The sequence below is a fragment of the Natrialba sp. SSL1 genome (assembly GCF_001861355.1).
Lineage (GTDB): Archaea > Halobacteriota > Halobacteria > Halobacteriales > Natrialbaceae > Natrialba.
Genome location: NZ_MASN01000041.1, coordinates 56,842 through 153,316 on the forward strand (window position 1 = coordinate 56,842; position 96,475 = coordinate 153,316).

The following is a 96,475-nucleotide window of genomic DNA, read 5'->3' on the forward strand; positions in this document are numbered from 1 at the left end:
CTCGAGTACCTGGCTGACTGTCACGCGACGACCGAACTCGAGTCGCTCGCCGAGGAGACGACGATCGAGCGGTCGTTGCGGCGGCGAGCGGCTGTGTTGGCGTAGGTGCTGTTGTTGCGGTTGCGATTGCGGTTGTGGTTGCTGTTGTGGCTGCTGCTGCCGCCGAGGGGGCCACGTTCGGACAGCAGTGGTATCGATTCACTCTCAGTGGCGGCGCGGAAAGCAGGACTTTTAGCCGCCCATAGACTGAGGTGCGTACTGATACTTGATGCTACTGCAGATGTTGACGACCCGACGAACGCTCGAGCGGAGGTGGCCACGATGACGACAGACGTGACTGAAATTACGGTGATCGGAGACGACGACACCGGGCTCGTTGCCCGTGTAACGAGCCTCCTGTTCGAGCGCGGGATCAACATCGAAGACCTCGATCAGGCGGTTCGCGACGGCGTCTTCCGGATGTACCTCGCCGTCGACACCTCGGAAATGGTCTGTACCGAGGAGACACTTCGCGAGGATCTGCACGAACTCGGCGAGGATCTCAGCCTCGACGTGCAGGTTCGGTTCCCGGCTGACCGGGAGACCCAGCAGATCGCCGTCCTCGGAACGAAGGAGAGCCACTGTCTCGAGGCGCTGTTCGAGGCCTGGGCGAACGACGAACTCGGTGCCGACATCGGCGTCGTCATCGGCAACCACGACGACCTCCAGCCGTTGGCCGAACACTACGGCGTCCCGTTCCACGACATCGGCGACGAGAAGGGCCAACAGAACGAGGAACGCCTGCTCGAAGTCCTGGCGGAGTACGACGCCGACCTCATCGTGCTCGCCCGCTACATGCGCATCCTGAGTCCGAACGTCGTCTTCCGCTACGAGGACCGCATCATCAACGTCCACCCGTCGCTGCTGCCGGCGTTCCCCGGTGCCGAAGCGTACCGACAGGCCGTCGAGGAAGGCGTTCGCGTCGCCGGCGTGACCGCCCACTACGTGACGACCGACCTCGACCAGGGGCCGATCATCACCCAGCGCGCGTTCGACGTGCCGGACGACGCCGACGTCGACGACATGAAACGCCGAGGCCAGCCACTCGAGGCGGACGCGCTCCTCGAGGCGGTCAAGCTCCACCTCAACGGCGACGTCTCCGTCCACCGCGGCCGAACGACGGTTCGGGAAAACGGCACCGGCTACCAGCTCGGCCTCCCCACGGAAATCGACGAGGTGTCGCCCGACCGGCCGGTCGACGGCATTGGAAGCGTCGTCGCAGACGACGGCTGATATCGAACCCACTTCGGCCTCCGTACTCGAGTACTAGCAGGTGAACGGACGCGGTCTGTGGGTCGCGTATCACTGGCACGGATGCCACTGTTTCGGAACCGAGTGAATTAGTTCTCAATTGTCGCACGATCGTCGCATATCGTTTTCGAACGGGTAGTTATTCGTCTATATCCGAAACGTTCATCACCCGCACGGAAAGATATACAAACATGACTCCCAGAACGGAGCCACTCGATCGGCAGATGGGAACTGACTCCGACGTGGTCGCCGCGGTTGACGAAATCGACGGCGAGACGCAGTTCATCGTCGCCGATATCGCTCGTGACGACGCGTGGCTTTCGGCGACACCGTCGAGCGCCGCCGAACTCGAGCGGTGGCGATAATCCGTTGGGAACCAATTGTGCCGCCGCGATGCAGTCGTGCTGCTGGTAGTACTGGAGCCGGTTGGCGGTAGTTTTCACGTCACTGCTCCCGCTCGTCGTGATCGACAGTGACGCCTTCGAACAACGGCTGGAGCTCCGCGTCCAACTGTGCGGTCAGATTCTCTCGTTCGCCCATCGTGAGCGAGGCCGCGATTGCGTCCGTTACGGCCTCGATATAGCGCGCTACGTCGTCGGACTCGGGGTCATCCTCTTGGAGTCGCTCGCTGACCCGGTTCGTGAAGTCGTCCCGGTCGTAGCCTGCACCGTCGTGGGTTGCGTCTGCCAGGCGGTCGCCGAGTTCAGGCGGGAGTTGGCGGGCGACATCTTCGGCTTGCCCCTGGGTCAGGGTTTCGCCGAGGGTGTCGAGGACGGCCGCGGTTGCGGTTTCGGTTCGGTCTCTGGTGTCGAGGTGGCTGCGTTCCTGAACGTGGCCGTAGAACTCATCGAGTTGCATGGCTGGGCGTTCACGAGACAGGAGTATCTGGGTTGGGCACTCAGGTGCAAGGCGCTCTGGGGTCGTGTTAGTGGCGTTCATCCGATGTGAGACACACCGCGTGTGCACCTGGGAACATGTGCTACTGTACGTTTATCGTCGGTACTCTCGTACTATGGGTTGGTATGGCACAACACGAAGTGAGAGAGACGATTGTCGTGGATCAGTACACGCGCGGCCTCGTTGGGCCGGACCAGGAGTGGGCGGGCACTGTCGCCGACGGCGGAACGATCGAGACGTACACGCCGCCGGCGTGCTGGGGGCCGATGATCACGCCCGAGTTCCGCGGCGGGCACGAGGTCACACGACCGATCCGCGTCGAGAACGCCGAAGTCGGTGACGCCGTCGCACTAACCATCCGGGACATCGAGGTGACGAGTCTCGCGACGAGCACGGGGACAATGCGCGAGCGCGAGGGTGCGTTCGGGGACGACCCGTTCGTCGACCACCGCTGTCCCGAGTGTGGCACCGAGTGGCCCGAGTCGGTCGTCGAGGGGACCGGCGAGGACGCGATTCGCTGTGCGGAGTGCGGCGCGAACGCCTCCGCGTTCGGGTTCGAGTACGGCTACACCGTCGTCTTCGACGAGGACCGTACTGTCGGCGTCACTATGGACGAGGCCGGTGCTCACGAACTCGCCACAGACGCCGAGGACGTGATGGACATCCCCGAGAACTCGCGTCAGCACCCAATCTTGCTGTACGAACCCTCGGAGATGCCCGGCACACTCGGCCGTCTGCGCCCCTTCATCGGCAACGTCGGGACCACGCCGCCGGTCGAACTCCCCGACTCGCACAACGCCGGCGACTTCGGCCAGTTCCTGCTCGGTGCCGACCACGACTGGGGACTCGAGAGCGAGGCCGAACTCGAGAAGCGGACCGATGGCCACATGGATATCTCCGACGTGCGCGCCGGTGCGACGCTCATCTGTCCCGTGAAAGTCGACGGCGCGGGCGTCTACGTCGGTGATCTGCACGCGAACCAGGGCGACGGCGAACTCTCACTGCATACGACCGACGTGAGCGGGACTGTGACGATGGACATCGAGGTCATCAAGGGACTCGACATCGACGGGCCGATCCTCCTGCCGAACGAGGAAGATCTGCCGTTCATCAGCAAACCCTACAGCGACGACGAACTGGCGACCGGTCGCGAACTCGCCGCCGCCCACGGCGTCGATCTCGCGGACGATATGGGTCCGATCCAGGTCATCGGAAGCGGCGCGACGATCAACGACGCAACCGAGAACGCGTTCGACCGAGCCGGCACGCTGCTCGACATGACCGAGGGCGAAGTCCGCGGGCGGTGTACGTTCACCGGCGGCGTTCAGATCGGACGGCTGCCGGGTGTCGTCCAGCTCGACATGCTCGCTCCGATGGATCGGCTCGAAGAACAGGGGCTCGCACCGCTGGTGCGTGAACAGTACGATCTGGATGGCTGATACCGGATCGGTTCCGCTCTTGGCTCTGGAACCGGGCCGGACCGAGAAATCGGCGAGAAGACGACCAAGTCGGCGACAGTGTGTTAGTCGGCTTCGTTGGCGTTCGTCTCGAGTGCGGGGCCACCGTGTGGGGCAGTTTCCGACGAGTCACCGGAGACGACCGGGGCGAGTGCGAGGGACACCATCGCGACGACGAAGACGGCGAGCATCACGCTCGCGACGATAGTGATACCGTACATTGGGTCAAACGGGGCGATACTTGATGCGACGCTCGTGGCAAACGTCATGTGCGCTCAGTAACTCCTCGTTACTCGGCGCATATGAGGATTACTGTCTGCATCGAGTCGGGAATCGAACCAGTTCGGGTGACCGTCGGTGCACAGCAAAACAACTCCGCAACGTGCGTCCGGGAACGATCTGAAACGTGGCTGTGCTTACAGGCGCTGAACAGCGCCGATCGCCGACGAGAGCGGCGGCGCGTCGAACAGTTCCTGGCCGGTGTAGGCGTTGGCCCCCGCACAGTACATGTTCCGGGCAGTAGTTAGCACGTCCTCGTCGAGCGGCTGTGGATCGCGATCACACAGCGACTTCCAGTTCGCGACGTTCTCCTGTTTCGCCTCGGCCTTCGCGGCCTTGACCGCCTGCACCCACTCCGGCTGCGTGCGCTTGTGGTGCTGGCGCAGGACTTCCTTCGAGAGCTGTGTTCCCTCGTAGCTGAAGCGATTCTCGTCGAACGTACCGACGACGTCTGCAACACGGACCTCGCCGTCGTAGTAGAGACACTCGATCTTGCCGTCCTGGTGAGTCAGTCCGGCCGACTCGGCCTGTTCCGTGATGATCCGGTTGACCTCTCGGGCGAGGTCCGCGAGCACGTCGATATCGGCTCGACCGGCGATCGAATCCGCTTCCTCCCGATCGAGGTAGCGATCTCCCTCCTCGTACTTCGTGGAGAACTCGACGATCGGCTCGTCGAGATCGACCGCTCCCTCCGGCCAGCTTTCGAAGTCGAGTCCGTGGTCTTCGGGATCGGTTCGGCTGCGTAGACTCGACCCAATCGGCACCTCGTTGCGGAAGATGATCTCGAGCGGGATCAGATAATTGTGGCCGGCAACCTCGTGGTAGTGGTCGTAGTCGTAGTCTCGCCCCTCGTTTGGGAGGTCGGGAACCTGCGTCAGGTCGATCGCCATCTGCCAGGGTGGGCGGGAGGCGTCCGCGAGTCGGATGACTTCACCGTCCTCGATGACGCCGCGGTAGTGGGTCGCGACGCCTTCGGACTCGAGTAGCTCGAAGTTGTACGCGCCCATGGTACAGAGACTTGCGCCCTTTTCGGCGATCTGGTCGGGCATCTTCCCCCAGTCGAAGACGGAGTAGTCGTCGGTGAAGACGAAGAGGCCGCGACCGAGGTCGGTTTCGGTCGCTTCCTCGTCGATCTGGAACTCCTTGACGCTCGTCACGTTCGCCACCTCACGCTGGTACGGAACCGGTCACCGTCGTCCATACCTCAGATGCCGCGGGCGTGGGTCAAGAAGGTTTCAGTATCGGTTGGCCAGTGAGCGCCCCAGCGCCAACCTGTTCGCTTGTCGCTGCATCCTGCACCTTGTCTCTGCGTGTCATTAACTCGTGGTACTGTTGCGCATGATGGGCCACAAACACTTTTCCGTGGTAGCAGCCACGTTCAGGAAATGAAATCAGTGCGGACGGAGAACCTATCGGAACCGATTGTGAATCTGATCCCGGATCGGATTCGTCGGAGCTACGTCGCGAAGTTCAGCGTGGTCGTCCTTGCGGTCTTCTTCCTGACTGTCGCCGTTGCCGTCTTCTTCCACGCCGGCATCTCAAACGAGATGACGAGCGACGTCATGTCGGACATCGAGCAGTCGGCTGACGACCAGGCGGCGGAGGTCAGCACCTGGATCGGACAGAACGAACAGCAGGTCCGGATGCTCTCTGCATACCCGGCCATCGCCGCCGGTGATGACGACGAGATCTCGGCCGTACTCGAGTCCGAACTCGAGCACGCCTCGGACGACGTCCACTCGGTGAGTTACGTCGAAGACGATACGATTCAACAGAGTACGGACGAGAGCGCCGTCGGCACGGATCTGACGACGCTCGATCTGGAGACGAACGTGCGCCAGGAGCGACGCAGCGGCGGGAGCAGTATTTCTGAACTCAGCTACGAACGGCTGGTCGACCAGGAGTTCGACTCGAGCTATACGGACACGTACGAGCAAGATGGCGTGCCCGTCATCTCCTTCTTGAGTCCGGTCGCGGAGCCGAGCGACGCGGCGGGCGAGGACGACGCGCACGCGGACGACACGACACGGCTCGTGATGATCACCGCCGAAGTCTCCGTGCTCGCAAACGACTTCTCGACGCCGGTCGACGGCGGCTACACGCAGGCGATAGATTCGGAGGGCGGTGTCGTTCTCGCACCGGATGAAACGGCGATGTTTTCGGAGTATCGCGACGGTGAAGGCGAGGCGATCATCACCGAGATTACGACCTACCGGGCCGGCGTCACCGAGGACGACGAGTACGACGAAGTCATCGGGTACGCACAGATTCCGAACACCGACTGGGCGCTCGTCACACACGCGCCGGCGTCAGAGGCCTACGACGTCGCCGACACCGTCGCGAACTCGTTGATCATCCTCATCGCAATCGCGTTGAGCGGCTTCCTCGTCATCGGGGCGACCATCGGCCGCTCGACCGCGAATGCACTCGAGGATCTGGACGAACGAGCCACCGCCCTGTCGAACGGCGACACCGACGTTACGGTCAGCGACAACGGCCGGATCGACGAAGTCGGTCGCGTCAGGAACTCGTTCGAGGACATTCGCCAGTACCTCGAGACGGCGGCCGCGCAGTCGACCGCCGTCGCCGACCAGGAGTTCGACGACCCGGTACTCGAGACGGACGTGCCCGGCGAACTGGGTGACTCACTCGAGGCGATGCGCCACGATCTGGAGACGTACATCGAGGACATCGAGGACTCCCGCGCGGCAGCCGAGGCGTCGAAGGAGGAGGCCGCCGAGGCCCAGCGCCAGGCCGAGGAGATGGCCGACCGACTCGAGCAGAAGGCAGTCGAGTTCGGCAGCATCATGACCGCAGCAGCGGACGGCGACTTCACGCAGCGCCTCGACGAGGACGTGGACAACGAGGCGCTCGCAGAGATTGCAACCTCGTTCAACGAGATGCTCGATCAACTCGAACGGACGATCGTCGACATTCAGGAGTTGGCCGAGGAGGTCGACGACGTAAGTGCGGACGTAACCACGCGCGTCGAGGAAATCGAACGCGCGAGCGGCGAGGTGAGTCGCTCCTCGGAGGAGATTGCAACTGCCGCGGCGGACCAGAGCGAGCGCTTCCAGGATGTCTACGGCGAGATGAACGAGCTCTCGGCGACGGTCGAGGAAATTGCTTCGACGGCCGACGACGTCGCAAACGTCTCCAATCAGGCGGCAGACAGCGCCACGGAGGCGAGCGAGGCGACCGACGAGATCCAGTCGGAGATGGCCGAACTCGAGCGCCGCGCGGACGCGATCACCGAGCAGGTCGAGCAGCTCGACGCCGAGATGGGCGAGATCAGCGAGATCGTCGACCTGATCGACGATATCGCGGGCCAGACGAACTTACTCGCACTCAACGCCTCCATCGAGGCCGCAGCGGCCGGCAACGAGGGAGACGGCTTCGCGGTCGTCGCGGACGAAGTCAAGTCCCTCGCGGAGGAGACCGGCGAGGCGACCCGGGAGGTCGACGAACGAATTACGAGCGTAAAGCAGTCCGTCGAGGAGACGGTGACGGAGATCGAACGGATGCGCGACCGCGTCGAGGAGGGCAGTGCTGTCGTCGAGGACGGCATCGAAGCCATCGACGAGATTACCGAACAGGTCGAGACGGCGAACGACAGCATTCAGTCGATCAACGACGCGACCGACGAACAGGCCCGCGCCAGCGAGCGCGTCGTGACGATGGTCGACGAGGCGACCGAAATCAGCGAGGACACACGCGACGAGACCGAGACCGTCGCCGCCGCAGCGGAGGAGCAGGCCGCGACCGTCTCGGAGGTCACTGCCGGTGCGCAGTCGCTCACCGAGATGGCCGACGAACTGCGCGGGTCGCTGGCTGTCTTCGAGGTGGATGCTGGCGCTGCGGATACCGCAGCGACTGGCGCTCCTGCTGGCGACGACTCCCTGTCTGAGATGAGGGAAGCGGAGCAAGCAGGGAAACCGGAGCAAATGGAGCGAACGGAGCAAACAGAACAGCTCCTCAAATACGACGACCCGACCGACGCAATCGACACGAGTGAGGACTGAGCGTCTGACCAGACGTCAACCCCACTCACCTATCCGACGGTCGCTGGTATCGTGATGTGCCGTACAGCCTGCCGCTCGTGACGATCTGCCGCCGCGTTACGGCGAGTCCGTTGAGTCGGTCGTTCGACGGATCGAGTCCACAGCGGTCGTCGGACCTGCCGTTCGCGAGGAGGAACTTGCGGTGAACCGATCCCGTCTCCCGGTCGAGTTCGGCGTAGACGCCGCGCTGGTCGAGGACGGCGACGCGGTCAGTTACCGTCTCGAGTGCAGCGATCCGCGTATCACCCTCGTATCGCCACTGTTCAGTGAGGTTCCCGTCCGCATCGTACGCAGTTACGCCACCGGTGCGATCACCGACGAATAGCGCATCCTCGTTCCTGTGCACCGCGCGGACAACTGCTCCGTCGTCGCTCTCGCGTGCGCGCTCCTCGTCGGCATCGTATTCTTCCGTTGCCCGGTCAGTGTGTCGTCCAGTTATTTCGCCGGTCGTCGTCGCGAGCGTGAGCACCGTCCCGTCCTCGCGCGGGACCAGTGCCTCACCGGCGAGCGGGGTCAGTGTAGTGGACCAGTCGACACTCCCGTCCAGGTCGATCTCCCACTGTTCCTCGCCCGTCTCGGGGTTGATTCCGATCGCAGTTCCGTTCTGCGCGACGGCCACGACCGTCCCGTCTATAACCGCGAGACCGCTCGACACCGTGCCGGCAATGGGGACTGCCCACTCGAGTTCCCCGTCGGCCGCCGACACGCCGAGCACGTAGTTCGATGTCGAGCCCTCGAAGGCGTCCGCGTCGGGCTGGGTGGTCGAGATGACGACGAGGCCGTCGTGTGCGACTGTCGCCACACCCATGCGCCCGGTTCGCTCGTTGCCGGCGTCAAACGTCCACTCGACGCGCCCGGTCTCGCGCTCGAGTGCGAACAGCCTGTTCGCGCCGGTCGAGACGAAGACGTGGTCGTCGGTCGGCTTCGGAATGCCGAACCCGCCGCCGAGTTCGCGTCGAAGGACCCACTTCGGCTCGCCGGTGGACTCGAGTGCGAGTAGCCGAAACGGTCGCGTTCCGGAGCTCATTCTGGTGATTCCGAAGCCGGCACCGACGAAGAGCGTTCTATCGTCCAGAACCGGCGGCGACCAGACGCTGGGGTCCGCCGTGAACTCGTGTGTCGACTCGAGTTGGTCCGGGCAGTCCAGCCCGCGGTGTCGAGAGAGCCAGTAGCCGCCTCCTGCGAGCGCTGCACCCGTGCCATCGCGCCGAGGAGTCGCCGTCGACTGCGGGAGACCATACGCCGTTGTCAGTTCAGTTCGTTGAATAGTTTGTGGAACAGAACTAGCACAGTACCGCCAACATACCCCGCGTTCCACCACGTTTTTCTCACTGTGCCGGTATTGATACGCCGATGGAGCGTCCGGTAACCGAGGCGGATCTAACGTTCGAGCACGTTCCCGAAACCGACCAGTCGTTCGAGAACGCGCTCGCGAAGGCACGTGCGGGCGAGCGACTCACCGTCGACGACGCGATCGAGTTGCTCACCACAGGGTCGGACAGTGACGGGATCGACCGGGCGCGAAAGGAGCAGGTACTCGAAACGGCTGACAGACGCCGTGCGGAGGTCGTCGGCGAGGAGGTTACCTTCGTCGCGAACCTGAACAACAACGTGACGACGGCCTGTAACGTGGGCTGTCTGTTCTGCAACTTCAAAGACGCCGCGCACACGTTCGAACGCGGCGCGGACGTCGAGACGGCGGGCTTTACGAAGACACCCGCGGAGTCGCGCGAGGCCGTCGCCGGTGCCGTCAACCGCGGCATCTACGAGGTGACCTCCGTCTCTGGGCTCCACCCCGCGTTCGCGCTCGACGAGGAGCACCTCGAGATTCTCGACGCGCACCCGAATCCGAAGGAGGTCAACTACAAGCCGCCCGAGCGCTACGCGACCGATCCCGGCACCTACGCCGAACAGCTCTCGGCGATGAGCGTCGACGACGTCCACGTCCACTCGATGACGCCGGAGGAGGGGTACCACGCCCGCCGCGGCACCGACTGGTCCTACGAGGAGGTCTACAGCCGACTCAAAGACGCCGGTCTCGACACGGTTCCCGGCACGGCCGCCGAAATTCTCGTCGACGAGGTGCGAGACGTGATCTGCCCCGGAAAGATCACGACGGACGGCTGGCTCGAGGCGATGGAAGCCGCCGCGAACGTCGGGCTCGGCCTCACGGCGACGATCATGTACGGCCACGTCGAGAACGAGGCCCACCGCGCGATGCACCTGAAACGCGTTCGGGACCTGCAAGAGCGCGTCGACGGTGCAATTACGGAGTTCGTCCCGCTCTCGTTCATCCACCAGAACACGCCGCTGTTCGAACACGACGTGGTCACTGGCGGTGCAAGCACCGATGAGGACGAACTGATGATCGCCGTTTCACGGCTCTTTCTGGACAATATCGAACACATCCAGTCGTCCTGGGTCAAGTACGGCGACGAGCAGGGCCTGAAGATGCTCTCGTGTGGAGCCGACGACTTCATGGGGACGATTCTCTCCGAGGAGATTACCAAGCGCGCCGGTGGCGGTTACGGCGAGTTCCGCTCGGTCGGCGAGTACGTCGAGATGATCTCCTCCATCGGCCGCGTGCCGGTCGAGCGCTCGACGGACTATGAGACGCGTCGCGTGATCGACCCCGAGCACGAAAAGCCACCGTTCGGCCCCGAACTCGGCCCGAAGGCAGATGGAACGCCGCTGCTCACGACCGACGAACGCCGTCTCTCGGCGGACGACTGAACTGCTGACCTGTAGCGACCTCCCAGATGGCTTTTTGACCACGTCTCCCGTTTCGGCGAGTATGAACCACCTCGTTCCGACTGACGACGGCGACGGCGACGACACCTGGCGACTCCCCCAGCACGCCCACATCGTCGTCTACGAGCGTGACCACGTTGCTGGCAGTGAGGAATCGGTTGCCGCCGAGAACGATAGTGACAGTGTCAGTAATAGTATCGACGGCAATAACAGTGTTAGTGATAGTGTCGACGGCAGTGACAGCGACAGCCGCGGCCTCCTCACAATCTACGACTGCGGCGCCGCCCAACAACCACCGAGCGCACAACTCCTGGGAACACTCGAGTCCGTTGACGCGAGCGCGGTCGTCGACCCCCAGCCGACGGGCCGGATCGTGAAGCTTCGCGAGGAAGCGGTACTCGAGTGCCAGCGGGCGGACCGGTACCGGATCATCTAACTGCCAAACGTTTCAGTTCGAACAGCGGAGGAGTTCAATTATAGTGATCGTCGAGTTTTAGTCAGGAGCGGAGTTTCAGGACTGGAAAACGGCCGGCGGGGTCTTTTATACCAGCGTTCCGAGTCATCGATATCCGACGGGGATACGAAGCGACGACCGTTGTGGTGGCGGGTCGTTGGCTCTGTGTTACCCGTTGGATAGAAGCCCTCTCTCTTCGGTGTCCAGTACCGCCCAGCTGTCGGTCACCGCTCGACACACAGCCTCCCCCTGTACTCTCCTCGTACCAGCCACGTCAGCCGTCCAGCCGTCCAGCGTCCCTGCCGTTCGGTTACGACGATGAGTTCGTTGCCACGGAGTCGATCTCCACGGTTCCGTCGAGAACCGCCCGGTACCGCTCGCCAGCGGCGTCGTCTGCCGTCAGCGCCGCCCGAATCCGTGATGAGATCCACTCCCCGTCCGCGGCGGGCGTCCCGTCGAACGTCTCGGTCCGCAACTCGCTCTCGAGGAATCGCTGATACACCGGCAACCGCTCACGAAGTGGAAGCCCCGCGTCGTTCGCGATCGACTCGAGTTCCCGCAGCGCTGGCCAGCTGTAGTTCGGGTTGATGTGGTCGTCCGTCACGGGTGAGACGCCGCCGAGGTCGTCGACGCCGCAGTCGACGAGGTCGCCGGCGGCGGTCAGGTTCGGCGGCACCTGTACTGAGACCTCCTCGGGGAGGGCTGCCCGTGCCATCGCCGTCACGCGGCGCATGGTTTCCAGACCGGGCGAGCCGTCGGTCCAGCGCTCGTTGTTCGTCACGGGTTGGACGATTACCTCCTGAATGTGGTCGTACCGGTCGTGAAGCTCTCGAATCGCGAGCAAGCTCTCCGCGCGGTCGCGCCAGTCCTCGCCGATGCCGACGAGAATACCGGTCGTGAACGCCACGTCGAGTTCGCCCGCGTTCTGGAGCGTGCGCAGACGCTGGCCGGGTTCCTTCCGACGCGGCCCCGCGTGGGCGTCGACCTCGGCCGTCGTCTCGAGCATCACGCCCATACTGGCGTTGACATCGGCGACGGTTGCCATCTGCTCGCGCGTCTGGTCGCCGGGATTGGCGTGTGGAAGCAGACCCGTCTCGAGTGCGACCTCGCAGGCGGCCCGCAGGTAGTCGTGGATGGAGTCGTAGCCCCACTCTGCGAGCTGGTCGTGAATCTCGGTGTAGCGGTCGTCGGGGTCGTCGCCGAAGGTGAAGAGAGCTTCCGTGCAGCCGGCGTCAGCGCCGCGTTCGCAGATGTCGCGGACCTCCTCGAGTGAGAGCAGAGAGGCCTGTCCGGGTGCGTCGAAGTAGGTGCAGTAGGTGCAGGTGTAGCGACACGCGGTCGTCAGCGGGACGAAGACGTTTCGCGCGAACGTGAGCTCGGACGGCGAGTCGACGTCGTCAGGCTGGACCGACAGCAGATCTTGGACTGCGTACTCATCGATCGACAGCTCGACACCGTACTCGCTCGCGCCGGGAATCATCGTCTCGACGTGAGGTGGGCCAGGGGTAAAGGATTTCACTTCGGTTGGCGGTGCGCTGTTCGTGCTGTGTTCTCTCTCAGCGTCTCACAGACGACCATCCAGCCGGTGCACGTCGATCGGCAACTCCGTATCGCCCTCGGTGACGAAATCCGCCAGCACGTCGCCGATCGCGCTGACGAACTTGAAGCCGTGGCCGGTAAAGCCCGCGGCGAACGAGACGTGCGGATACTCGGGGTGCGTATCGAGGTAGAAGTGGCCGTCGGTCGAAGTCGTGACGAGACAGGTCGCCATTCCCATCGTCCGATCCCTGCCCGGATCACCCGCGAAGTGACCGTCCGGAAGCTGGCGTAGGAGGTGTTCGTCCTGCATCGTCGGCTCGTCCTGCCAGTCGTTCGGGTCGACGACTTCCGTTACGTCCGGGCTGCGACCGAACTTGAACCCTGGTCGCTCGGCCGTCGGGAAGCCGTAAAAGTTGCCCTCCGGCACATCGACGCTGAACACCGGGAACCGGTCCGGGCTGAAATTCGCCGGCTCCTCTGGCTGGAGCCAAATCATCACCCGCCGCTGGGGCGAGAGGTGGTTCTGCAGTACGTCGAGCTGGTTCGCCGCCCAGGCACCGGCCGTGATCACGAGGTTGTCCGCTTCGTACGTGTTCCGATCAGTTCGCACCGTCACACCCGACTCGCGCGGTTCCCAGCTTCGCACGCGCTCGCGAGCGCGAACGACACCACCGTGTTCGTGGGCCTGATTCACGTTCGTCGTGATCACCCGTTCGCATGACAGAAACCCGCCATCTGGCTGGTAGACCGCTCGATGGCCCTCGGGCAACTCGAAGGCCGGAAACCGCTCTCCCAGCTCCGCGCTGGTCAGCAGTTCGTGGTCGACCTCGTTCGCGCGGACGGACTCGAGTGCATCCGCTACTAGCTCCCCATCTTTCGGGCCGGCGTGGACCGAACCGGTGGTCGTCAGCAGGTCGGCGCCAGACTCGGCCTCGAGTTCACGCCAGCGTTCGTGTGCGTGCTGGGCGAGGGGAACGTACGACGGGTGTTCCGGCTGTGTCAGACGGAAAATTCGCGTTTCACCGTGCGAGGAACCGCGCGTGTGTGGAATGTCGTACTGCTCGAGCCCGAGAACGTCGACGCCTCGCTTCGCGAGGGTATAGACGGCTGCACTGCCCATGCCTCCGACGCCGATCACGATCGCGTCGTACGATGTCTGTGTCACTCTCTCACGTGATGTGTGCGAGAGCAAAAGTCTTCACGTCGGATCGGTTCTTGCAGGTCTGACCGTGGGCTGTTCGGGGCGGCCATACACACCACTACAACAAACTCGCAGTCAGGACTCGGTTCGAACGACAGTAACTCGACCGTCCGTCGTTTCGAGTTCGAAGCCAAGCTCACGGAGCCGTGTTGCGGTCCGGCTCTGACCACCGTCTTCCCGGCTGTGAATCAGCACCTCGACCAGATCCGACGGCTCATCCACGTCGGTGCCGAGCCGAAACGAGTCGACGGACTCGAGTGGCGCACCGATTTCGGCGGCGTGCTCGCGATGGTCGACGTAGGACGCGCCGTGATAGTCGACGCGGAAGTCGGGGTGGCGAACGACGAGGGCGTTCGTCCCGCCGCCGCGGCCGGGAGCGATAGCGACGCCGTCGGCAGCGCCGCTGGCGAACAGGGTCGACAGCGCAGCCGGTGTCGCGAGTGCGAGGTCAGCCATGACGATCGCGACCGGCTCTTCGGCGGCCTCGAGTTGGGCGTTGACCGCAGCCGTCAGCGGGCGGTCGTCGACCGTGACCGGAATCTCACCCGGGGACTCGAGTGCGGGCGAAACTGGCGCATGCTGGTCGTCGCTCGAAAATAGGGACTCGACTGAGAGCGATGAGGTCGAGAGCACGGTTGGTTCGTGGCCGGTCGCCGCAACTGCGCTGAGAACGTCCGCGAGCATCGCTCGTGCGAGTGTCGCTCGCTCTGTGGGCGCAAGTACGCCGCTGAGTCGGGTCTTTGGCGTGTCGGCGGCGAACGGGACGACGACGTGCATCTGTTCGACGTAGTCAACGGGTGTGGAAAAACACGTCGAACTCCCGGATCGGGCCGGATGCAGTCCCACTTCGTGCCCCCCGACACGAAAGTCTGGTATCGGCCCGTCCGGGAGTTCGTAGGTCGTCTCCTTGTGTTGGTTCGCGTTGAGTTGCGTTGGTTCGCGTCAGTTTCGCTCCGCCCGAGCGAGGGGTGTGACGTCGAGTCGCTAGAACAGCGGCTCGAGTTCGTCCTCGTCGTCCTCGACGAGTTCCTCTAGGTTCTCCTCGCTCTCAGCCTGGATGTCGTCCATGTTGTCCTGCGCTTCGATCGCGACCTGCTGGAGTCGCTTGATGCGCGGAACGTTGGTGACGCCCGAGAGCAGGATTGCTGCGGCGACTTCCGGCTTCTCGCGCGGATAGTCACCGCCGCGGACTTCCATGCTACCGGTTTCCTCTTCGAGCCACTTGCGCCCGCGTTCGATGCCTTTCCGGTTCAGGTACTCCGAGGGGCCACCGAGGACGAGCAGCGCGCGTTCGGTGCCTTCGATCTCACAGGGGAGCGTGAGGCGACCGAGTGCGGCCTTGCGGACGAGGCTCGTAATTCGGTTGGTCGTGTTCGCGGCGTCGAGGTCGTCATCGCCGCTGCCGTCGCCTGTAAAGCGAGAGAGTAGTCCGCCGCCGGTGTTGAGGTCGACTTCCTCGCTCGCAAAGCCAACAGTAGAGACGCCGCCGCCGGAGAGCGTGTTGATGATCTCCGAGGAGTCGACGACGCTCTCTGCGACTTCTTGGTCGCCGCTCACCTCACCGGCACCGAAGAGAAGTCCGAATCGTCGGACGATTTCTTCGTTGATCTGCTCGTAGCCGCCCTCGACGGACTCGCCGGTCTGTCGCCAGGAGTCGTTGTCAAAGACGAGGAGGTTGTCGACTTCGCGGACGAACGTCTGGAACGATCGTGCCGCGTTGAGGGTGTAGATACCGCCCTCGTCCGTTCCGGGGAGAACACCAAGACCGTAGACGGGAATCGTGTAGATTCGCTGGAGGTGCTTTGCGAGAACCGGGGCTCCACCGGACCCGGTTCCGCCGCCCATTCCGGCGACGACCAGGAACGCATCGACTTCGTGCGTCGGAATCGCGTCGATTGCGTTCTGTACCTCGTCGATATCTTCCTCGGCGATTTCCGCGCCGAGCTCGTTGTCTGCTCCAACACCATGGCCCTTGACCCGGGCCTGACCGATGAGAACGCGATTTTCCTGTGGAATCCGTTCGAGACCCATCAGATCCGCCTTCGCAGAGTTCACAGCGATCGCCGCACGGACGATACCGCTGTTAGTCCGATCGTCGTAATCGAGGAATCGATCGACGATTTTGCCACCGGCCTGTCCAAATCCGATCATCGCCAGCTTCATACTTTGTCAGGGGGCTCCGTTGACTTGGACCAGAGCGATTAGGACTATAAGTCTTTCTATGAAGTGAATTTCTTGCATAATTCTATATCACCATAAACCGATAGACGGGACGGAGTTTGAAGAAATAAATATACTATATTCAACAGCTATCTATTGGCTGTTTGACTCGTTTACTATACCACAACGACGGGGCCACTGCATGGCACCCCTACGTGGCTGGCTGACTCTCTGTCCGTGACTGATCGGGCCGAACACCAAGATACGCACCGAGCGTCAGCAACTCCTCAGGCGCAACGTCGAACGCCGCCACATCGTTCTCCGCAACCGTGTTATCGAACTCGAGTGACTCCCCCTGCTCGGTCCCGAACGGAATCAGTGGCAGCGGATCCGCGACCGCGAGTCCGAGCTTCGTCAACGCCATCGGAATCGGCAGGATCGTTACCGAGTGACCCTCGGCCTCGTAGACGAGTTCGGTCGCGTCGGCCAGGGTGACGATCTGCGGCCCGCCGATCTCGTAGGTCTGCCCGACGTGGCTGTCGTCCTCGAGTACGTCGGCCAGCATCGGGGCGAAGTCGCCGACCCAGATCGGCTGGAAGCGCGTCTCGCCGCCGCCGGGGAGGCCGGTCAGGTAGGGAGTGGTTAGCTGCTTGGTGAACTCGAGGAACTCCGCGCCATCGCCGAAGACGATGCTCGGGCGGACGATGGTCCAGCCGAGGGCGGCCTCGCGGACGATTTCTTCGGCGCGGCCCTTGGCGCGGATGTAGGGCGTCGGCCCGTCGGCGTCAGCGCCGAGCGCACTGATCTGGAGGAATCGCTCGACGTCGCCGTCTTCGGCGGCACGAACGAGATTTTCGGTGCCGCCGAGGTGGACGGTCTCGTGATCCGTCCCGCTCGGGGGCTGGTAGAGCGGCGAGAGCGAGACGAAGTTGACGACGGCGTCGTGGCCGTCGACGGTGTCGACGATGGTATCGAAGTCGCTCACGTCGCCGCTGGCCAGGTCGACCTCGTCGGGGAGGTTGGCCGCGTCCTCGCTCGTGGGGTTTCTGGAGAGCGACGTCACCTCGTGGCCGCGTTCGGCGAGTTCGGTGCAGAGGTGAGAGCCGATAAAACCGGTGCCGCCGGCGACGAGGACCTTCATAGCTGATCTATGGGCGTGATTCCTCAAATAAGTAGTTGCCGCGGTCCAGTGGTGCGACCGGCGTCCCAATAGCGTCAGTTGCGGGTCCGCGTCTCAGACACCCCAGCCTCCGCGTATCGAAACAGAAGTTGAATCTGGCGGCCGAGCAGCGCGATTCCCAAACAGATGAGTGGCAGAACGAGCCACCAGTAGGACGCAATTCCGGCGACTAGGAGGAGATACGGCCAGAGGCCAACGGTCACGCCGATGGCTGCGGCGGCGAAAAGACCTGACTCGAGTGTCCGCGCGTCTCGGTGTTTGTACCCGACCAGCGCGAGGAGTCCAGCAAAGACGGCGACCAGTGCGAACGTGAGGTAGCTAACCGCCGTCGTTCCCAGCGCCGGTGGGAAATTCTGCTGTGTCTCCACGACGTACAGCTCGTCGTCCTGTTCGACCACGGTGTACGTGCCATCGTCAACTAGCGGCGGTTCGCTAACCGCATCACAGACGAGCATCGCGTCCTGACAGACCACAACGTCGACTGACTGCCATCCCGACACACCGTCTCTCACTTCGGGCGGGTGATCGGTCGCGTCTTCGAACACACGCTGTGCACTCGGTGAGAGGGAGTCGACGTGTCTCGCATTGTCCGTCTCGAGTGCCTGGCTCTCGAGTACGTCTTCGAACGCATCTGTCGATTCGTGTGCGACCGCATACTCCGGAGCGAGGGGTTCGTACGGGCTGAGATAGAATCCAACGCTACCGGAGCTGACCAGTGCGAACAGTGGAATTACTACTGCGATCGCTACCACGGTATGGCGCTTCACCGCTCTCTACTCACGCCACATATTATTTATTTTCACTATTTCTAATCCTCATATTGGTCTACATTCAGCAACTCAGGCTAAACCTGGACAGTGCTGCTGGAAACCAACTCAGGCGATTGTCCGAATCGACGACGGATTCTCGACAGATTGTAATACTTCACCCGACGACGTGCGAGCAGATCCATGGCCACGCTCGTCACACTCGAGGGGCTCGACGGCAGCGGCAAAACCACCGTCTGGGAGGCCCTGCAGGACACCTACCCCGACGCCGTCTTCACCCGCGAACCCACCAACGACTCCTGGTACGGCGACGCCGTCTACCGTTCCATCGAAGACGACGACGCCGACTCGCTCGCCGAACTCTTCCTCTACACCGCCGACCACGCCGACCACCTCTCGCGCAAAATCGAACCCGCCCTCGAGCGCGACGACCTCGTCATCTCCGACCGCTACGCCGACTCCCGCTACGCCTACCAGGGCGCGACGCTCGCAGAAACCGATCGGATTGCGGAGCCACTCGAGTACGTCGTCGACGTTCACGAACCGTTCTCGGTCGAACCTGATCTGACGATCTATCTCGATCTGGATCCGGAGACGGCCGCGAAGCGGGCTGGATCGACGAACAAGTTCGAGCACGCCGCGTATCTCGAATCCGTCCGCGAGAACTACGAACTGCTGGCCGAGCGCTACGCGGACCGATTCGTTCGGGTCGATGCGATGCAGTCGCCTGACGCGGTACTCGCGGAGGTCCGGGACGTGCTGGCGACGGCACTCGAGGGCTGAGCACGTCGCGCCTCAGATCACCTGGAGTGACTCGACGCGAGTTAGATCGGATGATCAGGTGCCGCCGGAAGCGTAAACGAGAACGTCGTGCCCTCGTTCGGTTCGGAGTCGACCCAGATCTCGCCGCCGTGGCGTTCGACGATCCGCTCGCAGAGTGCGAGCCCGATCCCCGTTCCGGCGTGCTCGTCGGGTGGATGCAGGCTCTGGAACACTTCGAAGACGCGGTCAGTGTCGTCCGAGTCGATACCGACACCGTTGTCGCTGACCGAGACGGTCCATTTCGCCTCGTCGCTTGCTGCGGTGTCGCAGTTCCTCGTCCGATTTTGGTCGGCGCGGTGTCGTTCCGGGTCGTCCGCAGAGGTGTGGTGTTCCCCTCTCTCTGGCGGATTATGAGACTGGCTTCGTGAGTCTGGACGGCTTTGGCTCTCCTCCTGTTCCGCCGAAATGTGTATCTGTGGTGGTTCGTCGCCGCTATACTCGATCGCGTTGTCCAGTAGGTTCTGGAACACCTGACGCAACTGTTCCTCGTCACCGTTGATTCGAGGCAGCGAGTCGGCGCTGACCCTCGCATTGCTCTCCGTAATCCGCAACTGGAGATCCTCGCAGACGTCGGCGAAAACCGCGTCTAGATCGACCGGCTCGAGTGGCTCCCCGCGCGTCTCGACCCGTGAGTACTTCAGGAGCCCCTGGATCATGTTTCGCATCCGTTCCGAGCCGTCGATAGCGAACTCGAGGAACTCCTCGCCGTCCCCGTCGAGATCCGCCGCGTAGCGCTGTTCGATCAGTTGGAGGTAGGAAGAGATCATCCGCAGCGGCTCCTGGAGGTCGTGGGAAGCGGCGTAGGCGAACTGCTCTAGACGGCTATTGGACTCCTCCAGGTCGTCGATCAACTCTTCGAGGCGCTGCTCGCGTTGCTTGCGATCAGTGATGTCCTGGGCTGCTCCGCGGATCGACGTGGCAGTATCGTCACCGATCTCTGAGGCGCTTCGCAACCGAAGCCAGCGCGTCTCACCGCTATCCGTCCGGACTCGCGCCTCGATGTCGAAGGGGTCACCGGAGTCGAGCAGTCCCTCGACGGCATTCCTGATGCGCTGCTGGTCCGCCTCGTGGAACATAGTGAGGATCTCTTCTAGCGACGGCTCCTCGTCGGCGTCCACTTCCAGCAGTTCGAAGATGTGGTCTGTCCAGAACACTTCTCTCGTCGCGACGTTAATTTCCCAACCGCCGACGTTTGCGATTCGCTCGGTCTCCGCGAGCATGTCGCGCGCTCGCTCGAGTTCGCGCTCGCGCTCGACCTGTTCGGTGATATCGCGGGTCAGCGCCAGTTGGGATCTCGTCCCGTCAGGGCTGCGAAGCGGTGCAGCGTGCGTTTTCATGTGTCGACGTGAACCGTTCAACCCGATGATCTCGAACTCTATAGTCCCGCTTTCGCCCTGACAGATCCGCTCGTTGAACTCGCGGAACTGCGCACGGTCGTCCGGAGCGATAAGGTCGTAGACGCTTTCACCGATCACGTCCGACGCTGATTCTGCTTCCACCATGTCGAGTCCGGTGCGGTTCATCTGGCGCAGCGTGCCGTCGGCGTCGACGGTCTTGATGCACTCGGGTGTGGTTTCAACAAGCGCGCTCAAGTGCTCTTCGCGCTTTTTCAGTTCTACTTCGGATCGTGTGCGTTCGATCAGGTCCGCAGCCTGCCGTGCTAGTACGTCGAGCAGGTGCAACTTCCGCTCTGGGGGGTCGTGTGGTGTTTCCCAGTGTGTCGAAATCATTCCGAGAAGGTCCCCATCGCGGGCGACGAGTGGCGTGGTCTGTACCGCACGAATGCCTGCCTGGAGGTACACCTCCCGGTCCTCGGTGTCGCTCATGAACTCGCACGTTTCGACGTCCGACGCGATGATTCGTTCGCCGGTGTCCAGGGCCATGCCGCAAGTGCTGCCTGCCTCGGGGGAGACCCATTCCCAGAACGAGGCGGCCTCCGAACTGAATCCTCGGTGGGCCAGCAGTTTGAGTTCGCCCCGGTCACTGTCGAGCATCTGCATACTCCCATAGTCGGCGTCCATGATGTCGACCGCGGCGTCGAGGACCTTCTGATACAGGGCAGCAGCGTCGTTCTCCCGAATCAGTTGGGTGCTTATCTCTTGCAGTTGTTGTGTAGCGACCACGTCTGCCGATTGCTGTGTTTCCTGTTCATCATGTTCGCGTTCACGTTCGCGTTCGCTTTCGTGTTCGCCTTCACGTTCATCTTCGCGTTCACGCTCGCGACCAGGTGACCACCACACACGTTCACCCGACCCAACCTCCTTCGTCTGCAAGTAGCCGCGATCGACGAGCGCGGTCAGTTTCTCGCGGGCAGTCTGCTGAGAACACTCGGCTTTGGTTGCAACCTCGGCTGCAGTGAGCGGTTCAGTTCCGATTTGCTCAAACAGGCGGGAAATGCCCTCTCCCTGTAGTTCCGAGGCTGTGTCGCGCATGTGGCGTCTTTGTTCGAGTGTATGGAAAAGTGTTTCCGATAGTTTGACTTACATAATGTGGGACAGTCGGTGCCACACAACAACCAGTTTAGTAGCGCGGGTGGCAGACGGATACACTCAAAGACGAAAGCCAAGGGGAGTAGAGACACTCGGCGCACTCATCACGATCCTCTTTGCGAGCAATTACTCGCCGTTCTGATCCATCGCGATGTAGGTCTTCGTGTCGGTCACACCCTCCAGGCCCTGAATGTCTGAGGAGACGGCTTTGAGCACGTCGTACACTTCGGGGGCATCGATCTCGACGATAATGTCGTAGTTCCCCGCGACGATGTGTGCGCCCGCGACGGACTCGATGTCTGTAATCTGTGAGAGGAGCCCCTCCGACTTGCCGGCGGCCGTCTTGACCATGATAAACGCGTGAACCATCGTTCGCAGGTGTGGTACTCCACCACACGACTAAAACGTTTGCCCGCCTGTCGCGGGAGGAACGATACCAGGGTGTATCGAAAACGCGCGTGCAGCCGTTCAGACTGGCTGTGCGAACCGTTCGTCAGTCGTTCGTAACACCCATCCCTTCGACGACGTCGAACTCCTCGTCGCCGTCGAAGCGCGTCGGATCGAAGGCGTCGATTCCCTCGCCGCCAAGGACCTGGTCGGCGATCCGCTGACCGATTGCCGGTGCGCGCATGAAGCCGTGGCCCTGGAACCCCGTCGCGACGTACAGCCCTTCCTCTAGCTGGCCGACCAGCGGATCTCGATCCGGTGTCGCTGTGCAGAGCCCTGCCCAGGCGCGCTCGAGTTCGATCTCGGCGGCGTCGGGGAGTCGGTGACGGACGCGCTCGAGCAGGTCCGAAGCAAAGTCGTCGTTCGCCGCCCGGTCGTACTCGTCCGGGTCGGCCTCCCACTCCTCGGTGCCGTTGCCGGCGAGCAGCCCCTCCGGATGCGGGCGGAGGTAGAAGCCGCTGGTCGCATCGTAACACATCGGCTCCGGGTGGTCACCGCTCGCGACGAGCGCCTGGACGCGGTAGGGCTTGAGCGCAATGGAAATCCCGGCATCCGCGAGCAGACGCTTCGTGTGCGCGCCGGCGGTGACGAGCACGGCGTCGTATGCCTCCGTCGTACCATCGTCGCGGACGATCCGTGTCGGATCGGTCTCGAGGCTCACCGGCGTCTCCGTCTCGAGTGTCGCGCCCGCGCCGGTCGCCGCCGCGGCGAGACAGGCGGTGTACTGGCCGGGATCGGTGTAGCCCGCGCCGCCCGCGATCCCCGCGACGGCGACGTCGTCGGCCCGCACAGCCGGGAATCGCTCTGCGAGTTCGTCGCCGGTCATCTCGAGTGCGACGACGCCCTGTGCTTGCATGCGCTCGAGTTGGCCGCGGATCGCGTCGGCGCGCCGGTCGTCGCCCTCGCGGGCGAGCCAGACGTAGGGACACTCGGTGAACGGGAACGTCTCGTCGCCCGAGAGCGCGCGGAAGCGTTCGATCGCGTCGCTCGCGATTTCGGCGTCGATCGGCCCGGCGAAGGCGTCGTAGCAGACGCCCGCCGCGCGGCCGCTCGACTCGTTCGCGACGGTACCGCGCTCGTACAGCGTGACATCGGCTCCCTGTCGGGCCAGGTCGTAGGCTGCGGTCGCGCCGAGGGCTCCCGCGCCGACGACGGCGACGGCGTGGCCGGCACCCTGGTCGACGAAGGCGTCGGCACCGACCGCGAGTTCGGGTGCGTCCTCGCTCATTTGTGCGCACGCGCCCAGCAGTCCTCGAGTGGCTGTGCTGCGAGCCAGTCGAGCAGTGCGTCGAGCTGGTCGGCACCGGCTTCGAACAGCGCTTCCCCCTTTTCGGGGTCGGCCTGGGTCGGCCGGCCGACCGCGCCGCTCTCGGAGAAGTCGATCGTGTCGAACCCGAGCGCTGCGCCGTGGACCGACTCGCCCCAGGACTCGCTCGCGCCGGCTTCGGCGGCCTCGAGTTCGTCGGGCTGGACGAGGTCGTCCCGGATGTGCCAGAGCAGGCTCGACTCCATCGCGTCGGCGTGGCCGCCGTCTTCGTCGAACAGGTCGGCGGCGACGTCTTCGACGCTGTCCCACCAGTTCCACGGCGGGGCGAAGGCGGTCTCCTCGTCGCGAAGTGTTCGGGCAGCACGCCGGAGCGCACCGCTATTGCCGCCGTGGCCGTTGACGACGACGGCCTTGCGGACGCCGTGCTCGGCGAGACTCGCGATCGTCTCCTCGACGTACTGTTCGAACGTCTCTGCAGAGACGTACAGCGTGCCGTCGAACTGGCGGTGGTGAACGCTGACGCCGACCGGAATCGTCGGAAGGACGACTGTGTCGTCGCGGTCGGCAGCGGAGCGGGCGAACGCCTGCGCGGCCATGTGGTCCATGCCAAGCGGGAGCGCCGGGCCGTGTTGTTCGGTGCTACCGGTCGGGACGACGGCAACCTCGGCCGCATCGAGGTCGGCGGCGGCGTCGGTCGTGGTTCGCTCTGCGAGCAGTGTCATGCGCACTGCTGGTTGCCGGAGTGACTTATATCGTCGGACGTTCCGCGCGAAGAAACAGCCGCCTCCCCCCTACTCGAGGAACGGCTCGATATCCCGCGCCGGGTAGCCGACCACGGTGGTCCCGCCGGCCTCGCGCAGGGCGTCGGTCTGCTCGCGAACGTCGGCCTCGGCCCCGACGAGCGCGTAGTCGTTCGCGGCGGCGAGCAACACCTCTCGTGTGCGACCCGTCGCCTGTGAATCCGTCTGCTCGTCGCCGTCTTCCGGCAGCGCCGAGGCGACCGGCCGCCGGCGAGAGACGTAGTCACCGACGGCGTCGAGAATCTCGTCCTCGTCGTCCGAAAGAACCGTCGGCGCGTAGACGGCGATGTCGCCGTCGAAACCGGCCGCGCGTAGGGCACGCAGCTCTCGTTCCGTCGAGCGTGAGAGCAGGTCGTACTGGGTCGCGCCCGTCGCCATCGCGATGCGCTCGACGCTTTCGGTGCCCACCCAGGAGTCCGGGGCGGACTCGAGTGCAGCCCCGAGCCGTGGCGCGACGGCGCGACTGCGTTCGTCGTCGGTCAGGTAGGCGGGGTGGCCGGCGACGAGGATGCGCTCGACCGCGGACGGCAGTTCGGAGGCGAGCGAGTCGTCGCCGAGCGGGTCGAAGCCGTCGGCTCTGACTGGTGTCGTCAGCAAGACCCGTGTGTCGGCTGCGAGGGTCTCGATGATTTCCCGGTCGGGAATGTGTTCGCGGCCCTCGTAGTCGATCGCGATGGTGTCGGCCGGGATGGCCGTTGCTCGCTCGACGTCGCACTCGGCTGGTTTGAGTGCGATGGCGTCCAGGCCGGCGCGCGAAACGGTACTTGTGGTCAACATTGGCGACCACCTCGGGGTGAGGTGTCGATACTAGTGGGAGTGATTGTGGGTGTCTGACTGCTAGCGATTCGAGACGAAGCGGACGCTCCGTGTGAACGGTGCAACTGAGCAGAAACAGGTCGACGGCGGCTCCGTGGGCTCCTGTCGCGGGAGCTACTGTGGGTAGAACTACTGGTGCCCGTGCGGAACTCGATCCATCGTCTGTGCGACCATACACCTGCTGCGAGCGGCGCGCGCAAAAAGCTGACGTTCCCTGCGGTTCTTTCGGCGGGTAACGGAGGCCGACCTCCTTGCGGTTCGTTCAGTGGTCAGAACCGGCGACCTAGCCTCGCGTACGGTCGTCCGAAACCGGAGCCTCGAACTCGGTCGCTAACTCGAGTAGCTGGACGAGAATCCGGCCCGTCGCGCCCCAGACGGTGGAGCCGTCGACGTGGAAGTAGTGGACGACGATGTTGCCGTAGTACGGATGCTCTCGCTGCTCGTACTCGTAGTTCTCGGGGTCGAGCAGTCCGGAGAGCGGAAGGACGACGATCTCGGCGACCTCACTGGCTTGTCGGTCGTACGTCTGGTCGGGGACACGCGCGACAAACGGCGTGACGGCGTACTCGCTGATCGTTCGGATATCGTCGAGTTGGCCGACGATTTCGGCGTCTTCCGGATCGAGACCGATCTCCTCGTTGGCCTCTCGAAGTGCGGTGTCGAGGATGGTGTCGTCGACCGATTCGGCCCCGCCGCCGGGGAAGCTCATCTGCCCGGGGTGCTCGCCGAGGTGGTCCGCACGGCGGGTGAACAGCAGGTGATCCTCGCCGTCCCGGTCGATGACCGGCGCGAGCACCGCGGCGTCGAACCGCTGGTCGTCGATCCCGGTGGGTTCGTGTGCCGCCACCGGATCGAGATCGAAGGTGGGTCGCCGACTCATCTCACTCGAGTGCCTCCGAGTCCGAGAGTGCCTCCGAGAGCTCGTCGCGTTCGGCTGCCAGGTCGAGCGGTGCCCAGGCTTCGAGATCGTAGCTGATGTCGAGAAGCGTCTGGAGTCGGTCCTCGTCGGTATCCGTGAGCGCGCGGTCGACCGCCGTCGCGAACCGGTCGTGTGCGGTCTCGCCGAGTGTGTCCCGATCGGGACGGCGGGGTTCGATATCGAGAATGTGGGGTACGTCCTCGGCGTGGTTTGGGACCGTCGGAAACGCCGTCGGACCGGCGACGAGCAGCGGTGCGTCGGCCTCGCTCGCGTCGCTGTCGTAGCGGACGAGCGCAAACGACGCGAGCGCCTCCTCGATCGCCGTCTCGAGTGCGTCCTCGTCGACGGACTGTCCGTCCGCGCGGTAGGCGGCCTCCGAGAGGGCGCGCTCGAGTTCCGCGCGCGTCAGCCCGCCGAAGAGGTCGACGACACCGGCCAGTTCGTCGGCGGTCGCGTTCATACGCGGTGTAACGGGTGGTCCGCAGATAAATATTGATAGCCGGCGTCCCGGTTGCCTGCCGGCAGCCGATCCGCGCGTTAGTCGTCCGCACTCGGCTCTGGACAGGTGCCGTCGACTCGCCAGGGCCGGGCCGACTCGAGTACTGCCGCCGGTGAGAGTGGTACATCCGTCCACCGAGGCAGTCGCCGGTCTTCCTTCGGCTCGGAGAGCGCACCGGCGTAGCGCTCCAACTGCGCCCGCTCGCTCGCCGGGTCGTACTCGAGTCCGTTGAACGCTGCGTCCGCGCGGTACTGCTCGACCAGTTCGTCGCCCGCCGCGAGGTAGCGCTCGGGAAGCGTCTCGTAGTTGGGCTCAACGCCGCCGGACTCGAGTACCGCCAGGAGCGTGGCACCGACTTCGCGGCTCATCCCTTCGAGGCCGGTGTCGCCGGCGACGGCGCGGTGGTCGTGGACGTGGTGGCCGAGGTCGACCTGCGCGCTGCCGGCGAAGCCGGCGTGCTCGAAGGCGTCGCCGAGGACGCCGACCTCGAGGCCCCACGACTGCGGGGCGCGGATGCGGCGGGCGAGGGCGGCGGTCATGGCGAACTCGCCGGCCAGGGCGTAGCGGAAGGCGGTGAGGTACGAGAGGATGGCCGTGTCCGTTTCCTGGTCGTGGCCAGTTGCAACACCGGCACCAGAACTAGCACCGGAACTCCCACCGGCACCAGCACCGGAACCGCCACCGGTATCTGCTTCGAGCGCGCGCAACAGCGGCCGGTAGAACAGCCGAAACAGCCGGCCGTAGAGCTTCTCGTCCTCGATACGCGCGTAGTACCCCTTCACGAATTCGAAGTTCTGGTCCGCCATCGAAAGCGGTGCCAGGAGCCGGCGGACGTGGTCGGCCTCGTAGCTTCGCGCGTCTGCGTCGTGGACGACGACGTAGTCTGCCGCCTCGGCAGCGGGGCCGAGCGCGAGCCAGACATCACGCCCCTTCCCCGTCTCCGGGCCGTGGGGCAGTCCGGCGTCGGCCAGTCGCTCCTCGACGGTGGGCGCGTTACACCAAAGGAGCCGGATCGGCAACGAGAAGCCACTGAGCCACTCGCGAAACGCATCGATTCGGTCCGGAGCGGTGCGAACGGGAACGAAGACGGCGGCGGGCGCAGGCGAGAGGGACTCGAGTTCGGCGAGCACGCGCTCGGCGGCGGGGCTCTCGTGTTCGCGGCCGGCCATCGGGACGATAACGGCCGTCTCGCGGATGTGTGCGCCGAGATCGAATGCAGGGGTGGTGGTGTCGGGCGCGGCAGCGACGGGGCGTTGGCGCTCGTCTTCGCCGGTTGCGGTGACGGCGTCGGTGGCGGTATCGATGTCTGCGCCGCCGCCATCCTCGCCTGCCGTCTCCGTGTGGTGTCCGCGGAGGGCGCGGAAGTCGTGAAGCGTCGCGATCCGCTCCTGGACGTACTCCATCGGTAGAGTGTTCGAGCGGATCGGTAAAACGGCCACGACTCGCCGGCTGTCGTGGTATCCCATAACATGTTCCTGTCGAGACAGATATCGGGGGAGATACCCCCCTGAGAGGGCAATTATGTCAACGGCAAAGCCCCGGTCTTTTTCATCTAGACCTTCCAAAGCAGTGAACATGAAATCTGTCCGAAAGGCACTTCGAGAGGGCGAACTCGACAAAGACACCTACGATCGACTCGTCTGCAACGAGTGCGAGAAGCCGCTGAAGACCGAGAACGACCCGGACCAGATCAAGACGGTTCGGATCTGTCCCGAGTGCGCTGCCGAGTGGAAAGAGATCCGGTAAGAAGAGCGCAGAGCACCGGAGCAAGGCGACCACGACTGCCTCCGTTCACTCTCCGCACTCTCCGCCGCCTCGACGTGTTCGTCCACTATTCACCGTCACTCTGACACACGTCGCGACACAGTGGAACTGTCGCGAGGACCATACGAGCCATCGCCGGGACACCGTTTTTGTCACCGACCGTTGGACGTTCGCGTGACGCAGATCCCATCGTGAGCTACGACCATCTTCGCGACCGCCTCGCCGAGTTCGACCGCGACGAGTCCGACTCGAACCGAATCGTCTCGCTCCCCGACGGCAGTATCGACCGCCGCTACGCCGTCGACGGCGACGACGGCGCGCGCATCGACACCCCCGCCGAGCTCGGTCGCCAACTCGAGTCCAACCGAGAAACGTTCCCGCTCACGCCGGTCGATACCCGGCCGGGCGGACAGGCGACGAACGCGGCCCAGCAGATCCACGCACTCGGCGAGGACGCGACGCTCGTCGGCTACCTCGATCATCCGATCTTCGAGGCACTCGAGTTCGAGACGTATTCGATGGGGACGCCGGCCGTGATCAACGTCTTCGCGTTCGACGATAGCGAGGTACTCCTTCCGGAACCGGGGCCGACCGACGACTGGTCGATCGACGCACTCGATACGGTCATCGACTGGGAACGGGTCGTCGGTGCGGACGCGCTGTGCTGTGTCAACTGGGTGTCCGTCCGCGGGCAGACTGACGTGTTCGATCGGTTACGGACGAACCCTCCTTCACCGTCGTCCCCTGCCACGCTTCCGATCGTGGTCGATCCCGGTGCGCTCGGGATTCCTGACGACGGAGCAGTCTCGGACTTTTTTGAGACGCTCTCAGAAACTGATGCGGTCGATTCGCTCGCGGTTGTCCTGAACGTCAACCCACAGGAGTTCGACCGGACAGCTGCGGTGCTCGGTATCGACGCGGACGGGTCGGGCGAGTCAGTTCGAGAGCGTCTCGCAGCTGTACGGACCGAACTCGGCGTGACCGCAGTCGTCGTGCACGGTTCGGAGGCGGCGCACGCGGCGACGGCGGACGACGCTGTCACGGTCCCGATGGTCGAGATCGACGACCCGTCGGACACGACGGGCGCGGGTGATCGGTTTAGCGGGGCGCTGGCCTGTGCCCTCGCTCGTGGGTGGGCGTGGGAGACCGCGCTCGCACTGGGAAACGCCTGTGCAGCGCACTTCGTCGAGACGGCGGCGACGCCGACGCCGGATCAGTTACGGACGTTTCTCGAGAATCGAGCCGAATCTCGCAGCGGCGGAGAAATACGGGACTGATCTGATCAGGGCTGACCTGATCTGACCCAATCTGATCGGGACTGATCTGGAATCGTTGGTCAGCGCTCGCCGGAGAGCGCTGCAAACAGTCGTTCCTCGAACTCGGCTTTGTCGACGCCGTCGGAGGGACCGAGCCCCCGCATGTGGTCCACCGAGATCTGGCCGCCGCCCATCCGCGCGTGACCGCCGGCGTTCGCCATCGGGATGTCGTTCACCGCGTGGCGCAGCGTTTCGCCCATGTGGACGCGGTCGTCGCGCGACCGACCCGAAAGGTGAATCGTGCCGTCGTTCTCGCCGTAGACGACGACGGCGGTGACACCCTCTAAGTGCATCAACTCGTCCGCAGCCTGTGGGATCGCGTCGGTGTTCGAAATCGACCCGACATCACAGATCGCGAACGGCCCCTCGATTCGCTTCTCGGTGATCGCCGTCGCCTTGATCTGCAACACGTCGTCGCTGACCTGTGGATTCGCGATTCGCTCCAGGAGGTCCTCGTCGATCTCCGAGAAGAGGTACGCGCAGGCGTCGAACTCGGCTCGTGAGCAGCCGTTGGTCAGGTGGTCCGTATCGGACTGGATGCCGTAGAGCAGTCCGGTTGCCAGTTCGGCCGTGAGTGTGAGTCCGTCCTCCTCGTCAGCCTCGGTGACGGCCCCGAGTTCCTCGAGATACTCGACGATGATCGTCGACGCCGCGCCGTACTCCGTGCGCACGTCGGTGAACTTCGTCCCCGTGCCGTTGCCGGGGTGGTGGTCCACGACGGCGACTGGCTCGACCGTCTGGGCACCGGTAAAGCCACGCGCCGTGTTGTGGTCGACCAGCACAACGGCGTCGCTCGCGAGTTCCGAACCCGAGGCGATCTGATCGACCTCGAGTCCCAGTACGGTCCGGAAGGCCCTGTTTTCCTGATGGCGGATCTCGCCGGGGTACTGCAGTGTTGTCTCCGTCCCTACATCGTCCGCGATAGCGGCGACCCCCATCGCACACGCCATCGCATCCGGGTCGGGATTCGGGTGCATCAACACCGTCACGTCGTCGTACTCTGCGAGCACGCGCTGGAGTCGAACGCCGGGCGGGCGGCGAAACCAGCGAACGATCCACCAGCCACCGAGGCCGAGGCCGGCGATGGCGAGAATGAGCAACGAGAGGACCAGCGGATCGAGCGCTTCGAGCGAATCGATAGCGCTTTCGATAGCTGCGACCGGCCGCTCTGTTGCCGCCTCGACGACCCCCATCTCCGTCGAGGCGTGCTGAACGTCCATACCGGACACTCAAATTCAACAACCAAGAAATTTCCCCTGATCGTGAGGGTTCGCCGATCGTCGTCACAACGAGGTGTCGCGCGTGGATCGCGTCAATGGGACACTGAACGCAGTATGGGCTGGATTGACTGCGTGGCGAACTCAGGCTTGGCAGTTATCCGCGTCCGAATCGAACCGCCCATGATGGACATTCCCACAGATCGGCTCCTCATCATGCTCGTCGTTGCGACCGGCTTCGCCATCGTCACCGGCGGCTGGGCGGCCGCGCTGGTGCAAGCCGAAATGAGCGGCATCGAAGAAATCGGACTCCGTGTCGGTATCGGTGCGCTGTTCTTCGCCGTCCTGCTCGGGTTCTGGTACGTGTTCACCCAGGTTGACAGGGATCACGACCCAGAGCGCGAGTCGACGTGACCGCTACGATTCGCCGTCACGGACCGATTCGATCGCCGCCCGGTATCCCTCACGGAACGTCGGGTAGCGCAACTCGTATCCCAGCTCGCGCAACCGATCGTTCGCACAGCGCTTGCTCGTCAGAATCCGTCGCTGTGCCGGCTCCGAGAGATCGTCGTCCGCCAGTCGCTCCGCTTTCGTCTGCTTTGGCGGGTGCTCGCGTCCACACTCGTCCGCCAGCCAGTCCGCAAAGGCCCACTTCTCGGCCGGTTCGTCGTCGACGACCTGCACGACCTCTCCGCGGCCCAGCTCCTCCTCGAGTAGGTATCGAACTGCGCCCGCGGCGTCGTCGCGATGGACCATGTTCAGATAGCCCTCCGTCACCGGTCCTTCGAGATAGCGCTGCAGCCGGTACCGGTCCGGTCCGTAGAGGCCAGCGTAGCGCGCGACCGTGCCGTCCATCCCGAACTCGGCGGGGTACTCGAGTGTAATCCGCTCTGCCTCGGCGAGCACTTCGGTCTTGGGCGTCGTGGGTTCGATTGGGGTCTCGGCGTCGACCCAGTCGCCGTCGTGGTCGCCGTGGACGCCGGTGGAGGAGGTGTATATGAGTCGGTCGGGCTGTGATGGTGAGTCGCGCTCGCCGAAGGCTTCGATGGCGGTTCGAAGGCCGTCGACGTAGATTTCTCGTGCGGCGTCGGCCCCACGGCCGCCGCTGCTGGCGGCGAAGACGATGGCGTCGACATCTGGGACTGTCTGGAGGTCGTCGCGGTCGGTGACGTCTGCCTGGACGGCGTCGAAACCGGCGGCTTCGATTGCGGCGATGCCGTCGTCCGAGCGGCGGACGCCGATCGGGTGGTGTCCGTTGGCGCTGAGCTGGCGGCCGAGCTCGAGGCCGACGTAGCCACAGCCGAGGAGTGCAACTCGCATAGTCATAGTTGCAGGTCGCGTGCGCGAGGCAATAACGACACCGGAGCCGGTGGCGAGGTCAGAGTCGGTGTCGGAGTCAGAGTCAGAACTGGAGCCGGAGTCAGAGTCAGAACTGGAGCCGGAGTCAGAGTCGGAACCGGATGCAGGTGCCGATATTTGTACCAACAGTGAACGCACACAGCCGCTTACGGCGCGCTGTCGACGATCGCGTGCTGTAAGTGGACGTACTCTCCGAAACTCATCGGGGCACGGCGTTCGATCTTCTGCTGAATCTCCTTTGCGTCCATATCGATTGCGAGTTCGCCCTCGACTGCGTCCACGTCGAGCACGGCCGTCGTCATCCCGAGCAACAGATGCTCGCACGCGATTTCGACGATCGTCTCGGCGTCCGGTTCACCCTCTGTCTGGGACTGAATCTGGGCCGCCTCCTCGAGTGTAAGGTCTGCGACGGTGTCGGCGTCGAGGGAGTCGAGTGTCTCGGCATCCAGATCGGTTTCGTCGGCGACGGCGGCCGTGCCGTGCTGGTCGACGACGCTGGCGAAGTCGGCGGCATACTCCGCTCGCAGATCCGCGGGCGAGTCGGGGACGGCCGTGCGCTGTTCGTAGAACATATCGGGAGTGACAGCGGGTGGCCACAAGTGGGTTATCATCCGTGTCGAGAGTCAATGGTGTGTTCGTGTCGCTCACTGTCACGAGCAACTGGTACGCACACCGGAACGTTCAACACCTTGCACTCACACGGTAGCGGTATGAAAGTAGCCCTGATCGGAGTCGGTCAGGCCGGTGGGAAGGTCACGGAACGACTCGCTCGATTCGATGCGGACATGGGCTTTGGTGCAGTCCGTGGCGCGCTGGCGGTCAACTCCGCGAAACCCGACCTTCGGTCCCTCGATGTTGTCGACACACAGCTAATCGGTGCAGATCGCGTCAACGGCCACGGGGTCGGTGGCGACAACGAACTCGGCACCGAGGTCATGCAATCGGACATTCAGCAGGTGTTGGGTGCCCTGGATGGTCGCGTGACCTCGAGTGCCGAAGCGATCTTCGTCGTCGCCGGACTCGGCGGCGGCACCGGCAGCGGCGGCGCACCGGTACTTGTCCATCACCTCCAGCAAGTGTACGACGTCCCCGTCTACGCCCTCGGTGTCCTCCCGGGGCGCAACGAAGGCGCGCTCTACCAGGCCAACGCCGGTCGCTCGCTGAAGACACTCGCCCGCGAGGCCGATTCGACCCTCCTCATCGACAACGATGCCTGGCACGAACAGGGCGAGAGTGTCGAAGGCGCGTTCAAGACGATCAACCAGAAGATCGCCCGCCGCGTCGGCCTCCTGTTCGCCTCCGGCGAAGCAACCGAGGGCGTCGGCGAAAGCGTGGTGGACTCGAGTGAGGTTATCAACACGCTGCGAAGCGGCGGCATTGCGACCCTCGGGTATGCGAGCGAGGTCGCAAGCGACGACAGCGCCGAGAACGTCCGGACGGCGATGAGCGTCTCCCGACAGGCACTCCTGACCGGGACGAGTCTGCCGGATGCGACGACGGCAGATTCCGCGCTGCTCGTCATCGCCGGCGACCCGGAGAAAATCCCGCGCAAGGGCGTCGAGAAGTCTCGCCGCTGGCTCGAGGACGAAACCGGGAGCATGGAGGTTCGGGGCGGCGACTTCCCACTCGAGAGCGACCGGCTGGGCGCGCTCGTCCTCCTCGGCGGCGCAGAGCGCTCACAGCGCATCGAGCAGTTCATGGATCGCGCACGCGAGGCACAGCGCGAACAGGACGAGGAGAAGACCGATCATATCGAGCAGTTCACCGACGACCGACTCGAGAACCTCTTCTGAGACGGACTGCGGTCCGTCGTTTCCGGCGCAACCGCGACCGCCCTGTCGTTTCCGGGAACCCGTTCCAGCAGATCGGCTGCGTCGACTCGCGATCGACAAAATCGGTTTGCACTGACCATATTTATACGTCGGTCGACCAGCCAGTGCGAGCGAGCGGGTGGAACACGGCCCCTGGTAACGGTTTTCACGGGGTTGTAGACCGGTACATTTAAATTACAGGCTCCAGTAGTTACCGGTACCAGAACGCCACCGGGGCGCGTATCGCTCGACGATCGATGACAGGAAATCTTATTCACCGAGATTTCGCAGATCGTGAGCAGTCGCTGTACACTGCGACAACCGCGACCACGACCGTACTCCCGACTCCTGACGTAGAGACAGAGACAGATGAGAACGGAGACGCAGGAACGGTCACACGCGGCGGTCGCAACACATGCGAATACGCAAACGAACGCGAACGAATTGCGCTCGCGGACCGGTGCGGGTATGGCACAGAGGTTTGAATAACACATGGTAGACGAATCGAAAAACATCGAACTGACAGACGACGACCTCGAAAACAACTCCAAAGGACAGCTCATCAAGATGGCCGGCCAGCTTCGAGACCGGCGAAACGAGCTGAACCAGATGGCTTCCGACCGCGCCTCCAAGCGCGACGACCTGAACGCAAAGACGCGCGAGAAGGTCGACGAAGCCCAGGAGCACCGCGAACAGCGCGACGAGCTCAACGAGCAGGTCCAGGAACACAAGGACAAGCGTAACGAACTCAACGCCGACGCCAACGAGCTCTTCGACAAGGTCGACAAGCTCAAATCCGACATGGAGCTCGACGAGGGCAAGGACCTCGAGGAACTCGAGGAGGAAATCGAGCAACTCGAGTTCAAGCAGCAGACCGAGGTCCTCTCGAGTGAGGAAGAGCAGGAACTCATCGAGAAGATCGAGTCCAAGCGCGAGGAGTACGAAGAGCGCAAGGGAAAGCTCGAGCAGAACGAGGATCTCGAAGGGCTCGTCGAGGAAGCTGAGGAGGTTCGCTCCGAGGCATCCCAGCACCACCAGAAGGTGACGGAGCTTGCGGACAAGGCCCAGGAACATCACAACCAGATGATCGAGGCCTACCGCGAAGCCGACGACATCCGTGATGAGGCTGACGAGATGCACGAGAAGTTCGTCGAGGCTCAGGAGGCGGCCGACCAGCATCACGAGGACTTCGTCCGCGTCCAGAAGCGCCTGCGCGAGCTCGACAAGGAAGAAGAGCAAGAGCGCAAGTCCGAGCGCGACAAGAAGAAAGAGGAGGCCAAAGAAGAGGCCGAGGAGATTTATCAGAAGTTCAAGGAGGGCGAGACCCTCGACACCGAGGACCTGATGAAGCTCCAGAAGACGGGACTGCTCTAAGCGCGTCGTCTGGGCTCGATTCGTCCCACGCTCGACGGTACTGTTGAGCGTGTTTCTCTCGCTGGTGACGTATAGGCCAGTTGGACGAACGAAGTGGTGACGGAGAACAGCGAGCAAGCAGTTGCTGTCGGAATTTGTTGTCTGGGTCTCTCTTTGCAACTTCCCAGCAACAGCGATTACAGACTGAACTGCGTCCCTTCCGCCCAAATCTATAAAGAATAGCAGCGCGAGTACCACGGGCCACCGTGCCCGTGGGTGAAGCGTGTCACAATACGAACTTTTAACAAGTTTCAAACCATACTAGAATTCAGTGCAGTCGTCCAAACTCACCCAATCACTGTCGTTCGGACTAGACATCCACACGGGGAGTGGAGACGATAAAGAATAGCAGCGCGAGTACCACGGGCCACCGTGCCCGTGGGTGAAGCGTGTCACAATACGAACTTTTAACAAGTTTCAAACCATACTAGAATCCAGTGCAGTCGTCCAAACTCACCCAATCACTGTCGTTCGGACTAGACATCCACACGGGGAGTGGAGACGATCTGCAAACCGGCTGTCTTGAGGCCCGCCGCATCCGCAACGAAACCAACCGCCTCGACCGCCAAGGTTGGGATTGGAACGAGATCAAATCGGTCGTCGTGGATAACGCCGACCATGTCAACAACACCACCCAACTCATCGTTGATAAGGCACTCGGTGAAATCGAAACGTATCACGACAACAAAGATGATGGATGGGGGCGACCCCACCCATACATCGACGAGTCGTACCCGATGGTGATGAACCACGGAGAAGGCTACCGCCTGTTCCCTGAAGAGGATGGGACTGTTCGATTCCGTATCACTGCCACAAGAGGCACCCACGTCAAAGGCGACCTTCGAGGGAGTCCTGACCACTTCGACCGACTCCAAACTGCATTCAACGACAAAGAGTGGCGGGTTGGAACCGCTGAAGTCGTACACAAGCACAACGAGTGGCGACTCCACGTCACAGTCACACACGAAACTCACAGAGTCGCCAGCAAACACAATACAGACACAATTGTTGGTTTGGATGTGAACGAGGACTGCATCGCCCTCGCAGCGATGAGTCGGAGCGGTGCAGTGAAAGACTCTGTGGTGTTCGAGTATCCATCTGTGAAAGAGCAGCGCCACGAGTTTTTCACCAAACGCAAGCGGATGCAGAAAGCCGGCCAGACTGCGTTTGAAACGGTCGTGAAGACTGAAGAACGCGACTACGTTCACGATCGCCTGCACAAAGTATCGCGGGAAGTAGCTGAATGGATCTCGCAATTTACTGACCCGGTGATCGTCTTTGAAGACCTCAAAGACATGCGAGAGTCCATCGACTACGGAACGCGAATGAACCGTCGGCTACACTCACTGCCGTTCGCAACTCTCCAAGAGATGGTATCGTACAAAGTTGCGTGGGAAGGGATTCCTTCAGATGTGGTTGACCCCGAATACACGAGTCAGCGATGCCCACGGACGGAGTGCCAGCACACAGACCGAGCGAATCGACATAAGAAGCGATTCAAATGCAAACGGTGTGGGTTCCAAGACCACGCTGATCGGAAGGCTGCGGTATGCGTTGTGCAGAATTGGTTAGACGAACAGTATGGAAATGTGCCGTCTCTCGAAACCCTTCCACACGTTCGGACGGTGAGACGGGCGGCATCGGGGGCTGGTGGAGGCCCCGACTCTCACGGACACGATTTGTGTTCGGGTATTGACCGACACGGGACGTCGGCGCAACCAGGGATGGGAGCGCGAGAGGAATTAAAGTCCGTTGCGTCAGCAGTGCAGGACTAAACATGGACGCCCCGCGCCACCGTGCGCGGGGTACTTCACCTCACATGTAGAACAGCTGGAACGGTTCGTGAGCGGACGACCTGCAGGCAGTTGGTGGGTGAACGCGGGGTACTGGGTACCGGTTACTGGATACTGGCTACCTGAACCGCAGACGCGACGACAACGGTTAACAGGACAGCACTCAGAGATACCGACATGAACAGAGGTGTCTGCGATGGTTGAGACGCGAGAGATCGGACAGCTCGCCGCGGTCATGCTCGGAATTGTCGCGGTAGCTATCGTGAGTTTCGGCGTGTTCGTCCTGTACCCCGACTCGTTGACAGACCTGTTCGGCCTCGTCATCGCACTCGCCGTGATCGTGCTCGGAATCAGGGTAATCAGCGGCATCGCGAGTTCGATGTTCGCGAGCTACAACGTCGCCGAGGTCGCCGTCGAGGGACCGATCACCCGTGACGGCGGTGGTGGCGGCCCGCTGCCCTCGCGCCCGCAGTCGACGCCAGCCGACGACGTTGTCGACCAGATCGACCGCGCCGACGAGGACGAGAACGTCGACGCGCTGCTCGTGAAGCTGAACACACCCGGCGGCGAGGTCGTCCCGAGCGACGATATTCGACTCGCCGCCGAGCGCTTCGACGGGCCGACGGTGGCCTATACCACCGACGTCTGTGCGAGCGGCGGCTACTGGATCGCAAGCGGCTGTGACGCACTCTGGGCCCGCGACGGCTCCATCGTCGGCTCCATCGGCGTCATCGGCTCGCGCGTCAACGCCAGCGACCTCGCCGAGAAGGTCGGCCTCTCCTACGAGCGCTTCGCCGCCGGCGAGTTCAAGGACGCCGGCACGCCGCTGAAGGAACTCGAAGAGGACGAGCGTGCGTATCTCCAGGGGCTGATCGACGACTACTACGAGACGTTCGTCGACCGGGTCAGCGACGGTCGCGATATGGACCCCGAGTTCGTTCGCGACACCGAAGCCCGCATCTACCTCGGCGAGCAGGCTCACGAACTGGGACTGGTCGACGAACTCGGCACGCGACGGGATCTGGAGGACGAGCTGACGGACCAACTCGAAACGGACGAGGTCGTGATCGAAGAGTTCGAACCGGAGCGGCCGTTGATGGCTCGCCTCGGGACGGGTGCTCAGCAAGTGGCCTATTCGTTCGGTGCTGGCATTGCTGGTATCGGAGCGGACCGCGAGTTCCGGCTGCGGTTGCGTAACTGAGTGGGTTCGGTCGGACGGGAGGATGGGAGGATGGGAGGACGGGAAGGCAGCAGGACAACAGGACAGGTGTGTTCGGATCACCGCGTCGCCGGCACAACTCGGTGCCGAGATGCGCTTCGAGTAAGTGGTTTTATCGTCGTACGGAATGCAACAGCAACCGTGACAACGCTGGTCGTCTGTCTGGATCGGACCGACGACGTCGGTCGGAAGACGGGGCTCCGATCGCCGATCGTCGGGTGGGAGGCCGTCCGGGCGCTGGTCACCGATATCGGACTCGCGGACCCGGAGGACTCGGGAGTGAATACGCTCCTCGAGACGCTCCGTGTCGCTCAGAGCCTCCGCGACGAGGACGAAGAAACGGTCGTCGCGGTCGTCTCGGGTGACCGTGAGTCGATGGTCTCAGCGGACCGGGCCGTCGCCCGTCAGCTTGACGAACTCATTGCCGACTATAGCCCTGACTCCGCGGTCGTCGTGATCGACAGTGCAGAGGACGAGCGGCTAGTTCCGATCGTCGAGAGCCGCGTACAGGTCGACTCGGTCGACCGGGTCGTCGTCCGGCAGGCGCGAGACATCGAATCGACGTACTACCTGTTAAAGCAGTTCCTCGCGGACGAGGAGCTTCGACAGACGATTCTCATCCCCGTCGGTCTCACACTGCTCGTCTTCCCGATGCTTGCCACTGTAACAAGTCCGGCGGAGGGAGCAGCAGCGATCACGACTGTCATTGGTCTCTTCTTGCTGTACAAGGGGTTCAACATCGACGAGATCATGACCGGTTTCGGCCACCAGGTCCGCGAATCGCTGTACTCCGGACAGGTGTCGGTCGTCACCTACGTCGTCGCAGCCGGCTTAACGCTCGTCGGCCTCTTCTTCGGCGCACTCGGCGTTTCGAATCTCGACGATCCCGCAGGTGTCGGGATCCCGGTCGTGCAGTTTGCCTTCGACAGCGTCCCCTGGTTAGCCATGGCCGCGCTCACCGCCAGCGCCGGTCGCCTCCTCGACGAAGTGATCGGCGAGGACCCGATACGAAGCTCCTACCTGAACCTGCCGTTCATCGTGGTCGCGGTCAGCCTCGTCGTCCGTGGATTCACGGCGTACTTCCTCGAACAACAGCAACTGATCGAGCCGCTGGCAGTCCCGCCGGCAGCGATCGGGCCGCTGACCGTCGAGGGATTCTCGCTGACGGCGGGCGAGCGACTCGCTATCTTCGTCGTGAGCGCGATTCTGATTAGCCTCCTCGGTGCATGGATCGCGAGTGCGATGAGCAGTTCTGCTGACCGCACCAATCCGGACGGGACGACAGGAGACGCACCCAGTGCTGGCGGCACCGCCGACACTAGTTCGCCCTCCGAGCTCACGGATGGCGGTCCAGGCTCGTCCGGGCCACTGTCGACGCCAACGCCTGCAAACGTCGAGGTCGTCACGTCGGACGACGATGCACACACAGCCCACGATACCCAACCAGAGACCGTGAACGAGCAGGGACAGGATCACGAGGAACACCAACACGAACGTGAACGCGAACACGCTCAGAACTCACACCAGACCACCGATCGTGAGCACACTAGAGAGCAGCATCGTGACGGCGTTACCGAAGCCGACACCATCCCCGGCACCGATACTGACAGTGATTCCGACGACACCAGCAACGAGACTGGGGCCGACACTGACGGCGATACGGATACTGGCACCAACACCGACACCAATAGCGACACCGACGACAGCCCTGATTAACGACACCGACCGCAGCGACCCCGACCCCGACAGCGACACCCCACAACACCGCCTGACCACTCGGCAACTCCTGTCTACTCGAGTACGACGAGTCCGAGAGTCGAGTTTGAGTGTTGAGTGTTGAGTGTTAAGTGTTGAAAGCTGAGAACTGAAAGGCAAGAGCTGGGAGTGAAGAGCCAAGAGCTGCGCGTTGAGAGATGGGAGTCACGACACGAGACGTGAAATTTGAGACTCGTGATTTGAGACTCGCGATTCGAGATTCGAGACTCGGTACCCATTTACTCTCCCACTACAACCGTTCCCCATGAGCGATGCAGACAGCGCGGGTGCATGGGTGAGCCTCTTCTCGGGGGGTAAGGACTCGTCGTGGGCGCTGTATCAGGCCCTCGAAACCGGCCTCGATGTCCAGCGACTCGTCACCGTTCACCCCTCCGAGGACTCCTACATGTACCACGTTCCGGCAACCGACCTCGCCACGCTCGCAGCCGAGAGCACCGGTATCGAACTCGTCAACGTCGATCCCGACGACTTCGAGGCAAACAGCGCGACGGACGCCGGCGAACAGGGCGATACCGAACTGGAGCCACTCGAGGCCGCCCTTCGCGAACTCGACGGCGACCTCGACGGCGGCATCGCTGGCGTCACCGCCGGTGCCGTCGAGAGCGAGTTCCAGACGAACCGAATCGAAGCGATGTGCGACCGTCTCGGCTGTGATCTCTTCGCGCCACTCTGGCAGGAAGAGCCTCGAACGCTGGCGGACGACATGCTCGACGCCGGCTTCGAAATCAAAATCATCCAGACGGCTGCCTACGGACTCGACGAGTCCTGGCTCGGCCGCACGCTCGACCAGAACGCGCTGGCCGAACTCGAGACGCTCAACGAGGAGTACGGCGTTCACATCCTCGGCGAGGGCGGCGAGTTCGAAACGCTCGTGGTCGACGGCCCGCACATGGACCAGCAGATTGCACTCGAGTACGAGACGGCGTGGGACAGTGAGGGAACGCGGGGAACAATTCGCGTGACCGACGCGGCACTCGAGTAGCTCCTCGGCCAGCCTGGGTCAGTCAGCGGTCGATGCGACTTCTGCAACTGCCCGGATCGGTGCGCCGTCGGCCTCGGCGAGTGCGAGCGGGAAGGCATAGAGCGTGATGGGCTGACCGGTCGGAAGCTGCTCGAGGTTCGTCAGGTTCTCGATGATGAGCATGTCGGTTCCGAGTAGCGTGTGATGGGCCTGAAAGCCAGCAGGTTCTGACTCCGCTGTGTTCTCGGTTGGCGTCGGATCGGGATTGAGTGTGTCGAGCCCAACGTTCCAGCCGGCCTCGCGGCAGTGGTCGGCGGCGTCCGGTGTCAGATACGGGTGATCGAAGTAGCGGTCGGTTCCCCAGTACTCGTCCCAGTCGGTTCGACAGAGCAAGAGGTCGCAGTTCGTCTCGCTGTCGCTTTCAGGCAGATCACCCGCAGTGATCGCCTCTCGCGGGTCCCTGCCCGTGCAGTCGACGACTCGAGCATCGAAGACGAAGCGCTCAATCGGCATCGAGTCGAGGACGGCACCGTCGGGTTCAGTGTGACTCGGCGCGTCGATGTGCGTTCCGGTGTGACTGCCACAGTGGAGATCGGTAACACGGTAGCCGTCGTCCTCAATCGACGCCGCGTCGCGCTGCTCAACTGTCGGATCGTCGGGGAACACCGGCATTCCGGTCTCGATCGGGTGGGTGAGATCGACGTACATTGATCACTTGCGCTATTTCGTCGTGATCGTATGTAGCTGTAGGCTACTGTGGGCTGACTACTGGATCTCAAACAGGTCGTTCCAAAGACAGCGTCGAGAGCGGCCAGCAATTCGAACCCGAATCGTGGTCGTACACGAACGTCTCGCTGCTGATCTGGGTCGCCTTCTTCGCGTCTTGCTGGCGCTGCTCATCATCGCCGGTTGATCAGTCCTCAGCCGACTGGGACTCGAGTTCCTCCCAGCCGTCCTCGACCCAGTCGGGTTCCTCAAGTTCGAGGTCGTCGTCGCGGGTGAACTCGCCGACGGACTCCCAGGTTTGTTCTTCGCTGTCGACCGACATCGTCTGGGAAATCTCGTAGGTTTGAATGAGACCCGACGAGTCGACCAGGAGGTCGAACTCGACGTACTGGTCACTGTGTTGGGTGGTGTTTCCCGCACCTTCGATTCGGTACCGTTCAGCACCACTGTCAGACTCGTCGATGCTGACCGTGTGCTCGAGTTCACTGAGTTCGTACACCGATACCGGCAGACTTGTAGACTCCATCCCCATGTTCTGCCCGTGGAATTCAATAGTACCCGCAGCATCGGTGACGCGGGTAATACTCATCTGATCCCCGTCTTCCCGCCACGTTTCGCGCGTCATCTCCGTATCCGGCTCAGGGTCTGCAAGCGAGTCCGGATCGACCTGTAACACGTAGCTAGCCGCATCCTCAGTAACCGTCTGTGTCGTGTTCGTCGTGCGAATGACCTCGCCCGACTCGTTGTGTCTCACTTGCTGTTCCGTCCGTTCGAATTCGTTGTACTCGAGTGCGTCGTAGTGAGCGTTTGCGAAGGCGGTCGTGTCGTTGATTCCGTCCTCGGTGAGTCCCGGCACGAGTTCGTCGCTCTCCGCGGTGAGCGGATCGCGGTCACCGTTTGGCGATGAGTCGAACGCGCTACAGCCGGCACTCATTACGAGCAGGGCAACCAACAGGAGGGCGGCAAGCTGTCGCATGTGATTGCTTTGGATAATCGACAGTACCGCATAAGTAAATTCATATTTCTGACTGGTTGAGCACTGCAGCGGCCTGCCACCCGGTCGTCACACGACGGCCGAACCGCTTTGGGGCTCGGCAGTGCCCACACCAACATGATCGAAACCGAACGAGACCTGTTCATCCAGCGACTGCGCGAGTTCTACCACCTCGAGCGCGAACTCGAGGACCTCCAGACAGAACTGGCCGAGGCCGCGACCGACGAGGAACTCGAGTCGTTCTACATGGCACATAGCGAGACCACGACCGAGCAGATCGACCGCATCGAACCGCTGTTCGACGCGGTCGAGGCCGAACCGGGCGTCGTCGAGAGCGACGTGCTCGATACCCTCACGAGCGAGCGCGAAGACCTCATTGCGGACGTACAGGACCCGGCGCTCGGCGACCTCGTCGAGGCCGAACTCGGCCGGACGATCGAACGCCTCGAGATCACGAAACTCGAGACGCTGTTGGCGCTTGCGGATCGGATGGACTTGCCCAGCGAGATTGTCGAGCCACTCGAGCAAACGAAGACTGAGGCGACGAATGGACTGGAGCGCGCAAAAGAGGTCACAGAAATCTGAGAAGCGGAGAGATCGACACGACTGCTCGTGGCGGTCAGACCATGATCGAGACGACGCGTGCGAGGACGAGAATCATAATGAGCGCACCGAGTGCGACGAAGAGTGCGTTCTCGAGTGACGGATCGCCGGCCTCGATGGGCGTCGAACTGGGCTCGGGAGCGTAGGGGTCGTCTTCGTCCGTCTCGGCCTCGCTGTCGGACTGGTGGGTTGGGTCCTGGGTTGTGTCGCCGTCGGGGCCTCGTGAGAGGTCGATCGAGATGCGGTCCGTCTCTGCGCGCTCATCCGATGCTGTCGGTTGACCTGCGCGTGGTTCGGGCTCAGAGTTATCGAGTTCAGATTCGGGTTCAGACGCAGAGTCGGATCTAGGCTCTGACTCCGTCCCCCACGACGTCCCGCAGTCGTCCTCACGACGGCCGTCGTCGGACGTCTCGTCTACCATGAAGAGCAGTACACAGGCCGGCGTCAAAAACCCGCCGTCCTGTGATCGGGCAGCCTGAGAGAGTGTTCAGTTTCAGACAGTCTCGGCGCAGTTACTGGGTGTGTCGACTCGGTCGATTATCTCGACCGCGTCGGTCCCCGATGTCGCCCTCGTAGACGACACCGCGCTCCGCATCGACGGTCACAACCGTTCCGGTGTCGGTGTCCGGAATATCCGCGCCACTGACCATCGGCACGTCCATCTCCCGTGCGACCAGTGCGGGATAGCCGGTCATCCCCCGCTGAGCGTTGACGATGCCGCCGATCGTGTGCAGATCGCCCGTGAACTCCTCGTCGAACTCCGACGGGAGGACGATGATCGCCCCCTCTGGAACGTCGGTGAGGTCGCCGTCCGGCACGCGTGCGACCGGTCCCGTCGCGCGACCACCGACGACGACGCGGCCCGTCGTTAACGCCTCCGCGGCGACGTGGACCTTCAGCATGTTCGTCGTGTTCGCGCCCTCGAGTTCGGTCATCATTCCGCAGAGGACGACCACGGTGTCACCGCTCTCGGCGACCCCGGCCTCGAGTGCTGCCTGTACCGCTTTCTCGACGACGGCGTCGGCCCCCTGATCGGAGACTTCGGCGTACAGCGGTGTGACGCCCCACGAGAGGGCGAGTTTCCGCCGGACGCGATGGCTCGGCGTCGAGGCGACGACGGGGACACCTGGCCGATACTTCGCCGTCTTCAGCGCCGTATAGCCGGATTCGGTCGCCGCGACGACTGCGTCAGCACCGATGTCTCGTGCGAGGAAGCGAGCAGACCGTGCCAGCGCATCCGTTCGGGCCTCGCCGGCCGCGGGAACACGTTGCTCTAGCAGTTCGTCGTACTCCGCCGAGTTCTCGACCTCGCGGACGATGCTGTCCATCGCGTCGACGACGGCGACAGGGTGGTCGCCGATGGCGGTCTCCGCAGAGAGCATCACCGCGTCCGTGCCGTCGAGAACGGCGTTTGCCACGTCCGAGGCTTCTGCTCTCGTGGGCCGGCGCGCGTGAACCATCGAGTCCAGCATCTCCGTTGCCGTGATAACCGGCAGACCAGCCTCACGACACTTCCGAATGATCCGTTTCTGAATCATCGGCACGTCTTCCATCGGACACTCGACGCCCAGATCACCGCGGGCAACCATGATCCCGTCCGAGGCGTCGATGATCTCGTCCAAGTTGTCCACCGCGCCGACGCGCTCGATCTTCGAGATGATAGGAATCTCCGCACCGAAGCTCTCGAGTACCTCGCTGACTTCGAGGACATCCTCGGCGTCGCGGACGAAACTCGCGGCGACGAAGTCGACTTCCTTCTCGGCGGCCAGTTCCAGGTCCTTCCGGTCGGATTCGGTAACGACATCGAGATCCAGATCGACGCCGGGGACGTTCACGCCCTTCCGGCCGCCGAGTTCGCCGCCCGTGTCGACGTGTGCGCGAATCACGTCACCCTCGCGCTCGCGAACCGTCGTCTCGATCAGGCCGTCGTCGAGCAGGATACGATCCCCAACTTCGACGGCGTCGATCGGCAGCGAGAGCCCGACCCGTTCGGTCGAAACCTCGTCACCCTCGACGAACTCGATTTCGGAGCCGGACTCGAGTGTCACCGTTTCGCCTTCGGGAAGCGAAGCGGTGCGGATCTCGGGGCCCTGCATGTCGAGCATGACGGCGACGGGCTTCTCGCGTTGCTCGTCGACCGTTCGGACGCGGTCGATGAGTTCGGCTCGGTCCGCGCGGCTGCCGTGACTCGCGTTCAGCCGGGCGACGGACATCCCGGCGTCGGCGAGGTCGCGGATCGTCCGCTGATCGCTCGAGGCGGGGCCTAGCGTACAGACGATCTTTGCGTTTCTCATGGCTTGCGCTAGCGCGAGCACGGGCAAAAAGATAGGTGACTTACTCGGAGCCGAGTTTGCCTTTACTGCGACCGTCGTCTGCCACGACAACCGTTTTCCGTCTGTCCGGATCGTCCTGAGACATGCCAACGTACGCATCACTGATCGATGTCGAGGGCCGGGACGTTCAGAACGCACAGGAACTCGCGTCGATCTGGGGTGAAGTGCACACGGAGTTCGAGCAGCACAACGCCGAGCTCCAGGAGTCGTACGCGATCCTCGGCGAGCACGACTTTCTCGCCGTGTTCGAAGCCGGCGACCGCGAGGCGGCGTTCAAATCGGCGCTCACGCTGCGTCGCCACGGTCTCCGAGCACAGACGATGGAACTCCTGGACACCGACAATTTCTCGCAACTCGTCGACGAAGTGTGACGGCTGGAGCGCTACGACTCGCCTCGACACACCCGCTCGGTGTCGACGATCCGAACGTCGTCGTTGACGACCAGTTCGAGTCGAACCGTTTCGAACTCGATGTCGAGACGCACGCGACGCGGCTCGTCACTCAGAACCGTTACCGCGTCGTCGTCGACGAACGGAAGACTCCAGACACGAGTGCTCGTGAGATCCAGTCCGTGGTCCCAGCAGAACGCAATCGCTTCCGGATGGGTGATCGCGACAATACCGACGTGTGACCCGCCGAGGGATCCACACTCGTCACAGTTCGCACTGAACGTGTGCTCCCAGCGCCGGTCCGGGGTGTACTCGAGTGTCCGCTCGATGGGCGCGTGGCAGTAGGGACAGATGTTTTCGAGGAGCTGTTCGACGGTGTGACGCCACAGCGTCGAGGCGGTGTCGAGCAGTTCGTCGACTGCCATTCCTCGCGCCGCTGCGCCGGTGGGTCGGACGGCATGGGCATACAGAAGGTCGTCGCCACGCCGAATCTCGACAACGCTATCCTCGTAGGTTGCCGTCAGTGGGTCCTGTGCTGTCGGCTCGTCGTCGGTCTCGTTCGTACTGGTTTCGACAGGGTTCTCTCTCGGGTCCTCGAGTACGACAGGACCACACGGTTCGTGTGATCGCCAGGCGTCGACATCGATCACTTTGGCGATTTCGAAGCCGGCGAACGTGAGCCGGTAGCCGTCGAGACTGGAATCCGTACTGGTGCGTGAATCACTGTTGGAACTGGAATGTGTGTCGGTGGTGGTCTCGGTCTTGTCCCCGCGCTCGACGAACAGTCCGTCAAGCTGTCGCAGGTGGTAGTTGAAGTTACCCTTATCCGCGACACCGACTTCCGATCGGAGCGTCGAGTACGAGAGCGTCGCCTCTCGTGACGCCGACTGCAAATGGTCGTAGAGCACGCGGAGGATCTCGAGTCGGGTCTCGTTGCCGAGCGGTTTGAACGGGTCGGCGGGCCGTTCTGACGTCGCTTCGTCGGGTGTCGTGTTCGATCCTGTCATTCTCCTACTGAAGTCGTCTGTCGGTTCCTATTCGTCTGTCTGGTATCTGCCCGTTGTCTAGCCGTCTGCTCGACATCTGTCCATCACCCCTCTGTTGTCTATCTCTCTCGTCATCGACTCGCCGAACAGGAGTAAAATATTACTCCAAATACATATGTTGTACCCGTTTGAATCGACACCTACCTGTAATGTCGACTGACCCCTCCCGCCGGCAGCTTCTCGCCGGCTCGGCGCTTCTCGGAACGGCATCGCTCGCCGGGCCGCTCACGGATCTTGCCGGTGCTGACGTATCGCCATCCGAACTGTCTGAGCTGGGTGAACGCTCGGTGCACAACGGAACCGGACGAAGCGAACCGACCACCGCCACACTGCACGCACAGCAAGACGAGGCCGAACTCGACCTAGAGCTGGATCCCGACGCCGTCGAGTCGTTCGTCGACGACGCACTGGACACGGCCCTCGACGAACACGATATCGTCGGCGCGTCCGTCGCCGTCGTCCACGAGGACGAGGCCATCCTCACGAAAGGATACGGCGTGGCAGACGACGACACGGATGAGCCCGTCGACGCCGCCGAAACACGCTTTCGAGTTGGGTCGGTTTCGAAACCGATCGTCTGGACGGCCGCGATGCAACTGATCGAGGACGGGCAGCTTGATCCATACGAGGACGTGACGACATATCTCGATTCCGTCTCGATTTCTGAAACACACGCCGAACCGATCACGATGGCCCACCTCGCGACGCATACCGCCGGCTTCGAAGAGCGGTTTCAGGGAACGTGGGTCACCGACCCCGACGACGTACGGGACTTGCCGACAGTGCTCTCGGACGAACAGCCGGCCCGCGTCCGGCCACCCGGCGAGGTGATCGCCTACTCGAACTACGGCACCGCACTCGCCGCCCAGGTCGTGGCCGATATCGCCGGCACACCCTTCGGACAGTACGCTCAGGAGAACGTCTTCGACCCGCTGTCGATGACGCAGTCGTCGTTCGCACAACCGTTCCCGGACGAAGCGGTGAGCGAGAACGTCGCCACGGGGTACAGCGCACTCCTTGGATCGCCCCAGGAAGCGCCCGGGCTGCTCGTCGAGTTCGCCCCCGCTGGCTCGATGACCGCGTCGGCGACCGACATGGCGCAGTTCATGCGCGCACAGCTTGGGGACGGCTCGCTTGGCACCGACGATAGTCGGGTACTCGAGTCCGATGCCATGTCCCAGCTCCAGGAGCAGTGGTTCACCCACCACGACGCGCTCGACGGCTTCACCTTCGGGTTCATCGAAGGCACCGTCGGTCCGCAGGCACACCGGACGCTCGAGCACAACGGCCACATCCCGGGTTCGTTCTACAGCGATCTCTGGCTGGTTCCCGCGGCCAATCTCGGCGTCTTCGTTACGTACAACACCGACAGCGGGGCGGTTGCAAGCGGCGAGTTCCGCGAAGCGTTCGCTGCTGAATTTCTGCCCGAAGCCGACGAGGAAGACGAGCCGACGCCAGACGAGCCCGACGGCCCACCCACTCGCGCCGGCGAACTCGAGGGCACCTTCCGCAGCGTTCGGGTCGTCGAGACGACGATGGGAAAGCTGCCGTCGACGGTGCAAGCGGCCAGTGCCGATGTCCGCGTCGACGACGACGGCTTTCTCGTCACGGATTTCGGTGGGGGTCCCGACCGCTGGGTAGAGGTCGAGCCGCTCCGCTTCGAGGCGGTCGAGGGCGATACGCGGCTTGCCTTCGGCGAGCGAGATGGTGACGTTCGATATCTCTTCCTCGATTTCCAGGCGTTCGAACGCCAGTCGTGGCACGAGTCGCTCTCGCTGCACGGCGGAGTCGCCGGCGCGACGATGCTGGGAATGCTCTCGGGGGCCGTCGGTTGGCCGCTAGCTCGTGGCTGGCGGCGGTTCCGCGGTGACTGCGGTGGGAGCGGCGGTGGCGGCGATAGCGGGAGTGAGAACGAGCTTTCCGACGCAACTACTGGCGAGGCCGGCACCGATTCCGCTGCGTCAGCACCGAGTGGTGTGACTGACGCGGAATCGCCGTCTGAGACGCAGCAGATCGACGACTCGGCGGCTTCGAGTACTGCGGGTTCGGACAGCGCCAGTCCTGAGTCAGACGGGGACTCGAGTGCGTCCGTAGCCGAGGAGTCACGATCGAAGTCGGTGTCCCAGCCGCAGACACGGACACAGTCCCAGACCCAGTCCTCGCAGTCATCAACACCGCTTCACAACGCAGGCTGGGCGCGCTGGGTCGCCGGCAGCTCGATTGGGGCGCTGTTTGGTTTCCTCGCCGGCACTGTCGTGCTCTACCTGTTGCAGCCGTACACACTACTCAGTAGCCCGCCGACGAGCTTCCAGCTGCTCGCCGTGTTACCGCTGGTCGGCGCGCTCGGAACGGTCGTCGCGGCAGGGTATGCCGTCCAGTCCTGGCGGCTCTCGTGGTGGACGTTGCGCTCGCGGGTTCACTACACGCTCGTCGTGCTCGCAACGGCTGTCTTCTGCCTGCTGTTGGGGTACTGGAACCTGCTCGCGATTCCGTTGTAGTCCACCGCCTGTTCCGGGTCGTCAGAAACGAACCTCGCAAGTAAAACGTAAAAACAGCGTTTCCATCGGAATCGGCCGTCCCGAGACGAGTTACTGCACCTTCTCACCCACGACAGCGTCGTCGTGAGTCGTCAGCAGATCCGCTTCGTCGCCCGCCGCGAGGATCATGCCGTTCGATTCGACGCCGAACAGCTCCGCGGGCTCCATGTTTGCGAGCAGGATGCACTTCTCGCCCGGCAGTTCGTCGAGGTCGTGCAGTTGCTTGATGCCTGCGACGACCTGTCGCGTCTCGAAGCCGATGTCGACCTCGAGCTTCGCGAGGTCGTCTGCACCCTCGATCCCCTCGGCCGACTCGATGCGACCGACGCGGATGTCGAGTTCCTGGAAGTCTTCGAAGCCGATACGCTCCTCGAGGAGCGGCTCGAGGTCGCCGGTGGCTGCGTCTTCGTCTTCATCTTCGTCTGCCATAGCAGCCGATTCGTCCGACGCGGTGTCGTCGCTTTCGGTTTCCTCGTCTGCGTCGCTCTCGTCATCATCGCCGGCCGCCGCAACTCGCTCCTCCAACTTCTCGTTCAGCTCCGCCACGCGATCGTCTTCGATCTTTTCGAAGAGCTCACCCGGCTCGTCGAAGTTTCGCGGCGGGGACTCGAGTGCGTCCTCGAGATGGGCGTCTGCAACGTCGCCGTCTTCGCCTAACTGCTCCCAGAGCGCCTGGGCTTTGTCGGGGGCGATGGGGTCGAGAAGGACGCCGACGGCCTTGGCGATCTGGACGCAGTCGCGGATGACCTGTGCGGCCTGCTCGGGGTCGTCGTCGGTGAGCTTCCAGGGCTCGTTGCGCTGGATGTACTCGTTGCCGAACTGGGCGAGCTGCGTTGCGGCCTGGCCGATGCCGCGCAGCGAGTAGTCGTTGACGGCCTCGCGGGTTTGGCCAATGGCACCCTCGATACGCTCTGTGACTTCTTCGGAGACGTCTGCCTCTGGCGTGCCCTCGTAGTTGCGGTAGGCGAACAGCAGCGATCGGTACCAGAAGTTGCCGACCGTTCCCACTAACTCGCCGTTGACCTTCTCCTGGAAGGCGTCCCAGGAGAAGTCGACGTCCTGCTGGAGACCGCCCGTCGTGGTCAGGTAGTACCGCAGCAGGTCGGGGTGGAAGCCCTCCGCTAAGTACTCCTTCGCCCAAATTGCACGATTCCGGCTGGTAGAGAGGCCCTTGCCGTTGATCGTGATGAAGCCCGTTGCGGCGACTGCGCGGGGCTTGTTGTAGCCTGCGCCCTCGAGCATCGCGGGCCAGAAGATGGTGTGGTGCTGGATGATGTCGCGGCCGATGACGTGGACGATGTCACCGTCCTCTTTCCAGACGCGCTCCCAGTCGTACTCGTCGGTGCCGACGCGGTCTGCGTACTGCTTGGTCGAGGCGATGTACTCGACGGGGGCGTCGACCCAAACGTAGAGGACGATGTCTTCCGTGGTCTCGCTATCTCCGTTTGGATAGTCGATCCCCCACTCCATGTCGCGGGTGAGACACCAGTCCTGCAGCCCCTCTTCGATCCACTGCCGGGGCTGGTTGCGCGCGTTCGAGGTACCCTCGAGTCCGTCCAGGAACTCGGTGAGGAAGTCGGCGAACTCGGAGACCTCGAAGAACTTGTGCGTTCGGTCGCGGTACTCCGCTGCGTTGCCGGTGATCGTACTCGTTGGGTCCTCGACCTCGCCCGGTTCCAGGTGGCGCTGGCAGCCCTCGTCACACTCGTCGCCGCGGGCCTTCGCGCCGCAGTAGGGACAGGTTCCCTCGACGTAGCGGTCGGGCAGATACTGATCTGCGTCGGGGTCGTAGGCGACCTGAATCTCTTTCTCGTAGATGTACCCCTCGTCGTCCAGCGTGCGGACGATCTCCTGGGTCAGTTCGGTGTTCGTCTCGTCGTGGGTGTGGCCGTAGTTGTCGAAGTCGACGTTGAACTTCGGGAACGTCTCCTCGTACTGTTCGTGCCACTCCATGGCAAACTCCTCGGGCGAGACGCCCTCCTCCTCGGCGTTGACGGCGACCGGCGTGCCGTGCATGTCCGAGCCGGAGACGTAGGCCGTCTCCTGGCCGAGCGTCTCGAGTGCGCGCGAGAATGCGTCTGCGCCGATATACCCCCGCAGGTGACCGATGTGCAGGTCGCCGTTGGCGTAGGGCAACCCGCAGGTCACGACGGCGGGACGATCCGTCGGAAATGCGTCGTCAGTTGTTGTTGAATCCGTGCTCATATGCGTGTTCTGTCGGTGGCGGGCGTAAAACCCGCCGGTTTGGGATTGGGTTTGGGTTCGGTCTGCTCGCTTCGCCAGTGGTCTCGCTCACGAGTCTGCTCGTCAGTCGGCGGTGAGCAGTAACCGGAAAGCGGGAAGCGGTAAACGGTGACCAGTGCCCCGTGAGCAGAGCAGTGGTCCAATCGATCGAACCGAGTTTCGCGCCACGAGGAACCCGTATGACCGGATGCGGTCGTGATGCTCTACTCGGTGACGGCGCTGTCGCTACATTCGCATTGGGCGAGAACAGACGGGAACGAGAGCGCACGTCGTCATCTGTATCCAATCCTAGACGGTCCGCGTCCATAACTGTTGGTACTCGAGTACTCCTCACCGACACGGCCCCAGGTCATCCGTCGTCGCCATCGGTAGCAGTGCCGTCGTCAGACCCGGCAGCCGGCTCCGCGTCCCAGATCGCCGGAAAGAGATCCAACCGGCTCCCGAGCAGCAATCCAGCACCCATCAGCCCGAACCCACCGAAGGTGACGAGAAACGTCAGCAGATCGAAATCGACGACGAGCGCGACGGCGGCACCGACCCAGGCGAGCCAGCCGAGCGCTTCCCAGGGCCGCCCGCCATAGAGCCGCCAGACCGACAGCGAGAGAACGAACCCGCCGAAGGCGGCTGCAACCGCGATTTGCTCGAATGACAGCGTCAACGAGGCGACGGCCAACAGTGCGAAGCCGACGAGCGCAACGCCATCGATCCGATCGAGCGCCATACACACCTCTCGCGGCGGCGATGATAAACGAGTATCGAAACCAGCATCACGTCGTCGCGGCTGGTGTCTCCGACTCGGACTCGAGTGCATCGATCTCAGCGACGAACGACTCGAGTTGCGCTCGCGTCACGTGGGGCATGCAGACGACCCGGAGTTCGCCGCTGCCGGTGCTGGAAATTCGCCAGCCGGCCTCGCGAAGCGCCTCGAACGTGGCCTGTGGCAGGTCGGCTGCGACGAGCGGGAGTTCGGGATCGACGACGTCGTACCCCAGGGCTGCCAGTTCGGCCGCGAGCCACTCGGCGTTGGCCTGCGAGCGCTCGTACTGCTCGCGGTAGCCGTCGGGCCAGAGTTCGGTCATCGCGGCGACGGCGCTGGCGACGCCGGCACCCGAACGGGTGCCGGTGAGCGTCGCCTGCGAGGTGGACTCGAGATACGGCGTGTCGACGGCGAGTTCGTCGAGCAGCGTCTCGTCGCGGACCAACAAACCGCCAGCGGGGACCGCGGCCTGGCCCATCTTGTGGGGGTCGATCGCCATCGTGTCGACGGGTGCGTGGTCGAACTGCCATGCGTGGTCGGTAAAGGGCAGGACGAACCCGCCCCAGGCGGCGTCGACGTGGAGCAGTGCGTCGACGGACTGTGCAATCTCGCCGAGTTCGGGAATCGGATCGACGCGACCGTACTCGGTCGTGCCGGCGACGCCGACGACCATCGCCGTGGTTTCGTCGACGCAGGCGCGGACGGCCTCGAGATCGACGCGGTGGTCGTCGTCGGTGGGGACCAGTTCAAGGTCGACGCCGAGCACGTTCGCCGCCTTCTGGAAGCTGAAGTGGCCCGATTCGGGCATGACGACGGTCGGCGTCTCGGGTGTCTCGGGTGTCCCGGACATCTCGCCTCCCGTAGCCGTCGTTCTGGCGCGCTCGCGGGCGATCCGAACGGCCTGAATATTCGCCTCCGTGCCGCCGCTCGCGACGTAGCCGGCGGGGTCATCGAGACCGGCGACCTCGCCCAGCAGTTCGATGGCCTCGTCCTCCAGGGCCGAAATCGTGGGGTAGGTTCCCGGATCGCCGGGGTTCGTCGCGAGAAATCGTTCGGCCGCCTCGCGCGCGACCGGATGGGGTGTCGTACACATCGAGGAGAGCACCCGGTCGAACGCTTGGGGCTCGCGTTGCATATCTCGTCGGTGGGTCGTCCGGCGTTTAGTCGTTGCGTTTACCGACTCTCGGCGTGAAAGGAGCCCTGACCGGAGCCGAAGACGTGACCGGACGGAGCGCTGTTAGCGAACCGAATCGAGCAAGAGCTTCTGTTCGACGCGCTTGACCTCGTGCTGGACGTCGCGGACGGCGTCGATGTTCGCCGAAATCGAGCTAATGCCTTCGTTGACGAGGAACTGCGCCATCTCGGGCTTCGAGCCGGCCTGGCCGCAGATGCTCGTGTTCACGTCGTGCTCGCGGCAGGTCTCGATCACGTCACCGATCAGTCGCAGCACGGAGGGGTGCAGTTCGTCGAACCGGTCTGCGACGTGCTCGTTGTTCCGATCCACGGCGAGCGTGTACTGCGTGAGGTCGTTCGTGCCGAAGGAGGCGAAGTCGATGCCCGCGTCCGCCATCTCCTCGACTGCAAGCGCGGAGGCTGGCGTCTCGATCATCACACCCCACTTGCGCTTCTCGGGGTCGATGCCGGCTTCTTCCATCAGGCGCTTGGCCTGATAGACGTCCTCGGCGTCGTTGACCAGCGGGAACATGATCTCGACGTTGTCGTAGCCCATCTCGTAGAGCCGGCGGAACGCCTCGAGTTCGTGGGCGAACACGTCGGGACGGTCGAGCGAACGGCGGATGCCGCGGTAGCCGAGCATCGGGTTGTGCTCCTCCGGTTCGTCTGCGCCGCCCTCGAGTTGCCGGAACTCGTCGGTGGGCGCATCGAGGGTGCGGGTACGGACCGGGCGCGGGTAGAACTCGTCGGCGACGCCGCGGATACCCTCGACGAGTTCGGTAATGTAGGCGTCCTCGCCGTTTTCCTCGATGTACTTGGCTGGCGTCTGGTTCAGCGAGAGGATCATGTGCTCCATGCGCAGCAGGCCGACGCCGTCGGCACCGGTCGCGGCCGCGCGTTCGGCGGCTTCGGGGATGGAGACGTTGACCTTCACCTCCGTCGCGGTCATCGGTTTGACCGGCGACTGTGGGCGGACCTCCTCGACTGGTTCGGTCTCCTCCTCGGGTTCGACTTCCTGTCCCTCGAGTACTGCGCCCTTGTCGCCGTCGAGCGTGACGACGCGGCCGTCCTCCAGAACGGTCGTCGCGTTCGTCGTGCCGACGACGGCGGGGACGCCGAGTTCGCGCGAGACGATGGCGGCGTGGCTGGTCATGCCGCCCTCGTCGGTGACGATGCCGGCGGCGCGTTTCATCGCCGGCACCATGTCGGGCATCGTCATCTCGGTGACGATGATGTCGCCGTCGCTGACCTTGTCGAGGTCGTCGAGTTTCGTGACGATCCGGGCGGCCCCGCTGACGGTGCCGGGACTCGAGCCGAGGCCGTCAACGAGCATGCCGCCGGAGCCGGACTCGGCCCCGTTCGTGTCGGCACCTGCGGCGTCGTCGCTACTCTCGGCGGCCGCGGCACTGCCGCTTCCGTCGGTGATCCCCTGTGTGGCGTCGATACCGCCAGCGGCCGATCCCGATGCGGCGTCGGCCGCGCTCTCGCTGTCGTCGATCGTCGTGATCGGGCGGGACTGGAGCATGTAGACGTCGCCGCCGGCAATTGCCCACTCGACGTCCTGTGGGGTCTCGTAGTGGTTCTCGACGCGCTCGCCGAGGTCGAGCAGGCGGTCGATTTCCTCGTCGTCGATAACGCGGGCGTTCCGCTTGTCGTCTGGCACCTCGCGCTCGACGGTTGTGCCCGTCTCCTCGTCCTTCACGTGCATCACCTTCTTTTCGGCGACGCTGACGTCGACCGAGCGGTCTTCGCGCTCGACGACGTAATTGTCCGGCGAGACGGCCCCGGAGACGACCGCTTCGCCGAGCCCCCACGCGGCCTCGATGATCATCGTCGGATCGCCAGTCGAGGGGTGGCTGGTGAACATCACGCCGGATTTCTCGGCGTCGACCATCTGCTGGACGACGACGGCGATGTTGACCGCCGAGTGGTCGAAGCCCTGCTCCTGGCGGTAGTAGATCGCTCGCTGCGTAAAGAGAGACGCCCAACACTCACGGACGCGCTCGAGCAGGTTCTCCTCGGTCACATTGAGGAACGTCTCCTGCTGGCCCGCGAACGACGCGTCCGGCAGGTCTTCGGCGGTCGCGGAGGAGCGAACGGCGACGAACGCCTCGCCGTCCCCAACCTCGCGATAGGACTCCAGAATTTCCTCGCGCAACTCGTCGGGGAACGGCGTCTCGAGAATGAGTTCCTGTGCGCGGTCTGCTGCAGCCGCGAGCGCACTCGAGTCCTCGACATCGACGTCGACGGCGGCGAAGAGTTCCTCGTCGATCTCGGCCGATTCGATGAACGATCGGTAGGTTCCGGCGGTCACGACGAAACCTGGGGGGACGGGGAGCCCGGCTCCGGTAAGTTCGCCAAGGGAGGCACCTTTGCCGCCGACTTTCTCGAGGTCGCCGGCGCTGATCTCGTCCAGCCAGAGTACAGCCATCTGTAGTCGTGTGGACACCGGATTCGATTAAGAAGGTTGCGAACGAGGGGCATGTTTCGCAACTCGGAACTGAATGAACCATCGGACGGCGCGGCGATTTTCACCGCGGTTTGTGATCGAGAAAGCGACAGTTAGGCCTCGAGGATCTCGTCCTCGTCGTCCTCGGGGATCACGATCGAACCATCGAGTGTGGTCACACCGCGTCCACCGACGCGAACCGTGGTCCCCTCGAGTTCCACTCGCACGTAGCCAGGCCGGTCGACGTAGTGGCCCTGCTCGAGTCGGAGTTCCTCCGGCAGGTCGTCGTCGAACGCCCCGAAGTGATCGAGGTAGGCTGCGACTGCGCCGCTCGCGGTGCCGGTGACGGGATCTTCGGGGATGCCAGCACCAGGCGCGAACATTCGTCCGTGTAGCGTCGACTCCCGGTCGAGCGCGTCGAACGTAAACAGATAGACGCCGGCCGCGTCGAACTCGTCGGTGAGTTCCTCGACGGCGGCCATATCGGGCGCTGCGTCGCCGAGATCCGAGAGATACGTGATCGGAACGACGAGGAACGGCAGCCCCGTCGAGGACACCGCGAGAGGGATGTCATCGCGCGCGCCCTCGAGTGCAGCCTGCTCGACGCCGAGAACCTCGGCGGCGCGGGCGTAGGAGAGGTCGACCTCACGGACCTGCGGCGCGTTCTGGGTCATCCAGACCGTGCCGTCCTCGCTGACGTCGATGTCGAGAACGCCGACGTTCGTCTCGAGTGTGGTGGTGCCAGGCTCCAGACCCTCGTCGTAGAGGTGGGCGAACGAGCCGATGGTTGCGTGGCCACAGAGGTCGACCTCCTGTGTCGGTGTGAAGTACTGGACGCGGTAGTTGGCCTCGTCGCTCTCCTGCAGAAACGCGGTTTCGCTCACGGCCATCTCGTCGGCGATGGCCTGCATCTGGCTCTCCGAGAGGTCGTCGGCCTCGGGGACGACGCCGGCCGGGTTGCCGGTGCACGGGTCGTTGGTGAAGGCGTCGACCTGTAGAATTCGAGTGGTCGTCGTCGTGCTCATACGGTGACGTTTCACGCGGGGATATTCCATCTTTCCACTCGCGTTCCGGTACCGGGCCAACTGCACCTGTTGCACACCGACTTTCCGTGGCTACTGTCGGCAACGGATGGACTACGTTAGCGAGCGGATCGTCGGTTCGTGAAACCCAGTCAGCTCTCAGCTGTCAGCAGCCAGTTGCCAGCTGGTGGCCGTCAGTCGTCGCTCTCGGCCGGCGTCTCCGCAGTCTCCTCGAGTTCACCTTCGGTTCTATCGTTCCCGGTGACTCTCTCGACACTATCGGCTGGTCCGTCGTCACTGTTTGCGCCGAACAGTTCCGACGCCGCACCCTCGTGGGTGCCGACTGGTGGGAGATTGACCTCGGCAGCGGGGGACGACTCGAGGTCCGTTTTCGTGTCCGTCTCGAGGGCCGCCATCTCGCCGGCCGCCCGTGCGTCTTGGTCGATCCGCATCGAGCAGAACTCGACGCCACACATGGAGCAGAAGCGCGCCTCCTTGTAGTTATCCTCAGGGAGCGTCTGGTCGTGGTACCCGCGCGCCCGGTCAGGGTCCAGTGCGAGTTGGAACTGCTCGCGCCAGTCGAACGCGTATCGCGCTTCCGAGAGGGCGTCGTCCCAGTCGCGTGCGCCCGGTCGTTCGGTCCCGACGTCGCCCGCGTGGGCGGCGATCCGGTAGGCTGCCAGCCCCTCGCGAACGTCCTCCTCGTCTGGCAATCCGAGATGCTCCTTCGGCGTCACGTAACAGAGCATCGCCGCGCCGGCCTGTGCCGCCATCGCCGCGCCGATCGCGCTCGTGATGTGGTCGTAGCCGGGCGCGATGTCGGTCACCAGCGGCCCGAGGACGTAGAACGGTGCGCCGTCACAGACCTCCTGCTGGCGCTCGACGTTCTCGGCCACCTTGTGCATCGGGATGTGGCCCGGCCCTTCGACCATCACCTGCACGTCCTTCTCCCAGGCGCGGCGAGTCAGTTCGCCCAGCGTGTCGAGTTCGGCGTACTGGGCTTCGTCACACGCGTCTGCGAGCGATCCCGGGCGGAGGCTGTCTCCGAGACTGAACGTCACGTCGTGCTCGGCGAAGATCTCACAGATTTCGTCGTAGACCTGAAAGAGCGGGTTCTGTTCGCCGTTCTCTTCCATCCACTTCGCCATGATCGAGCCACCGCGGGAGACGATTCCCGTGGTTCGGCCCTCGGTCAGCGGGAGGTGCTCCGCCAAAATCCCGGCGTGGATCGTCATGTAGTCGACGCCCTGCTCGGCCTGTTTTTCGATGATCTCGAGTAGTAGGTCTGTGGTAATCTCCTCGGGACTCTCGGCTCGTTTGACGGCCTCGTACAGCGGCACCGTGCCGATCGGAACCGGTGAGTGCTCGACGTGCATCTCACGAATCTCGTCTAAGTCGGTTCCCGTACTGAGATCCATCACCGTATCCGCGCCGTAGTGGACCGCCGTGTGGAGCTTCTCGAGTTCGGTCTCGCGATCGCTCGTCGTCTCGCTGTTGCCGATGTTGGCGTTGACCTTCGTGGCGAACTCGCGGCCGATGATCATCGGATCGAGTGCGTCGTGATGCCGGTTGGCCGGGATTACAGCCTGTCCATCCGCGACTTGCTGGCGGACGAACTCAGGGTCGCGGTTCTCGCGGGCGGCGACGCGCTCCATCGCTTCGGTTACGGTTCCGTTCCGGGCGGCTGCTAGCTGGGTTCGGCCCATGAATAACTAGGTTGTATTACTAGATTATAAATCCGGCTTTCATCGTTCGGGTCCATTGGATACTCAAGTGAGGTAAAGGGAGTGAGAGGCGGAGCAATTCCACTCAAACTACTCAGAGTGTCACCAATGAACACATTATTCCTAGGTGATTTCTCTGTGCAACAGTTCGGACACCGAATTGCTCAGCGTGCGAAATACACGGTTCCAAGCGCCCTCACGGCCTGTATCGGTGGATGGGTGAGGAATCCCTTCGCTACTCTCAATTCCGATTTGCGTTAGTTGACGCGACTTTCCGTTCAGTTTGGCGTTCGAATCCACCTAAATCTGCAGCAAGCCGTGTACAAAATCTGAATGGTCTTGACAACCTATATCGATGGGCTGCAATCGATCGATTGTACTCGAGCTAACGGGTGAAAAGATATGTTCAGTGACACTGTCGCGTTGAGCAATAGCAGACCAATTCATTGTGACGTGAGAGTCGATGAGTAAGCGAATTTACAGTTTGGATTCGATGCGGATCATCGCGATGGGATTCGTCGTTGCCATTCACACCAATCTATTCAGAGGGGTCGGAACGTACGGCGACATCGCGAATTTCGTGATCGACTCGACCGGCCGGTTCGTCGTGCCATTTTTCTTCCTGACCTCCGGCTATCTGTTCGCCTTGAAAACGCTACATCGGGACCCGACGCTGTATGTGTTCGAACGGGTTCGAACGATCGCCTCGCTCTACGTGTTCGGACTCCTGCTCGCTGCGCCAGTGTTCCTCGTTGGATCGATTACTCAAACCGGTCTCGACGACGGATCACTGTCGGCTACGATCGGTACCGAACTGGCTGGGTTCCTCTCGCCGGCAAACCTCCTCTACTACGGGGATTCAGTCTCCGTTATTCTGTGGTTCCTGCCGGCGCTCGCGTTCTCGCTGATGTTCGTCTACGGGTTCGTTCGATTCGACAAAACGTCGTACCTGCTTCCCGTTTCGATCACATTTCACGTCGTTGGCCTCTTCGGTGCAAGCTACACGATGCTCGTCGACGTTCCGTTCGAAGTCAGGGACGCGCTGTTTTTCGGGTTCTTCTATACGAGTGCGGGCTACATATTGCATCGCATTGACTGGCACCCGTCCGCTGACCGAAGCCGATTCCTCCTCGGCGCAACCGCTCTCTTTGCCGTCGTGCACGTGGCAGAACGGTATGCTCTCGGCTACGTCCTTCCCGGCTCGTCGGTCGCCGACGGCGTCTACACCGCGAGCTATACGATCGGAACGGCACTGGTGACGATCTCGCTGTTCCTGTTTTTGCTCTCTCGGCCGACACTCAGCAAGAACACGCCACTTCCTTCGTGGGGGAAGTATGCCGTCGGTATCTACGTCGTTCATCCTGCTGTTCTGTACCCACTCGAGCGACTGGATCAGATAGCGCAACTGGCGGGATACGATATTGGAAACACGCTCCTGTGGCACCTCACGCTGACGCCTGCAGTCTTTGGCGTCTCACTGCTCATCTACATCGGGGCGCTCAAAGTGGGTGCTATCGAGGGTGGACGCGTTCGATTCCCGCGAATCCTGCCGTTCCAGTCACGACAGTACGAATCGAACTGATCGTCGTTCGGTATCCACGCATGGTTCGCAGAGCTGCTCCAGATGGGGCGCGTTTCAGCCCACTTATGGGGATTGCCCCTCTCTGTTCACCCAGGTGGCCACCAGATGTCCGATCTACCGGACGATTTCGACTGTACGATAACGAACTGGGAATACATCTACAGCCTGTGTCGCGACGTCAGCGACGAGGTCCGTCGCGACGAGTTCGACCCCGACGTCATCGTCGCGCTCGCACGCGGTGGCTGGTTCGCGGGCCGATGTCTCTGTGACTTCCTGGGGCTGAACGATCTGACGAGCCTGAAGATGGAACACTACGTCGGCACCGCCGAGAAGACCGGCGAGCCGACCGTCCGCTACCCGATGCCGGAAGGGAGCGTCGAGGGCAAGGACGTGCTGATCATCGACGATATCGCCGACACTGGCGGCTCGATCGAGCGCGCTCACGAGTACGTCGAGGACCGAAACGCTGGCGAGGTCCGCACGGCGACCCTGCAGCTACTCGGCACGAGCGAGTTCGATCCGGACTACGTTGGCGAGCGACTCGAGGAGTGGACCTGGATCGTCTATCCCTGGAACTTCATCGAGGACATGGTCGACCTGGTTTCGGGTGCGATGGAACAGGCCGAGCAGGAGTCGTTCTCGGCGGACGAGATCCGCCACTACCTCGCCGAGTTCCACGGCATCGAGCGCATCGAGATGGAGATCGCCCAGCCTAACCGGGTGACCGAGGTGCTCTCGGAGATGGAACGGCGCGACGTAATCGAGATGACCGAACCTGGGAAGTGGGCGTTGTGTACGGACTCCGAAACGGAAACGGGGTCGGAGTCGGAGCCCGAGTCAGAAACGGAGCCAGAAACGTAAGAGCGACCGACGCTCGGCCGTCTTTTGCGGGGATCTTGACCGTTGTCACAGCCGTTCGAATCGATGCACAGCCGTTTGCGTCGACACACAGCCTCGCTCACCGAGCGACCGGTCCGCATCGACCGCGGCGAGACCGAGGCCTGTGTTCGTGGCCAAGCACGATACAGAGCCCGTGGAGGACGAGCAAGCCGAGCAGCGCGAGCGACTGGTCGGTGGCCGTCGGTGTCGGAATTGACAGCAGGGATGGCCCGACTAGTACCGGGAGGTACGCGGCCGGGAGGACGACCGCGATCCAGAACGCGAGCGTGCACACACCGGTTCGCAGTCTGGCGGCCGCTCGCCGCAGCGAGTCTCCGATCTGGGAGGACGACGGGACGTTCAGGAGGGGGATAGCGGGCGGCATCTGTCGTCTCTCACTCGGTTCCAGGTTTCTCCGCAGCGTTCACACCGGGACACGCCATGCGCGTCGACATCGTCACCGACTCGAGTGCACCCGCCGCGTCGAGTTCGACGCGGGTCGTCGAGCTGTTACAGTCGAACTCACCCGTGTCGATCTGCGTCCGGTCGACTGCGTCAGAATCGAGGCGAGCGACCGTCAATTCGTACTCGCCGCTCTCTGGGATGTCAACTGCTGCGGTCGCATCCGACTCGAGCGTGTAGACGCCGTCGAAGAGCGGCGATGATGGGCTTTCCGCCGCAGTATCGATCAGCACGCGCGTCGGTCGCGTCTCGTCAGTCGGGTTGTGCACGACGAGCGCGTGTCCCGGTCCAGATTCGGTCCCGTCGGACTCGAATCCTGCTGGAGCGGTCGCCTCGTTTTCGCTCGTCTCGCCCGTATCGACGGTCGCCGTCACGACACCGCTGCAGGCCATCAACGTCGAGGCGACGTGTGACGTGATCTCTTCGTCCGTCACCGCAAGCGTCGCCGTCGTCTGATTACAGTCGAACTGCTCGTACCCGATCGACACCGACTCCGTCCGTTCTGGCTGCTGTTCGGTTTCCGGGAGCACGACGCGGGCCGTGTACTCACCGAGCTCCGTCAGCGCCACGTGAACGGTTGCATCCGGTCCCAGTTCGAACGCCTCCTCGAGTACCGTCGTCTCGTCGCGCTCGACGACGAGCGTGGGCGTCTGTTCCTCGCTCCTTCGATTCGCGAGGACGAGTTGGACCGGCTTCCGGAGACCGGTCGACTCGAGTGTCTCGTCGCCGAGCTGGCGGTCGACGGTCGTGTCGGGGTCGACAGCAGTCGGTGAGTCGTTTTGGGTGGACAGCGGTTGTTCGCCGGGGTCGGACGCGCGTTCGCTTGTTCCGCCCTCGCTGTTAGGGTTGGGTTCTGAACCTTCCACTGGTGTTGCGTCTGTTTCCGAGAGGCAACCGGCCGCAGTCACTCCAAAGCCAATACCGATCGATGCGAGAACGGTTCGTCGTTCCATACAGTCACGATAGAGCGGGTACCCCTTCCACCTAGCACAGAGTCAAGTGCGTTTTTTAGTCTGTGTGTATCGGACCGCCTCACTGCATACTGGTAAGTCCGCTGTGTGTCAGACGGCCGTTGTCAGTCCGTTTTGGGCTGCTTCCGATCTGTCCGAGGATGCACCAACGGACAGGTGACCGTCGCAGGGACTGCCGTTACGCTGGCTTGCCGCCTTCGGTCTGCCCGCTCATCGGCCGATACTGTGTCCAGTACCACCGGGCGAGCCACAGACAGATCGCGACCAGCCCCGCCGCGAGCACGAACCCGCCAGGACCGGTAGCGAACGTGAGAAGTGTCTCCTGAAGCGTCGGCTCGGGTGGCTCCGTGTGACGAAGCGCTACCGGCGCTGGCTCCTGTGGGCCGTCCCATCGGGTGTGAACGACTGCACTCACCAGTCCGACGACGCCGACTCCTCCGAGCACGCGCTGCAACGCGCTCGCGAGCGACGGCGTCGCGTGATCGGGCCCCGCGTACAGCACCAGCGATCCGTTCGCCGGTGCGTAGACGTCCATCTCGCGACCCTGACTCGAGTACCAGGTGCCGGCGACGACGACTAGGTCGGCGTCCACGAGTCGCTCGAGGTGGTAACTGACGTTCTGTACCGACGCATCGAGGTGATCGGCGAGATCCGAGGCGGTTCGTGGCTCCTCGTACAGCAACGCGAGGATTGTCCGTGCAGTCATCGAAGAGACGGACGAGAGGATATGGTCTGCGTCCGAGTCAGTCAGTGCAACCAGTTGCGGCTCGGTTTCAGGGTCGTCCAGCGCTGACGCGGGCTTGCGTGGAAAGAGAGAAGCCATCCTATCGGTGTGACATTTTCACCGCAGTCGTATAGCCGTGCGTGAGACTCAAAGTGGTCTTTGAGTTTGTGAGAGTGACCCAATCAAAATGAGGGCTCAATCGAGGGTCGGCTCCCCTTCTTCCGGCGCTGGCGACTCTCGTGACTCGGTGGGCTCGTCTTCACCTTCCTCGTCGACGATCGACTCCTTCCACGTTCCGCGGGTGAACCACGCGGTCGCCGCGATAGCGCCCACGATATCTCCGGTGACGACACCCGCCCAGATCCCGGTCGGCCCCCAGCCGGCAACGAAGGCCAGATAGTACGTCACGGGCACCCGGACGAGCCACAGGCCGAGAACGGCGAACGCGAGCGCCGTCTTCGTGTTCCCCGCGCCGCGGAACGCCCCCTGGACGACTTGCATGACGCCCATGAAGACGAACGCGACCGCGGAGAACTGCAGGTAGGTCACGCCATAGTCGATAATCGTCGCGCGTCCCTCTTCCTCCGCCAGCAGGAACACCGAAACGAACGGCTCCGGGAACAGAAACGCAACCAGTGCCGTGACGAACATGATCGAGCCGACCACACCCGCAGCTATGCCGACGGCTCGTTCTGCGCGATCCGCCATCCCCGCGCCCAGATTCTGCCCGACGATCGAGTCCGTCGCCTGCCCCATCCCGAGCGCCGGCAGGAACGCCAGCGAGACCAGCCGGTTCCCGAGGCCGTACGCCGCGACGACCTCCGGCGGGAACGTCACGACGATCGCCGTCATCGCGACCAGCGCCATCGCCGTCATCGACTGCTCCAGCGCCGTCGGGACGCCGAGGCGCGTGATTTCTCGGACGTACTCGAGTCGGGGCCGGATATGAGCAGCCTCGATTTCGGGGCCGACGTCGGTGTAGTACAGCAGGTAGAAGCCGATAGCCGTGGCGACGCCGCGGGAGATGACGGTCGCGACGGCCGCACCGGCGACTTCGAGGCGAGGGAGTGGGCCGACGCCGAAGATGAGCAGCGGGTCGATTGCGAGGTTGATGATGACGCTGATAAACATCACTCGCATCGGCGCGCGCGTGTTGCCGTAGCCTCGCATGAGCGCGACGAAGACGAAGAAACCGAACACGAACGGCAGCCCCAGGAAGAAGATCTGGAGGTACTCTGCCGCGAGCGGGATGATCGCCTCGTCGGTCTGCGGGTCCGAGGGCAGTGCCTCGAGCATCGGGACGGTGAGGAAGTAGCCGAGAATTCCGAGTCCGACGGCGACAAGCGAGATGAACGACAGTGTCTGGCCAGCGATGATGCCGCCCTCGTCACTATCCGCACCCGTGTGCTGGGCGATCAAGATCGCACCGGCCGTCGTAAAGCCGCTGCCGACTGCGATCAGGAGGAACAACAGCGGGAACGCAAGGCTCACCGCACCGACCGCGTCGCCTGAGAGTGCGCCGAGCCAGATCGTGTCGCCCACGTTGTAGGCGACCTGCAGCAACTGGATGACGACGAGCGGCCAGGCCAGCTTGAACATCGGACCGATCAGCTCTCCCTCAGTGAGAGAGCCGCTGTCCGAGTTCTCGCTGGAAGACATACCGGATCACAGTCGTTCATCGTACTTGACCACTTGGGAGATATGGTATCGTACTGCGTACTTGTCCGCGCATGCGCAAGGAATGCATCTGGAGACCCAGACCGTTGACAGTGGTCCGAGAGACCCGGATCGTTTACAGTGACTCGCCGTCCACGTGCCAGCATGACCATCGGCGTCATCGGCGGCAGCGGCATCTACGAGGCACTGCCACTCGAGAATACTCGCACTGAATCAGTTTCGACACCCTACGGCGAGCCGAGCGAAGACGTGACGCTCGGTGAACTCGCCGGCAACGAGGTCGCGTTCCTGCCGCGCCACGGCGAGGATCACCAGCACACGCCGACGGACGCGCAGTACCGCGCGAACATCTACGCACTCAAATCAGTCGGCGTCGATCGCGTCATCTCGACGAACGCGGTCGGGAGCCTGCGCGAGGACCTGCCGCCACAGACCCTCGTCGTTCCGGATCAGACGTTCGACCGGACGAAACACCGCTCACCGACGTTCTTCGGTGACGGCATCGTCGTCCACATGGGCTTTGCCGAACCGTACTGTCCCGCGATGGTCGACCACCTCGCGTCCGCGGCCGAGGCGGCGACCGACGCGGAAACGAAAACCGAACAGGGCGGCACCTACGTCTGCATCGAGGGTCCACAATACTCGACGCGCGCCGAGAGCGAGTTCTACCGCGACCAGGGCTGGGACGTCGTCGGCATGACGACGATTCCAGAGGCCAAACTCGCCCGCGAGGCCGAACTGAGCTACGCGACCATCGCAGGCATCACCGACTACGACGTCTGGAAGCAGGACAGTGAGGTCACACTCGAGGAGGTACTCGAGAACGCCGCGGCGAACCATGAGTCGATCAATGCGGTGATCGAAGCGGCGATTCGGACGATGCCCGAGGATTTCGAGAGCGACGCCTGGAGTGCACTCGAGGGAACGATCAATACGCCGACGGAGGCGATCCCGGAGGAGACGCGCGAGCGGGTCGACCTGCTGGTCGGCGAGTATTTAGAGAAGTGATTTCCTCTGCCGGTTTCGGGATCGGCTGTTGTGAACGGCGCTCTTGCAGGGTGATCGGAGCAGAGCTGACGATCTCGTAATCCGATCGCTGTGGTTATGATACTCTCGATACTCTCGATAGTAATGCAATCCTCGTAACTGTAAATGGTCGTTGATAAATACTGAAGTCGGATTCCGTTGGAATACTAACTATGTCGCAACGCCCGACACAGTCCCCGTGTGGTAGCGACGATCGAACGACCCCCTCCACGCTTCGCTCCCGACGGTCGGTTCTGTACGGTGGCACAACAGCCACAATAGTCGCCATGGCTGGCTGCCTCGACGGACAGGAGTCGAGCGAGGACGAGAACGGAGCCGATGACGACGATACCGACAACGGAGACGACACAAGCGGAGAGGGTGACGACTCTCAACAGGAGGAACTCGAGGACGAACTGTTCGCCGTGCTGGACACCTACTTCGAGGCCTCTGCGGAGGGCGACCTCGAAGCGATCGACGACGTGATGCACAGCCTGAACCCGCTGAATCCGGCCCAGTGGGAGGAAGAGGACTGGGAGTATCAGGGCGGCGACGGCGAAGTGCCGTCCCCGTTCGAGGGTGAACTCGTGACCGCAGACGGAACCGTCGACGACGTGCTCGAACTCGAGGACGCCGCGTTCTGGTTCCAGGAATCCGATCTGGAGACGGAACTCAACGGCGAGGATATCGCGCTCGTTCGGGCCGACGAGGAGTGGCTCGACGCCGAGGCTGAGACGCTCGATGGCGACGGCGGCGCGGGCGCTGAAGACGGCGAAGACACTGGTGCCGGCGTCTCACACACGTTCGAAGAGGAGCTCGGGACCGTGGTCTGGGCACTCGTCCCCGAGGGCGACGAGTGGCGGATCCTCTATATGGGGGCCGAAGACGATACGCCCGAGGATCCCACCGAACTCTTCGAGGAGGAAATCATCGACGACGAACAGGATGTCATCGCAGAGATTGACTGGGAGTACGAACAGGAGGGCCAGACCGGAGCGACCGATGAGGATCAAGACGACCTCTTCGCTGATGTCGAACTGGCGCGCGTCGTCTTCACGGACGAGCCCGGTCTCGAGGCCGACGCCGTTCGAGCCGACTCCACGATCGAGGGCAGTCATATCGAGTTTGGCGATACCTGGTCGGGTGCCTGGGCGACGATCGGCTACCACCCAGATGGCGATCAGATCGTGGTCAGAATCGCCCAGGACGGCGAAGAGACGGTCGTCCACCGAGAACACTACCTGCCTGAAGGGGACGACGAGGGTGGGTCTGCCGACAGCTGATCGAACCGAACGGCGGTTCGCTCCTGCGTACTGACTGCCACCCTCCAACCGCTGACCAGCAACCACCAAATCAGTCCGCAACCACTTCTTCCGCGTCCGCCGTAACTGTCGGCTCCTGAATCCAGAGGTCGCCAAATAACTCATCCTGATCGAGTACGACGCGGCCGCGGTGGGCCAAAAAGAGCAACGCAAGGTAGGTCATCACGCGCGAACCACCTTCGTTGTCGATCTCGGCGTACAGCACCTCGTCGCGTCCGTTCTCGTAGTGTTCCTCGAGTACGGCCTCGACGTCGTCGATCACCGTCTCGATATCCTCCTCGTGGGTCGTATGTGTCACGTCGTCGCTCGTCGGCTCGTCATCGACCCGGAAGTCGTCGCCCGAGTGGTAGCTCAGCTCCTGCATCCCGCGGTCGTAGCCCCGCGGCGAGTCGCTCGTATCGTAGCTGCGAGACTCCTTCCACCAGGTGCCACGCTCTGCGCTGCGGAGTTCCCGAACCAGTTCGTCGAGCGTCTCCGGCTTTCCGCGGACGTGCTTGCGCTCGAGTCGACGCTCCATCTCGGCTTCGAGCCCCTCGACAGGGTCGAACCCGGGTGCGCCGTCCTCGTCGGGCGCGCCGCCACCGCCGCCCATCGGCCCCTCGTCTGCGAACGGCGCTTCCCACGGCGGCAGCTCCTCCTCTTCGGGTTCGTCCGTGGCGAACAACTCGTCACTCTTCATCCGAAGCAAGACGCTCGCGTAGAACAGTGCCCGGCCGGAAGTTCGCAGGTCGGCGTCATCGAGCGCCGACAGGAACTTGTCCGTCACCCGGACGACATCGATGTCCCAGGGGTCGATTTCGCCGTCTTCGGCGAGCTGAACGAGGAGTTCGACGGGTTCGACCTCGTCTTCATCCCCATCATCTCCGTCGTCAATCCCCTCCTCCATCGCAGATGAGGGTTCAGACGACGATGCGGACTCGGCGAACTCGAGTACCGTTCCCTCGTCGTCCTGGTTGTCGTCGGACGTTCCCGGAGGTTCTCGGTCTTCGTGGCCGGCGATCTGGAGGGGGATGTCGTCGCCGCCGTCGGTGCGGAGTTCCCCGCTCGATTGTTCGGAGTCGCGTAGCGACTCCCTGCTCGCGGCGTCGCCGCTCGCACTTTTGGAGGGCCCCTGCGTCGCCGTTGGCTCCTCGGGCCCCTCACCCTGCTCGCGGGTCGCTTCGCTCCCCGTCTGCTCGCGGGCCGATGGCCCGCTCGCATGGTTCGAGGGGCGCTCTGCGTCCCTCGTTACTCGCATATTCGAGGAACGGAGTTCCTCGCTCTCTCGCGGGTCGCTTCGCTCCCCGCTCGGTTTTTGGGAGGACCCCTGCGTCACCTTCGGTTCCTCGGGCCCCTCCCTAGTCATCAGCCGGCACCCCCTCACTCAAATCGATCCCCGTCACGGCACTCACGTTGTCGTCCTGCATCGTCACCCCGATCGCGCGCTGGGAGCGATCGAGCATCGCCGAGCGGTGTGAGACGACGACGAACTGGGCCTGCTCGGCCAGTTCCTCGACCATCTCGCCGATCCGCTCGGCGTTGACCGCGTCGAGGAAGGCGTCGACCTCGTCCAACGCGTAGAACGGTGCCGGATTGTGTCGCTGGATCGCGAAAATGAACGCCAGCGCGGTCAGGGACTTCTCGCCACCGGACATCGCATCCAGGCGCTGAATCGGTTTGTCGCCCGGCTGTGCCTTCATCGTCAGCCCGCCCTCGAACGGGTCGTCCTCGTCTTCGAGGTGAAGCGTGCCGGTCCCCTCCGAAAGCTGCTCGAAAATCTCCGTGAAGTGCGAGGAGATCGCCGTGTAGGCGTCCATAAACGTCTGTTTCTTCTGGGTCTCGTACTGCTCGATCCGGTCGCGAATGCCCTCCGCCTCCTCGACAAGTGTCGCGCGACCCTCCTCGAGTTCGTCCAGATCGCTGCGGACCTCGTCGTACTCGTCGATCGCGAGCATGTTGACCGGCTCCATCGCCTCCATGTCGGCCTGCAAGAGCTCGATCATCTCGAGGACGGTCTCGTGATCGGGCACGTCCTCGGGGTCGTAGTCGCCGACCTCCGCTTCGAGGCTCTCGATCTCCCACTCGAGACTGGTGACGCGCTCGCGTTTGTCCTCGAGTTTGCTCTCGACGGCGTTGACGCGATCCTGTTGCTGGTCACGGTTCGTACGCGCCTCGGAGAGTTCCTCCTTGAGGTCGCTGCGTTCGCCCTTCAACTCGGTGAGTTCCGCCTCGAGCTCCTCGACGGCCTCGTGTTTCGCCTCGAGTGTCTCGCGCTTCTCGGCGATTGCGTCCTCGTGCTCCGAAATCCGGTCTTCGTGCTCGGCCTTCCGGTTCTGGGCCGTTTCGATGTCGTCGTGGAGGTCTTCGATTGCATCTTCTGCGTACTCCTTCTCGAGTCCGAGTTCGTTGAGCTTCCCGTCGAGCTCCGCGATTGTGTCCTCGCGGTCGTCGATCTCACCCTCGAGTTCCTCGATCTCGGCGGTGAGTTCCGGAATCTTCGAATCTGCGAGCTCGGTTTCGAGCTCGTCGATGTCGGCCTCGATGGCCTCGATCTCCTGTGTTTTCTCGTCAATCTCGGCGGCGATTTCGTTCATCCGCTCGTCGACCGACTCGCGTTCCTCGCGGAGTTCCTCGAGTTCGTGCTCGAGCGTCTCGATCTCGTCCTCGATCGAGTCTCGTTTCTCGTCGAGGGACTCGAGTTCGCTCTCGATCGAGCGCACCTCGTCTGCGGCGTCGGTCTTGCGGTCGCGGGCGTCGTCGAGACGCTCTTCGACGCTGCGCAGGTCCTCGCGGAGGGAGTCGCGCTCTTCTTGCAGATCCGTGATCTGCTTGGCGACGCGCTCGAGTTGGCCTTCGCCGCCGCCGGTGAACGAGTAGCGCGAGCCCTTTCGGGAGCCGCCGGTCATCGCGCCGCTCTTTTCGACCAGGTCGCCGTCGAGGGTGACCATCCGGTAGTCACCCATGTACGACCGGGCAGTTTCGATGTCCTCCACGACGAGGGTGTCACCGAGGACGTACGAGAAGACGCCGGCGAACTGGTCGTCGAAGTCGACCAGGTTGTACGCGAAGTCGACGACGCCCGGATCGGTCGGCGCGTTCGGGAGCCGACGCTGGCTCATGTCCGTCAGCGGCAGGAAGGTCGCCCGACCCGCGTTTCTGGACTTCAGGTGCTCGATACACTGCTGGCCGACCACGTCGTCAACGACGACGACGTTCGCGAGCCGACCGCCGGCGGCCGTCTCACAGGCCACAGCGTACTCGCCGGAGACGTTTCCGAGCTGGGCTACCGCCCCGTGGACGCCATTGATCCCCGAATTCAGGATCGTCGTCACCGCGCGACCGAACGAGGAGTCGCCGCTCTCGCCCGCGTTGGCCTCGAGTTCGGCGTACTCCTGCTGTTTGGCCTGGATTTTGTCATCCAGTTCGTCCATCTCGGACTGCGTGCGACGCTTCTCAGCCTTGAGATCGTCGACGACCTCCGAGATGTTCGCGCGATTCTTCTCGGCCTTCTCGAGTTCCCGCTCGAGATCGCTGCGTCTGTTCTCGAGTTCCGGCAGTTCCTCGCGTCGTTCCTCGATCGTGGTCTCTTTCTCGCTGATCGCGTTCGAGCGGCGACGAGCCTCGTCGAGCAGGCGGTCTTGCTCGCGCTGGCGGTCGTTCTTCTCGGTTTTTGCCTCCTCGAGGTCGCTCTTTCGGTCCGCGAGATCAGCCTTGAGCTCGTCGAACTCGGTGTCGACGGCGTCGATTTCGGCCTCGAGTTCGTCGCGCTTCGTCTTTCGCTCCTGGATTTCGGTTTTGATCGAGGCCTTCTCGAGTTTGTGCTCGCGCATTTCGTCCTCGAGTTCCTCGATGGTCTCTTGCTTGCGGTCGATCTGGACGAACGCCTCGCGTCGCGTGGATTCGGCGTCTTCGATCTGTTCCTCGCTGGCTTCGATCTTGTCCTCGAGCCGGGAAATCTCGCCTTTGATCTCCTCGATTTCGCTCTTGATCCGGAGCTGTTCGTCCTCGCCCTTGCGCTCGATTTCGGCGTTGAGGTCCTCTAAGTCCTCCTGCAGCCGGACGACTTTCCCCTGGCGCTCGTCGAGTTCACGCTGCAGGTCTTCGAGATCGGACTCGAGGTCGTCGACAGAATCTTCAGCCGACTCGAGTTCGGCGCGCTTCTCTTCGAGTTCGCTGGCCTTCTTGTAGCCCTCGTACTCCTCCTTCTCGCGGCGGAGCCGTCGGTAGCGCATGGCCTGGCGGCGCTCGTCTGCGAGCTGGTCGAGACGGTCGCGTTTCTCCTCGATGCGCAGTTCGGCCTCGTCGATGCGCTCCTCGACGACCTCGAGTTCCTCGAAGGCGTCCTCCTTCTTCGCGTCGAACTCGGCGACGCCGGCGATTTCGTCGATGATTTGCCGGCGTGCGTGGGGCGTCATGTTGATGATTTCGGTCACGTCGCCCTGCATGACGACGTTGTACCCCTCTGGGGTGACGCCGGCCTGTGCGAGCAGATCCTGAATGTCGGAGAGATTGACCGCGCGGTCGTTCAGGTAGTAGTAGGAGTAGTAGTTGTCCTCTGTTTCCTTGACGCGGCGACGGATCCGGATTTCGTCGACGTCGCCGACATCCTCGCTACCCGCGGCGTTGACGACCTGCGAGCGGGAGAGCGTCTCGTCGGAGTTGTCGAGGATGACCTCGACGATGGCCTCGCGTGGCCCGGCAGAGTCCGAGCCGTCCTCGTGGCCGGGGTTGTAGATGAGATCAGTGAGTTTCTCCGCGCGGATGCCGCGGGTCCGTGCCAGTCCGAGCGCGAAGAGGACGGCGTCGATGATGTTCGACTTGCCCGAGCCGTTCGGCCCGGTGACGACCGTAAAATCCTCGTAGAACGGAATCTTCGTTTTTCGACCGAAGCTCTTGAACTTGTCCAGAACGACTGCCTTGATATACATTTGTTGTCCGAGCCCTCCGTGCCGTCGGGACTCGCAATCGGGGACTACCGTGTGGGTTGGGAGACGAGTATGCGGACGAGTCGGCCGGCGAGCGGCCGCCGTTCGTCACCGTTCCCCGCTTGCGAGACGCCGTACGCCGTGCAGTTATGCGACAATAATATCGTCGCTACCTGAGTCTTCCGCTTCGTCACCGGACTGGGCGTCCTCCGCGGCGTCGGTGTCGGCGTCTGCCGTCGCCTCTTCGACCTCTTCGGGTGCGGCTTCCGGGGTTCCCTCGATGTCGGTCGTTCCCGTCTCGTTCTGGCGGCGCTCGGGAACGCGCGTCGGCGTCTCCGTATCGAGTTCGGCCTCGAGAACGCGAATTCGCTCTTTGGCTTCGATGAGTTCGTCGGTCAGTCCCTCTACGGTCGACTCGAGTTCGGCGACCGTCGATTCGAGCTGCTCGACGCGATTGTTCGACATACCATCTAGGCCCGTTGCCTGACACATAAACGTACGTCAGACACATATTCACGGCTTGGCATATTGTGGGCTGTCACCCGCCGTCATCGCCGTCAGAACGACTCGTCGTCGATATCGTCCAACACGGAAAGCGCCCCCTGCAGAATCTTCCGTTCACTCCGGCGTAGATTCATCGAGACCGCCGTCTTCGAGATGTCGAAGTGGTCGGCAAGTTCGCCGAGCGTCGTCTCGCGCGGGGTCTCGTAGTACCCGTTCTGTGACGCGATCCGGAACGTCTCGCGTTCAGTCTCGGTCAGTGACCGACAGCCCTCGAGCAATCGCATCGCACTACTCGAGTTATCGAGAAGATCGAACAGTGCCGTCGGCCCGAACTGGTCTCGGTCCTCGACGTTGAACTCGTTGTGTCGCTCGAGTTCGGCGAGCGTGTGGTCTTCGTCCTCGTCACTGTCGAATCCGACGCGCCAGTGTTCGCGGCCGTTTTCGATCTGGAACGGACCGGTGATGTAGCCGCCGTTTCGCTGGATCGTCCGCATCGCGTTCGTCTCTTCGATGGTCGTGCCGATCTGGGCGACGTTCCCCCGCTTCGAGAGGACGTAACAGTCGGTCATGTTCGAATGATCGCGGAGCGTGTGCAATCCGTTCTCGAGTGCACCCACCGAATCCGCTCTCGCGATGAGTCGCGTCTCGAGTTTTTCGTCGTCGGTGTCGAGTTGCCACTGGACGGCCGAGAAGGCGATATCGACGTCATCGGTCGTGTCGATGAACGGGCAATCGTACTGCCGCATGTCGATATCGAGATCGATCATTGCTAGGTACACACAACCAAACGAGTGTATTAATAGTTATTACAATATATCCACACATCCATTGTTGGGATAAACCAGCCGTGTGTTCTGTTGATATGTTAACGCCTGTGTTTAGCGTTATCTAGGCGTAGTTGTATCGTATACGGCTATGTCACAGCAACAGGTCACGCCACCGTCGGTAACGCGTTCGAACATCCATACGATCGACGACGAATCGTTCACTGGACGGAACGTCTGTCTCGTTACCGGAGCGGGCTCTGGAATCGGTCGTGCAACCGCACTCGCTGCTGCCGGGAATGGGTTGACAGTCGCGGCGACAGACATCGATGAGGACGCACTCGCAGAAACGGTCGCCCGACGCAACGAACTCGATCTGCAGGGAGATATCGAGCCAATCGTCGGTGACCTCACGGTCGACGACGACATCGAACGAATCGTCGAGACGGCCGCAACCCACGGTGACATCAAGTACCTCGCGAACGTCGCCGGAATGCAACATATCGATGCGATCGAGGACTTTCCGATGGATGCCTACGACCGCATGCATCGGGTGATGCTTCGAGCACCGCTGTATCTCTCGAAACTGTGCCTTCCTCACTTCCGTAACACCGCGAGCGGCGGTGGCTGTGTGGGGAACATGGCATCGGTCCACGGCCACTACGTCACGAGCGACAAGGTTGGGTACAACATCTCGAAATTCGGACTGCGCGGCCTCACGCAGTCGATCGCTGCCGAAGGTGCGGGAGACGTTCGCTCGTTCTCGATCAGCACCGGGTACGTCCAGACGCCGCTCGTGATGGACCAACTCGAGGACACGGCCGAGCAGCGGGGCATCTCGGCCGACGAGGTAATTCAGGACGTGATGCTCGGCCAATCCCGCGTCACGGAGATGATGACCCCGATCGACGTCGGCAATCTCTTTCTGCTCGGCTTTTCGAAACTTGGCCGGCATCTGGACGGCGGCGACCTGTTGTTTGATGGGGGCATGACGCTAACGTACGAGTGAGAGTCACGATCACCATGACAGCGAACACGAGCCTCGACGACGTCGACGAAATCGTCCACGAACCCAGCCAGGAGTTCGTCGACGAGACGAACGTCGCCGAGTTCATGCAGACTTACGGGATCGGAGGGTACGAGGAGCTGATCGAGCGGACGACGACCGATATTGCAGGAGAGCCAGACAGCGGCGTCGACTGGTTCTGGGACGAGATCGTCGACTACCTGGATATCGAGTTCTACGAAGCGTACGACACCGTTCGAGACGACAGCGGGACCCAACGCGCCGCAGAAAACGCGGCCGGTGAAACCGTGAGCCGCGGCGGGCCGCAGTTCACCGACTGGTACCCGGGCGGTGAACTCAACGTGGCACACAACGTGGTCGATCGCCACGCCGCTGTCGACGAGGAGCGCCGAAACAAGGTCGCGACCATCTGGGAAGGCGAGGACGGCAACGTGCGGGAGGTTACGTACCACGAACTCCGCCGCCAGTCGAACCAGGTCGCGAACGCCCTGGAACAGCGCGGCATCGAGACCGGCGATACGGTCGGGCTCTACATGCCGATGGTGCCGGAGGTCGTCTCGATCCTCTACGGCTGTTTCAAGGTCGGTGCGATCGCGGTCCCGATCTTCTCGGGCTTCGGCGTCGACGCCGCGGCGACCCGCATCGCGGATTCGGAGTGCTCCGTTCTCTTCACGGGTGACGGCTTCTACCGCCGCGGCGATCCGGTTTACCTCAAGGGCGCAGCAGACGACGCCATCGAGGAGGCGGGCTACGTCGAGGACACCATCGTCTTCGACCGCCTCGGTGCGAGCGACGACACCGGTGAGCACGAGATTCCGTGGGACGACGAGCGCGACCAGTGGTGGGCCGACGCCGTCGAAACGCGGTCCGACGACTACGAGACGAAATCGGTTCCCTCGAGTCAGGAGTCCATGCTGCTGTACTCCTCGGGCACCACCGGCAAGCCGAAGGGTATCGTTCACACCCACGCTGGCGTGCAGGTGCAGTGTGCCAAGGAGGTTTACTTCGGGATGGATCTCAAGCCGGCAGACCGGTTCTTCTGGGTCTCGGACATCGGCTGGATGATGGGGCCGTGGACCCTCATCGGGACTCACACCTTCGGCGGTACTGTCTTCATGTACGAGGGCGCGCCGGACCACCCCGAACCGGACCGCTTCTGGGAGATGATCGACCGGCACAAGCTCACCCAGTTCGGCATCTCGCCGACCGCAATCCGCGCACTGCGAAAGCACGGAGATGGGTGGCTCGAGGGTCACGACCTCTCCTCGCTTCGCATCCTCGGTTCGACGGGCGAGCCCTGGGACCCCGAGTCCTGGCGCTGGTTCTACGAGAACGTCGGCGGTGGAAAGTGTCCGATCATCAATATTTCCGGCGGCACCGAAATCTGTGGCTGCTTCCTGATGCCGATGCCCACGGAACCCCTGAAGCCCTGCACGCTCGGCGGGCCGGGGATCGGAATGGATATCGACATCGTCGACTCGTCGGGCGAGTCCGTCACAGACGACCACGAACGCGGCTTCCTCGTCGCCCGCGACTCCTGCCCCTCCATGACCAAGTCGCTCTGGTCGGGCGACGAGCGCTACCTGAACGAGTACTGGTCGACGTTCGAGGACCCGCCCATGTGGGACCACGGCGACTGGGCCCAGCAAGACGAGGACGGCTTCTGGTTCCTCCACGGCCGCGCCGACGACGCGCTGAACGTTGCCGGCCGCAAGGTCGGCCCCGCCGAAGTCGAGGGCGCGCTCATCGACCACGACGCGGTCAACCAGGCCGCCGCCATCGGCGCGCCGGACGACACCACCGGCACCGCGGTCGTCACCTACGTCATCCTCGAGGACAGCGTCGACGAGACCGACGACCTCCGCGAAGAGCTCCGGGGACAGGTCGGCGAGGAACTCGGTAAGCCGTTCCGTCCGCGCGAAATCCTGTTCGTCGACGAGTTCCCGAAGACCCAGTCGGGCAAGATCATTCGCCGCGCCATCGAGGCGACCTACACCGGCGAGGATCTGGGTGACATGAGCAGCATCGAGAATCCCGGCGCACTCGAGGAACTCGAGTCCGCTCGCTAATCAGCGAGGATCGTACTCGCCCGCTACTCACCGAGAATCATACCCGTTCGCTACTCACCGAGAATCATACCCGTTCGCTACTCACCGAGGGTCGTACGGGTTCGTCGGCGTTGTGAGCCGGGCAATCTCGTCGATCCGGTCGAAATCATCGTCAAACGCGTACAGGTACTCGAGTTCGTTCGATTCCAGATACGCGACGAGACAGGAGTCGACGAACGAGAGTGCGTCGTCGGTTCGGAAGACAGATTTGGCGGTCGCTCGCTCGTCCGGCCGGAGCGTGTCGATGTGGAACCGCGCGTTTTCTTCGACCCGGTCGAGAAAATCGACGGCTGCATCGTGACCAGCGTGTGTCGTGAGTCCGTTGAGTGTCTCGGCGAGCACGTAGTCGAGAACCACGGCTTCCGGGAGGGACTGGTCGTCGATTCCCTGAAGAATCGGCAATGCCTCTTCGTAGCTCGCATCTCGACGATAACTCGCAGCGAATAATACCGATGTGTCAACGACGGCGCGTGGCATTTACTCGAGTCCCCACGCGTCGTGATCGGCTGCCGCATCCGTTTTCTCGTTACCGTCATAGCCTGCGAAGTCGGCGAACGAGCCACCTTCACGGTGGACGACCTCGACTCGGACCGTTCCATCGTCCTCGACGCTCCATCGAAGCTGATCCCCGTCGTCGATATCGAGTTGGCGACGGATCTGGGCGGGAATGTTCGCCTGGTTTCCGGAGACTTTGCTCTCCGCATCGACTCGATCCGTACTCATAGGTATCACAAGTCGATGCAGGAACAAATATAGTGTGGTGGTACACTACCGGGGCGAGCGCGTCCCGTTACGCTTTACCCCCACCGGGCCGAATCGTGGCTCAATGACTGCCCAGACCGTCCAGCAGGGCGACCTCGTAACCGTCATCGGGCTCGAGGTCCACGTCCAGCTGGAAACCGACACGAAGATCTTCTGTGGCTGCTCGACGGACCAGACCGACGAACCGAACGAGAACGTCTGCCCCGTCTGTCTCGGCCTCCCCGGCGCGCTGCCGGTGCTGAACGAGGGTGCCGTCGAAGCCGCCGTCAAAATCGGCAAAGCCATCGACGCCGACATCCCCGAAGAGACCCGCTTCCACCGGAAGAATTACTACTACCCCGACCTGCCCAAGAACTTCCAGATCACGCAGTACGACGAACCGATCTGTGCCGACGGCGACCTCGAAATCTCCGTCGAGGGCGAGCGCCGGACCGTAACCATCGAACGGGCACACTTAGAAGAGGATCCCGGCAGCCTCCAGCACGTCGGCGGCGGTGGCGGCATCGACTCCGCCGACTACACGCTCGTCAACTACAACCGCGCCGGCACGCCTCTCATGGAAGTCGTCACCGCTCCCGACTTCCGCAGCCCCGGCGAGGTCCGCGCCTTCTTGGCTGAACTCGAGGAGGTACTCGAGTACCTCGGTGTCTTCGACGCGGAACGTGACGGGAGCCTTCGGATCGACGCGAACCTCTCGATCATTCCGGAAGACGAAATCGAGAGCGACGATGTGACGGAGATCGGCGAGGAGGCGCTGGCGGCGGCGAACCGCACCGAGGTCAAGAACATCTCGAGTCACAAGGGTGCGGAGAAGGCGCTGGCCTACGAGGAGACGCGCCAGAAGAACGCGATTCAGCGCGGCCGCGCTGTCGAGCAGGAGACGCGCCACTGGGACGAGTCCCGCGGGATCACGGTCTCGATGCGCTCGAAGGAGGAAGAGAAGGACTACCGGTATTTCGAGGAGGCAGATCTGCCGCCGCTGCGGGTCTCCCACTGGAAGGACGAGATTTCGATTCCGGAACTTCCCTCGGCCCGCCGCGAGCGCTTCCAGGACGAATACAGTCTGAGTGAGGAGGCTGCTTCGAAGCTCACCTCGACAAAGCAGGTCGCAGACTTCTACGAGGACATCGCGAGCGAGTTCGACCCGGATCTGGCCGCGACGTGGGTTGCGGACAACCTGCTCGGCGAGCTCAACTACCGTGACATGGAGATTACGGGGATCGAGAGCCGTCTCGACGAGGTCACCCGACTCGTCGAACTCGTCGCGACGGACGAGATCACGGCGAAGAACGCCCGCGAAACCGTGCTGCGCTCGATGCTGGACGACGGGCGCACGCCGGACGAGGTCGTCGCCGAAGAAGGACTCGGCAAGACGGGCGAGGACGAGGTGCAGCAGGCGGTCGTCGAAGCGATCGACGAGAACCCCGACGCGGTCGCGGACTACGAGTCGGGCGACGACGGCGCGATCAACTTCCTCGTCGGCCAGGTGATGCAAAAGACCGGCGGCAGTGCAGATCCGGGTGACGTGAACCAGCTGCTGCGAGCCGAACTCGAGGACTGAGGCGGCCCCTCTGCGGAACGGCCGACCAGCAACACCCGACACCCGTTTTCACCCCCGCCCGCTGCTGTTCCGATACCCTGTGAGTTATTAGCGCTCGACGGATCCCTGTCGGTATGGACCGCATTTCGCTGGGTAACGACGAGTTCGAAGGACACAACAACGCCTACGTGCTCGCAGACCCCGACAGCGACGCGCTCGCGCTCGTCGACACCGGAATCGCGACCCCGGATATCCGCTCGGACTTCGCGGACGGCCTCGCTGAACGCGGCTACGACTTCAGTGACGTCGACGACATCGTGCTCACGCACTTCCACGTCGATCACGCCGGCCTCGCCGGCGAGATTCAGGCCGAAAGCGGCGCGACGGTCTACGTCCACGAGGCCGACGCCCCGATGGTCGAACAAGAGCCCGACGCGCTCGCGGACCTCGACGAGCGCCGGCGTGCATACCTCGACGAGTGGGGCGTCCCCGCAGCGTCGCAGGACGAACTGCTCATCTTCCTCGACGCCTCGTCCGAAATCGAGGGCGAGCCTGCAGACGTGACGACGATCGAAGACGGCGACGTACTCGAGGTCGGCGGCCGAACGCTCGAAGTCGTCCACACCCCGGGCCACGCAGCGGGCCTCTGTTGCTACGAAATCCGGGACGGGCCCGAAACAGCCCACGCGGACGCCGTCGACGACGGTGCCGAGGCGTTCGTCGGCGACGCCATCCTGCCGGTGTACACGCCGAACGTGGGCGGTGCGGACGTTCGCGTCGAACGCCCGCTCCAGCAGTATCTCACGGCGCTTCGTCGACTCGCCGACCGCGACTACGACCGTGTCTGGCCCGGCCACCGCGATCCGATCGAGGAGCCGACCGATCGTGCGCTGACCATCGCCGAGCACCACCGCGAGCGCACCGAGAACGTCCTCGACGTGCTCAGCGAGCACGGGCCGGCAGATGCCTGGACCGTCAGCGCTCACCTGTTCGGTGACCTCGAAGGCATCCACATCGTCCACGGTCCCGGCGAGGCCTACGCCCATCTGGACCACCTGCGCCACGAGGGTGTCGTCGAGTTCGATGACGGCGAGTACCAACTCATCGACGGTGCTGACATCGAGATCGAGCACGTCGTGACGGCCGACGACTAAGCAGCACTCAGCACTCGACCCGGGAGTCGAACGCCGCTGTCCTCAAATTCCGTCCTGAAATGCAGCGACGGCGTCTCGGAACGCATCCGGGATCCGAATCGGTTCTTCAGTTTCGAGATCGACGCCGACGTGAGTGACTGTTCCGTCTGCGAGGATTGGCTCATCTGCTCCGTCCGCCTCGTCACCCGCATCCTCCTCAGTACCACCTCCTGCCACTGCGTCACCACTCACAGCGTCGTCCGACTCGAGTTCCGCACGCTCACGCCTGCCCTCGTCTCGCCCTACCCGTCGTACGCGGTACTCGAAGGTGACACTCGAGTTGCCCAGTTCGACAACGCGGGCCTCGTTCACCAGTCGGTCGCCAAACTGTGCACCCTCGCGATAGTTGAGTTCGGCGTTGACGACGTGGATCTGCCAGCCGTCGGCGACCATCTGGTCGTAGCCGTACTCGAGGTCCCGGAGGTACGCCGAGATGGCCTCGTCCTGGAAGGTGAAGTACTCGCCGTAGAAGACGATGCCCTGGAGGTCGGTTTCGGCGAAGCGAACGCGGTTCTCGAAGACGGGTTGGAAGGTCCCGTTCGGTGTGTTTGGTGAGTCTGTTGTGTCTGTTGTGTCTAGCGAGTCCGGTGTGTCTTGGTCACCCATGACAGAGTGAGCAGTCGGAACGAGTAAAGGCGTACTGGCTCCGGCAGACAGGGAAGCAGTGGCTGGGAATGCCGGCCGTAGTGCTACCCGTACGGCTGCTGTGGTGAAGGTATGGTCAGACTGTCGACGATCCTAATTCTCGTCGGTATCGTGCTCCTTATCGCACCGGTACCGCCGATCGGCGTCACACTGGGACCGATTGCGATCGTACTAGGGATTCTCTTGCGAGTGTTGACGGATCTATGATGGATGGTAGAAAAACGGGTTGGACGTCGCCCATGCGCTGATCTGCTATCCGAACGGCGAATCGATGTCTGCCGAGTGTGAAAGTGAAAGCCACGTCGCTTTCCGCGTGTCGGGCGGAGGGTGCAGTATGCCAACATACGATCGGCGGACGATACTCGGCGGGGCAGCGATCGCGGTCTCGCTTGGCGCAATCGGTGGCGTTGCCGGTGTCGGTGCGCAGGACGACGATGAGGAGCGCGAAGACGAGGACAGTGCCGGCGAGCCGGAGTTCGACGAGTGGTTCGAGGATGTCGACGAAGCGGTCGACGAGACGGGGGAGGACGAGGTCGAAATTGCCGTCGGAGCGGGTGACGATGGCCGTCGATTCGACCCCGAAGCGGTTCGTATCTCCGAAGGAACGACGGTCGTCTGGGAGTGGACCGACGACGGAGGGTCACACGATGTCGTCCACGATCCCGATGCAGAAGCGGAGGTACTCGAGAACGGCGGCGATACCGATGACGATGACGACGATGATGACAACGGCGTCGACGAAGACGATGACCTGGAACCCGAATTCGAAACCGACCTCAGTGAGGAAGAAGGTCACACGTTCGAACACGAGTTCGACGAAGCGGGGACCTACCTCTACGTTTGTACGGCACACGAACCCGACGGAATGCGGGGTATGATCATCGTCGATGAGGATGAAGACGAAGACGAAGATGAGGATATGAACGAAACTGAAGGTGAAGATGAAGATGAAACCGGCGACAACGACGGGTGAGATGTCAGCGACGATGCGGACGAAAACGGGGCAACTACCAGCCACAACGACGAGGGCAGGCAGACCTCCGTTTCGGCGTGTGACCGGGTAGACACCAGTCGCCTGACTGGATGAATACCGGGTGAGACACGAGATCAGACACTGCCGATCATATCGAGTCCCCTCGTTAGGTCGAGCGTTTATTTCCTGGCCGTCCAATGAGGAGGTAGTCAGATGCAGTCGACTCCTCGAGTACTCGTCGTCGGCGGTGGCCTCGCTGGACTCGTCGCTGCCCGTCACCTCGCGGGCGGTGGCGTCACCGTGTCGCTGCTCGAACGGCGCGACACGGTCGGTGGCCGGGTCCGGACGATCGAGCGCGATGGCTTTCGCTTCGACCGCGGCTTTCAGGTACTGTTTACCGCCTATCCCGCGGTACAGCGAGAACTCGATCTCGAGGCGCTCGACCTGCGAGCGTTCGCGCCGGGGGCGACGATCGCTCGGCCGGGCCATCGCTCGACACTGGCTGATCCGCTCCGAGAGCCGCGCGCGGCCCTCAGTACGCTGTTCAATCGCGACATCACGGCCGGTGACAAGCGCCGTGTGCTCTCGCTGTGGCGAGACCTTCGCGGACGCGAACGCGACCCTGACACGGTGTTCGCGGCCGACCGGGGCGAGGACATGACGATCGACCAATTCCTTCGCGACCGCGGGTTTTCGGATCGGTTTCGCGAGCGGTTCGTGGCTCCCTTCTACGGTGGAATCACTCTGGACCGATCGCTCTCGACGTCGAGCCGCGTCTTCGAATACACCTTCGCGGCGCTCGCATCCGGTTCGATTGCCGTCCCCGCTGCGGGCATGGGTGCTATTCCGGCACAACTCGCAGATCGCGCCAGAGCGGTCGGTGCGACGATCGAAACTGGATGCGAGGTTGAGGCGATTGAGTATCGACAGCGCGACGAGGCAGTCACCGTCTCGCTCGAGGACGGTGATGATGACAATAACGGCGATGGCGGCAACTACGACAGCGACGATAGCGACGACAACCACGACGGCAGAACAACCAACCGTACCGCCGACGCCGTCATTGTAGCGGCCGACCCGCCGACAGCCCAGTCACTCACTGGCGTGTCGGCAATCCCAACCGAGGGCCGAGCGTCTACAACCCAGTACTATCGGCTCCCTGGTCGAACCACGCTGGACACCAGTCGGCGACTGCTGTTGAACGCCAGCGACGACGGCCCCGTCCACGTCGTTCCCCACGGCGAGGTCGCACCCGAGTACGCACCGCCCGACGAGACGCTACTGAGCGCGACGTACCTCGGCCACCGCGAGGAGAGCGAGCAGGAACTCGCGGATCGAACGCAGGCGGTACTCGAGTCCTGGTTCCCAGAGCGAGCCGTCGGTGAACTCGAACCGGTACACACCGACCGTATCGAATTCGCGCAGTTCGCCCAGCCGCCGGGTGTGTACGAGCGGTTGCCGGACGTGGGCGATCCTGAAGGGCCAGTGTATCTCGCCGGCGACTACACGCGCTGGTCGTCGATTCAGGGGGCGATAGAGAGCGGGCAGCAGGCGGCGCGGGCGGTGCTCGAGGACCTGTCGAGATAATCGGTGGTGACGGCTTCACAGCCGTAGGTTGAGCGCCCCTTCTGATTATCCGCGCGCTGCTCGGTATCAGGGGAGGGGCTGTCCCCACGTGGGGCCCGAGCGTTGCCAGGGCGTGGATCCAGATCGGACATCGTTCAGGATTCGTGCCACTGCTCGAGGGTGCCATCGTCGCGGAGCTCGACGACGAGCGTTGCCTCCTCGAGTGAGATTGTGACGTTGGCCCCGCCGTCCTCGAGTAGATCGACATCGCTCAGGTTCACCAGCGAATTCGAACCGAGGTGGGTCGCTGGCGGCGCGAGGTCGTGAGCGGCGTACAACGCGCGGACAGCTGGATGTGAAACGAGCAGTTCGGGAACTGGCAGCGGGTAGGACATCCAACACTCCTCACAGGCTGCTGTCGCGTAGACGGTGTCATACTGAAGAATGAATTCGGGAACCGCCTCGTACGGTAGAGAGAGGGTGGCTGGACCCCAGCAGTACGGACAGACGCCACGACGAAGCGACTCGACGTGGGCTGCGTGTCGCTGGAGTACGAGATCGACCACCGTCTCGAGTGAGTGGTGGGCGGCAGCTATCGGCGGGACGGGATAGCCCATCGCAACGCCGTGGTCGGAACAGGAAAGTGTCAGCATGTGGTCGTGGTGACGGGCGAGCAGCGACTGGTCGCAGTGAGGGCAGGACGCGTCAATAGTGGTCTCGCGAGTCGTCGTCTCGTCGTACGTGCCAGCGCGGATCGCAGTTACGACCTCGAGTGCAGCGATCGTCGGCCGGTACTGTTCGCGTTCCTTGACGACGAACTGGTCCTGTAGCTTTCCGAGGTGGTAGCTGAATCGGCTCGTGTCGTCGACGCCGACCTGCTCACAGAGTGCAGTAAAGGAGAGCCACCCGGACGACCACGCCTCATCGTAGTGGTCGGCCAGTTCGAACAGAATCTCGAGTCGCGTCTCGTCACCGAGGGCCGCGTACGCATCGTTGGGGACGGAATACTCCGGAGACACGACTCGCGTATCGTCTCCTGTCCGAATAGTTGTTGCGAACCTGTCAACCACTCAACTTAAGTGTCATACAGATAACAATTATTGCGTCAGGTTCCAACGACTCGGTATGGCTGAGACAACCCAACAACGTGGTGGTACCGACACTTCAACTGACCGCTCCGGACGCACTCGGGCACTGGCCGTCGTCGCAGCGCTTAGTCTTGCAGCAGTGCTCGCCAACACCGCAGTCAGCGTCCTCACTGTGCGGATGGGCGACTTCGGCAACGAGAGCCTGGCCTTTGCACGAAATCTGCTTGCAATCCAGTTGTCGTTTCTCGTTGTCGGCGTCGGCTACCTGTGGTACCGACCGGGAATGACGGTACCGGTTCGGTGGCCGACTCGAGCCGAATTGGCTCTGGCCGGTGGCGGTCTTGTGGCCGGACTGATCGCCGTGGCGCTCTCGTTTGCCAGTACCGATGTAGTGGTGCCCGCTTTCGAGTTGTGGCCCGATTTCACGGCATATTCGGGGTACGGTGGCGCGTCGGTGTCGGCGTTGGTCCTCGGTGCGGTGCTCTCATTGCTCGTCGTCGGTCCCGTCGAGGAGTTCCTCTTTCGGGGTGTGATTCAGGGGCGGCTTCGTGCGGTATTCGGACCGGGCGTGGCCATCGGCCTCGCGAGTTTCATTTTCGCGTTCTTTCACTTCTATCCGATTCTCCTGCTCGAGGCACCCACTGCGGTCATTGCCCACATGACCGTTTACTACTCCGTAATGGGGGCGATCTTCGGCGTGGTCTACGAACGGACGGGAACGCTCGTCGTCCCGGCGCTGGTCCACGGCGCGTTCAATGCCGTGCTGTTTCTCAGCGCGGTGCCGTTTGCGTAGGCGACAGCATAAAGTCGGGACTCACGGAGGCGACAGTAGCCGTCGACACTGACGGTGCTACAACAGCCGCCGACACTCCCCGAGCGGCGGAAACCACAGCGACTCCCCAGCGCCGTCGTCCCAGACGATCGGGTGGAAGGCGTCCGCATCCGTCACGAGCGGCGACTGAAAGTCACGGGCGCGCATCCCGTTCACCGTCGCCCCGCCTGCAAGTTCGGTAAACGCCGGTAGCATCAGCACGTCTGCCCCATCGTAGGCCGCTGGTCCGAACAAAAAGCACGGCTTCTTTCGGCCCTCGATCGACAGCGCCGGGTGATCGTGGCCGACGACGTACAGGTCTGCATCGTGGTCCGGTTCCTCGTGTCCGTGGCAGACGGCAATTGCGGTGGTCTCGAGTTCGCGTTTGTGTTCGTCTTCGTGCTCGAGTTCCCACACTGGCCGCGTCTCACCCTCGAACACCGACGACAGCATCGAGTCGTGATTCCCCGGCGTTACGATCAGTGACGCCTCCGCCGACTCGACGGTGGACTCGAGTACCCCCAGTGACTCGGCGACACCCTGAGGAACATAGTTGAACGCGTGTAGGAGGTCGCCAGCGACGACGACGGTCGTTGCGCCGGTGTGTTCGAGGAGCGCAGTGAGTCGTGACTGGATGCTCTCGGCAGCGTCAATAGGTGCGTCGACGGCGGACGACCGGCCGCGACCGAGATGGAGGTCGGCGATGACGAGGGTCTCGGCGGTAGGGACGAAGGCGGCACGCGAGCGAACGGCGAACGGGGGTTCGCTGTCGGGAGCAGGTGGGGGTGTCACGGTGGGTGTCGGCGTCAGTGCGAATGCGGGGTGCTAGAGCGCTCGGGTACTCGAGTGCTGGGGGTGAGTGGGGTCAGTAGTTTCGTTGGTTTCGTCGGTTTTGTCGGTCTCGTCGATCTCGTCGGTTTCCTCGGTTACGTTCGTTGATCTCGCTGATCTTGCCGACTCCGCTTTGTGTACTGCCCTTACTGATCGAGCGCACTTGGGGCGTTCGCCGGTCGATGCTCCTCGACGTCGAGCGCCTCGAAGAGATCGTACTCGTTGCCTGTCAGAACGAAGAGCACGTCCTCCAGCGGCGCGAGGATTTCTGGGACGAGCTTGACGACGAGGTAGGTGATTCCGATGAGTGCGACGACCGACAGCGACTGGGCGATGTAGTTGTGCGCGACGAGGAACGAGACCCGGTTGGCCTCAGCGCCCATGTAGGTCGTCAGCAACGAGACGAGCCAGTCTTGCTGGAACCAGCCCCACGGCGAGGCCAGGCCGATGAAGACGTTCCGGAGGAGGTTGAGGAACCAGATGACGCCGATCGCCATCACGAACGCCGGAACCTTCCGCTTGAGCGGGGCTTTGACCGAGGCGATCAGGCCGCCGAAAATCGCCATGCTTCCGATTCCGGTACAGGCGAGGATGATGTACGTCGTTCGCCCGGTTACCGTCTCCTCAGGGTCGAAGTCGAACCGGCTCTGATAGCCGTTCGCGCCCTCGTTGATACCGGGGCTGTGGCCGAGTAGTTCCATGCCGTAGTGTGTTTGAGCCGCCGTCGTTTCGATCAGCCACGTTCGGGCAACAGGAATCGTTTCGACGGGCAGGTAGATCACTCCCATGAGCGCGACGGCTTTCGAGAGCAAGAGGAGCGACTGCCGGCCGGTGTAGAGCAGGTAGGCGACGTAGGTACACAGCGGGAGGGCAACGATCGTCAGAATCGTCTGCAGCGGGCTCTGCATCTCGTAGTAGTAGTACGGGAACATCGCGAGCCAGAAGACGCCAAAGACGACCCACGCGGCCGCGGCGAGTTTACGCGCTCCGTCGACGGCACCGTTCCACTGGAGGACGACCGCGGCGAGGAACGCGCCGATTGCGAGCCACGCGAGCACGTCAGTCAGCGGCGAGTCGATGAGCGTCGACGCAATCGCGGGTCCGGACACGGCGCCCGACGCGAACGCGAACACGGACGAAACCGCAGCGTCGCCTGCGAACTCGAGACCGGCAACCGATACCCCGTCGGCTCCGGCTGGTGCGGGCGGCATAGGTAAGCGAATCCGAAGGACTCTCTCGCTATCAACTTGACGCCTCGCGAGCGATGTGTCTGTTCGGTACCACTATCTCGCCCCGGTCATTCAATCCCGACATCAGGTACCTACGATATCGCTACGGATATTCGACACCGGTATCTGGCACCACTGGACCTCGGTTGTGGCTGTTCCCATCGAGTCAGACGTATCGAAGCCGTTTTCCCCAGTGCGCCGTTTTGAGACAGTATGAACGGCGGTAGCGACATGACCCTGGCGTTCGAACTCGAGGCGCTCAAGAAGTTCGCCTCGCCGGAGAGTGTCTTCGAGGACGCACGCGGCTGGACCGAGTACATCGGCGTGGTCTCCGAGAAGCCGACCTACGTCGTGACGAACTTCACTCGAAAGAACCGCATCCGACAGGACTTCTTCTCGGGCCCGCGCGGGAAAGCCGAGAGCCTCGAGGGCGTCAAAGACCAGTTCGACACCGAACGCTACGTCTACATCGGCGTCGACGAGGAGGACGAACAGCTGGCCGAGGACGTCGACTGGGAGTACCTCCCCTTAGACGATGCCGCAGAGGCAGCGGACTGGATTCTCGCGACGAGCGTCGAAGAGGAAGAAGACGACACTGAACCGGTTCGAGACGACTGGCCCTGACGCGGTTTCCGAGTTCAGATTTCCGAATTTGGGTTTCCGATTCGGACCGATATAGACCGATCCGTGTGAGAACGGTCTCGTTGTGTCGGTCACTGTTGGTTTTGCTTGACTATCGATATCGAGACCGACCAGTCACACCCGGTTAGTGACTGTTGGCAGTATCACTGAGTTTTCGGGGGAGGCCATACTTATCCCAGCTGGTACAGAGATGAGTGTATGGAACCCCGTACTAAAGAACAGAGCGAGACAGGAATAACGGAGCGCGACGATGCCAGCAATTGAACTTACCGGCCTGACAAAGCACTTTGACGATGTCGTCGCTGTCGACGGGCTTGACCTCACCGTCGAAGAGGGCGAAATATTTGGCTTTCTAGGGCCGAACGGTGCGGGCAAGTCGACGACGATCGACATCCTACTCGATTTCATCCGACCGACCGACGGGACGGCGACCGTGCTGGGCCACGACGCCCAGACGGCTGGGCAGGCCGTCCGCAGCCGAACCGGTGTTCTTCCGGACGGCTATCACGTTTATGACCGACTCACCGGGCGACAGCACGTCGAATTCGCCGTGAAAATGAAAGGTGTTGACGACAATCCGGCGACGCTGCTCGAGCGAGTCCGTATCGCTGACGCGGCCGACCGGAAGGCGGGCGGCTACTCGAAGGGGATGCGCCAGCGGCTCGTCCTGGCGATGGCGCTGGTCGGTGATCCCGATCTGCTGATCCTCGACGAACCGTCGACTGGACTGGACCCGAACGGGGCCCGAGAGATGCGTGAGATCATTCGCGAGGAGAACGACCGCGGCACGACGGTGTTCTTCTCGAGTCACGTCATGGAACAGGTCGAGGCGGTCTGCGATCGTGTCGCGATCATCAACCGGGGACGGCTCGTCGCTGTCGACACCATCGACGGCCTCCGGGATTCGACGGAGGTCGGCGAGACACTCACCGTCTACGTTTCCGAACTCGACGAGGGGGTTCTCGAGCGCGTTCGGGAACTCGAGGGCGTCGGTGACGCGTCGACCGACGACGGCCGGCTACGAGTGACCGTCGACGGCGACTCGAAGTTCGCCGTTCTGCACGCGATCGACCAGGAAGCGGGAGTGCAGGACTTCTCGGTTACCGAATCGTCGTTGGAGGATCTGTTCGTCCGGTACACGTCGGAAGACCAGGAGGTCGAGGCATGACCTGGCTCATCGTCGCGACGAAGGATTTCCGCGACGCCGTGCAGTCGCGGGCGCTGTGGGCGATCGTCTCCGTCTTTGTCGTGCTCTCGATGGTCTCTACGTACGCGTACGTCGAGGTCCCCGAGCTGTTCGGTTCACCGGCAGGGGCTACGTTCGGCGGCCTGCTCTTCTTTACCGTCGGACTCGTCGGACTGTTCGTTCCACTGGCGGCGATCGTCGTCTGCTACAAATCTCTCGCCGGCGAGCGCGAACTCGGGAGCATCAAACTCTTGCTCTCCCTCCCGACCACTCGCGGCCGGGTCTTCGCCGGGAAAGTCGTCGGACGCGCTGGCGTCCTCGCGTTTGGGCTTGGCGTCGGACTCGTCGTCGGACTCGGATTCGGCGCCGTACTGCTCGGCGAGATCGACGCCGTCGCCCTCGCGGTGTTCGTCCTCGTTACACTGTCGTTTGCGGCCGTCTACGCGGCCATCGTGGTAAGTGTCTCGGCGATGACAGGATCGACATCGCGGGCGACGACGCTAGCGCTTGGCTTCTTCGTTGTGTTCGAACTGCTGTGGGACGTGGTCCCAATGGGGCTCGTCTACGTCGTTAACGGGTTCTCGTTCCCGTCGACGCTACCGGACTGGACGTTCACCGTCACGCAACTCTCGCCGTCGTCCGCGTATCTCTCGTCGATCGTCGCGCTGTTGCCCGACCTCGCGGAGACGGCCGGCGCTGAACCGGCCCAGACCGGCGCTGGCGTCGAGGTGACGGGTGCGGAAACTGAGCCTCTCTATGCGAGTCCGGAAATCGGGATCGTGATCCTCGCCCTGTGGCTGCTCGTTCCACTCGCTGTCGGCTACGCCCGGTTCGTCGCAGCCGATCTGTGAGCGTATCGAGTCGTCGCCCTTATCCCCAATCCGACCCAACCCTCGTCGATGGCAACTCCCCGTGTCCCGGGTCCCGAGGACGAACGGCAACTCGAGTTACCCTGCGGTGCGACGATCGATCCGCACGATATCGACCTGGGGATGCGCGAGTTCACGTGTCCGGGTGGCCCCGACGCGGACGCATGCGGGGAGACCCACGCGGTCGTCACGGACGTCCACCCGCCCTCTCGGTTCTTCCCGGAGTCGCTCGTGACGATTCTCCAGGAGACGATCGACACGGAGGACGATTTCGGCGACTTCGGCACGCCGCATCTCATGGGCGTCGTATTAGAAGAGTTCCCGGAGCAGGTCGTCACGCACGACGCGAGCGACGACGGCGCGGTCGGCTACTCGATGGTCTGGGTGACGGATTTCGACGCGCGGCGACTGCACGAGATTATCGTCGAACTGGTCGTCGAACTGATGGAGCACGCGATCAGCCACGCCGAGGACGACACGGCGGTGAGCGAGTTCGAGTCGCAGATGCTCGAGTTCGACGTGAGCGAGTTCGTCGAGCAGTACAGAGCACAGCGCGATTTCGAGAACGAACACGACCGCGCGCTCTGAGGACAGGTGGGCTGAAGCTGCTCTAGAGCCCGACGTTCAGCGCGTAGGGCCAGTGGGCGTTACTCACGACGAGAAACAGCAGCGCGCCACCGCTGCCGTAGATATTCTTGAGGAAGCTGTTGAATTCGTCCTGTGCGTCCGCGCCGTCGGCGTTCCAGAAGTCGTGCATCGTGATCGCCGAGACGGCGAGGAAGACGGCGAGTCCCGCAGCGCCGACCGCCGAGAAGATCCCGAGGACGATCGAGACGCCCCCGAAAACGAGCAGAAGACCGCTGAGGAGGACCGACGCTGTCGGCGCTGGAATGCCCTTGAACTCCGCGTAGCCCGCCATCTCCTCGACGTTCAGGAAGTGATTCAGCCCGGTGAACGCGAGGACGCCGCCGAAAAGCACTCGCGCAAGGACGAAGAGCACGTCGGCACCGGGTGCTTCGAACATTAGACGGTCACCTCTCCTTCTTGACCATTCTGGTTGTGGTATCGCACGTATACAGAGTCACAGATAGTATCTGAGTTCATCGCAGTATCTGGTAGGCACTCGAGTACATATATCAATTCCCGGACACCGATGCCACCGCCTGACGGGTGTGTTACTAGGTGGGGGTTGGAACAGTACGCGGTTCGAGTTTACCGGCGACTCATACCCGACCCGACATGGAGCGGTCCGGCTACCGACAGAACGGCCGCTCGACGCGTTGATTCGCTTCGGTTTCGCGGACGGTTCGAATTTCGAAAAACCATTTCGAGAATCGTATTGTATCGTGGGGCTTATTACGATGTGCGAACTTCGAACGGACGAGACCAATGAGTACGGACCACGACGAGAGCTCAGGGGACGGGCGTACGATCCTACTGATCGGGAGTGGCCCGATCCAGATCGGGCAGGCCGCTGAATTCGACTATTCGGGGGCACAGGCCTGCCGAGCGCTACAGGAGGAAGGCGCTCGCGTCGTCCTCGTCAACTCGAATCCGGCGACCATCATGACGGACCCGGAAATGGCCGACGAAGTCTACATCGAGCCGATCACCACCGACGCCATCGCCGAGATTATTCGGGAGGAGAACCCCGACGGCGTCATCGCCGGCCTCGGCGGCCAGACCGGCCTCAACGTCACCGCCGAACTCGCCGAAGAGGGCATCCTCGAAGAGTTCGACGTCGAGATTATGGGCACGCCACTCGAGACGATCTACGCGACCGAGGACCGCGACCTCTTCCGCCAGCGCATGGAGAAGATCGGGCAGCCGGTCCCCGGTTCGACGACGATCACACTCGAGGAAGGCGAGTCTGCGACGAGTCTGAGCGAGGACGACCTGCGCGAGCGCGTCGAGGCCGCCGTCGACAAGGTCGGCGGGCTCCCGGTCATCGCGCGCACGACGTACACACTGGGCGGTTCGGGTTCGGGCGTTGTCGAGGAGATGGACGAACTCATCGAGCGCGTCCGCAAGGGGCTGCGCCTCTCGCGCAACAGCGAGGTTCTCATTACGGAGTCCATCGCGGGCTGGGTCGAGTACGAGTACGAGGTCATGCGCGACGCCGACGACTCCTGTATCATCATCTGTAACATGGAGAACATCGACCCGATGGGGATCCACACGGGAGAGTCGACGGTCGTCACGCCCTCCCAGATCGTCCCCGACGAGGGTCACCAGGAGATGCGTACCGCAGCGCTCGACGTGATCCGCGAACTCGGCATCCAGGGCGGCTGTAACATCCAGTTTGCCTGGCACGACGACGGCACCCCCGGCGGCGAGTACCGCGTGGTCGAGGTCAACCCGCGCGTCTCCCGCTCCTCGGCGCTGGCCTCCAAGGCGACCGGCTACCCGATCGCCCGCGTGACCGCCAAGGTCGCCCTCGGCAAGCGCCTCCACGAAATCGACAACGAGATTACCGGTGAGACCACCGCTGCCTTCGAGCCCGCGATCGACTACGTCGTCACGAAGGTCCCACGCTGGCCCAAGGACAAGTTCGACGACGTCGACTTCGAACTCACGACCGCGATGAAGTCGACCGGCGAGGCGATGGCCATCGGCCGCAGCTTCGAGGAATCTCTCCTGAAAGCCCTCCGATCGTCGGAATACGAACCCGATGTCGACTGGGCCGACGTGAGCGACGAGGAACTCGAGTCCCACTATCTCGAGCGCCCATCCCCCGACCGTCCGTACGCGATGTTCGAGGCCTTCGAACGCGGCTACAGCGTCGAGGAGGTCGTTTCCCTGACGGGCATCTTCGAGTGGTACACCGAGCGCTACAGCCGCATCGCGGAGTCGGTCCGCGCCGCACAGGAGGGTGACTTCACCGAGGCGGCAATCGCCGGCCACACGAACGCCTCAATTGCGACCACTACAGGCACCGATATCGGCTCAGTCGAACAGGAAGTCCCCGGTCGCACGTACAAGCAGGTCGACACCTGCGCCGGCGAGTTCGAGGCCGAAACGCCGTACTACTACTCCGCACGCCAGAACGAGTTCGAGACCGGCCCGCTCGAGGGCCAGGCCGCCGCGGGCGAGCTTGAGGTCGACCCCGACATCGAGAGCGTGATCGTCGTCGGCGGCGGTCCGATCCGTATCGGCCAGGGAGTCGAGTTCGACTACTGTTCGGTCCACGCGGTCCGCGCGCTCCGCGAACTCGGCATCGACGCCCACGTGGTGAACAACAATCCCGAAACCGTCTCGACGGACTACGACACCTCCGACGGCCTCTTCTTCGAGCCGATCACGGCCGAGGAAGTCGCGGATGTCGCCGAAGCCACCGGCGCGGACGGCGTCATGGTCCAGTTCGGCGGCCAGACCTCCGTCAATATCGGCGAACCACTCGAGGACGAACTCCAGCGTCGCGGCCTCGACTGCGAGGTCATGGGAACGAGCGTCGAAGCGATGGACCTCGCCGAGGACCGCGACCGCTTCAACGCGCTCATGGACGAACTCGAGATCGCCCAGCCCGAGGGCGGCACCGCCTTCTCGAAGGAGGAGGCACTCGAGTTGGCCCACGATATCGGCTACCCTGTACTGGTCCGCCCGTCCTACGTGCTCGGCGGCCGCGCGATGGACGTCGTCTACACTGACGAGGAACTCGAGACCTACATCGAGGAGGCCGTCCGCGTCAGTCCGGAGAAACCGATTCTGGTGGACGACTTCCTCGAGAACGCGGTCGAACTCGACGTCGACGCCGTCTCCGACGGTCGCAACGTCCTCATCGGCGGTATCATGGAACACGTCGAGAGTGCCGGCGTCCACTCCGGTGACTCGGCGTGTATGATCCCGCCGCGCTCGCTGGACGACGACACGCTGGCTCGCGTCCGCGAGGTCACAGAGGACATCGCTGAGGCGCTGAAAACGAAGGGCCTGTTGAACGTCCAGCTCGCGGTTCGCGACGGTGAAGTGTACGTACTGGAAGCGAACCCGCGCTCCTCGCGCACCGTTCCGTTCGTCTCGAAGGCGACCGGCGTCCCGATCGCCAAGCTCGCGGCGAAGGTGATGGCCGGCGAGACCCTCTCGAGTCTCGAGGCGACCGAGCAGGTGCCGGATCACACCTCGATCAAGGAGGTCGTCCTGCCGTTCGACCGCCTGCCGGGCTCGGATCCGCGTCTCGGCCCGGAGATGAAGTCTACCGGTGAAGTGATGGGAACCGCAAGCGACTTCGGTACGGCCTACTGGAAGGCTCAGCAGGCTGCGTACAACGCCGTCAGCGAGGGGACCGCAGTCGTCGACTTCGACGTGGATGGCTTCGAGACCCACTTCGACATCGCCGAGTTCGACGACGTGCCGCAGGCGATCCGCGAGGGCGAGGTCGACTTCGTCGTCAGCCGCGACCGCGACTCGCTGGAGATGGCCGTCGAAGAAGAGATTCCGTATCTCTCGACGGAAGCCAGCGCCGAGGCGTACGTCGAGGCGCTCGACGCGTTCGAGGATGTCTCCGGGAGCGCAGCGACCGGAGGCTCGTCAGAGCGTCGCTCTGACGGTGAACTCGAGGTTGCGTCGGTGACGAGTCGTCCGGTCCACGAAGAGAACTGGGGCTGAGTCGCGGCCCGTTCCCAACAGTAGCGGTTTGGTTTTGCAGCAGGGGGCTTTCCCGTTCGCTACACCGTTGGACAGAGCGGTACGCACCCTTTCGCACCGCTATCCCACTCGAGTCGACAGCGAATCGAGTAGTGGTGTGAGCCCAGACCGGTTCACGGATTCGCAGGACTGAGATACGACACTCTATATGGGTCCAGTTGCAACGGTCGACTATGTCCGAGGAAGTCCCGGTTCGACGGACCGACCTCTACGCCCTCGTGGTGATCTCCGTCGTCGGCGGCCTCGCGCTGGCGTCGTGGATGATGCCGCCGGCACTGTCGCCGGAGTTTGCGAACGCAATCTTCGTCGGCACGATGTTGCTCGCGTTCTTCCTGTTTATTCCGGTGATGGGTGTGCGACTGTTTATCGAGGATTGGAAGGAGGGGTGAGAGAACTCAGTCGATCCGATACCAGTCGAACTGCTCGACCGCGTAGCGGTAGCCGACCGGCGGGGCGACGATACCGGCAATCAGCACCGCCCACGCGGCCAGCGTGAGTTGGTCGCCAGTGATCGTGAACTCGAGTTCCGGGAGTGCTGCGATGAGCGCAGTAGCGATCTGCGCTGCCACCGGCGCGGCGTCCGTGTACAGCACGACGGCGGCTATCGTCGGCAGGATGATCCCGGCCGAGTAGACGAGGAAGGCCAGCTTGCTCGGCATGACGGCCTCCTTGTTGCTGGTGATCGAAACTGAGCCAAACCGGGGAAACGCCGAGCCGACGCCCACTGCGAGCGCTGGGGCGACGATCGCGCCGAGAATCGTCCCCGCCGCTAGTATGGCGGTCTCCTCGAGTGAGAGCGGGCTGATGATGCCGACCGAGAGCGAGACGACGATAGCGAGTGGGACGCCGACGAGCGCGCTCGCGATAAGGCGGCTTCGGACGGCCGTCTTCCCGGCGACTGACGAGGTCATCACGGCAGGAAGCGCCCGGCCGAAGTCGCCGAGCGGGTTGAGTGCGAACAGGACGCCGGTACCCCAGACGACGTACAGACAGAGGAGCACGGCGATATAGCTGGGCACCGTCCCCGCCTCGATGATCTCCTGTGCGAAAAAGAGCATGCCGAACAGCGGGTACGCAGCGTACGCGAGCCGGATCGGTGAGCGCTTCGTTCGACGGATCGTCGTCACGGTCATCGTCCTGACCGGCTTCGAGAGGCCGCGATCGAGGAACCCGGACAGTCGGTCGGTACCCTCCCCAGCCGCGGCAGGCTCCGAGTCGTCCTGGATGCGTGCCGGGTCGGCGTACCAGTGAATGCGCGCGGAGACGATGCCGATGGCGACGGCGACCGGAATCAGAATGGCCGTACCAACCAGCGCGCCAATGACAGCGATGGGATCCGGATCGATCGTCGGAATGCCAAGGAAGACCACGTGGCCGAACCAGCCAAGTGGGCCGTCGCCGACGAGGTCGAACAGGAAGCTGGCAACCGTATCGAACCAGCCGGTGGCGATCGAGCCGAAATACGCGACTGCGAGGAGGACGATCACCGGCGTCCGATACCGTGCGATCGGTTCGTAGACTGTCAGCAGGTGGCGAGCCCAGGTACCGGCCACGAAGCCAATAGGGACGGCCGTGATGAGCAAGAGGACGGCGACGAACGGAATTGCGAGCGCGGGGAGTACCGTTCCCGCCCCGCTCGCGAACGCGGCGGAGTATATCACGACCGGTGGCACGAGCCAGATCGCAAAGAGGAGGATCTCGGCGACGATGTTGCCGATCACCGTCGAGCGAAGCGGCGCGGAGAGCAACACGAGCGCGGGCTGGTCGAGGTTCCACATTCTTCGCGTGCTTATAAACCTACAAATGAAACTCGGAAATTCACGAGTTA

Annotated in this window: 85 protein-coding genes (1 of these 85 cut by a window edge); 37 read left to right on the top strand and 48 right to left on the bottom strand. The window is 63.1% G+C overall.

Annotated elements, in window-relative coordinates:
• The 3 genes from BBD46_RS15700 to BBD46_RS22725 all read left to right on the top strand — a co-directional run.
• Positions 1-105: the final stretch of a hypothetical protein gene (locus BBD46_RS15700; RefSeq protein ID WP_394326833.1), read on the top strand. The gene continues 129 nt to the left of window position 1, outside the view; 105 of the gene's 234 nt are visible here — the last part of the coding sequence; the start codon falls outside the window, past its left edge; it ends in the stop codon at positions 103-105.
• Positions 106-321: 216 nt separating this feature from the next.
• Positions 322-1,272, top strand: coding sequence for a formyltetrahydrofolate deformylase (locus tag BBD46_RS15705; protein WP_071402635.1), 951 nt, complete (start codon positions 322-324; stop codon positions 1,270-1,272).
• Between the two features lie 209 nt (positions 1,273-1,481).
• Complete coding sequence (locus tag BBD46_RS22725) at positions 1,482-1,655, top strand: DUF7556 family protein (RefSeq protein ID WP_171908221.1); 174 nt, start codon at positions 1,482-1,484, stop codon at positions 1,653-1,655.
• A gap of 79 nt (positions 1,656-1,734) precedes the next feature.
• Here the strand turns inward: BBD46_RS22725 and BBD46_RS15710 are convergent, their stop codons facing one another.
• Entirely contained in the window at positions 1,735-2,148 is a 414-nt protein-coding gene (locus BBD46_RS15710) for a DUF2267 domain-containing protein (RefSeq protein ID WP_071402636.1), read from the bottom strand.
• 164 nt (positions 2,149-2,312) lie between these two features.
• On the opposite strand from BBD46_RS15710, the gene BBD46_RS15715 reads away from it, so the two are divergent.
• Entirely contained in the window at positions 2,313-3,626 is a 1,314-nt protein-coding gene (locus BBD46_RS15715; protein ID WP_071402637.1) for an acetamidase/formamidase family protein, read from the top strand.
• A gap of 83 nt (positions 3,627-3,709) precedes the next feature.
• Here BBD46_RS15715 and BBD46_RS15720 read toward each other — a convergent pair whose 3' ends face one another.
• On the bottom strand, positions 3,710-3,913 hold the full coding sequence (locus tag BBD46_RS15720; protein ID WP_071402638.1) for a hypothetical protein: 204 nt from the start codon (positions 3,911-3,913) through the stop codon (positions 3,710-3,712).
• A 147-nt stretch (positions 3,914-4,060) separates the two neighbouring features.
• Positions 4,061-5,080, bottom strand: a complete 1,020-nt coding sequence (locus tag BBD46_RS15725; RefSeq protein WP_071402716.1) for a phosphoribosylaminoimidazolesuccinocarboxamide synthase — start codon at positions 5,078-5,080, stop codon at positions 4,061-4,063.
• 228 nt (positions 5,081-5,308) lie between these two features.
• On the opposite strand from BBD46_RS15725, the gene BBD46_RS15730 reads away from it, so the two are divergent.
• On the top strand, positions 5,309-7,945 hold the full coding sequence (locus tag BBD46_RS15730; protein ID WP_071402639.1) for a methyl-accepting chemotaxis protein: 2,637 nt from the start codon (positions 5,309-5,311) through the stop codon (positions 7,943-7,945).
• A 25-nt stretch (positions 7,946-7,970) separates the two neighbouring features.
• Here BBD46_RS15730 and BBD46_RS15735 read toward each other — a convergent pair whose 3' ends face one another.
• Entirely contained in the window at positions 7,971-9,236 is a 1,266-nt protein-coding gene (locus BBD46_RS15735) for a PQQ-binding-like beta-propeller repeat protein (RefSeq protein WP_394326834.1), read from the bottom strand.
• Between the two features lie 101 nt (positions 9,237-9,337).
• Between BBD46_RS15735 and cofH the strand changes: the two genes are divergently transcribed.
• A complete protein-coding gene (cofH, locus tag BBD46_RS15740) occupies positions 9,338-10,717 on the top strand; it encodes a 7,8-didemethyl-8-hydroxy-5-deazariboflavin synthase subunit CofH (RefSeq protein WP_071402640.1) in 1,380 nt (459 codons plus the stop codon).
• Positions 10,718-10,778: 61 nt separating this feature from the next.
• A complete protein-coding gene (locus BBD46_RS22280; RefSeq protein WP_139173642.1) occupies positions 10,779-11,171 on the top strand; it encodes a hypothetical protein in 393 nt (130 codons plus the stop codon).
• A gap of 328 nt (positions 11,172-11,499) precedes the next feature.
• Here the strand turns inward: BBD46_RS22280 and cofG are convergent, their stop codons facing one another.
• From cofG to BBD46_RS15780, 6 genes are all read right to left on the bottom strand, one after another.
• A complete protein-coding gene (cofG, locus tag BBD46_RS15750; RefSeq protein WP_071402641.1) occupies positions 11,500-12,669 on the bottom strand; it encodes a 7,8-didemethyl-8-hydroxy-5-deazariboflavin synthase subunit CofG in 1,170 nt (389 codons plus the stop codon).
• An 84-nt stretch (positions 12,670-12,753) separates the two neighbouring features.
• Complete coding sequence (gene solA / locus BBD46_RS15755; protein WP_084777781.1) at positions 12,754-13,893, bottom strand: N-methyl-L-tryptophan oxidase; 1,140 nt, start codon at positions 13,891-13,893, stop codon at positions 12,754-12,756.
• A 111-nt stretch (positions 13,894-14,004) separates the two neighbouring features.
• Positions 14,005-14,706 (bottom strand): 2-phospho-L-lactate guanylyltransferase, encoded by a 702-nt coding sequence (cofC, locus tag BBD46_RS15760; RefSeq protein ID WP_071402642.1) that lies wholly within the window; start codon positions 14,704-14,706, stop codon positions 14,005-14,007.
• 207 nt (positions 14,707-14,913) lie between these two features.
• On the bottom strand, positions 14,914-16,092 hold the full coding sequence (locus BBD46_RS15770; RefSeq protein ID WP_071402644.1) for a tubulin/FtsZ family protein: 1,179 nt from the start codon (positions 16,090-16,092) through the stop codon (positions 14,914-14,916).
• 208 nt (positions 16,093-16,300) lie between these two features.
• Positions 16,301-17,230, bottom strand: a complete 930-nt coding sequence (locus tag BBD46_RS15775) for a complex I NDUFA9 subunit family protein (RefSeq protein WP_071402645.1) — start codon at positions 17,228-17,230, stop codon at positions 16,301-16,303.
• Positions 17,231-17,304: 74 nt separating this feature from the next.
• On the bottom strand, positions 17,305-18,021 hold the full coding sequence (locus BBD46_RS15780) for a hypothetical protein (protein WP_253184581.1): 717 nt from the start codon (positions 18,019-18,021) through the stop codon (positions 17,305-17,307).
• Between the two features lie 198 nt (positions 18,022-18,219).
• On the opposite strand from BBD46_RS15780, the gene tmk reads away from it, so the two are divergent.
• The gene (gene tmk / locus BBD46_RS15785; RefSeq protein ID WP_071402647.1) at positions 18,220-18,819 is read left to right on the top strand and encodes a dTMP kinase; all 600 of its coding nucleotides are present in this window, start codon (positions 18,220-18,222) and stop codon (positions 18,817-18,819) included.
• Between the two features lie 41 nt (positions 18,820-18,860).
• Here the strand turns inward: tmk and BBD46_RS15790 are convergent, their stop codons facing one another.
• The 8 genes from BBD46_RS15790 to BBD46_RS15825 all read right to left on the bottom strand — a co-directional run bounded on the left by BBD46_RS15790 (position 18,861) and on the right by BBD46_RS15825 (position 27,498).
• A complete protein-coding gene (locus tag BBD46_RS15790; protein ID WP_071402648.1) occupies positions 18,861-21,290 on the bottom strand; it encodes an ATP-binding protein in 2,430 nt (809 codons plus the stop codon).
• Between the two features lie 183 nt (positions 21,291-21,473).
• Positions 21,474-21,716: an Lrp/AsnC family transcriptional regulator gene (locus BBD46_RS15795; RefSeq protein WP_071402649.1), complete on the bottom strand. Its 243-nt coding sequence runs from the start codon at positions 21,714-21,716 to the stop codon at positions 21,474-21,476.
• Between the two features lie 124 nt (positions 21,717-21,840).
• Positions 21,841-23,022 carry an NAD(P)/FAD-dependent oxidoreductase gene (locus BBD46_RS15800; RefSeq protein ID WP_071402650.1) on the bottom strand — a complete coding sequence of 394 codons (1,182 nt, stop codon included), beginning with the start codon at positions 23,020-23,022 and terminating at the stop codon, positions 21,841-21,843.
• Positions 23,019-23,783, bottom strand: a complete 765-nt coding sequence (locus BBD46_RS15805) for a creatininase family protein (RefSeq protein ID WP_071402651.1) — start codon at positions 23,781-23,783, stop codon at positions 23,019-23,021. The genes BBD46_RS15800 and BBD46_RS15805 overlap by 4 nt, the downstream gene beginning before the upstream one ends.
• 69 nt (positions 23,784-23,852) lie before the next feature.
• The gene (locus BBD46_RS15810; protein WP_071402652.1) at positions 23,853-24,638 is read right to left on the bottom strand and encodes a DUF7388 family protein; all 786 of its coding nucleotides are present in this window, start codon (positions 24,636-24,638) and stop codon (positions 23,853-23,855) included.
• 322 nt (positions 24,639-24,960) lie between these two features.
• Entirely contained in the window at positions 24,961-25,557 is a 597-nt protein-coding gene (locus BBD46_RS15815) for an NUDIX hydrolase (RefSeq protein ID WP_071402653.1), read from the bottom strand.
• A gap of 1 nt (position 25,558) precedes the next feature.
• Entirely contained in the window at positions 25,559-26,056 is a 498-nt protein-coding gene (locus BBD46_RS15820; RefSeq protein ID WP_071402654.1) for a DUF7109 family protein, read from the bottom strand.
• A 77-nt stretch (positions 26,057-26,133) separates the two neighbouring features.
• Entirely contained in the window at positions 26,134-27,498 is a 1,365-nt protein-coding gene (locus tag BBD46_RS15825) for a glycosyl transferase family 2 (RefSeq protein ID WP_071402655.1), read from the bottom strand.
• A gap of 172 nt (positions 27,499-27,670) precedes the next feature.
• Here BBD46_RS15825 and BBD46_RS22730 point away from each other — a divergent pair, with 172 nt between their 5' ends.
• Both BBD46_RS22730 and BBD46_RS15830 read left to right on the top strand, forming a co-directional pair.
• Complete coding sequence (locus tag BBD46_RS22730) at positions 27,671-27,841, top strand: HVO_0758 family zinc finger protein (RefSeq protein ID WP_171908222.1); 171 nt, start codon at positions 27,671-27,673, stop codon at positions 27,839-27,841.
• A gap of 209 nt (positions 27,842-28,050) precedes the next feature.
• Positions 28,051-29,136 (top strand): PfkB family carbohydrate kinase, encoded by a 1,086-nt coding sequence (locus BBD46_RS15830; protein WP_071402656.1) that lies wholly within the window; start codon positions 28,051-28,053, stop codon positions 29,134-29,136.
• Positions 29,137-29,195: 59 nt separating this feature from the next.
• On the opposite strand, the gene BBD46_RS15835 is transcribed toward BBD46_RS15830, so the two are convergent.
• Entirely contained in the window at positions 29,196-30,395 is a 1,200-nt protein-coding gene (locus tag BBD46_RS15835) for a DHH family phosphoesterase (RefSeq protein ID WP_071402657.1), read from the bottom strand.
• A gap of 183 nt (positions 30,396-30,578) precedes the next feature.
• Between BBD46_RS15835 and BBD46_RS15840 the strand changes: the two genes are divergently transcribed.
• Positions 30,579-30,806, top strand: coding sequence for a hypothetical protein (locus BBD46_RS15840; protein WP_071402719.1), 228 nt, complete (start codon positions 30,579-30,581; stop codon positions 30,804-30,806).
• 3 nt (positions 30,807-30,809) lie between these two features.
• On the opposite strand, the gene BBD46_RS15845 is transcribed toward BBD46_RS15840, so the two are convergent.
• Complete coding sequence (locus BBD46_RS15845; protein ID WP_071402658.1) at positions 30,810-31,712, bottom strand: NAD-dependent epimerase/dehydratase family protein; 903 nt, start codon at positions 31,710-31,712, stop codon at positions 30,810-30,812.
• Positions 31,713-31,897: 185 nt separating this feature from the next.
• Complete coding sequence (locus BBD46_RS15850; RefSeq protein ID WP_071402659.1) at positions 31,898-32,323, bottom strand: DUF5791 family protein; 426 nt, start codon at positions 32,321-32,323, stop codon at positions 31,898-31,900.
• A gap of 138 nt (positions 32,324-32,461) precedes the next feature.
• On the opposite strand from BBD46_RS15850, the gene BBD46_RS15855 reads away from it, so the two are divergent.
• The 6 genes from BBD46_RS15855 to BBD46_RS15885 all read left to right on the top strand — a co-directional run bounded on the left by BBD46_RS15855 (position 32,462) and on the right by BBD46_RS15885 (position 40,745).
• A complete protein-coding gene (locus BBD46_RS15855) occupies positions 32,462-33,544 on the top strand; it encodes a tubulin/FtsZ family protein (RefSeq protein ID WP_071402660.1) in 1,083 nt (360 codons plus the stop codon).
• Between the two features lie 510 nt (positions 33,545-34,054).
• Positions 34,055-34,936 carry a coiled-coil protein gene (locus tag BBD46_RS15865; protein WP_006169269.1) on the top strand — a complete coding sequence of 294 codons (882 nt, stop codon included), beginning with the start codon at positions 34,055-34,057 and terminating at the stop codon, positions 34,934-34,936.
• A 476-nt stretch (positions 34,937-35,412) separates the two neighbouring features.
• The gene (locus tag BBD46_RS15870) at positions 35,413-36,750 is read left to right on the top strand and encodes an RNA-guided endonuclease TnpB family protein (RefSeq protein WP_071402662.1); all 1,338 of its coding nucleotides are present in this window, start codon (positions 35,413-35,415) and stop codon (positions 36,748-36,750) included.
• Positions 36,751-36,964: 214 nt separating this feature from the next.
• Entirely contained in the window at positions 36,965-37,969 is a 1,005-nt protein-coding gene (gene sppA, locus BBD46_RS15875) for a signal peptide peptidase SppA (protein WP_071402663.1), read from the top strand.
• Positions 37,970-38,128: 159 nt separating this feature from the next.
• Positions 38,129-39,703 (top strand): DUF373 family protein, encoded by a 1,575-nt coding sequence (locus BBD46_RS15880; protein WP_071402664.1) that lies wholly within the window; start codon positions 38,129-38,131, stop codon positions 39,701-39,703.
• A gap of 304 nt (positions 39,704-40,007) precedes the next feature.
• Positions 40,008-40,745 carry a diphthine--ammonia ligase gene (locus tag BBD46_RS15885; RefSeq protein WP_071402665.1) on the top strand — a complete coding sequence of 246 codons (738 nt, stop codon included), beginning with the start codon at positions 40,008-40,010 and terminating at the stop codon, positions 40,743-40,745.
• An 18-nt stretch (positions 40,746-40,763) separates the two neighbouring features.
• Here the strand turns inward: BBD46_RS15885 and BBD46_RS15890 are convergent, their stop codons facing one another.
• Positions 40,764-41,432, bottom strand: a complete 669-nt coding sequence (locus tag BBD46_RS15890; RefSeq protein ID WP_071402666.1) for a cyclase family protein — start codon at positions 41,430-41,432, stop codon at positions 40,764-40,766.
• Between the two features lie 205 nt (positions 41,433-41,637).
• Positions 41,638-42,426 (bottom strand): hypothetical protein, encoded by a 789-nt coding sequence (locus tag BBD46_RS15895; RefSeq protein WP_071402667.1) that lies wholly within the window; start codon positions 42,424-42,426, stop codon positions 41,638-41,640.
• A gap of 135 nt (positions 42,427-42,561) precedes the next feature.
• On the opposite strand from BBD46_RS15895, the gene BBD46_RS15900 reads away from it, so the two are divergent.
• On the top strand, positions 42,562-43,029 hold the full coding sequence (locus BBD46_RS15900; RefSeq protein WP_084777782.1) for a DUF892 family protein: 468 nt from the start codon (positions 42,562-42,564) through the stop codon (positions 43,027-43,029).
• Between the two features lie 34 nt (positions 43,030-43,063).
• Here the strand turns inward: BBD46_RS15900 and BBD46_RS15905 are convergent, their stop codons facing one another.
• Positions 43,064-43,468 (bottom strand): DUF7312 domain-containing protein, encoded by a 405-nt coding sequence (locus tag BBD46_RS15905; RefSeq protein WP_071402668.1) that lies wholly within the window; start codon positions 43,466-43,468, stop codon positions 43,064-43,066.
• A gap of 91 nt (positions 43,469-43,559) precedes the next feature.
• Complete coding sequence (gene pyk, locus BBD46_RS15910; RefSeq protein ID WP_071402669.1) at positions 43,560-45,341, bottom strand: pyruvate kinase; 1,782 nt, start codon at positions 45,339-45,341, stop codon at positions 43,560-43,562.
• A 122-nt stretch (positions 45,342-45,463) separates the two neighbouring features.
• Between pyk and BBD46_RS15915 the strand changes: the two genes are divergently transcribed.
• The gene (locus BBD46_RS15915) at positions 45,464-45,751 is read left to right on the top strand and encodes a GYD domain-containing protein (protein ID WP_071402670.1); all 288 of its coding nucleotides are present in this window, start codon (positions 45,464-45,466) and stop codon (positions 45,749-45,751) included.
• A gap of 11 nt (positions 45,752-45,762) precedes the next feature.
• Here the strand turns inward: BBD46_RS15915 and BBD46_RS15920 are convergent, their stop codons facing one another.
• Positions 45,763-46,776 carry a winged helix-turn-helix domain-containing protein gene (locus BBD46_RS15920; RefSeq protein WP_071402671.1) on the bottom strand — a complete coding sequence of 338 codons (1,014 nt, stop codon included), beginning with the start codon at positions 46,774-46,776 and terminating at the stop codon, positions 45,763-45,765.
• A gap of 188 nt (positions 46,777-46,964) precedes the next feature.
• Between BBD46_RS15920 and BBD46_RS15925 the strand changes: the two genes are divergently transcribed.
• Positions 46,965-49,313, top strand: coding sequence for a serine hydrolase domain-containing protein (locus BBD46_RS15925; RefSeq protein WP_071402672.1), 2,349 nt, complete (start codon positions 46,965-46,967; stop codon positions 49,311-49,313).
• A 90-nt stretch (positions 49,314-49,403) separates the two neighbouring features.
• Here the strand turns inward: BBD46_RS15925 and metG are convergent, their stop codons facing one another.
• The 6 genes from metG to thiC all read right to left on the bottom strand — a co-directional run bounded on the left by metG (position 49,404) and on the right by thiC (position 58,703).
• Positions 49,404-51,557: a methionine--tRNA ligase gene (gene metG, locus BBD46_RS15930; RefSeq protein WP_071402673.1), complete on the bottom strand. Its 2,154-nt coding sequence runs from the start codon at positions 51,555-51,557 to the stop codon at positions 49,404-49,406.
• Positions 51,558-51,945: 388 nt separating this feature from the next.
• Positions 51,946-52,317 (bottom strand): hypothetical protein, encoded by a 372-nt coding sequence (locus BBD46_RS15935; RefSeq protein WP_071402674.1) that lies wholly within the window; start codon positions 52,315-52,317, stop codon positions 51,946-51,948.
• A gap of 46 nt (positions 52,318-52,363) precedes the next feature.
• Positions 52,364-53,488 carry a tyrosine decarboxylase MfnA gene (gene mfnA / locus BBD46_RS15940; RefSeq protein ID WP_071402675.1) on the bottom strand — a complete coding sequence of 375 codons (1,125 nt, stop codon included), beginning with the start codon at positions 53,486-53,488 and terminating at the stop codon, positions 52,364-52,366.
• 102 nt (positions 53,489-53,590) lie between these two features.
• Positions 53,591-55,957, bottom strand: a complete 2,367-nt coding sequence (ppsA, locus tag BBD46_RS15945) for a phosphoenolpyruvate synthase (protein ID WP_071402676.1) — start codon at positions 55,955-55,957, stop codon at positions 53,591-53,593.
• A 131-nt stretch (positions 55,958-56,088) separates the two neighbouring features.
• Entirely contained in the window at positions 56,089-57,000 is a 912-nt protein-coding gene (locus BBD46_RS15950) for a PhzF family phenazine biosynthesis protein (RefSeq protein WP_071402677.1), read from the bottom strand.
• A gap of 191 nt (positions 57,001-57,191) precedes the next feature.
• Entirely contained in the window at positions 57,192-58,703 is a 1,512-nt protein-coding gene (gene thiC, locus BBD46_RS15955; RefSeq protein ID WP_071402678.1) for a phosphomethylpyrimidine synthase ThiC, read from the bottom strand.
• 481 nt (positions 58,704-59,184) lie between these two features.
• Here thiC and BBD46_RS15960 point away from each other — a divergent pair, with 481 nt between their 5' ends.
• On the top strand, positions 59,185-60,303 hold the full coding sequence (locus BBD46_RS15960; RefSeq protein WP_071402679.1) for an acyltransferase: 1,119 nt from the start codon (positions 59,185-59,187) through the stop codon (positions 60,301-60,303).
• Positions 60,304-60,408: 105 nt separating this feature from the next.
• A complete protein-coding gene (locus BBD46_RS15965) occupies positions 60,409-61,164 on the top strand; it encodes a phosphoribosyltransferase (protein ID WP_071402680.1) in 756 nt (251 codons plus the stop codon).
• A 97-nt stretch (positions 61,165-61,261) separates the two neighbouring features.
• Here BBD46_RS15965 and BBD46_RS22285 read toward each other — a convergent pair whose 3' ends face one another.
• From BBD46_RS22285 to BBD46_RS15980, 4 genes are all read right to left on the bottom strand, one after another.
• Positions 61,262-61,567, bottom strand: coding sequence for a hypothetical protein (locus BBD46_RS22285; protein WP_139173644.1), 306 nt, complete (start codon positions 61,565-61,567; stop codon positions 61,262-61,264).
• Positions 61,568-61,577: 10 nt separating this feature from the next.
• On the bottom strand, positions 61,578-62,597 hold the full coding sequence (locus tag BBD46_RS15970) for a hypothetical protein (RefSeq protein WP_071402681.1): 1,020 nt from the start codon (positions 62,595-62,597) through the stop codon (positions 61,578-61,580).
• Positions 62,598-62,793: 196 nt separating this feature from the next.
• Positions 62,794-63,438 (bottom strand): ArsR/SmtB family transcription factor, encoded by a 645-nt coding sequence (locus BBD46_RS15975; protein ID WP_071402682.1) that lies wholly within the window; start codon positions 63,436-63,438, stop codon positions 62,794-62,796.
• 96 nt (positions 63,439-63,534) lie between these two features.
• A complete protein-coding gene (locus BBD46_RS15980) occupies positions 63,535-64,998 on the bottom strand; it encodes an MATE family efflux transporter (protein ID WP_071402683.1) in 1,464 nt (487 codons plus the stop codon).
• A 162-nt stretch (positions 64,999-65,160) separates the two neighbouring features.
• Between BBD46_RS15980 and mtnP the strand changes: the two genes are divergently transcribed.
• Together mtnP and BBD46_RS15990 are read left to right on the top strand one after the other, a co-directional pair.
• Positions 65,161-66,024, top strand: a complete 864-nt coding sequence (gene mtnP / locus BBD46_RS15985) for an S-methyl-5'-thioadenosine phosphorylase (protein ID WP_071402684.1) — start codon at positions 65,161-65,163, stop codon at positions 66,022-66,024.
• Positions 66,025-66,329: 305 nt separating this feature from the next.
• The gene (locus tag BBD46_RS15990) at positions 66,330-67,325 is read left to right on the top strand and encodes a hypothetical protein (protein WP_171908223.1); all 996 of its coding nucleotides are present in this window, start codon (positions 66,330-66,332) and stop codon (positions 67,323-67,325) included.
• Between the two features lie 70 nt (positions 67,326-67,395).
• Here the strand turns inward: BBD46_RS15990 and BBD46_RS15995 are convergent, their stop codons facing one another.
• The 4 genes from BBD46_RS15995 to BBD46_RS16010 all read right to left on the bottom strand — a co-directional run bounded on the left by BBD46_RS15995 (position 67,396) and on the right by BBD46_RS16010 (position 73,539).
• Positions 67,396-68,709, bottom strand: a complete 1,314-nt coding sequence (locus tag BBD46_RS15995; RefSeq protein ID WP_084777783.1) for a segregation and condensation protein A — start codon at positions 68,707-68,709, stop codon at positions 67,396-67,398.
• Positions 68,702-72,271, bottom strand: coding sequence for a chromosome segregation protein SMC (smc, locus tag BBD46_RS16000; protein ID WP_071402686.1), 3,570 nt, complete (start codon positions 72,269-72,271; stop codon positions 68,702-68,704). Before smc ends, BBD46_RS15995 begins: the two co-directional genes overlap by 8 nt.
• Positions 72,272-72,415: 144 nt before the next feature.
• On the bottom strand, positions 72,416-72,733 hold the full coding sequence (locus tag BBD46_RS16005; protein WP_071402687.1) for a DUF7518 family protein: 318 nt from the start codon (positions 72,731-72,733) through the stop codon (positions 72,416-72,418).
• 92 nt (positions 72,734-72,825) lie between these two features.
• Entirely contained in the window at positions 72,826-73,539 is a 714-nt protein-coding gene (locus BBD46_RS16010; RefSeq protein ID WP_071402688.1) for a helix-turn-helix domain-containing protein, read from the bottom strand.
• Positions 73,540-73,687: 148 nt separating this feature from the next.
• On the opposite strand from BBD46_RS16010, the gene BBD46_RS16015 reads away from it, so the two are divergent.
• Complete coding sequence (locus tag BBD46_RS16015; protein WP_071402689.1) at positions 73,688-74,545, top strand: SDR family NAD(P)-dependent oxidoreductase; 858 nt, start codon at positions 73,688-73,690, stop codon at positions 74,543-74,545.
• 14 nt (positions 74,546-74,559) lie between these two features.
• Complete coding sequence (locus BBD46_RS16020) at positions 74,560-76,632, top strand: AMP-binding protein (RefSeq protein WP_071402722.1); 2,073 nt, start codon at positions 74,560-74,562, stop codon at positions 76,630-76,632.
• Positions 76,633-76,713: 81 nt separating this feature from the next.
• On the opposite strand, the gene BBD46_RS16025 is transcribed toward BBD46_RS16020, so the two are convergent.
• Both BBD46_RS16025 and BBD46_RS16030 read right to left on the bottom strand, forming a co-directional pair.
• Positions 76,714-77,148 (bottom strand): PIN domain-containing protein, encoded by a 435-nt coding sequence (locus tag BBD46_RS16025; protein WP_071402690.1) that lies wholly within the window; start codon positions 77,146-77,148, stop codon positions 76,714-76,716.
• Entirely contained in the window at positions 77,149-77,394 is a 246-nt protein-coding gene (locus BBD46_RS16030) for an AbrB/MazE/SpoVT family DNA-binding domain-containing protein (protein ID WP_071402691.1), read from the bottom strand.
• A 103-nt stretch (positions 77,395-77,497) separates the two neighbouring features.
• Here BBD46_RS16030 and gatB point away from each other — a divergent pair, with 103 nt between their 5' ends.
• On the top strand, positions 77,498-78,994 hold the full coding sequence (gene gatB / locus BBD46_RS16035) for an Asp-tRNA(Asn)/Glu-tRNA(Gln) amidotransferase subunit GatB (RefSeq protein WP_071402692.1): 1,497 nt from the start codon (positions 77,498-77,500) through the stop codon (positions 78,992-78,994).
• A gap of 113 nt (positions 78,995-79,107) precedes the next feature.
• Positions 79,108-80,127, top strand: a complete 1,020-nt coding sequence (locus BBD46_RS16040) for an MBL fold metallo-hydrolase (protein WP_071402693.1) — start codon at positions 79,108-79,110, stop codon at positions 80,125-80,127.
• Between the two features lie 42 nt (positions 80,128-80,169).
• On the opposite strand, the gene BBD46_RS16045 is transcribed toward BBD46_RS16040, so the two are convergent.
• Entirely contained in the window at positions 80,170-80,772 is a 603-nt protein-coding gene (locus BBD46_RS16045; RefSeq protein WP_071402694.1) for an acyl-CoA thioesterase, read from the bottom strand.
• Between the two features lie 373 nt (positions 80,773-81,145).
• On the opposite strand from BBD46_RS16045, the gene BBD46_RS16055 reads away from it, so the two are divergent.
• Together BBD46_RS16055 and BBD46_RS16060 are read left to right on the top strand one after the other, a co-directional pair.
• Positions 81,146-81,784, top strand: a complete 639-nt coding sequence (locus tag BBD46_RS16055) for a plastocyanin/azurin family copper-binding protein (RefSeq protein WP_071402696.1) — start codon at positions 81,146-81,148, stop codon at positions 81,782-81,784.
• Positions 81,785-81,997: 213 nt separating this feature from the next.
• A complete protein-coding gene (locus BBD46_RS16060; RefSeq protein ID WP_071402697.1) occupies positions 81,998-83,371 on the top strand; it encodes an NAD(P)/FAD-dependent oxidoreductase in 1,374 nt (457 codons plus the stop codon).
• A gap of 134 nt (positions 83,372-83,505) precedes the next feature.
• On the opposite strand, the gene BBD46_RS16065 is transcribed toward BBD46_RS16060, so the two are convergent.
• Positions 83,506-84,369, bottom strand: coding sequence for a winged helix-turn-helix domain-containing protein (locus BBD46_RS16065; protein WP_071402698.1), 864 nt, complete (start codon positions 84,367-84,369; stop codon positions 83,506-83,508).
• 106 nt (positions 84,370-84,475) lie between these two features.
• On the opposite strand from BBD46_RS16065, the gene BBD46_RS16070 reads away from it, so the two are divergent.
• A complete protein-coding gene (locus BBD46_RS16070) occupies positions 84,476-85,231 on the top strand; it encodes a CPBP family intramembrane glutamic endopeptidase (protein WP_071402699.1) in 756 nt (251 codons plus the stop codon).
• Between the two features lie 57 nt (positions 85,232-85,288).
• On the opposite strand, the gene BBD46_RS16075 is transcribed toward BBD46_RS16070, so the two are convergent.
• Together BBD46_RS16075 and artA are read right to left on the bottom strand one after the other, a co-directional pair.
• The gene (locus BBD46_RS16075) at positions 85,289-86,041 is read right to left on the bottom strand and encodes a metallophosphoesterase (protein ID WP_071402700.1); all 753 of its coding nucleotides are present in this window, start codon (positions 86,039-86,041) and stop codon (positions 85,289-85,291) included.
• Positions 86,042-86,226: 185 nt separating this feature from the next.
• Entirely contained in the window at positions 86,227-87,291 is a 1,065-nt protein-coding gene (artA, locus tag BBD46_RS16080) for an archaeosortase A (RefSeq protein ID WP_071402701.1), read from the bottom strand.
• 231 nt (positions 87,292-87,522) lie between these two features.
• Between artA and BBD46_RS16085 the strand changes: the two genes are divergently transcribed.
• From BBD46_RS16085 to BBD46_RS16100, 4 genes are all read left to right on the top strand, one after another.
• The gene (locus BBD46_RS16085) at positions 87,523-87,933 is read left to right on the top strand and encodes a DUF7124 domain-containing protein (RefSeq protein ID WP_071402702.1); all 411 of its coding nucleotides are present in this window, start codon (positions 87,523-87,525) and stop codon (positions 87,931-87,933) included.
• 268 nt (positions 87,934-88,201) lie between these two features.
• Complete coding sequence (locus BBD46_RS16090) at positions 88,202-89,119, top strand: ABC transporter ATP-binding protein (RefSeq protein ID WP_071402703.1); 918 nt, start codon at positions 88,202-88,204, stop codon at positions 89,117-89,119.
• A complete protein-coding gene (locus tag BBD46_RS16095) occupies positions 89,116-89,988 on the top strand; it encodes an ABC transporter permease subunit (RefSeq protein WP_071402704.1) in 873 nt (290 codons plus the stop codon). Before BBD46_RS16090 ends, BBD46_RS16095 begins: the two co-directional genes overlap by 4 nt.
• 48 nt (positions 89,989-90,036) lie before the next feature.
• The gene (locus BBD46_RS16100; RefSeq protein ID WP_071402705.1) at positions 90,037-90,594 is read left to right on the top strand and encodes a DUF5815 family protein; all 558 of its coding nucleotides are present in this window, start codon (positions 90,037-90,039) and stop codon (positions 90,592-90,594) included.
• A gap of 22 nt (positions 90,595-90,616) precedes the next feature.
• On the opposite strand, the gene BBD46_RS16105 is transcribed toward BBD46_RS16100, so the two are convergent.
• Positions 90,617-91,030, bottom strand: a complete 414-nt coding sequence (locus BBD46_RS16105; RefSeq protein ID WP_071402706.1) for a DoxX family protein — start codon at positions 91,028-91,030, stop codon at positions 90,617-90,619.
• A 365-nt stretch (positions 91,031-91,395) separates the two neighbouring features.
• On the opposite strand from BBD46_RS16105, the gene carB reads away from it, so the two are divergent.
• The gene (gene carB / locus BBD46_RS16110; protein ID WP_071402707.1) at positions 91,396-94,608 is read left to right on the top strand and encodes a carbamoyl-phosphate synthase large subunit; all 3,213 of its coding nucleotides are present in this window, start codon (positions 91,396-91,398) and stop codon (positions 94,606-94,608) included.
• A 212-nt stretch (positions 94,609-94,820) separates the two neighbouring features.
• On the top strand, positions 94,821-95,036 hold the full coding sequence (locus BBD46_RS16115) for a hypothetical protein (protein ID WP_071402708.1): 216 nt from the start codon (positions 94,821-94,823) through the stop codon (positions 95,034-95,036).
• Positions 95,037-95,042: 6 nt separating this feature from the next.
• Here BBD46_RS16115 and BBD46_RS16120 read toward each other — a convergent pair whose 3' ends face one another.
• The gene (locus BBD46_RS16120) at positions 95,043-96,425 is read right to left on the bottom strand and encodes a hypothetical protein (RefSeq protein WP_253184582.1); all 1,383 of its coding nucleotides are present in this window, start codon (positions 96,423-96,425) and stop codon (positions 95,043-95,045) included.
• Positions 96,426-96,475: the final 50 nt, after the last annotated feature.

Bases quoted from the DNA above. Each gene is read 5' to 3' on its own strand.
- BBD46_RS15705 (WP_071402635.1), top strand. From the start codon at position 322: ATGACGACAGACGTGACTGAAATTACGGTGATCGGAGACGACGACACC.
- BBD46_RS22725 (WP_171908221.1), top strand. From the start codon at position 1,482: ATGACTCCCAGAACGGAGCCACTCGATCGGCAGATGGGAACTGACTCC.
- BBD46_RS15710 (WP_071402636.1), bottom strand. From the start codon at position 2,148: ATGCAACTCGATGAGTTCTACGGCCACGTTCAGGAACGCAGCCACCTC.
- BBD46_RS15715 (WP_071402637.1), top strand. From the start codon at position 2,313: ATGGCACAACACGAAGTGAGAGAGACGATTGTCGTGGATCAGTACACG.
- BBD46_RS15720 (WP_071402638.1), bottom strand. From the start codon at position 3,913: ATGACGTTTGCCACGAGCGTCGCATCAAGTATCGCCCCGTTTGACCCA.
- BBD46_RS15730 (WP_071402639.1), top strand. From the start codon at position 5,309: ATGAAATCAGTGCGGACGGAGAACCTATCGGAACCGATTGTGAATCTG.
- cofH (WP_071402640.1), top strand. From the start codon at position 9,338: ATGGAGCGTCCGGTAACCGAGGCGGATCTAACGTTCGAGCACGTTCCC.
- BBD46_RS22280 (WP_139173642.1), top strand. From the start codon at position 10,779: ATGAACCACCTCGTTCCGACTGACGACGGCGACGGCGACGACACCTGG.
- cofG (WP_071402641.1), bottom strand. From the start codon at position 12,669: ATGATTCCCGGCGCGAGCGAGTACGGTGTCGAGCTGTCGATCGATGAG.
- cofC (WP_071402642.1), bottom strand. From the start codon at position 14,706: ATGCACGTCGTCGTCCCGTTCGCCGCCGACACGCCAAAGACCCGACTC.
- BBD46_RS15770 (WP_071402644.1), bottom strand. From the start codon at position 16,092: ATGAAGCTGGCGATGATCGGATTTGGACAGGCCGGTGGCAAAATCGTC.
- BBD46_RS15775 (WP_071402645.1), bottom strand. From the start codon at position 17,230: ATGAAGGTCCTCGTCGCCGGCGGCACCGGTTTTATCGGCTCTCACCTC.
- tmk (WP_071402647.1), top strand. From the start codon at position 18,220: ATGGCCACGCTCGTCACACTCGAGGGGCTCGACGGCAGCGGCAAAACC.
- BBD46_RS15790 (WP_071402648.1), bottom strand. From the start codon at position 21,290: ATGCGCGACACAGCCTCGGAACTACAGGGAGAGGGCATTTCCCGCCTG.
- BBD46_RS15795 (WP_071402649.1), bottom strand. From the start codon at position 21,716: ATGGTTCACGCGTTTATCATGGTCAAGACGGCCGCCGGCAAGTCGGAG.
- BBD46_RS15800 (WP_071402650.1), bottom strand. From the start codon at position 23,022: ATGAGCGAGGACGCACCCGAACTCGCGGTCGGTGCCGACGCCTTCGTC.
- BBD46_RS15805 (WP_071402651.1), bottom strand. From the start codon at position 23,783: ATGACACTGCTCGCAGAGCGAACCACGACCGACGCCGCCGCCGACCTC.
- BBD46_RS15810 (WP_071402652.1), bottom strand. From the start codon at position 24,638: ATGTTGACCACAAGTACCGTTTCGCGCGCCGGCCTGGACGCCATCGCA.
- BBD46_RS15815 (WP_071402653.1), bottom strand. From the start codon at position 25,557: ATGAGTCGGCGACCCACCTTCGATCTCGATCCGGTGGCGGCACACGAA.
- BBD46_RS15820 (WP_071402654.1), bottom strand. From the start codon at position 26,056: ATGAACGCGACCGCCGACGAACTGGCCGGTGTCGTCGACCTCTTCGGC.
- BBD46_RS15825 (WP_071402655.1), bottom strand. From the start codon at position 27,498: ATGGAGTACGTCCAGGAGCGGATCGCGACGCTTCACGACTTCCGCGCC.
- BBD46_RS22730 (WP_171908222.1), top strand. From the start codon at position 27,671: ATGAAATCTGTCCGAAAGGCACTTCGAGAGGGCGAACTCGACAAAGAC.
- BBD46_RS15835 (WP_071402657.1), bottom strand. From the start codon at position 30,395: ATGGACGTTCAGCACGCCTCGACGGAGATGGGGGTCGTCGAGGCGGCA.
- BBD46_RS15840 (WP_071402719.1), top strand. From the start codon at position 30,579: ATGGACATTCCCACAGATCGGCTCCTCATCATGCTCGTCGTTGCGACC.
- BBD46_RS15845 (WP_071402658.1), bottom strand. From the start codon at position 31,712: ATGCGAGTTGCACTCCTCGGCTGTGGCTACGTCGGCCTCGAGCTCGGC.
- BBD46_RS15850 (WP_071402659.1), bottom strand. From the start codon at position 32,323: ATGTTCTACGAACAGCGCACGGCCGTCCCCGACTCGCCCGCGGATCTG.
- BBD46_RS15855 (WP_071402660.1), top strand. From the start codon at position 32,462: ATGAAAGTAGCCCTGATCGGAGTCGGTCAGGCCGGTGGGAAGGTCACG.
- BBD46_RS15865 (WP_006169269.1), top strand. From the start codon at position 34,055: ATGGTAGACGAATCGAAAAACATCGAACTGACAGACGACGACCTCGAA.
- sppA (WP_071402663.1), top strand. From the start codon at position 36,965: ATGGTTGAGACGCGAGAGATCGGACAGCTCGCCGCGGTCATGCTCGGA.
- BBD46_RS15885 (WP_071402665.1), top strand. From the start codon at position 40,008: ATGAGCGATGCAGACAGCGCGGGTGCATGGGTGAGCCTCTTCTCGGGG.
- BBD46_RS15890 (WP_071402666.1), bottom strand. From the start codon at position 41,432: ATGTACGTCGATCTCACCCACCCGATCGAGACCGGAATGCCGGTGTTC.
- BBD46_RS15895 (WP_071402667.1), bottom strand. From the start codon at position 42,426: ATGCGACAGCTTGCCGCCCTCCTGTTGGTTGCCCTGCTCGTAATGAGT.
- BBD46_RS15900 (WP_084777782.1), top strand. From the start codon at position 42,562: ATGATCGAAACCGAACGAGACCTGTTCATCCAGCGACTGCGCGAGTTC.
- BBD46_RS15905 (WP_071402668.1), bottom strand. From the start codon at position 43,468: ATGGTAGACGAGACGTCCGACGACGGCCGTCGTGAGGACGACTGCGGG.
- pyk (WP_071402669.1), bottom strand. From the start codon at position 45,341: ATGAGAAACGCAAAGATCGTCTGTACGCTAGGCCCCGCCTCGAGCGAT.
- BBD46_RS15915 (WP_071402670.1), top strand. From the start codon at position 45,464: ATGCCAACGTACGCATCACTGATCGATGTCGAGGGCCGGGACGTTCAG.
- BBD46_RS15920 (WP_071402671.1), bottom strand. From the start codon at position 46,776: ATGACAGGATCGAACACGACACCCGACGAAGCGACGTCAGAACGGCCC.
- BBD46_RS15925 (WP_071402672.1), top strand. From the start codon at position 46,965: ATGTCGACTGACCCCTCCCGCCGGCAGCTTCTCGCCGGCTCGGCGCTT.
- metG (WP_071402673.1), bottom strand. From the start codon at position 51,557: ATGAGCACGGATTCAACAACAACTGACGACGCATTTCCGACGGATCGT.
- BBD46_RS15935 (WP_071402674.1), bottom strand. From the start codon at position 52,317: ATGGCGCTCGATCGGATCGATGGCGTTGCGCTCGTCGGCTTCGCACTG.
- mfnA (WP_071402675.1), bottom strand. From the start codon at position 53,488: ATGCAACGCGAGCCCCAAGCGTTCGACCGGGTGCTCTCCTCGATGTGT.
- ppsA (WP_071402676.1), bottom strand. From the start codon at position 55,957: ATGGCTGTACTCTGGCTGGACGAGATCAGCGCCGGCGACCTCGAGAAA.
- BBD46_RS15950 (WP_071402677.1), bottom strand. From the start codon at position 57,000: ATGAGCACGACGACGACCACTCGAATTCTACAGGTCGACGCCTTCACC.
- thiC (WP_071402678.1), bottom strand. From the start codon at position 58,703: ATGGGCCGAACCCAGCTAGCAGCCGCCCGGAACGGAACCGTAACCGAA.
- BBD46_RS15960 (WP_071402679.1), top strand. From the start codon at position 59,185: ATGAGTAAGCGAATTTACAGTTTGGATTCGATGCGGATCATCGCGATG.
- BBD46_RS15965 (WP_071402680.1), top strand. From the start codon at position 60,409: ATGTCCGATCTACCGGACGATTTCGACTGTACGATAACGAACTGGGAA.
- BBD46_RS22285 (WP_139173644.1), bottom strand. From the start codon at position 61,567: ATGCCGCCCGCTATCCCCCTCCTGAACGTCCCGTCGTCCTCCCAGATC.
- BBD46_RS15970 (WP_071402681.1), bottom strand. From the start codon at position 62,597: ATGGAACGACGAACCGTTCTCGCATCGATCGGTATTGGCTTTGGAGTG.
- BBD46_RS15975 (WP_071402682.1), bottom strand. From the start codon at position 63,438: ATGGCTTCTCTCTTTCCACGCAAGCCCGCGTCAGCGCTGGACGACCCT.
- BBD46_RS15980 (WP_071402683.1), bottom strand. From the start codon at position 64,998: ATGTCTTCCAGCGAGAACTCGGACAGCGGCTCTCTCACTGAGGGAGAG.
- mtnP (WP_071402684.1), top strand. From the start codon at position 65,161: ATGACCATCGGCGTCATCGGCGGCAGCGGCATCTACGAGGCACTGCCA.
- BBD46_RS15990 (WP_171908223.1), top strand. From the start codon at position 66,330: ATGGCTGGCTGCCTCGACGGACAGGAGTCGAGCGAGGACGAGAACGGA.
- BBD46_RS15995 (WP_084777783.1), bottom strand. From the start codon at position 68,709: ATGACTAGGGAGGGGCCCGAGGAACCGAAGGTGACGCAGGGGTCCTCC.
- smc (WP_071402686.1), bottom strand. From the start codon at position 72,271: ATGTATATCAAGGCAGTCGTTCTGGACAAGTTCAAGAGCTTCGGTCGA.
- BBD46_RS16005 (WP_071402687.1), bottom strand. From the start codon at position 72,733: ATGTCGAACAATCGCGTCGAGCAGCTCGAATCGACGGTCGCCGAACTC.
- BBD46_RS16010 (WP_071402688.1), bottom strand. From the start codon at position 73,539: ATGATCGATCTCGATATCGACATGCGGCAGTACGATTGCCCGTTCATC.
- BBD46_RS16015 (WP_071402689.1), top strand. From the start codon at position 73,688: ATGTCACAGCAACAGGTCACGCCACCGTCGGTAACGCGTTCGAACATC.
- BBD46_RS16020 (WP_071402722.1), top strand. From the start codon at position 74,560: ATGACAGCGAACACGAGCCTCGACGACGTCGACGAAATCGTCCACGAA.
- BBD46_RS16025 (WP_071402690.1), bottom strand. From the start codon at position 77,148: ATGCCACGCGCCGTCGTTGACACATCGGTATTATTCGCTGCGAGTTAT.
- BBD46_RS16030 (WP_071402691.1), bottom strand. From the start codon at position 77,394: ATGAGTACGGATCGAGTCGATGCGGAGAGCAAAGTCTCCGGAAACCAG.
- gatB (WP_071402692.1), top strand. From the start codon at position 77,498: ATGACTGCCCAGACCGTCCAGCAGGGCGACCTCGTAACCGTCATCGGG.
- BBD46_RS16040 (WP_071402693.1), top strand. From the start codon at position 79,108: ATGGACCGCATTTCGCTGGGTAACGACGAGTTCGAAGGACACAACAAC.
- BBD46_RS16045 (WP_071402694.1), bottom strand. From the start codon at position 80,772: ATGGGTGACCAAGACACACCGGACTCGCTAGACACAACAGACACAACA.
- BBD46_RS16055 (WP_071402696.1), top strand. From the start codon at position 81,146: ATGCCAACATACGATCGGCGGACGATACTCGGCGGGGCAGCGATCGCG.
- BBD46_RS16060 (WP_071402697.1), top strand. From the start codon at position 81,998: ATGCAGTCGACTCCTCGAGTACTCGTCGTCGGCGGTGGCCTCGCTGGA.
- BBD46_RS16070 (WP_071402699.1), top strand. From the start codon at position 84,476: ATGGCTGAGACAACCCAACAACGTGGTGGTACCGACACTTCAACTGAC.
- artA (WP_071402701.1), bottom strand. From the start codon at position 87,291: ATGCCGCCCGCACCAGCCGGAGCCGACGGGGTATCGGTTGCCGGTCTC.
- BBD46_RS16085 (WP_071402702.1), top strand. From the start codon at position 87,523: ATGAACGGCGGTAGCGACATGACCCTGGCGTTCGAACTCGAGGCGCTC.
- BBD46_RS16090 (WP_071402703.1), top strand. From the start codon at position 88,202: ATGCCAGCAATTGAACTTACCGGCCTGACAAAGCACTTTGACGATGTC.
- BBD46_RS16095 (WP_071402704.1), top strand. From the start codon at position 89,116: ATGACCTGGCTCATCGTCGCGACGAAGGATTTCCGCGACGCCGTGCAG.
- BBD46_RS16100 (WP_071402705.1), top strand. From the start codon at position 90,037: ATGGCAACTCCCCGTGTCCCGGGTCCCGAGGACGAACGGCAACTCGAG.
- BBD46_RS16105 (WP_071402706.1), bottom strand. From the start codon at position 91,030: ATGTTCGAAGCACCCGGTGCCGACGTGCTCTTCGTCCTTGCGCGAGTG.
- carB (WP_071402707.1), top strand. From the start codon at position 91,396: ATGAGTACGGACCACGACGAGAGCTCAGGGGACGGGCGTACGATCCTA.
- BBD46_RS16115 (WP_071402708.1), top strand. From the start codon at position 94,821: ATGTCCGAGGAAGTCCCGGTTCGACGGACCGACCTCTACGCCCTCGTG.
- BBD46_RS16120 (WP_253184582.1), bottom strand. From the start codon at position 96,425: ATGTGGAACCTCGACCAGCCCGCGCTCGTGTTGCTCTCCGCGCCGCTT.